Genomic DNA, 100,696 nt, shown 5'->3' on the forward strand with positions numbered 1-100,696 from the left:
TCTGCGCCAATGATACTTTGGGGTTCCCCCATGGGAAAGTAGGGCATCGCCAGGCTACTGTACGACTAAAAACCCGCTAACTGCGGGTTTTTTCTTTATAAGCGGCGGCTTTTTATTTTTATTGTGCTTTAGCTTGAAAATTCAATATAAACTGGAAGACTTCTTTTATGAACTTCCTGAAAAACTTATAGCGCGGTATCCATCAACACAGCGTACCGATAGTCGTTTACTTTGTTTAAATAAAAAAACAGGTGCCATTCAACATAAAAAATTCAAAGATAGTTTAAAGCTTATAAATTCAGGTGATTTGTTAATTTTAAATAATACGCAAGTTATTCCCGCCCGCTTATTTGCCAACAAAACGACAGGTGGCAAGGTGGAAATATTGATTGAACGTATTCTAGATAAAAGACGATTTCTAGCGCAATTAAAATCCAGTAAACCATTGAAGTTAGGGACAAAACTAATATTAGAAAATGGTGTGCGCCTAGAAATATCCGCTAGGGCGGAAAATATATTTGAATTAATTTTTTTAGTAGAAGTGCCTTCTATTTTAGAGCTATTAAATAAAATAGGCCATATTCCATTACCTCCTTATATGCAAAGAGCGGATGAATTATTTGATTGGGAGCGCTATCAAACTGTATTTGCATCCACACCGGGTGCAATTGCCGCACCGACAGCAGGTCTACATTTTGACGAAGACTTGTTAGCACAACTAAATGCTAAGGGAGTTAACATTGTTTATATTACGTTACATGTCGGTTCAGGAACTTTTCAGCCTATTCGTAGTATTCGCTTTGAAGACCATCAGATGCATAATGAGCCTGTGACAGTGTCAGAAGCAGTGTGTGAAAAAATAACTCTTACTAAGCAAAATAATAAGCGCGTTATAGCGGTGGGAACAACGGTAGTGAGGAGTATAGAAACTGCGGCTTTAAATGGTCAAATAAAATCATTTCTCGGAGATACACGTCTTTTTATTTATCCAGGCTTTCAATTTCGTTGTATTGATGCCTTAATCACTAATTTTCATTTACCGCAATCGACTTTATTGATGTTAGTGTGTGCTTTTGCAGGTTATGAATCTGTTATGCCGGCCTACCAAGAGGCGATTAAACAGAATTATCGATTTTTTAGCTATGGTGACGCCATGTGGATTAGTTAGTTTTTAGTTTTCTTAAATGGGTTTAACATACAAAATTTGCGAATGGACAACGAACCAGGTAAATTGCTTGGCTTAATATCATTGATATCCTCAGGAGAAAAGTATGAGTTTTTTAATCACTAATGTGTTGGCTCAATCAGCCGCAACTTCTGTCACCCCTTCATCGAGTGGATATTCTCAAATTTTAATTTTATTAGGTTTTGTCGTCATCTTTTACTTGTTATTATGGCGGCCACAAGCGAAACGCGCGAAAGAACATCGCCAATTAATGGCTAACTTAGCGATAGGTGATGAAGTGACGACTACCGGTGGAATAGTCGGTAAGATTACCCGCCTCAATAATGATTTAATTAGTTTAAAAATCGCAGAAAATGTTGAAATTAATTTACAAAAAGCAGCTGTTTCTAGCGTATTACCTAAAGGGACTATAAAGTTTTAAACCACTTATGCTCAATAAATATCCTCTCTGGAAAAATAGTTTATTACTGGTGTTGTTGATATTGGGTTTTATTTATGCAGCACCTAATCTTTTTCCAGAGCAGCCCGCTGTACAAATTTCTCCTTCTACAGCGATCATGCATGTAAATCTGAAAGCTTTACAAGCTAAAGTCAATGCATTGATAAAAGCAGCGCAGATTGCCCCTGTTAGTGAAGCGCTTAATCAGCAAACGCTTTTATTGCGATTTAATAACACCGATACCCAGCTTAAAGCCAAAGATATTTTATCCACTGCATTGGGTGATGATTATACCGTCGCGGTTAATTTGTTGTCATCGACACCGCGATGGATGCAGGCTATTGGGGCATCCCCAATGAAGCTGGGACTTGACCTACGCGGGGGGGTACATTTTGCTTTAGAAGTTGATATTAATAATCTTATTGCGCAACGCATGCAAGGATTAGCAAAAAATATTAGCGAAAACCTTCAACAAGCGCGTATTCGCTATATGGAATTAACACCGAAAGAAAAACAATTATCTATTTTGTTCAGAAATAAAAGCAATTTATTACAAGCAAAAAATTTATTGGAACAACAGTTTCCAGCATTTGAATTTACTGAAGCAACGGATAATCCTAAACAACTTAGGATTGTTTGGTCGAATCAAGGACTCAATAATTTACGGCAACTGGCTATAGACCAAACCATTAATACGCTACGAAATCGAATTAATGAGTTGGGAGTTGCTGAGCCGATTGTTCAACAACAAGGGAATAATCGAATTTTAGTTGATTTACCTGGTGTTCAGGATATTGCGCGAGCACAACAAATTTTAGGTGGGACAGCGACAATTGAGTTTCGTTTACTGGATACCGTTCATAATCCACATCTTGCTGAAATCAATAATACAATACCTGCAGGCTCACAACTTTATCAATATGAAAGCCAGCCGATATTGTTGAGTAAACAGGTTATTTTGACAGGTAATTCGATTACTGATGCTTCAACGAGCTTTGATGAGTCGGGACGATCCGCGGTAAGTATTAGTTTGGGAGGAGGAGGAGAAAGCTATTTTCATCAAGTGACGGGTGAAAATGTGGGTAAGCCGCTGGCTATTGTGTATGTAGAAACTAAAAGCAGTGTAAAAGTCGTGAAGGGAAAAATTACTCATATTCCGCGTAAAGTAGAACGAATTATCAGTATCGCTAGAATTCAGACCGCACTCCCACCTAATTTTCAAGTAACCGGTTTAACCAATCCACAAGAAGCCTTAAACTTATCCTTATTATTACGCGCAGGTGCTTTGCCAGCACCCATTTATGTGGTTGAACAACGTACGATAGGTCCACAATTAGGCGCAGAAAACATCCATAAAGGGATTATTTCTATTGTGGTAGGCTTTATTTTGGCTGTTGTGTTTATGGCTGTTTATTATGGAGTGTTTGGTGTCATTGCGGATATAGCCTTAGCACTTAATTTAGTATTATTGGTTGCCTTATTATCTTTATTGGGTATGACGTTAACCCTACCAGGTATGGCAGGAATCGTTCTAACCGTTGGGATGGCGGTTGACGCGAATGTCTTAATATTTGAGCGTATTCGTGAAGAATTACGCAATGGCGTGTCACCTCAATCGAGTATTCATGCGGGTTATGATCGGGCATTAATTACTATTATTGATGCCAACGTGACCACCTTAATTGTCGCATTAATATTATTTGGCGTAGGTACAGGTTCGATCAAAGGATTTGCGGTGACTTTAACCCTAGGGTTACTCACCTCAATGTTAACCGGGATCATGATAACAAGAGCCTTGATCAATGTCTGTTATGGGGGGCGTCCTCTAAAACGTTTGCCGATTGGTATTTAGTTTTAAAGAGTAAAAACTGTGGAATTTTTTAAAAAACAAACCCATATAAATTTTTTAGGCTTGCGTCGCTGGGCGGTGGCTTTGTCTTTACTATTAATTGTTATTTCTGCGGGATCCTTAATCACTAAAGGGTTACGTTGGGGATTAGATTTTACCGGTGGTAGTCAATTACAAGTTTCTTTTAATCACACTGCAGATATCCCTTTATTAAGGAAACAATTAGTAGGCGCTGGATTTAAAGATATCTTAGTGCAAAGCTACGGAACTTCACGTGATGTACTGATAAGCTTGGCCCCCCATCAACACACTACGCAACATGATTTAAGTGCGCAAATTATAAAAGCGTTACCAGGTGCACAATTAAAACAAATTGAATATATCGGTCCTCAAGTAGGGCGAGAGTTAGCAACTCAAGGCGCACTGGCTGTTTTTATTGCACTATTAGGAATCATGATTTATATCGCGCTACGTTTTGAATATCGTTTTGCAGTAGGAGCAGCGATTGCTTTGATTCATGATCCTATCGTTATTTTAGGTATCTTTTCTTTATTTGGTATTGAATTCAATTTAACGGCTTTAGCCGCTATTTTAGCGGTTATTGGTTACTCACTTAATGATACGATCGTTATCTTTGATCGAATTCGTGAAAACTTTCGTAAGCTACGCAAAGGGTCGGCAGTCGAAGTGGTCAATCTCTCCATTAATCAAACTTTGTCGCGTACTATCATGACATCCGCGACGACATTGCTCGTGGTACTTTCGCTCTGTGTTTTTGGCGGAACAATGATTCATAGTTTTGCATTAGCGCTGGTAATAGGAATTGTGGTAGGAACTTATTCATCAATTTATGTGGCAGGAACTATCGCAGTTGCATTAGGTCTCGATCGACGGAATTTTTTACCTCCAGTAAAAAGTGTCGATGAGAGACCTTAACACCATAAGTTCAGTTCAATGAGTAGGATTAAAGTTTTCGGCTAATGGCTTGTAGTAATAAAGGACAGAGTTTAGGATTGGCTACCATAATATGACCCGTGGTGAAATAATTTTCACCCCCTTTTATATCACACGCTATTCCACCGGCTTCTTGAACCAGTAAAATACCTGCTGCCATATCCCACGGAGCGAGTTCAAGTTCCAAAGCAGCATCTAAGCGTCCTGCAGCAACATAGGCTAAGTCCAGTGCAGCCGATCCCGTTCTACGTATGCCACTCGCTTGTGACATCATGGCGCGCAAAGCTTCTTTATTAATAGAAGCAGTCAGTGTATTGAAACCGCGGCTAGGAATTGAAATTCCTATTAAGGATTCTGGAATACTTGAACGTGTGCTGACACGTAAACGACGCGTAAAGCGTTGTGTATTATTTAAATAAGCACCTTCCCCTCGTGTGGCAATAAAGGTTTCTTGACGTAAGGGGTCATAGATAAGGGCATGTTCAATGCGGTCTTTTTCGTTGTTTTTAATAGCAATTGAGATCGCAAAATGTGGAAAATCATGGACATAGTTACAGGTTCCGTCGAGCGGATCAATAATCCAAGTGTATTTATCACCGTTAATTGGCTCGCTTTCTTCAGCAAATATCCCATGATTTGGATAGGCTTCTTGGATAGTCGAGATAATAATTTTTTCCGCTTTTAAATCGATCTCAGTGACAACACCGCGGTTGTCTTGTTTTTGTTGCATACGAAGTCTGTCTAAACGGTGTAAACCGTCTAAAATAGTTTTACCTGCCAGACGAGCAGCGCGATCGGCGATATTTAAGAAAGGGTGCATGGATATTGATGATAAAGTGAAAACTAATATTATATTTTTAAAAGTTCCAGAATGATACCATAGCTTATGCCTCTAAAATATCTTTAGAAGCTCACTTCATGCGTTTACTACAAATTCTCCTGAAAGTACTTGAGGTCTGATTTGACGCCATCAACCCTTTGTGTGAAGCTAGAATGTTAAATAACAAATAATTTTAAGCTTTTCGACCGAATAGATAAGGGGTTAGTCGGAAGGTTTATAGGTAAAAACTCATGTCTCTTTCACAGATTCGGATCGTACTCGTCAATACAACCGATCCCGGCAATATTGGAGCGACAGCCCGTGCGATGAAAACCATGGGCTTGAAACAGCTTTATCTTGTTGAACCAAAGTCTTTTCCACATGTGAATGCATCAGTGCGTGCGAGTCATGCGATTGACGTGTTGGCGGAAGCGACAGTTGTCGATCATTTAGGTAGAGCCATTCAGGATTGTCATTTAGTTTTTGGGACCAGTACGCGTATCCGCGAACTCAATTGGGTTTCTTTAACAGCCCGAGCTGCCGCTGAAAAAATAGTGATTAAACCACAACAAAAAGTAGCGGTAGTGTTTGGGCAAGAACGATGTGGTCTTACCAACAAAGAATTACAATTATGTCATTTTCAAATTAATATTCCTGCAAACCCAGATTATAGCTCCTTAAACTTAGCGGCCGCAGTACAAATTGTCTGTTATGAGTTGCGTATGGCTTTTTTACATGAAATTAAGCTTGAGGAAAAAGCGATTCCTCTGGCAGATGTCAAACAGCAAGAATATTTTTACCAACATTTACATGATCTACTCAATAAAATTGAATTTTTAAAACCGATTCGTAGCCAACAAATTATGGATAGATTACGTCGCTTATTTAGCCGATCGGAATTAGATGTCAATGAAGTGAAAATTTTACGAGGAATACTGAGCACGATTGAAAAAAAATTAGCTTCTCAGCCATAAGACGTGTCTATTTTATGAATAATCAATTTAATTGCGAACTGCTCAAATCCAGCAAAAACTCACAGGCTAGAGTCACTAAAATAACGACAGCGCATGGCAGTGTGCTAACGCCTGCTTTTATGCCAGTGGGAACACGTGCTTTTGTTAACCATATGATGCCCCAGGATCTGAGAGATGCGGGATCGCAAATTATCTTAGGTGGCAATACCTATCATATGTTACTTAATCCTGGTATGGAAGTTATCTTAGCGAGCGGAGGAATGCATCGTTTAATGGCTTGGGATAAGCCTATGTTAACGGATAGTGGTGGTTTTCAAGTATTTAGCTTGTCGAAAAATTCCAAAATTTGTCATATTGATGCGAAGGGGGCACATTTTAAACATCCCACTACAGGAAAAGTGATTCATTTGACACCCAAAAGCTCTATTGAGGCACAAAGAATTATTGGCGCGGATATCATCATGGCTTTTGATGAATGTACACCTGAAAACGGCGGTAGAGACGCCGCGTTAGCAGCGATGGATCGCACACATCGTTGGTTATTAACTTCAAAAGAAACTTACTTGGTTTCAGATTCAGTTTATGGTCATCAACAAGCTTTATTTGGCATTATTCAAGGGGGTAGTTTTAGGGATCTTCGTGAATTAAGCACACAATTTATTTTAGCAGCAGAGCTGGATGGTATTGCAATCGGTGGAGAAGTCATTGGTTTTGATATGCAGAAAACAGTTGAAGTGATCGATTGGATTCGGCCCTTATTACCCGATAATAAGGTTCGTTATACGATGGGAGTAGGACTTAATCCACAAGATTTGATTGATGTAGCCGCCAAAGGAATTGATTTATTCGATTGTGTTGCACCAACACGCAATGCACGACATGGCGCACTTTATCACGGGAATGTTATCAAAAAAGATAACGGCTTAGAATTTGTCAGTGAAGAAAACCAATCCAGAATATTGATTAAAAAATCTATTTACGCAAAAGATGAAACCCCTATTTTAGCAGGGTGCTTATGCTATACTTGTCGGCATTTTACACGTGCCTATTTACATTTTTTATTTAAACAAGGATCGTCTCTTTATAACCAGCTGGCATGCATACATAACCTATACATCATGCACCATGTTTGCGAACAAATTCGACGCTTAATCTTTGATGAATAAGTGACAATAGACTCACAGCAATTGGATTTTGACAAGTGCCGCGAAGGGAATTGCAAGCTGATCGGCAACACAGATAAAAATTCAATTGCGCAGAGTATCGTTTTATTTTAATGGAATGCCAGTGATACTTTTTTATTGTTGTCGACGAAATAACATCGTTACGAATGCAATGATCGCTAATATGATGAATATAAAAAAGATAATTTTTGCAACGCCAGCCGCTACGGCAAAAACACCGGTAAATCCAATAATGGCAGCAATGATAGCAATAGCTAGAAAGATAAATGCCCACGCTAACATAATACTTCTCCTCTACTTAAATTGGTTTAAGCCTTAAGGTTAGTTGATGAATCCAGTAGTCGCAAGTGACGATAGGTATTCTTAGAAAAGTGCCGTCATATTTTGGTCGTTTTGACAACAGGAGTATAAAATATGTCTATAAATGAATCGCAAACACGCGATACTCTCTTAAATGAAATCAAAATTTATCCCCCATCGAAAAACTTTTCCGATCATGCGCGGATTAACTCTATGGACCAATATGAAGAGATTTATCGCCACTCTATGGAACAGCCTGACCAATTTTGGGCACATATTGCGGGTGAATTACACTGGATGCAGACTTGGAAAAGTGTATTAACTTGGAAGGAACCATATGCAAAATGGTTTTTAGAAGGTAAAACCAACGTGTCATATAATTGTCTCGATCGCCATCTGCCGCATTATGCAGAAAAAACCGCATTGATTTGGCAGGGAGAGCCAGATGAGAAACGTCAATTGAGCTATAGGGAATTACTTCAGGCGGTTTGCCAATTTTCTAATGGATTAAAAAAATTAGGTATAAAAAAAGGTGATTGCATTACACTGTATATGCCTTTAATCCCGGAACTTATTATTGCGGTCTTAGCTTGTGCGCGTTTAGGAAGCATTCATAATGTTGTATTTGGCGGTTATTCGGTACAAGCGCTAGAAAGCCGCATTCAAGATTCAAACTCTAAATTGGTTATTACTGCGGATGCTGCTTACCGACGCGGTAAGATTATCCCACTTAAACAAGTGATGGATGAAGCGTTATTAAGTTGCCCGTTAGTAGAAAAAGTCATTGTTTATCAAAGAACTCAGACTGAAATTCCGTTAAAAGCTCATCGCGATATTGGGTGGCATGATGTGATAGCAGAGGTTAGCGATTTTTGTCCTGCTGAGCCTATGGATAGTGAGGATACACTTTTTATTCTTTATACATCCGGTTCTACCGGAGAACCGAAGGGGATTTTTCATTCCACTGGCGGGTATATGGTAGGGGCTTATTATACTTCCAAAATAGTCTTCGATTTAAAACCAGAAGATGTTTATTGGTGTACTGCCGATGTGGGTTGGATCACAGGTCATACTTATGTTGTTTATGGCCCTTTGTTAAATGCAGCAACCGTATTTATCTATGAAGGAGCTCCTGATTGGCCTAAACCCGATCGTTTTTGGCAACTCATTGAAGAATACAAAGTCAATATCTTTTATACTGCACCCACGGCCATTCGTTCTTTTATGAAATGGGGTAATGAATGGGTTGATAAAAAAGATTTATCGAGTTTAAGACTGCTAGGTAGTGTGGGCGAGCCTTTAAATCCAGAGGCGTGGCTATGGTATTTTGAAAAAATTGGTAATAAGCAATGTCCTATTGTTGATACATGGTGGCAAACAGAAACAGGCGCCATTATGATCGCATCCATTCCTGGAGCGATACCAACTAAACCCGGTTCAGTGGCTAAACCTTTACCTGGCGTAGAAGTTGATATTGTGGACACGGCGACGGGACTCAGTGTTGAGCAGGGAAAAGGAGGGGCTTTGATTATTCGCCGTCCTTGGCCAAGTATGCTGCGCGGTATTTGGAATGATCCCAAAAGATATGAATCACAATATTGGGGTAAAGTTCCCCATGCTTACTTCTCAGGTGATGGGGCACGTTTTGACACAGAAAATTATATTTGGATTATAGGGCGTACGGATGATGTGATCAAAGTTTCTGGACATCGTTTAGGATCTGCAGAAATAGAAGCGGCTTTAGATAGCTATCCTGCAGTTGCAGAATCTGCCGTGGTGCCTATTCCAGATAAAATCACCGGTCAATCGATAGTGGCTTTTGTTGTGCTAAATAATGATGTAAAAAAGCCAAAAGCTACATTAAAGGCCGAACTTATTAACCAAGTTAGAGTGACTATAGGTGCTATTGCGTTACCTAAGCGTTTAATTTTTACTGTGGCATTACCAAAAACCCGTTCGGGGAAAATTATGCGCCGCTTATTACAGGACATTGCGGTGAACCGTGAAATTGAGCAAGACACATCGACATTAGAAGATTTTTCAGTACTTAAACAGATTCAAGAACAACAAATGCAAGAACAACAAAACGGAGAGTCGAATAATCACTATGCAGAATAAAAATGTTATCATTATTCCCGCACGTTATGCTTCCAGCCGATTCCCAGGAAAGCCATTAACGTTGATTAAGGGCCATAGTTTAATTTATCGAGTTTGGTCTATTGCTAAAACTATTAAGAGTGTTGATGAAGTCTATATTGCAACCGATCATGCGGATATCCAAAGACACGCTATCAATTTTGGCGCTAAAGTATTGATGACGGCCGAACAGAATAATGGCACGGAACGTAGTTTTTTTGCACTTTCTTTGTTAGAAAATAAACCGAATATTATTTTAAATTTGCAGGGAGATGCAGTGTTAACGCCGCCCTGGGTTCTACAAGCACTAATCGATGCCATGATCGCTAACGTTAAGCTCGAAATAACAACGCCGGCAACACTAATTAATGCAGAGCAATACTCTGTTATGCAAAAGGCTAAATTAAACGGTGAAGTGGGAGGTACGATGGTTGTTTTTGATAAAGATTTAAACGCTTTGTATTTTTCTAAGAGCATGATTCCTTATTTAAGAGATACACAGATGGGTTCCCCTCCACTTTATCGACATATTGGCCTGTATGCCTATCGTTATTCGGCATTAGAAAAATATATCGCTTTACCACCCACCCCGTTAGAAAAATTAGAAGGACTCGAACAATTACGCGTATTGGAAAATGGTCAATCGATTCGAGTGGTGTTAGTAGATTATAAAGGGCATACGCATGCTTCGATTGATAGTCCCGAAGACGTTATTCGGGTTGAGCGTTTGATAGAAGCAGAAGGAGAGTTAGTCGTTTTAAAGTCAATGAAAGATAGGCCAATATGAACGTTATTTTTTCTCGTCACGGTAATACTTTTTCTGCAAACGATGCGGTGGTATGGGTCGGTGCAACACAAGATTTACCTTTAGTGGATTCAGGTCGCTTACAAGCTAAATGTTTGGCACAAGCATTACAAAAAATTGATATACACCCTAAAGCCGTGTATTGCGGACCTTTAAAAAGAACACAGGATTATGCAGTGATTGTGTTAGAAGAATTACATTCTACGTTGAAGCCCACCGTAGATACTCGTTTAAACGAGATTGATTATGGTAATTGGGCGGGTCTTAGTAATACCCAAATTCAGGAAGTAGGTGAGGGTCAAGAATTGTCTGCTTGGGAAAATTTAAGTGTTTGGCCAAAAATTGCGGGTTGGTCAGAATCCCCAGCCCATATGGCCAAAGAAGTTAAAGAATTTAGCAATGATTTAGTGACTCAATATGATCCGACAGATACTATTTTAGTGATTACCAGTAATGGTCGGCTACGTTATTTTTTAAAACTTATTCCTGGCTTATTTGAACAGCAGGTGCAGAATAAAGCATTTAAAGTAGCCACCGGTAATATTTGTTTATTCACTTATGAGCATAAATGGCAAATGAAGTTTTGGAATAAAAAACCTGAATATCTTTTGCCATTTAAAAATGAAAACTAAAATAATTGACTCATTATCTTATTCAACTAAAAAATTAAAATAAGTATTTTTATAAGGTTCATTTTGTAGCGTAAAATGCCACCATTCGGTTTTTATTGGTCTAAAACCAGATTTTATCATTAATGAGCGTAGTAGCATCCGGTTTTGAAATTGTTCTTCCGTAATGTCACGATTATCAGGGTGGGATAATGGATCGAGGTAATCAAAAGGCGTGCCCATATCGAGTACTTGGTTGTTTTCAAGATTAATTATTGTTAGATCGACTGTGCTGCCGCGCGTATGGCCTGAGCGTCGTGCAATGTAATTGAATTTAAAAAGGTAGCTTTTATCAATATGCGGATAAAAGACATTTTTCATCTTTTGATCTCCAGTATTTTGACTCCATTGTATAAAATCATTAACTGCCATTTGCGGGCGATAGCCATCATAGACGAGTAGGCCTAAATTCTGTTTATTCAGTGCGGTTTGTACCTTCAATAAGGCATGCGTAGCGGCACTTGTTAAAATGCAGACAGGCTTTTTATAGCCGCTAATTGGACGACCCACAAAATTATTATTGCCGAAATAACGGATATCTTGCTTAATGTTAGGAATAATCTCAGTGACATAAACAAAATTATCAGGTTTTTCTTCTGCAAAAACATCCATAACAATAAAAACTAGCAAGTAAATAAATAGACGGCACATTATAAAAACTATTTTACACATAAAAATAATCAATGATACGGAAATCTGTTGTGTTAATTAAAGCTGAATAAAAAATTACGCTTTATTACGTTCCCAATAACGCAGTTTTCTGCAAAGTTTTATGAATGCTTGGCAAGAATTTGCATTTTTTAAGGCCACAGTCCCTTGATCCGGTTTAAATTTCAATTCTTTAAATAGAAGAGCAGTTAATTCGGGTGTATAGGCGATTAGTTTACATTGATGAAAGCTCTCTTGCAGAAAAGTAAATAGTTTTAGTTTGTCACATTTAAGCAAATCTTTAGGTTTAGCAATAATTGCAATGGCATCATAACAAGCAGAAACAGCTGTTTCGAAGCTTTGTTGTGGTTTAAATTTCTTCTTATTTTTAAAATCTAAAATTTTAGGTGCAATTATTTCTAAAAAACCGCCTTCTTTTTTAATAAATTTTTCTAGATTAGCGGCTAAGGAAAGGTTACTCTTTTCAGTGAGTATCACCGCTAATTTTCTTCCCTTAAAAGTATTGGGAGGGTTTAATACGATACTTAATGAAGGTGCGCGCGATTGCTTTTTTTTCTTAATGCCAAATACCGGAGCAGGTTTTGGTATAGGAGATAAGCCCAAGAGATTAGCCACATTTTTAGCGAGTGCTATATCAATATTGAGTAAATGCGAAATAACACGGGCTTGAATAGTATGGGTATTGACTTTACTCAGTTCGAATGCTAAGGCTGCTTGAATGTGTTGTTGCTCAACGGGAGTTTGGCTAATATAAAATAGGTTAGCTTGATTATAATAATCTGCAAAACTTTCCGCACGCAATCGCACTTTCTCGCCCGATTCCATGGCCGGAAAGGATTTAAACCCTTTTTTTAACAATTCACGTGGCCCGCCTGTTTTCCCCCACGAATTAGGTTCATAATTGGCTCTTCCAGATAGATTACGAAATGCCATATGTCCATCTTGTTGAAAGTTATGAAACGGGCACTTCGGCGCATTGATAGGAAGTTGAGCAAAGTTAGGACTTCCTAAACGTTTTACTTGCGTATCTAAATAAGAAAAATTACGACCTTGAAGTAATGGATCATTGCTGAAGTCTATTCCAGGGACAATATTTTGTGTGCAAAAAGCCACTTGCTCTGTTTCGGCAAAAAAATTATCCACGCAACGATTTAAGACGAGTCGACCCACTTTTTTAATCGGAATTAATTCTTCTGGGATTAATTTGGTGGCATCTAAGATATCAAAATCAAATTTTTTAGCAGTTTTTTCATCAAAAAGTTGTATTCCTAATTCCCATTCCGGATATTGGCCCGATTGAATCGCATCCCATAGATCACGGCGATGAAAATCTGGATCAGCTCCATTGAGTTTTACCGCTTCAGCCCAGGTGAGTGATTGCAAACCTAGTTTGGGTCGCCAATGAAATTTAACAAAGGTCGATTTTTGTTTAGCGTTAACCAGTCGGAAAGTGTGTACTCCAAAACCTTGCATGAAACGGAAGGAACGTGGGATAGCTCGGTCTGACATCACCCACATTACCATATGCATGCTCTCAGGATTCAGTGATATAAAATCCCAAAAATTATCATGCGCCGTTTGTGCTTGCGGAAAACCACTATCCGGTTCGTCTTTTGCCGCATGAATCAAATCGGGAAATTTTATCGCATCTTGAATGAAAAAAACGGGGATATTATTACCGACAATGTCCCAGTTTCCTGCTTTAGTATATAATTTAACGGCAAAACCTCGAACATCGCGCGCGAGATCGGCGGATCCTTTATTTCCAACGACCGTAGAAAAACGTACAAAAGCGGGCGTTCTTTCTTTTTCTCGCTGAAATAAATCTGCACAAGTATATTCCGCTAGAGATCGATAATTTTCAAAATATCCATGCGCACCATAACCTCTAGCATGGACGACACGCTCAGGAATTCTTTCATGGTCAAAATGAAAAATTTTTTCACGAAAATGAAAGTCTTCAAGTAAGGTAGGGCCTTTTTCGCCTATGCGTAAAGAGTTTTGATCATCAGAAACTGCAGTGCCTTGAGCCGTAGTTAAAATGGGAATAGTGTGATTCGCCTGCTGGTGAGTTTCAACCCGCTTTTCTTTTTTCTTGGCGGATCTCGGTGTACGAATTTTTCCTCGTGCTTTTTTGCTCATCATTCTTCCTTGAATAAATATAAAAAAGTTTGCTGGATTTGCTTATTGATAGCTTGAATAAAAAAAACTTTATTTCACCCTCCTTAGTTAGGAAATTTACTAAAAATAATTATTTGCTGCGAGTAGTTTTTTAATTTTTTTATTATGAATAAACTGTTCATTAGCATGAACCTACTTTTAATTGACCATTGTAATTATTAAGTTTTTTAAGTTCATCGATTGTATAAAATAGTGAATAATCTGAGCTAATGATATCCTTGCCTTTTGGATCGTAATGTACCGTGTAACTCCCATTAGCGACTTCACTACCGTTCGGTTTTTGCAATGCACATAAATGCCACATTTATTCCCTTGTGATTATAGAAGAAATTTGTCAAGATCGGTTGGTTAGTGAATATATTTTCCAAGCAACAGACAAAATACTCTAAGCATAAAAATTACAAAAGATTAGAGAAGAAATTGCTTGATATTTGCTAGACAAGATGTGAACTTTTTAGTCGTGCGTACAAAATAGGCTCAAATTCTAATAATGGACTCAAAACGAAATTGCTAATCGTGTTTAAATTAGCTACAATTCGGCTCCTTTCTTGTGAAGGGCCCATAGCTCAGTTGGTTAGAGCAGCGGACTCATAATCCGTTGGTCCTAGGTTCAAGTCCTAGTGGGCCCACCAGTAAAATCAAACACTTATACTATTTTCAAATGTTCTTGAAAATTCACTTGTGCGACTTCTAGTACTTTCGCAAATTCGTTGTCCGAGTATTTTTTTGTCAATGTGCCAAATTCCCTTACGATTAAGGAGGTCTGTTCTTTTTCGCTCCATAATTTTTTACTCCTTTTGTTATTGGAGCGGCCTTACATTGCTTATAATGCTCAACCCATGCTAATTTGAGTAATAAAAAAATAAAAACCGACTTATAAACCTGGCTCAGGAAGTCGCGGAGACAAGATTTAAAAAATAATACATCTACTCAATTTATGGGACATAGTAGTATCCAATTGATCAGTTTTATAAACCGAATTTTTTATTGTTTCTGGATTTAGTAAATTGAAGAAACGATGAAACGACAAAGAAGATAAAGAGTCATTTTTTAAGGTGAAATTTTTAGCTATAATACTTTCTGTCCAATTTTTACAACCTATAATCTTATTGTCTAGCAAATAATTAATTTTAATCTGATCATTCCAGTAAACTAACAAATCTTGATCCTTTTCTATAAAGTCAGGCTTTTCTTCTTTTATATTTTTGGATAATAAATGAGAAATAAACCATTTTGCTAACTCAATATGATTATTCCGATATGCTTTATGTAATGGAGTAAGTCCAGAATTATCAATCATGTGAATGTTACCCCCTTTTTCTACAAGCAGTTTTGCTACCTTAATATGGCCCTCCACACATGTATAGTGAAGTGCTGTTTCTCTATAAGAGCCCATTGCATTAACACAGGCTCCATGTTCTATAAGCAGTTTTGCTAATTCAATCCTTCCTTTAAAACATGCCCAATGGAGTGGGGTTATTCCATTACTACCCATTTCATTAACATTGGCTCCATGTTCTATAAGCAGTTTTGCTAATTTAATCTTACCTGTTATACATACCCAATGGAGTGGGGTTGCTCTAAGACCGTTAATTCTATTAACATTGGCTCCGCATTCTATGAGCAGCTTTGCTAATTCAATATTGCCTGTTATAGATGCCAAACAAAGTGCCGTTACTAATCCATTATAACCAACAGCATTAACATTAGCGCCAAATTTTATCAATGGTACTACTAGTGCTTCAATATCACCTTCTTTACATGCACTATGGAGGAGTTGGGTTCTATTACAGGTAATTTCACTAGAGGTATTTCGTATAATCAGTTTTGCTAAATCAAAAGGGTCGCAGTCAAAAAGTTCCAGCATTAATAGGATCCCTGTGTTCTAAACATTTAAAATAAAAATAGGAGAAGACTGATAAACCTCGCCCAGGAAGTCGCTAAAATAAAGTTTGAACATTAACATTTAAAGCTTACATAAGGAGAATCTTTATAATTCTTCAAACTATTAATAAGTGCTTTTTTAGTCATAGGAGAAAGTTTTAAATTAGGGATTTTTTTGAAAATATTATGGCTATGGATAGCTATCGGAATATTATGATAAGTTCTTAAGTTCTGTGATAGCTGTTTTTTATTTTTGCTTAAAATAGTATAAAATTCTTTATAATTGTTTTCGTTCAGAACTTTTTCTAATAATTGTTTATGCGTAATAAAGTCCTTTTTAGTTTTAATTTCAGTATTTTCTAAAAGAATTTCATATAAATCAGTTAATTTTACATCAAAATAATCAGAATTTTCTAATACCAGTTCAAAAAGATCTGACCCCAAAAACCAATCTATATTATCAATCGAAATAGGTTTAGAAGAAGTCATTTTCTTTAGTGTTTCTAGATTATCAAAATTAACCTCAAGAAAATCATCGAGATCAGGCTGGTTTTCGTTGCCAGAGATTCCCAATTCTTTTAAATCTTTCTCCACAAGAGCTAGTGAAAAAAGCATGTTACGACGCTGTTTCAAAACTATTTCTTCAGTCTGAGAATAATTTATTTTCGAAGGTGCCAAAAGAATTTTTTCAATGACTTCAAAATTATGAATTTTATTGACAAGTGCTTTCAAGAATTCTGGATCACCATCAAGCTCAAATTGCCGATAAAATAGATTGCTCTTTAATGCGCTAATAATTTCTGGAAAAGATTCAGAAGAAACAGGATAGTTAAATATTTTTTTAAGGTTTTCAAATACCTTGAATAATTCCTGTTTATTTGGAAAATCTCCAAATGAACGCAATTTTACTACCTCATCAAGTCGTATCATTATATCTGTCATAGAAAAACTACCCTTTTCAATAGATTTCCATAATATAGCTATTTATTCTTAAAACTTTATTAACCGATTCACTCCCATAGGATGTATCTTGTCTTGTTTTTCGTGATAATTATAATGATCTATCGACTTAAGCTTCAGTAAAACTTCTTTTCGATTCTTAAGTTGATGGGTCTTATCAGTCCTTTCCTTGGGCAACCTGATAAATAAAGTTCTTTTTGTTTATCAGGTTGTTTTTATGTCTGAAATTAATTTAGAAACCGCGATGTGAGGGTCAATGTCGGAATCAATGACGAAAAGTATGCTTTAGCGATTTCCTTAACCTCGGCGTAAGATAGCTGTGATTAATCTGATGCGACAAATGCTTTATCGTACAAAATTCAATAAAGAATACACAGAAAGATTAATTAATTGCCTTTCTAATTATTCAAAAATCTTTGATGAGAAAAATAATATTTATAAAGATCATCCATTACATGATTGGACCTCCCAGGCTGTCGATGCCTATCATTTTTAAAAATAAGGGAATAATTCGTTGGGGTGCGTTTTAATCCTCAAGCTATATATTGATTCCTTGTAAACCCTGTTGCTTTGGTTTAATCGACTTTTTAGGTTTATGAGTTGTTGAAAGAACAAGGCACACTCACTGCTTGATTAAGTACTCCTAGCTCTTTAGTCTCCAAGTGCTCTAAGATCTCTCTTGCGACAATTTCATTTAGCTGTACCGTTTGATTTCTGTTCTGTTTGGAGGCCGAAGAAAACATATTATATTTAAGGCATGAATTGGATAGAAGTGAGTCTATCGTTTCATTTCTTTCTTTTTTATGTAAATAAATCTCTTCTAAGTTTTTTTTCAACTTATCCGTATAGTCAGGAAATAGCTGTTTTCTCAAAAGCTCTAGATCTCTACTCTTAATAGATCTCGCTAAAATAGCGGCATCTTTTTTGGTTAAATCGTAGAAAGAAAATTCTAGTTCAGATTTAATTTTTTTTATTGCTTCAATTTCACGTAATTTATGCCAAACAGTTGATAATTTTTCATCTTGTTGTATGAAGCGGGGTGTTTCTTCGGCTATATTTTGAAGCATTGCACTATAAATCAGTAATTCTACTATCTCTCTATGACCTTCTAAACGTGCCCGACAGAGTGCTGTTCTACCACTATTGCTAGCGGCACCAACATTGGCGCCCTTGTTTAGAAGGTGTTTTACTATTTTAGGATTACCTTTTTTAGACGCATGATAAAGAGGTGTCCTTCCGCTATCACTTGCTAAATTAACTTTAGCCCCCTTATTTGTTAATAGATTAACTACTTCGGTTTGATCGTTTGAACAGGCGCTGTAGAGGAATGTTACTCCACGACTATCAGGTAAATTAACGTTAGCCCCTGCATCTGCAAGTAATCTTACAATTTCAGTATGGCTTTCTAAACAAGCCCAATATAATGGCGTTGCTCCATAATTGTTAATTGCATTAACGTTAGCGCCATTTTCAATAAGTAGTTTTACTATTTCAGTATGACCTTCTGAACAGGCCAAACCCAATGGAGTTCCATCACTCTCATTATCTAAATTAACCTCAACTCTATGCTTGATGAGCAATTTTACTACCTCATAATTACCTTTTGAACATGAGAAGAACAATAAGTTTTCTTTACTTTCGCGAGTAGTCGCTTTATTTTCTAAAAATAACTCTACTATCTCATTATGACCTTTAAAATACGCACAATACAGCGGTGTTCTGTCAGGTTGGTCAGCTAGGTTAATGTCAGCGCCATTTGCTATCAGTAATTTTACTATTTCTGTGTAGCCCTTTTTAGAGGCTTGATAGAGGGGTGTTGTTTTTTCATTGCTACTGAGTAAATTAACAATTGCCCCATTTTCTATCAGTAATTTTACTATTTCGGTGTGGCCTTTTGAACACGCGGCGTACAGTAATGTTTCCTTATAGTCAACCACATCAACAATAGCTCCATTTTCTAGAAGTAATTTTACTGTTTCAGTATGACCTGCTGAACACGCCCAGGTCAGAGGTGTTCCGAGAATATTATTTTCTGGATTAAGGTTAACTCCATGCGTTATAAATAACTTTACGATCTCAGTTTTACCTGTTAAGCAGGATGTGTAGAATAGTCTTTCTTTACTCTTGCTAGAAGTAGTTTCATTTTTTATAAATAACTCTATTATCTCATTATGGTCTTTAAAATACGCACAATCCAGTGGTGTTGCGCCATTTTGGTCAGTTAGATTAATGTCAGCGCCATTTACTATCAGTAATTTTACTATCTCAGTATGGCCTTTACAACATGCGGCATATAGAGGTGTTTCTCCATTATGGGGGTAAACTAAATTAACGTTAGCTCCATGGTGTATAAGTTTCTTTACTATCTCAGTATGGCCTTTACAACATGCGGCATATAGAGGTGTTTTTCCATTATGGTTAACTAAATTAACGTTAGCTCCATTCTTTATAAGTTGCTTTACGTTGTTAACATCCCCGTCATAGCACGCGGCATACAATGCTTCTTCATCATTACTAACTAGATTAACGTTATGATTAAGGTTAGTTCGTCTAAGTAATTCTAACAGTTCTAGTGGAACTGTGTCCGGCTCTAATACCGGATTAGAAAGTTTGGGCGGCCATGGCATAGAGGAAACTCCTTATTATTTTTAGGGCTTTAATTATCTACTAATAATTAACAGTATAACACGTTATCCTTAATATTAATTTTCGAGGTAAAGTATTTGTACTTATTGGTAATAATCATATAACTACCTATTTTTTTCTTGCGACCTCGCGATGGTTCGTGCAGGTTTTGACGGGTGTCTAAATTTATACGTAAAAAACCTGCACTGAACCGAACCAATCAACTAAAAAAATAATAATTTATTGTTAGTTTATATTGAGTTCTATTCTGTTATTAGCTTGAGGAGGTGAATGTTGTCACCGAACTAGGAAGTAAATGAGTATTGAATTTTCCATCAACAAGATGAATCGCTTCTCCTGCTTGCCAACGAACCCCTAATTCAGTTGGAGTAGTATAGGGTGTTAGTGTTTGTATCGACAAAGGTGCTTGTTCCAAATGTATTGAAGCAGGAACTTGATCATCACTCGCATTAATTATTACAATGCTTAAATGATCGGTATCAGTCGCTTTAAAAGCAGATACATAAAGACTAGAAGCAAGTGCAGCACTATTCGTTGTGATACGACGATAGCCTTCTTTGACATATCTCGAATAATTGCCCATAACATCATAGACTTTAGTTAGCTGATAATTACCTACTCCATTGGAAGAAATTAACGCTTCATTATTATTTCCTCTTATCATACCTAGCCAAAAAATAAAGGCATTAACCTCTTTGACAGCTAAAAATTTATGCAAACAAATAGCTGCTTGCAAACCTAATGTCATACTGGGGTCAAACGGTGTCGTTGCACAAGATTCAGTAATCCAAGCGGATTGATACCCTGAGGGTAATTGGCCAAGCGGATTGGTATCGTAACTGACTGTGCCTTTAAGACTGGGTATTGAATAAGCATGACTCGCTAAGATATCCACATTTTTTTTATCTTTCATAAACCAAGAGACTAAATTGAGTGTGATGCTATTGAATCCCCAATTAGCGGATTCTCCTACCATAATTTTTGTATCTAGATTGCGTTGTTGAAAAATGGGTTTCATATATTTTTCTACAAAAGAAGCGGTATCCGAAGGAAGCCAAAGACAAACATCCCATGGCGAGATAATGTTTTCGGGTTCATTTTGTGGTGACATGGCAAAAATGGGAATGCCTGCTGTCTGATAGGCTTCGATATAATCAGCTAAAAAATTAGCAAATTCTGCATAATAATCTTTGGATAATTTTTTTAAAGCCGTTTTCATGTAGTAGGGTGGGCTCCACACACTGGGAACTATTTTTATATGAGGATACTGTTGTTTGACAGTTTTCAATATCCAAAGTTGGGAGCGACGTTCGACTTCCGCTTGATCAGGATTATCAAAATAAGGGTCATTGGGAGGAATATCTAAATTAGCATCCATGTTGAAATTTCTTTCACCGGGTTGCGTTGAAAAGTTTGGGTGAACTTCTGTTCTCACAATAGAAAATTGCAAGTCCTGGAACAAAGCTTTCATGATGTCATCACGTCTAGCATCTCGAAAAAAAGGTATTTCTCGTCCACCAAAGCAACCAAATCCTTCAATTACTTGCTGTGTTTCTAAGTATTTAATTTGTATATTTTGTGTCATGTCTAACTCCATTTTTATATTAATTTAGTAAAAATTTATTATACTTATTATTATAAAAAAAGTTGCTTACATTATCTGGTATTTATAAAAAAAATTAATTCTCTTCTTGAGTATTGAAAGACTAGAAAAAAGTTTTTATAGATAGAATTTTACAAAGATTAGACATTGCGTTTGGATCAGTTTTGTAAATAGCTAGAGAGATAGCGCTTTAGTATTAACAAGATCGCTATTTGCTTTGGTAAAGTTATCTATTTATTGTTTATTTAGATTTTCTGCGGCTAGTGCAGCTTGTACCGACGGTCGTTTTGCAATGCGATCGAAATAAATCATTAAGTGTTTATATTGATTGAGATCAAATTTCATGGCAAATGCCCAACGTAAAATAGTAAATAGATAAGCATCCGCTACAGTAAAATGGTTTCCTTGCAGGTATTCGTCCTTTTTTAAAACTTCATCTAAATAGTTGAATTGTGCCTTCAGTTTTTCTCGTAGGATTGCCTTATATTTCTCTGGTGTTTTCGAGTTAAACAGAGGGCTAAAGCTTTTATGGAGCTCGGAAGAAATATAGGTAAGCCATGCGATGGTTTGATAACGTGATAAGTTATCAGTAGGCGCAATCAGATGGGAGTGTGGCATCTTATCTGCCAGATATAACACGATGGCGACACCTTCAGTCAGCAAGTTGCCATCGTCTAATAATAGTGCGGGAACTTGTCCTTTGGGATTGATGGTTAGATAATTTTTCCCAGACTCCGTCTTTTTTTGCATTAAATCCACTTTTTCTAACGTAAATGCTTGTTTTGTTTCTCGTAACACGATGTGAGGGGATAGCGAACAAGCGCCGGGACTATAGAATAGTTTCATTTCGAGCTCCTTTAAATAATCAATTATTGACAATCATTTTCATTACACACGGATCTAATTTTGAAATTATCTATTTATTTTTATTTTTTTATAGAGGTCGAGTCAATTTTTTTTGTATTTTTTAAAAAATTTAAATCTTATTAAAATCAATTTATTCTATTTGTAAATAAATTTTAGACATGTTAGTTTATTTAATCAATAATTAAAAAGGAGTAATTTTATGAGTGAAATATTATGGATTACCTTGCCATCCAATGAAGAAAATGAACTGAAAGAAGTTATTAATTTAATGGTTAGTAAAAATTTAACAAATTTAAGTATTAATCAATTAATTGAGAAACTAGAAAATAATCAAGCAGCAAATTGGTTAGCCGTGCTTAGTCAATATAATTCGATACCATCCATTCATAACATTGATGCTTCAGAAATGCTTGTTAAAGCTAAAAAAGTAAGAGATAAGTTTGGGCAGCGAGGGTATCCACAATTGAAAGATCGAGAATTTGAACCTCGAGAGTTGCTTAGTTTAGTTATTTTGTGCTATTCCAATCCTAATTTAATCGGTCCTAAATTATGTCGAGCGTTAAATGAAAATGATGTTGCGGCAATAAAACATGAAATACTTGAAAATTCTTCTTATGTACGTGAGCAGCGTAGAGTGGTTCCTTGGACTATTAATTTACGCTTAGCTAATTATGCACTTTATGCCAATGATACATCCGTTAGATTACCCGTCGAGGTTATAAATAGAGTTAAAAATGAAACTATTCAAAAAAGGCTTACTGTCCATATCATGGATCAGCGAGGTGGTTTTGATGAATGGGTTAATGGTACTGAGAGAGTGAATCGAAACAAGAGGACCGAATCCGAGATAGATACCTATGCTATATTGCAAAGCTTACAGTCATCAGAAGAGGGTGTTTTTCCGGATGAAAACTCCCAAAAAGCGAGGTTACCTTTGATTTTTACAGAGGTTAATCCGCCTGATGAGGTACATTCACTTATTATTCGAGAAGCATCTTTACCTTCGGAAACAAGTAATGAAGCAACGGTTAATAGTTTGAATGGTGTGATAGTGGGAGGCTTAGTGCTTTTTCATGTCGTAAGTCAAATACCCGTCGTGGGTCCTGTAATGCGTAATATTGGTAGCGACCTTGCGACAGCGGGTAAATATGTTGGAAATTTTTTCTCAAAGAATCATTCTGTAGAACAACTTGAGCAAAAAACAGCACAGTTATCGCCTACAGCTAAATCTTGATGCGTCCATGAATAAAAAGGTATTGGTTATGAATATCAATACCTTATTCTTGATCAAGAAAGCTACGCAAGGGTTCTGATCGAGTAGGATGACGTAATTTACGTAATGCCTTGGCTTCAATTTGTCGAATACGTTCACGAGTCACATCAAATTGTTTACCCACTTCTTCCAAAGTGTGATCGGTATTCATATCAATACCAAAGCGCATGCGTAATACTTTTGCTTCACGCGGTGTGAGCGATGCCAGCACTCTTTGTGCTGTTTCACGTAGACCTTCGATGGTAGCGGCATCGATGGGTGATAAGGCGGTGGCGTCTTCGATAAAGTCACCTAAATGAGAATCACCATCTTCATCGCCAATCGGTGTTTCCATGGAAATGGGTTCTTTAGCAATCTTAAGTATTTTACGGATTTTATCTTCCGGTAAACCCATTTTTTTACTGAGATCTTCAGGTGAGGGTTCTTTACCCGTTGCTTGTAATATTTGACGTGAAATACGATTTAATTTATTAATCGTTTCAATCATATGTACCGGAATACGGATAGTTCGTGCTTGATCGGCAATGGATCGGGTGATGGCTTGTCGTATCCACCAAGTGGCATAGGTTGAAAATTTATAACCGCGCCGATATTCAAATTTATCGACGGCTTTCATTAAGCCAATATTACCTTCTTGAATTAAATCGAGAAATTGTAAACCGCGGTTGGTATATTTTTTGGCGATAGAAATAACAAGCCGTAGATTGGCTTCGACCATTTCTTTTTTCGCGCGTCGTGCTTTCGCTTCGCCCGCTGACATTTGGCGATTGATTTCTTTGATTTCAGCTATTGTCATGCCAATTGTTTTTTCTAATTCACGTAACTTGTTTTGTGCAGCGGTGATAGGAATATACAAAGATTTTAGAGTTTGTGAATAACTTTTTTTAGCATTGACATGTTTTTTTAGAAAATTTTCATTGGTCTCGTTTTTTGGAAAAGTACTAATGAAAAGTTGGCGTGGCATTTTGGCTCCATTAATACATAAACGCATGATGACACGTTCTTGAATTCGAATTTTTTCTAATAGATCGCGCATTTTGCGCGTCAATTTATCAAGCTGGCGTGGAATTAATTTAAATTTAGTAAATGCGTCGGCTAATAAGGTAGCTTGTTTTAATGTTTTTTTATCATGGCGACCTTGTTTTTTTTGCGTCGTAATATACGCTTCATAGAGTGCTTTTAATTCGGCAAAACGAGTATGCGCTAATTCTGGATCGGGTCCACCATCTAGCTCATTAAATCCTTCATCGTCATCTGTTGTACTGATTTTAGCTTTGATGTCGTCGCTATCATCATCAGTATCTTTATCCTCAGTGCTTTTATCTTCGCTAAAACTTTCATCCTCTGTTTCAGCTTCAACGGGACTATTTTTTCCGGGTGGTAATTCGAGCGGTATGGATAATTCTTCCAGATCGAGAAATCCACTAATAATGTCATTTAGGCGGATTTCTTGTTGTTCATAACGCGCATAATCACTCAGTATATCAAAAACATTTTCTGGATATTGAGTGAGGGCAGCGAGTATCGCTTGTAAACCTTCTTCAATACGTTTGGCCAGTTTAATTTCGCCTTCGCGTGTGAGCAATTCAACGGTGCCCATTTCACGCATATACATTCGTACCGGATCGGTTGTCCGGCCTAATTCAGCTGCGATATTACTTAGAATATTCGTGTTTTCTGAGCTACTCTCTTCTTCTGATGAGTTATTAGCGATACTCGAAGAGAGTAAGGTTTCCATGTCAGGTGGAACTTCATAAACAGGTATGCCGATATCATTGAGCATCAAGATAATTTCATCAAGCTGCAGTTGCTCTTGCTCAGCTTCAGAGATAATATCTTCCAACAGATGGTCATTGATTTCAGCGTAAGTGACAAATCCTTGCTTTTTACCATGTGCAATAAGCTCTCGTAAACGGGATTGTTGTTGTTCGAAATCCATAGCTGCGCTTGACCTCTTGGGAAAGTAATAATTTTATTATATACCTAATTAAGATAAACCTATAAACCTTTAACGTCGAAAAGGCAAGCCCTTTAAGGCAAAAAATATGCTAATACTCAGTTTAGGTACAAACTTAGGCGATAGTTTTAATAACTTACGCTTAGCGTTGCAATTATTACAAAAAACACGGACGATTGCACCTAGTCAAATTTCTCCTCTTTATAGTTCATCAGCACTACTACCGGCCTATGCACCTGTGGCTTGGAATAGACCTTTTTTAAATCTAGCAGTGGCTTGTAAAACAGAGTTATCTCCGTTAGAGGTGCTTAAGCTTATTAAACAGATTGAGCGACAGCTGGGTAGGGAAGAAAATCAACGTTGGGCGCCAAGAATTATCGACATTGATATTTTGGCTTGGGGTAATTGTGTGATTGATCAGACTGGTCTAAAAATACCACACACAGAACTATTATCTAGACCTTTTGCTTTATGGCCTTTGCTTGATGTATGGCCAGATTGGCAACATCCAACAGCAGAATTTGCTGATATATTACAGCGTTGGGGTTCGCGTTATAGCGGTGATAAAGCACCTTGTGGGACGAAACAACTTCCGCATCGTTTAGAAGGAAGCGCCTTAGTGGGAATATTAAATATAACACCGGATTCTTTTTCTGATGGAGGTAAATTTGTAACCCTACCTAATGCACTGGCCCAAGCGGAAAAATTGGTACGTGAAGGAGCTGAAGTGTTGGATATAGGAGCCGAATCGACTCGGCCAGGCGCAACGCCCATTTTACCAGAAACGGAGTGGGCACTATTAAAGCCTGTTTTAACCACCTTAAAAGAGCAGTGCAAACAATGGGCATTTAAGCCAAAGATTAGTATCGATACACGGCATCCTATCGTAGCAGAAAGAGCGATGCAGTTGGGTATTGACTGGATTAATGATGTGAGTGGATTTATTGATCCTAACATGCGTGCATTGGTAGCGGGTAGCTCGGTGAAATGTGTTGTCATGCATAACCTTGGCGTTCCAGCCCAGAAAAATGTCGTACTCGCTTCGTACCCTAATATCTGTGAACAAATAATAGATTGGACCGAGCAACGTTTCGACGAATTACTAGATGCTGGTGTCGATGCCAATCAATTCATTTTTGATATGGGTATAGGTTTTGGTAAAACATCGCAACAATCCATTTTTTTGTTAAAAAATATCGAGCAATTCCGTCGTTTAAACTGTCCCTTGTTAGTAGGTCATTCACGAAAATCTTTTTTAAGCTTAATAACAGAAAAGGCTTTTCCAGACAGAGATTTTGAGACAGCGATAGTGTCCTACCAGTTGGCAGTGCAGGGTGTGGATTTTTTGCGCGTCCATAATGTGAGTTTAAATGCTGAAGCCATTGCCATGGCGACACAATTCATTTCATCGGATGAATTAATCAAGCCTAATGTAAAAAGAGAAAGTTTTTATTGCGAAGAAAATTAACTTTCCCAGATAAGATCTAAGTCTCGTACTGCCTTCACCTCATCTAAACGTTGATGACTTAAATGATGCGGCGCATTGTTTAAATGCGTTGGATTTTCTTTTGCTTCGATAAAAATTTTTTCCATAGCCGTTATAAACTGATCTAATTCTTGTTTGGATTCTGTTTCGGTAGGTTCTATCAATAAGCATTCTGGAACGAGTAAAGGAAAATAGGTTGTTGGTGCATGAAAACCAAAATCAAGTAAACGTTTTCCGACATCCATTGCGGTGACATTAAATTGCTTAGATAAGACTTTTAATGTCAAAATAAATTCATGACTGGCGCGCCGTTGTGGAAAAGCGGGAATATATCCAATTCGTTGCAATCGTTTAAGTAAATAATTGGCATTCAAGGTGGCGAATTCGGATATTCGTTTTAAACCATCACGACCTAATAAGCGAGCATAGAGATAAGCACGTAAAAGAATTCCTGTATTTCCCATAAACGTGGATAAGCGACCAATACTTTGTGGTCGGTCTTGTAAATTAAGCCATCGATAACGATCTTGTTCGAAAGCAACGGTGGGTATGGGTAGAAAGGGCAAAAGACGTCCTCCAACAGCAACAGGTCCCGCACCGGGACCGCCGCCACCATGTGGTGTGGCAAACGTTTTATGCAAGTTGAGATGCATGACATCAAACCCCATATCTCGAGGCCGTACTTTACCTAAAATTGCATTGAGGTTAGCGCCATCGTAGTAAAGTAACCCACCGGCTTGATGGATAATGTGGGCAATCTGTTCGATTTGCCTTTCAAAGATTCCTAAAGTCGAAGGATTGGTTAACATGATTCCCGCCGTATGGGGTCCTACTGCGGCTTGCAAGGCTTCTAAATCGATATCACCTTCAATGTTAGTGGGGATTTCACGAACTTTATAACCACACATGACCGCTGAAGCAGGATTGGTACCATGTGCAGCATCGGGAATCAGAAATTCTGTCCTGTCATGATCATTGCGTGAGGCGTGGTAGGCTTTAATCATGGCAACACCCGCAAATTCACCTTGTGCGCCTGCCATCGGTGTTAAAGAAACACCGCACATACCGGTGATAGCTTTTAGAATTTCTTGAAATTCATACAGACAATGTAAGGTGCCTTGACAATATTCTTCGAGTAATAAAGGATGTTGATTAAGAAAAGCAGGTAATGATGCCAGACGATGTACACCACGTGGGTTGTACTTCATCGTACAGGATCCAAGTGGATAGAAATGTGTGTCGATAGAGAAGTTTTTTTGTGACAGGCGAGTAAAATGACGTACCACTTGTAATTCAGAAACTTCAGGTAAAGAAATTTCTGTTTTACGCAATAAATTTTCGGGTAGTGAAGAATACTTAAACGGCTGTAAATGGGGTGGAATTTGCGCTTTTGCCGTGCGACCTGGTTGACTTAGTTCAAAAATAAGCATAAAAATTTTTACGATATCGTCTGTAGTAATTTTGATAATTCTTGTTGATAAAAGTTTAAATCAGTCTGGTTTTTGGTTTCTGTGACACAAATTAATAGAGCCTGATCTAATTCAGGATAAAGCCTTGATAGATCATAGCCTCCTTGTATTCCTACTTTAGCTAAACCATGTAATAAATCAGGAACAGGTTTAGGTAAACGAATCACAAACTCATGAAAAAAAGGACTACTGAACATTAATTCTACACCGGGTATTTGGGTTAATAGATCAGCGAGTTGTTGTGTATGGTGATGAGATGCGGAAGCGACTTGCTGTAAACCTTTGGGCCCTAATAGACTCATATAAATCGTAGCTGCAGTGACTAATAAACCTTGGTTGGTACAAATATTCGATGTGGCTTTTGCGCGGCGTATATGTTGTTCGCGAGCTTGTAGCGTTAATGTAAATCCGGGCTTACCGTTTTTATCCACGGTGCGGCCCACAATTCGTCCTGGCATTTGTCGCAGCCATTCTTTTTTGCAACACATAAAACCAAAATAAGGTCCGCCACCTGCCAGTGGAACACCGAGCGCCTGTCCTTCACCGCATACGATGTCAGCGCCTTGTTCACCCCAACTCCCAGGTTCTTTGAGCAAAGCCAAGCTAATGGGATTGGTGACAGCAATGACAAAAGCCTGTTGAGCATGTGCCCAGTCACTTAACTGATCCACTTCTTCTAGGGATCCAAAAAAATTAGGTTGTGGTATGACTAAAGCGCAAATAGCTTGTTGTTTCCAATGATCGAGCGTTGAGAGCAATGTTTTACCTTGTAATGGACAATAAGGTAATTCAATGAGTTCAATGGCTTGTTGAGTAACAATCGCTTGTAAGGTTTGTCGATAATGAGGGTGTAAAGTGCGTGGAATTAAAATTTTGGTCGATTGCGTTTTTTTGTTGGATCTAACGGCCATCAAAACCGCTTCAGCTAAAGCAGAGGCGCCGTCATAAAGCGAAGCATTAGAATAATCCATGCCAGTTAGACTCGCCATCATGGTTTGATATTCGTAGATTAATTGCAACGTTCCTTGACTTGCTTCGGCTTGATAAGGTGTGTAAGCCGTCATAAATTCACCGCGGCTAGCAATATCCCAAACCACCGCAGGAATATGATGTTCATAAGCACCGGCACCAATAAAACAGAGTCCGTTCTTATTTTCTAGGCCACGTTGCGCTGTTAAACGTGTCATCTCCATTTCAGTTAAGCCAGAAGGAATAAGATTTAATTCGGGGGTTTTTAAATGAGGTGGAATTTCATCAAAAAGATCGTCAATGTGATGTACACCCAATGTCGCTAGCATTTCTTGTACTTCGACATCAGTATGAGGAATAAATGGCATGTTAGGCCTCAACCAAAATTTGTTGTTCGTAAGTTGCAAAATCCAATAGATTTTCTAATTCACTTGGATTGGAAAACTGAAGCCGAAATAACCATCCTTGTCCATAAGAGTCGGAATTGATGAGTTCGGGTGACTCACTCAGTGTGGTATTGATTTCAGTGACTATACCTGAAAGCGGCGTATAAACATCGGCCGCTGCTTTTACGGATTCTAAAACACAGGCTTCTTCACTTCGTTTTAAAATCTTTTTAATAATAGGTAATTCAACATAAACGATATCCCCTAACAATTCTTGAGCATGTGGGGTAATACCAACGCAAGCAATATTATTTTCTTCGAGTCGAATCCACTCATGCGTAGTCGTATATTTTAATAATTCGGGTAGTTTTTTCATGATAATTACTCTTTAATAAATTCAATTTCTTATGAAGATATACTCTAAATAAAAGTTCTTTTTCCTTTTCGTATAAAGGGAGGTTTAATGATACGTACCTGGTATTGTCTGCTGCCCATGATGACATCACAATAATCTTTGTTGTGTGCGTAAGGTATTCTAGCAAAAGCGATCGAACTACCTAAAGTAGGAGAATAGCTTCCACTAGTAATTTCACCTTCTCCTTCAGAAGTAATAATTTTTTGTTGTTTACGTAAGATACGACCTTTTTCTTCTAGTATTAAACCCACTAATTTACGGCTTAGATTTTGTTGTTGTTGGATGAGCGCTAGTCGGCCAATAAAATCTCGATCGATAGGATCCCAAGCAATCGTCCACGCCAGATTGGATTCTAAAGGGGTGGTAGTCGCATCCATGTCTGAACCATGCAAATTCAATCCGGCTTCGAGACGTAAGGTATCTCGAGCCCCTAATCCACAAGGCTTGCTACCCAAGTCTATTAAACGTTGCCAGAAATGTTCAGCTTCTTGTAGAGGTAAGATCACTTCTAGGCCATCTTCTCCGGTGTAACCTGTTCTAGCGATGCACCAATTATCACGTTCAACACATTGGAAAGGTTTTAAATCCCTAATCAGGGATTGTTGACTTGCGCTAAATGCTTTACTTGCTTTTGAAATGGCGTGAGGGCCTTGGATAGCGATAATTGCAAGATCGGTTCGCTCAACAATGGAAGTAGAGGAAAAATTCGAGGCATGTTTTTTCATCCAATTGAGATCGGATAGGCGATTTCCTGCATTGATGACTATGCGATAGCGTTGTTGCGAAAGTTGATAAACAATTAAATCATCTAAAATACCACCGGCATTATTTAACATGCAGGTATATAAAGCTTTTCCTGGAGCGAGCCGTTGCGGGTTATTGGCTAATAAAAAACTGAGATAGTGAATCGCATTTTCCCCCGCAATATCGACGGCTAGCATATGCGAAACATCAAATAAACCACTGTCTTGTCTGACGACGTGATGCTCTTGTATCTGAGAGCCATAATGCAGAGGCATTTGCCAGCCTGCAAAATTGACGAGTATTGCTCCGTTTTTTTTATGTTGTCCGTGAAGAACAGTTTTATTTTCCATTGGCTTGCCATTTCATAAGTTTTCAATACCTAATTATAACTTGTGGCTAATAAATTACTATAGTTTGACACGAGCCTTTTGTTGTATATACCACTTATGCAATGGTATAAACGTTTCGCGAACTGAACGAAACGGTATCTAAAAATAAAATAAAAAATCACTTTGTTATGGCGAGCGAAAATAATGTGCAGGCCATCTAGTCATTTTGCTGAAAAAAATTAATTCATATGAGACAGAATGCCATCTAATTCTTCTAAACTATTATAATGAATGATGAGTTGACCTTTTCCTTTAGCGTTTTGTTTAAAATAGACTTTGGCCCCTAATGTTTCGGATAATTTACGTTCGAGTTGTTGCACATCCGCATCAATTTTTAAAGGGATCACTATTTCAGCGTTAATAAACGTTCCATTTTGTACTAAACGTTCTGCTTCGCGAACAGAGAGTTTATTTTTGACAATTTTTTCAGCCGCTTGAATTTGTAGGTTGCTCGATAGACTGAGTAAAGCTCTGGCGTGACCCATTTCGAGTTGTCCTTGCTGCAATAAAAGCTTTACTTGTGGCGCTAAGCTTAATAAGCGGAGTAAATTGGTAATCGTGGTGCGCGATCGTCCCAACGTGGTAGCAATTTCTTGATGTGTTAATTTAAATTCATTAATAAGTCGTTGTATCCCTTCCGCTTCTTCGAGTGGATTCAGATCTTGACGTTGAATATTTTCAATCAAAGAAATAGCGAGTGCGGTTTCGTCTGAGATTACCTTGATTAATACGGGTACTTCATTGAGCTTAGCCAGTTGAGCGGCGCGCCAACGACGTTCCCCGGCAATAATTTCATAGCGATTGTCGCCAATAAGACGGACTACAATAGGATTGATAATGCCTTGTGTGCGAATGGAATTGGCTAAATCTTCGAGTGCTTCTTTAGCAAACTCTCTTCGAGGTTGATAACGACCGGCTTGTAACCATTCTATGGGTAAATGACGTAATTCTTCTTTGTGAGGTTTGGCTGTTTGGACGAGGTCCTCAAAAGGTTGACCACTTAATAGCATGTCAAGATTGCGACCTAAACGTGATTTTTTCATCATAACACCTGTTCAACAGACGGAGTTTTTTCGTAGTTTGAGCGTTTTTTTAAAAAAACGTTTGAGGGTATATCAGTAGGTGAATTGACGGATGGGATAGAACAACCATCCCGTGTTAATACTTCTTTAGCTAAACTTAAATAGGCTTGGCTCCCATTTGATTGAGGATCATACAATAAAGCAGGTTGGCCATGACTCGGTGCTTCAGCGAGTCGAATATTACGTGGTATCAGTGTGGTATACATTTTCTCTTTAAAATGCGTGAGTAATTCTTCTGAAATTTGTTTGGCTAGACTATTTCGACCATCAAATAGCGTACGCAGTATGCCGTGAATCTGTAAATGTGGATTAACCGTGGAACGTAAACTTTGCAAGGTGTTCATCAGATTGCTTAAGCCTTCTAAAGCAAAATATTCACATTGCACCGGGATGATGACGAAGTGAGCAGCTACTAACGCATTGACGGTTAGTATATTTAAAGACGGAGGACAATCGAGTAAAATATAATCGTACGCATCGGCCAACACGCTTAGCTTTTTTTTGAGTGTGTATTCACGTTGTTCAATTTTTAATAATTGAATTTCCGTCTGTGTTAAATTCCCTGAACCGGGTATCAATGTATAATTTGCTGGAGTAACAACGAGACTCTGTTCTATTGGAACTTCATCTAAAAGGACTTGGGCAATATGAGGATCGAGGTCTTTTTGCAAAAGACTACCTGTGGTTGCATTGGCTTGAGGATCGAGGTCAATTAACAGTGTTTTTTGTGCTAACAAGGCCATCGATGCAGCAAGATTAATACAGGTTGTGGTTTTCCCCACGCCCCCTTTTTGATTTACGATAGCGATAATTTTGCCCATAATGCCTCATAATCTAGCTTGACAGGTTTGGTATAGTATAACGGCTCAGTGCAAACTTGCTAATTATCATTGTTATTGGATAATGATTCGAGTCAACAGACCTCTATCATATCCACAACGAAAAATTTTCGTTGAATAAAAGGGTTTTTTCATGTTGAAATTTTTACTCGCCTTAGCCTTGCTATTGGCAATTAGCTTTACAACGCCTAGTATAGCAAAGCCCATCCATATTATCGCTGCCGAGAATTTTTATGGTTCTGTTGCAAAACAAATCGGTGGGAATTTTGTCCAAGTCACCAGCATTCTTAATCAACCCGATCAAGATCCGCATTTATTTAATTTAACCCCGAGTGTGGCTAAGGTTTTGGAGCAAGGAGATTTAATTGTTTATAATGGCTTGGGCTACGATCCTTGGATGCAGAATTTATTGAATGTTGGCTCAGGTTCAGCAAGAACTGTTATTTGCGTCGCTGATTTAATACATAGAAAAGAAGGAGCTAATCCGCATATTTGGTATGATCCTAATACCATGCCCATCTATGCTAAGGTATTACGCGACTACTTGATCAAGCACGATCCACAACATCAAAAGGAATATCAAGCGCACTACCAACAGTTTATTGCACAACAACAAAATTTATGGCAACGGATAAAACAAATAAAAGCGCAACATAACGGGAGTTCGGTTATTGCGACAGAGCCGGTGTTTGGATATATGGCGCAGGCTTTAGGATTTCGTATGCAAGGAATTCCGTTTCAACTCAGCATGATGAATGGAGTGGATCCGAGTCCTAAACAAGTGCAAACGTTTCAACGTCAGTTGCAACAACATCGCGTCAAACTGGTATTTTATAATAGTCAGGTGAGCAGTCCATTGGTTTTGCATTTGTTACAACAGGCTAAATGGTTGGGAATTCCTATCGTCGGTGTTATGGAAACCCAACCGATGCATACTACTACTTATTACCAGTGGATGCGAGATCAATTAGAACGAGTGGAGCAGGCTTTAAATGAACGCCATCGAATTTAAACAGTTTAGCCTTGCCTATGGGCAACGCTGTATTTTTCAGAATTTCACTGCAGACATTAAGTCCGGTGAATTTGTTGCGATTTTAGGCGCTAATGGTGCTGGAAAAAGTACTTTGTTGCGATCGATATTAGGTTTAATTGCTCCATCCAAGGGCGGTATTTCATTATTCGGACAAGCCGTACATAAAGGTGCCGCTTTTATTGGTTATATGCCACAAATGCGCCAAAATAGTGGTAATAGTTTGAGTGCTTACGCTTGGTTAGGCGCCAATTTAAATGGATACCAATGGGGTTTGCCAGTTTTAAATTCAGAACAAACCGAAGAATTGCAGCGTGTTATTCAGTTAGTCAAAGCTGAAAAGATTGTCAATCGACCTTACAATCTTTTATCAGGAGGAGAGCGTCAACGTTTATTATTGGCTCAAGCCTTATTGAATAAACCAAAAATTTTACTGTTAGATGAGCCGTTAATGAATTTAGACCCTTATTACCAAGCCACGTTGGTCAGTTTAATTGATGATATTCGTTTGCAACATGGGATTACCATATTGTTTACTTCACATGATATTAATCCGTTATTAACCAGCGTTGATAGAGTACTCTATTTGGCGAAAGGTAAAGCGGTGATTGGTTTAGTTAATGAAATTATCAATAGTAAAAAATTAAGTGAACTTTATGGGTTGGATATACAGGTTATTCAGCATGAACAGCAACTTTTTGTTATAAATAAAGAATTAGGATTCCATCATCATGTCAACCATTGTCGACCCGACCTTGATCATTTCGCTGTTTGAATATCATTTTCTATGTAACGCACTGTTAGTGGGTACGATTGCAGCGATATTAGCCGGTTTCGTTGGATACTTTATGGTCATTCGCAAGTTAGCTTTTGCGGGTCATGCATTAGGCCATATTGGTTTTGCTGGAGCGACCGGCGCAGGTTTAGTCGGTTTAATGCCGGTCACAGGACAGTTGATTTTGACGATATTAGCAGCCATCGGTATGGGTAGCTTAGGTCACCGAATAAGTAGAAGCGATGTGGCTATCGGCATCATTTTGGCATTGGCACTAGGACTCGGTGTTTTATTTTTACATTTTTATACGAGTTATGCGGCGCAAGCGATGACGATACTCTTTGGTAATCTCTTAGGTGTTTCAGCGCATTTAATAAAAATGATGTTGATCTATTCTATTTTTAGCCTGTTAGCCTTAAGTGTCATTGCCAGACCTTTATTATTTGCTAGCTTAGAACCCGAGTTAGCGGAAGCGAAAGGTGTTTCTTTGCCGCTGATTTCTATTTTGTTTATGATCATTGTGGCAGTTGCGGTAACCGAAGCCAGTCAAGTGGTCGGTGTGTTATTAGTGTTTACTTTATTGATAGGGCCTTCCGCAGCGGCTTTAAACTGGACTCATCATATTTTAAGTGGTTTATTTTTAACTGTACTGTTTGGTATTTTAATCGTATGGTTAGGCATCATTTTAGCATTTATTACGGATTGGCCTATTCCATTTTGGATTAGTGCGTTGGCAGCCGCTAATTACTTTTTGAGTTTTATCGGAGGAAAAGCCAATCATTAAACAAAAAAGGAGTTAGTGGTTACTAACTCCTTACGGATTGAGTTTAATTGCGTTTATAAATTAATCATCCCAATTTAAACTTCCGCCAGTTTGGTATTCCGTTACGCGGGTTTCAAAGAAATTCTTTTCTTTTTTGAGATCAATGATTTCACTCATCCAAGGTAAAGGGTTGCTAACACCAGGATATTGTTCAGGCAAGCCGATTTGTGTGAGACGTCGATTGCCGATGAAACGTAGATAATCCCACATCATGTTAGCATTTAATCCAAGAATACCACGCGGCATGGTATCTAAAGCATATTGATATTCTAGATCAACACCTTCTTTGACGAGGTCAATGACATAGCGTTTGAATTCGGGTGTCCATAAATGTGGATTTTCCAGTTTAATTTGATTGATCACATCGATACCAAAATTTAAATGCATCGATTCGTCGCGTAAGATATATTGAAATTGTTCGGCGGTTCCGGTCATTTTATTTCGTCGTCCCATGCTGAGGATCTGTGAAAAACCGACATAGAAAAATATGCCTTCGAATATCACATAAAAAGCAATTAAATCGCGCAATAGACGTTGATCATTGCCGGGTGTGCCGGTACGAAAACTAGGATCGGCTAAGCTTTGCGTAAAAGGAAGCGCCCATTCTGTTTTTTTAGCCACGGTCGGTAATTCGCGGTACATATTAAAAAGACGTGCTTCATCCATACCTAAACTTTCTATGACATATTGATAAGCATGCGTATGCAAAGCCTCTTCAAAGGCTTGTCTGAGTAAATATTGTCGACACTCTGGATTGGTAATATGACGATAGACAGCTAAGACCAGATTGTTCGCAACCAAAGAGTCAGCCGTTGAGAAAAACCCTAAGCTGCGTTCTATGATCAAACGCTCATCTTCACTTAATCCTTTTGGATCGCGCCATAAGGCAATGTCTGCCGACATGTTAACTTCTTGTGGCATCCAATGATTAGCGCAGGCCGCTAAGTATTTTTCCCAGGCCCATTTATATTTAAATGGCACGAGTTGATTGAGATCGGCACGACAGTTGATGATCTTCTTGTCATCGACTTGTACACGGGCTGCACCTATTTCGAGTGTTTCTAGACCGGTAAAACCACCGGTGGCATGTTCAGTGCTCATCGTTTTAGGATCCTCAATTTTGTTTATGAAACTAGTAGTCTATTGACATGATTCGCAACCTGGGTCGAGTATCGAGCAAGCAGGGCCGGCAGTACTATCCATTGGTACTGAATTTAAGTGACTTTTTTCTAAGGTTGCTTTTTCAGTATGTGTAGCGCCCATCGTCCGTAAATAGTAACTTGTTTTTAATCCTTTCAGCCAAATTTGTTTATAGAGTTCATCTAATTTTTTACCAGAAGCTTGTGCCATGTAGAGATTTAACGATTGACTTTGATCAATCCATTTTTGGCGGCGCGATCCGGCTTCAACGAGCCAATGGGTGGGAACTTCAAAGGCAGTGGCATAGAGTTGTTTTAAACTATCAGGGACACGTTCAATTTTTTGCAAACTACCGTCATAATATTTAAGGTCATTTAGCATCACGGCATCCCATAATCCGAGTAGTTTTAAATCTTTGACTAAATACGGATTGATTACGGTAAATTCGCCGGACATATTGGATTTTACAAAAAGGTTTTGATAGGTCGGCTCAATCGATTGCGAAACGCCACAGATATTGGAAATCGTGGCGGTTGGTGCAATGGCCATACAATTCGAGTTACGCATTCCTTCTTGCATCACTTTTTTACGTAATGTATCCCAGTCTAAACGAGCAGTTCGATCTTGGTCTAAGTATTCACCACGGGTTTTTTGTAGTTGTGCAATAGAATCTAAAGGTAAAATTCCCTGACTCCATAATGATCCCTTAAAACTTTCATACGAACCCCGTTCTTTGGCTAAATCACTGGAAGCTTCTATGGCGTAATAGCTAATCGATTCCATGGAGTGATCGGCAAATGTGATAGCGGCTTCTGAAGCATAAGGGAGTCGTAATTGATATAAGGCGTCTTGAAAACCCATCAGACCTAAGCCGATAGGGCGGTGCTTTAAGTTAGAACGACGTGCTTGCGGCACGGTGTAATAATTGATATCAATGACATTATCTAACATGCGAATCGCAGTGCGGATAGTACGACGCAATTTTTCTTGATCGATTTCTCCTGATTCGGTTAGATGTTGAGGCAAGTTAATACTTCCTAAATTACAGACGGCTATTTCATCAGTAGAGGTATTGAGCGTAATTTCAGTACATAAATTGGAGCTATGAATGGTCCCCACATGTTGTTGTGGTGAACGTAAGTTGCAAGGGTCTTTAAATGTGATCCAAGGATGTCCGGTTTCAAATAATAAACTCAGCATTTTTCGCCATAGATTGGCTGCTGGAATTGTTTTGAAATTTTTAATTTCACCGCGCGCGACTTTGGCTTCATAGGCGTGATATTTTTCTTCAAATTCTAAACCAAATGCATCATGTAAATCAGGGGTTTCATCAGGTGAGAATAAAGTCCAGTTTTCTCCTTGCATGAGTCGTTTCATAAATAGATCAGGGACCCAATTGGCGGTATTCATATCATGCGTACGACGCCGATCATCACCCGTATTTTTTCGTAATTCTAAAAATTCTTCGATATCTAAATGCCATGTTTCTAAGTACGCGCAAACAGCGCCTTTACGTTTGCCACCTTGGTTGACAGCTACGGCAGAAGCGTTAGCGACATTTAAAAAAGGGACGACACCCAGTGATTTACCATTCGTGCCTTTAATTCGCGCACCCATCGCTCGGACTGAAGTCCAGTCATTACCTAAGCCACCCGCAAATTTTGAAAGTAAAGCATTATCTTTTATGGCACTGTAAATTTGATCGAGATCATCAGATACAGTGGTTAAAAAGCAACTTGAAAGTTGTGGGCGCAAAGTTCCGGCGTTAAAGAGAGTCGGTGTGGAGGCCATGTAGTCAAAAGACGAAAGTAAGTGATAAAACTCAATCGCGCGCTCTTCTTTGTTCGGTTCTTGTTGCGCAAGTCCCATGGCAACACGCATAAAGAACGCTTGGGGTAGTTCAAAACGGATATCATCGGCGTGTAAAAAGTAACGATCATATAAAGTTTGTAAACTCAGATAAGTAAATTTCTGATCGCGTTCAGGGAGTAAGGCTTTACTTAATTTTTCTAAATCAAAGGCTTGTAATTGTGGATCCAATAATTCTAAGTCAACACCACATTTGATATAGTGTTGGAAGTAATGAGAATAGACGCCAGAATGATGGGTGTGAGTGGTAGTCGGCAGATCAAGAAAGTTGAATGCTTCCGTATATAATGTGCGTAATAAGAAGCGTGCGGTCGCATAAGTGTAATTAGGGTCTTGTTCAACCAGCGATCGTGCACTGATAATAAGTGCCTTATCAATTTCAGTGATAGGCATGCCATCATATAGATTACGTAAAGTTTCTTGTAAAATGAGCTCATGTTTTACTTCACTTAAATCTTTACAGGTCTCTGTGATCAATAGGCTCAGTTGGATGAGATCGAGTGGACGTTGACTGCCATCCGCTAAAGTTATTTGTAATTGAACTTCAGATTGTGATTTCGTTTCTGCACGCATTTTTCGCCGTTCTTCACGGTATAACACGTAAGCGCGCGCAACTTGGTGAGCTTCTACACGCATTAAAGCCAGCTCCACTTGATCTTGTATGGCTTCAATGGGCAATGTTCCGCCGTTAGGGTGGCGTTGGTGTATGATATTTGTGACTTGTTGTGTTAGCTGCGATACCCGTTCATGAATACGAGTTGATAGTGCGGCTTGCCCACCTTCTACGGCGAGAAAAGCTTTAGTAATGGCAACTCTAATTTTACTCGGATCGTAATTAACCAGTTTACCATTACGTTTTATAACTTGTAATGTACAAATGGGGTTACTCTCTTGTTCTGCTTCCGCTTCAGGTAGTAGAATCTCTGCGCTGTTAAGCAGAAGAGAAGAAGTCATTAGTTCGGATGAAAGTCCGCTCATGGATGCTCCTTAAAAAGGTTGTGAGGAAATAGGTTTATGGAAATGATATAACACAATATCATGTGGTTTATGTACTATGCAACCACTATATAAAGTGAGGAAGTCTTTAGTAAGCTGTGAGTAAGTTGGGTAAAACAGGTTAATCGGCTGACTTATTTTCCGTGCCATGACCTGTTGGAACAGGGTTTATGCATAGAAGATTAAATCTTTTGTATGATAAGCGTATTTTGTTGGTTTGTACGTAAATGAGAGGTGATATGCAACACATTTCTTGTGCAGAGATTTCAAAAAGTATTTTTCGTGCCTACGATATTCGGGGTATTGTGGGTGAGACGATCACACCTGAACTTATTTATATTCTGGGCAAAGCGATAGCGAGTGCCGCTCAAGAGCAAGGCGAACAAACCATTATCACAGCGCGTGATGGGCGGTTATCAGGGCCTAGTTTGATGAAAGCCTTACACAAGGGATTACGTGAGAGTGGTTGTGATGTGATTGATATTGGTCAAGTTCCTAGCCCCGTTCTTTATTTCGCAACAAGGGTTTTAAATTGTCGCTCGGGAGTGATGTTAACAGCAAGTCATAATCCATCGAATTATAATGGGTTAAAGATTGTTTTAGCAGGAAAGAGCTTATCCGAAGGAACTATTGATGCACTTTATCGACGTGTCCAAGCAGGTGGCTTTAAATCAGGAAAAGGGAGTTACCAGCAAATATCGGTTACGGAAGCTTATCTCAATCGGATTACGCAAGCTATTTCTTTAGCGCGGCCTTTACGCGTGGTGCTTGATTGTGGAAATGGTGTCGGTGGTGTCGTTGCGCCCGAATTACTGCGTCGTTTGGGTTGTGAAGTGATTGAATTATTTTGCGAGGTGGATGGTCATTTTCCCAATCATCATCCTGATCCCAGCATACCAGAGAATTTAAATGATTTAATTGCTAGTGTGAAACAGCATCAGGCAGATCTTGGTTTGGCCTTGGATGGCGATGGAGATAGGCTGGGTGTGGTCACGAATCGAGGAGAAATTATTTGGCCCGATAGACAGATGATGTTGTATGCGATGGATGTCTTATCACGCCATCCAGGCGCACTCATCATTTATGACATCAAATCAACGGGTCATTTAGCCAAGCTCATTGCAGAAAACGGCGGCCAATCTTTAATGTGGAAGACGGGGCATTCGATTATGAAATCCAAATTAGAAGAAACAGGTGCATTATTAGCGGGCGAAATGAGTGGTCACATCTTTTTTAAAGAACGTTGGTATGGTTTTGATGATGGTTTATATACCGCTGCTCGGTTATTAGAAATTGTTGCTAAAAGTAAAAAAAATGTAAGTGATTTATTTGCTGAATTGCCGAACAGCATTAATACACCGGAGTTAAAATTGCCTATCGCGGAAGATAAAAAATTTGCATTTATTCAAGCTTTTCAAGCCCACGTGAATTTTCCGGAAGCGACACTGAGTAAAATAGATGGTGTCCGTGCTGAGTTTAGCGACGGTTGGGGTTTAGTGCGCGCGTCGAATACCAGTCCTTATTTAATTCTGCGATTTGAAGCGGATAATTTACCTGCCTTAAAGCGTATCCAAACTTTATTTAGGAATACTTTATTAGCCATGGATCCCGATCTTAAGTTACCCTTCTAAACTATGCGTATTATGACTTTAAATGTGAACGGTATTCGTTCTGCGGCACGAAAAGGCTTTTTTGAATGGATGAAGCAGCAAAAAGCCGATGTGATTTGTTTGCAGGAAACCAAAGCACAAGAAGATCAGTTGGATGTCTCACATTATCCTCAAGACTATCAGGCCTATTTTTTTGATGCGGAAAAAAAAGGTTATAGTGGCGTGGCGATCTATAGCCGTATCAAGCCGGATTCAATGACTGCCGGTTTAGGCTGGGAATGTGCGGATAAAGAAGGTCGTTATCTGCAACTGAATTTTCCTGGCTTGAGTATTGCTTCTTTGTATATGCCCTCAGGGAGTAGTGGTGAATGTCGTCAACAGTTTAAGTTCCAATTTTTGGATCACTATCTACCTATTTTGAAAAAACAACGTCAGCAAAAACACGACTTTATTATTTGTGGGGATTGGAATATTGCACATAAGCCGATAGATTTAAAAAATTGGCGGTGCAATCAAAAAAATTCTGGCTTTTTACCTGAAGAACGTGCTTGGTTGGATCAAGTATTAGGACCTGTTGGTTACGTGGATGCTTTTCGAGAGGTGAATCAACACGCTGAACAATATACCTGGTGGTCAAATCGTGGTCGTGCTTGGGATAATAATGTGGGATGGCGGATTGATTATCAGATAATTACTCCTGGGCTAAAAGACAAAATTAAATCGGTTGAGATTTATAAGGATCAGCGTTTTTCAGATCATGCCCCTTTAACAATCGATTATAAGCTTTAGCAGCGGGTGAGGAGGTGTTTACGTGACTGTCTGTGTGTCTTTAGGGATGTTTCACTTCATAGTAGGTCTCAGCAATAAAGGGTTGCTTCCTGGTAGGCTTGACTGTTTCCGTCTTTCGAGTTGTTGCTGAATACGACGTATTTTGGGATTAACAATAGGTCGATTATTTTTCCCCGTTAAACATTTCGCAGCATAAGAAAGAGCAAATAATGTACTCTGTATATCAATAGATGCCGTGACACGTGATATTCCTTCTGATTGAGTTTGTTGCTGATGTGATTGATGGCGGCTACTCAATTTAGTTGCTGCTATTCGCTGCGTATACGGAGAGCTTTCTGGTGCGCTTGCTATTTCTTTAAAGCGATTTGCTTTACCGGTAGATTGCCTGACTTTCATTGGATTTTTTTTTATAAATAGGCTGCGTTTATAAAAATTCGTATTTTTTTGAATAATAATGGGTTGTTCTGATGTGGGCGGGTGTACGTCCGTTCGCTGGGCCGCTTTAGAATACGCCTTACGCGAAACAGGTGCCGACTTTTTTATGGAGGGCCTATTGAAAGTGATCTCGTTTAGTTGATGAGTGGTTGAAATGGGTTGTTTAGTTGGGTCATTAGTCGGATGCGTTGAGTAAGCCGCTAAACCCTTCCTGGATTTATGACTAAACTTCTTAAGGCGATATTTTTCTTTCCTTTGGTCGTAGCGATCATAGTAAGCATCCGCTCTTTCTTGTATCGAATCTGTATTCTGAGTAAAAGAATTAATTACATTATCTGGCTTAACGGAACGACGTCGCCTAATAAGGTTACTCGTATTAAAATGGTTAGTTTGATTTGCTTGAGAGAATGGAATTGACTTAGAAGTAATAATCACCATTGATTCTTTTTTTAAGGCTTTTTCTCGCGCTTCTTTTTCATCTTCGAAGATGGGTGCTGAATTCAATTCTGTTAATTTCTCTGCCAGAACCATTTTTTTATTAGAAAATTTGAATGATAAAGTTGCTAATTTAGGCTCTTTATAAAAATTTTTTAAAATAATACTCAAAGGCTCCTCTGTTTCTGAAGTAAGACTGAGTATATTGGTCCCTATTAAATTTACCTTATTATGGTGATAAAAGTTAAATTGATGATAGGCTCTCGGAATAATAATTTCAGTATTTTTTTCTACATCTTCAACGCCTATACTGATAAGCTGGTGCACATTGTCTAGTTTTAAGGGAATAGGTTCTAGATATAGATTCGGGGGTTGTCCTACTATCTTCTGTGGGGCAATATTTAAAATAATATGTAAATACTCTTTATACCAATGCGTCAATAATGCATCTTTCAAACGAACCGTGATAAAATCTAAGATAATTTTATCCCCTATGAGACCTAAGACCAGAATCAGATCATTCCCTGGTTTTCTATATTCATTATCTGATTCTGGTCTATGTATGTTCTCTAAGCTATACTGGTTAGCGTTGTCTTTTGATATGAATGCCAGTTGAAACGCATTAGCGCTAAATTGAAAATCAATTTGAAGTTTAGCATTTAGCTCTCGAAAATCTAAAGTATCCCTATGTTCGCTATGGTGAGCACGGTGAAGAATAACCTCGTTGACAAATGGGATAAATGGGGAGGGTGATTTGATAACAAAAAGACCTTCACCCCCGTTACTGTTAAAATGGGTCTCTTTTGCACTTGGATCATTAGGCATCACTTCGTGACTGTGGTGACCAATTAAAACTCTCTGATTTTGTAACGTACGTATAATACAAATCATATTAAGACGGCGTGCCATGGGCGAATAGAGAGTCATAATATCGTCTACGCTCTGATCCGTTGTATAAAAAAGATAGCTATTTCCATTAACTATTTTAAGCTCAGCACCGTCTATAAACTGAAAAAAAGGCGGACTCAATAAGGAATAATTTAAATTTAATTTAAAATCGTTCGGAATAAAGCCGGAATTTTTTAGCAGATTGAAGATCACATGGCGTATCTTATCTCGATGGCTAAGTGTCACATTAACATCATGATTTTTAAAAAAATTCTTTAATATCTTTTGCGATTGAGCTGCCTTAATCACTTTAGGCAACAATGATGAGTATTTTTCGTTAAGGAAGGCCCCAGGCTTGAGTTGATAATGCAGGATTATATCGCTCGTCGCTTTATCTTTAGCGATAGAAATCGTTTGGACAGTGCGCAAAATCTTTCTTATTTTATGCTCTAAAAAATGAAAGGTAATCGTTTGTGTTGTTGATGAAATAGCATATAAATCTGAAATTTCTGTGTTGAATACAAACTGATGCTTTAAATGCTCAGAGGAAACTAGCTCCTCATTCGATTTTTCAGTGGTCAAATTGACCAAAATCATTCCTTTACCCGGTAGAATAGTGTAAGTAAAGTGACCTTGTAGTGCTTTATTATTCAAAACACTATGGGGTTTTAAGTAAAAATTTGTTGCATAATCACAACTCGAATTTTTAGGGATAAAAATAGTATCTGCCTGCTTAAAAGTTGGCCCACCGCCTGTGGATATCTCTTGGGTATCACACGCGGCAACCACAGAGATCGATACCTCTCCTCCCATGAGTTTTTCTATATTGGCGATAGCTATGGTTTTATTACCATATTTTAAAACGCCTTCGTTAAAGTTGACTGTAATTTTGTTTGCTGTTGGTTGAAATCCTTGTAACAGTAACATATCTACCCCTTCTTTTCCGTCTAAACCACCTAACCCCTCCTCTTTATTTAAAGCAGTGACTACTTCGCTCGCCTTTACAATATAAATATCCTCTTGAGTCCCTCCTAAATAGTCTTTAGCGCCATTATTCACTATAAAAACATTAGAAATATTGCTGAAACCCATTGCATGATCTTCTCCCTCACCCAGATCATAAAAGGCTATTTTTCGAGTGGTGTCATTATTCATACTAAGACCAATGGCTGCATCGCAGCGGTAATCGATCCGTGTAGAAAACTTTTTGCTATTTACCGTAGGGAGACAAAGCAGCTGGGTTCCAGGTGGTGGCATGATCTTCTCTCTGGTTAATTCAAGCCCAGAGACTTTATCTTTGAAATAGACAGTATTATCTTTAATCTCATTGAAGACAGGAATACAGTCTTTTTTTTCCTTGAAACAATCGATTGGCTGCGCTGATGGAGATAAGCCGAATCCACACCGAGATTTTTCTCGAACGATGCGACACTCTTCACCTATTTTTTTAATTGCAGGAAAAATAAGATACTTAATTTCTGGAAAATTTTTTAAGAATTCTAGTTTCTTCTCGAAGAGATGATCATATTCGATAACTTCATCCATCATTTTTTTAATATGGGGTTCTGGTTCCCAATGTAAAAAAGCACGAGATCCTTCTTCTAGTTTTTCCCAATCGGTCAAACGAACGAGATGATTCTCACGATCAACCGCTTCAACACTTTCATATATTTGGACTCCTAATATAACAATAGCACCCACAATCTCGCCTATCGGACCAGTGACAGCAGAAATTCCCATCAATGCTATGGCTTCTGAGCTGAATTCGGCCACTTCAATCCCTATTTCTATCGCATCAGTTGCTAAGAGAATTCCATCACTTATCGCACCTACCCGTGCATCAATATTACTACTATCATTTTGTAATGTTTTAAGTTGATTATAAAGATCATACGCAATGAATAGAGAGGCTCCACGACGTACAAAAGGGGCACTTCCTCCTAAAAATCGACCCCGAAATATTTTTCCTGTCGCTAATAAGCGCTTTCCTTCTTTATCCATTAGTTTAGATACCCCTGTAAGTAGAGCGCTTGACCCTGTAAAACTTGCCAGATTAATCGCTGCGGTAGGGTCACCCTTCAATAAATTAGTTATAGCTCCTTCAGCAAAGATAGCGCCCATTAAATGAGAGGAAAGCTTACTCACTTTACCTAGATGCTTAATTATTTTGTTATTAACAATCAGCTTTGAAATTTCTCGTTGCCGTGTTCCCCCTACTGTTCGTGTAGAAACATATCGCAAAAGCTCAGCTTGCTTAGCTTCAGATAAGCCCTCCAGATCTTCAAGTAGTAATTGGCTATCTAGTATACAGTTAGATTCACGCTTGCGTCTGTTTCCTCCCAGACACCTGAGTTGAGTAATATCCAAATTGCTATTGACATCCTCATCGATATCCATCAATAGGTTGCTGTTATCTTGCTCCGTATTTAGGCGCGCGGCTAGCAAACCTTGACTAAAATCCGGTTTATTTACTCTTGTCAACTCGTTATTCACTGCCATTAAAGGATAAAATATTTGGTGATTCCATGCCTCTGTTTGGCTTGTGGTCTTAGTAAAACGAGTGTATTCAAAGGCTATTTGTTGTTGTTGTTCGATAGAAAAACTTATTTTTCTATCCACTTCATTTCTTGTAAAATCAACTGGATTTAAAGGGCGTAAATAATCCCCTTTTATCCGTTGCAATTGAAAATTGACTTCTCTTGATTCAAGGCTACTATCAGAAAAGTTAGGCACCGCATGTATTAATCGTTCAGACTCTACATCAAAAACAATGGCTTCGGGTGATGGTTTATCACCTAAGTCAGATGATTTAATAACAAAACGATTTTTTTCTGCGTATATTTGTTTTAACACTTGTTCTATGTTGTTATCTGATATGGTACTGGTGCTTGATGCCAAACTGACTCGATCTCTTGCGCCACTCAGGTAGAGATGTAGCTTAGATTGACCAGGAAATTCATTGAGTAATTGATCGATAAAGCTTAAAGGCCCAGAATATTTATCAAAATGAGATAAAACCACTTTTTTACTGATAGGATCAAACGCAATAACAGCGACACATTGTTGAATATTATACGTTCCTAACTTAGCATTGTTCGCTATTCCGAGTTCACGTTGTAATACGACATGTGCTGCACCATCCAGATGACCTTGAGTGAGTTTATAAGATGCATAGTAATGAAAGGATTCGCGTGCTAGTAGATCATCAATTGTGAGAAAAGAGGGCAAAAATGATGAAGATGAAAGCGCTTGTTCTTTAAGTTCTTTATAAAGACCAGCCAGTGCTAAATGACCCTGTAATTTTTCCTGATATTCTAAAGAAATCAATTTGTTTCGATTCACTTCTTCATAGCGAGCGATTGATAACGGCACCTGGTTAATCGCAGTTTTCGCTAAAAATTGATAAGCCGATTCGAGAGATCGGTAGTCGTTTAACTGATGATAAATTCTAATAGCTTCTTCTGTGTACGCCTTTGCATTATTGTTATTGCCTCTATGTAATTGATGTTGAGCTTCGTTAAAAAATTCATTCGCTTTGGCTAAATCCGCTTGATAGGCGGGCGAATTAGTCTCTAGGTTTCGTAAATTTGGAAAATTGCTTGGCAATGCTAATACTTGATTTTTCCAAGAAAAATATTCCTCTTGCCTTAGACTGGTTAATGTCTCAAGATAGCTTTTAGGAAGAAGATCATTACCAATATCCCCAGCTAATTTGTCTGCTTGCAAGCGTAATTTATCTGCAGTTTCTATTAAAACTGAATGATAATTCCCTTTTTTTGATGAAGCAATCTGTTCATAGTGCTTTAAGTCATAAGACAAACTATGTATAGCACTCGCTAATTCTTCAAAGTCCGATAATCCAGTATCAAAAAAGGGATTAGTTTCTAAGTTATCAATGGCTGTATTTAAATGATGGATAGCTTTTTTAAATTCCATTAATTGATATTGATTTAATGGTTTCCATTCAAGTATAGTTTTCACAGTTTTATCGTCTAAATTGTGTAACTGAGTAGTACGATACGGCAGGCTGTTTAGTAGCGTATCTAGATTGGTTTCTGCAACTTTTATTTCTCGAGTTAAAGAACTGATAACGGATGATTCTTGCAGTAGACGCTCAGCCATTTGTTTTGCGGTTTTTCCTCTATTATTTACAATAGCCAAATCATCGTTTGTAGCGACGCGTAATAACAGCTTTAAAACCTTGGGTCCTCGTCTGGCTACTTGAACTGCTTCGTGTAGGGCGGTATTCCCCGCGTTATTTTGGATACTTAAAATCTTTCTATGCTGAAACAGATAATCCTTTTGATAAAGAGACTTAACAACATTCCTATTACTGCGGATAACGGCAGTATGAAGCGGCGTATTTCCGTATTTTATTTCTTGTATGTCAAGGGCTTCAAGATGCGGGATAATTAATTCTGCAATTTCTTTTTCTTCTTGCATCTGAGCTTGCACTCGTTCAGATTCTTTTTCTTCTTGACTTCGATAATTAGCCACCATATGCAAGCCTGTTTCACCATCACGATCAACAAGATAAGGATTGACTTGGTCTGAATTGATTATTTCCTTAACAATTAAACTTCGTGTACCGATAATGGCGCGATGTAATGCTGAAAAATTTTCCAAGCCGGTTTGTAGGTTAATATTTACTCCTCTTTCAATCAGTTTCTTTACAATCAGTGCGGCGGCACGTTTCGTCGCTTCTCTGGTCGTTAGACCAGAAAAAACCTCAACGGATTGCATACGAGTTAAGGCAGTTGTCAGTTGTTCCGCCGTCACTGTTGCTGTGCTTTCAATGGTAGCCACTAAAGGAATGATTTCACCCTGATAGGTTACTAAACCTTCTATGTCATCTCGATTTCCTTTTAGTAAAAGGTGGCTATTGCCTAGATTCGGGTTTGCACCATAATCTAACAATATATTGACCGATGCTAATTTTAATCCAGCACATGCATCATATAAGGGTGTTCTATAGTGCTTATCTACACGATTAATATCGTGACCGACTTTCTGAAGGAAGGTAATGAGTGGAAGATTTTCTTGTATGGCAGCTTCATGTAAAAATGATTTGCCATTCCCTTCGTTTAAAACAAAAAATTTTTGCTTTTCAAAAATTTTTTCGATATTAGGCAGATTTTCAATGTTATTCGTTTTTATATAATCTGATAATAAACTCACTAATAGTTGGTAGCTTTCATCAAACGCTTGTTGTGGTAGGTAGGTATATGAAGGCATTTTTTATGTTTCCCCGATTAGGGATCCTCGTAAAGTAAGTTCATATGAAGTTTTTTTAGAATCAAGAATCATTGGATAACGGACACTGGCATATTTAAATTTCCATTAAAAAAATAATTCTGATAAATCTTAATTATCGATAGTGCAATAATTATTTTTTAATGAAGTTATCCGTAAGGCGCAACATTATACCAAATAAAATTTATAAGTTCGTGCAGAATAATGTTTTATTTTATTAACTTTAATAAGGTTTGTAATGCGAATTCTACCGCTGCGTAACGAATAATTAATCGATCACCCGAGTAGTGTTGGCATAGCGCTTTACTGAAAGCATTTTTACTCACCCAAGCTGTCCATATCGTACCTACTGGCAATTGTTCAGTGCCACCATCAGGTCCTGCGATGCCGGTAATGGCTATACTGACGCTGGCAGGGCTTTTGTTTAAGGCACCGGTAGCCATTGCGAGTACCACTTCTTTACTCACCGCTCCATATTGATTGAATAGAGTCTTATCGATACCCAAAACTTGTTGTTTAGATAAACGAGAGTAAGTCACAAAACCACGCTCAAACCATGCAGAAGCACCAGGTACGCTGGTAATGGTTTGTGCTAATTGTCCTCCGGTACACGATTCTGCAGTCACTAACTGTAAATGCTGTTGTTTGAGTTGATCGCCTAATTTTTTAGCGTCGCAATGCACTTGGGATAATGAGTGAGTCATCCGTTGCCTAGCATCCTATCGTAGTTTCCTTAGTTTAGGAGTATAACGGCTGATGCAAAAAAATGTTATAGTAAACGAATGACTTTTACGGCAACATAGCCGTATTAACGCATAAGAGAGTTAACCTTAGGTAATTTATGGCCAAAGAAGATCAGATAGTGATGGAAGGTACAGTCATTGAGACTTTACCGAATACCTTATTTAGGGTGGAATTAGAAAATGGGCATGTTATAAATGCCCATATTTCTGGACGTATGCGAAAAAGTTATATCCGTGTTCTCACAGGTGACAAAGTGAAAGTGGAAATGACACCTTATGATCTCAGCAAAGGTCGTATCATATTTCGCGGTAAAGGGTCCGAGCCTGATAAATCTAAGCCTAGCTAATCGGGGCTTGAGTTAGATTTTTATTTTGCTCAGGAGGCGTAATAACGCTACCTTTTGCGGAAATAATTAATTGTAATTCATCGTTGGTACACGTTAATGTTAAATGACCACCGTGTACTAAGCGTCCAAAAAGTAATTCATCAGCAATCGGTTTTTTAATTTGTTCCTGAATGAGACGCATCATTGGACGTGCGCCCATGCTTCTTTCATAACCATGTTGAGCTAACCAGGCACGGGCGGGTTTGTCTACCTGCAACGTGACGTGTTTCTTTTCGAGTTGTGATTCTAATTCATGTAAGTATTTATCGACCACTTGAGAAACGATGTTTGCATTTAAATAATTAAAGAAAATAGTGGCGTCCAAGCGATTGCGAAATTCAGGAGAAAATACGCGTTTGATGGCCTCTGAGTTTTCAGTATGATTTAAATTAGGCGTAAAGCCTATCTCTTGACGGCTAAACTGATCGGCTCCCGCATTACTGGTCATGACCAAAATAATATGACTAAAATCTGTTTTTCGACCATTGGTATCCGTTAAGTTACCATGATCCATCACTTGCAATAAGAGATTAAAAATATCAGGATGAGCTTTTTCTATTTCATCCAATAATAAAACAGCATGAGGATGTTTAGTCACTGCTTCGGTTAGTAAACCCCCTTGATCATAACCAATATAACCCGGAGGAGCTCCTATTAAGCGAGATACACTGTGTCTTTCCATATATTCAGACATATCAAAGCGCAGTAATTCGATGCCCATCAGTTCTGCCAATTGACGCGTCACTTCTGTTTTACCCACCCCCGTTGGGCCTGCGAAAAGAAAGGACCCAATTGTTTTATTGGTTTCTCTTAAACCAGAACGCGTTAATTTCATGGCGGCACAAAGATTTTCAATGGCTATCCCTTGGCCAAATACGCGCGCTTTTAATTTTGTTTCTAAGTGCCGTAAACGACTTTTGTCGGAGGCAGAAACATTTCGTGTAGGAATACGTACCATCTTTGCCACAATGGCTTCGATCTCATGAATACCGATGACTTGCTTTCTTTTATGGTTAGGTCGTAAGGCCTGATAAGCGCCTGCTTCATCCACGATATCAATGGCTTTGTCTGGTAAGAAACGATCGGGTAAATAACGTGCAGCCAGTTCTACACTAGCACGTAAGGCATTCATACGATATTTCACATGATGATGTGTTTCCAGTCTATCACGTAGACCGCGTAGAATGGCTATGGTTTCTTCTAAATTAGGTTCGGGGACATCAATTTTTTGGAAACGTCTTGCTAATGCCCGATCCTTTTCAAAAATGCTGCGATATTCTTGGTAAGTGGTAGCACCAATGCATTTTAATTCTCCGGTAGTGAGTAACGGTTTAATTAAATTAGAAGCATCCATGACACCACCCGAGGCAGCGCCGGCACCAATGACGACATGAATCTCATCAATAAACAGTACGGATTGAGGTTCTTGTTTGAGCTGAGCTAATAAAGCCTTAAATCTTTTTTCAAAATCACCACGATATTTGGTTCCAGCAAGTAAACTACCGAGATCTAAAGAATAAAGGGTACTATTCGCAAGAACAGAGGGAACCCTTTTTTCAATAATGGCTTTAGCCAGTCCTTCGACAATCGCAGTTTTACCGACACCAGCTTCACCGACTAATAACGGGTTGTTTTTACGACGGCGACATAGGATTTGAATAACTCGCGCTAATTCCTCTTCGCGGCCAATTAAAGGATCAATTTTTCCAAGACGCGCTTTACTATTTAAATTAATTGCATAAAGTTCTAATGGACTATTTCCAGGACCTTCTATAGTGACTTCTTCTTCAGTCACAAACTGATTTAATTTAGGCTCCAAATTATCTTGTAATTTAGGTAGCCCTTGCGATATGTAATTCGATATATCAGAGCGTGTTACATTTTCGCGGCGTAAAAAATAAATAGCTTGGCTATCTTGTTCCCCAAAAATAGCCGCTAAAATATTAACGCCATGTACTTGCATTTTTCCGCTGGATTGTACTTGAAAAATAGCACGTTGTAACACCCGTTGAAAACCTAATGTGGGTTGTATATCGAGATTAGGATCAGCAGAAGGAAACAAAGGTGTGGTTGCTGCAATAAAATTACTAATCTCGTTCTTAAGCCGATTTAAATTCGCTCCGCACGCTTTTAGTGCGGCAACAGCAGAAGGTTCATCTAAAAGCGCTAACAATAGATGTTCAACCGTTAAATATTCATAACGCTTTTCACGGGCTTGTTTAAATATCGAATTTAAACTAACTTCAAGCTCTTTGCTAAACATGGTAGCCCTCCTTTTCGAATCGAATCAAATCCGTGAATTCACACATAAAGGCGTTTTTCACTGTTGTTATACAAGCTGGGTAGTCCATGTTGAAAAAATTATTTCCCTTTATTTTTAGCCTAGTCGAAATTTAAGGATTTGCGAGTTTGCTTAATTTTAAACCTTTTAAACGCAGAGAGGGGTAGGGTGTATTTTTCCCATACGGGGTAATGCTTTTTCAGCAGGATAAAAGTGCTTAAGGGGGACGATTTTAAGAGGAAAATTAAATTTTCCTCTTAACTCATGACAGGCTAGAAAAATAATTATTTTTCTAATGTTGTAGCCGATGCCAGTGTGTGTTTATTGCTCATATGATCGACGATAGATTGAGCAAAATCAGAGCAACTGACTTCTTTGGCATGGTTCATTAAACGCGCAAAGTCATAAGTCACGGTTTTGGCTAATATAGCGCCTTCCATCCCGATTAGGATGTAATCGGCTGCTTCGTTCCAACCCAGATGTCGTAGCATCATTTCAGCGGATAGGATCAGCGATCCGGGATTGACTTTATTTTGACCGGCATATTTGGGTGCTGTGCCATGGGTTGCTTCAAACATAGCCACTTTATCGCTCAGGTTGGCGCCAGGAGCAATGCCGATACCACCGACCTGCGCCGCTAAAGCATCGGAGATATAATCGCCATTCAGATTTAATGTCGCTATGACACTATATTCCGCTGGACGGAGTAGAATTTGTTGTAAAAAGGCATCGGCAATGAAATCTTTAATAATAATTTCTTTAGTGGTTTTCGGATTTTTTAGGCACATCCAAGGTCCTCCGTCGAGCAGTTCTGCGCCAAATTGTTCTTTAGCGACCGCATAACCCCAATCTTTAAACGCACCTTCGGTGAATTTCATGATGTTGCCTTTATGTACTAAGGTGACTGAAGGCAGATCGTGAGTTATGGCATATTGAATGGCGCATTTTACCAATCGTTGTGTTCCTTCTTTCGAGACGGGTTTAATGCCAATGCCACAATGTTCAGGAAAGCGAATCTTTTTAACACCCATGTCATCTTGTAAGAAGGCGATCAATTTTTTGGCTTCTTTACTGTCGGCTTCCCACTCTATTCCTGCATAAATATCCTCAGAGTTTTCTCTGAAAATAACCATATTGGTTTTTTCAGGTTCGCGAACCGGGCTTGGTACCCCTTTAAAATAACGGATCGGTCGTAAACAAACATACAGATCCAGTTGTTGGCGCAATGCCACATTTAAGGAGCGGATACCTCCGCCTACAGGTGTCGTGAGTGGACCTTTGATAGAAACCACATAATCACGTACTGTAGTGAGTGTTTCTTCGGGTAGCCAAACATCAGTGCCATAAACGTGCGTGGCTTTTTCACCGGCATAGATTTCCATCCAAGCAATTCGACGGTTATCACCATAAGCCTTGCGGATAGCCGCATCGACGACGAGTCGCATAGCCGGCGTAATATCAACACCGATACCATCCCCTTCAATAAAAGGAATGATAGGTTGATTCGGGACATTTAAGGAATAGTCGGAATTTACTGATATTTTCTCACCCGAACTTGGAATCTGAATAGGCTGGTAAGTCATGCGTGCTACTCCGCTTTTTTTTGATTGAAAAATTTCTTCTCAATTTTACAAGATTTTACTCACTTGAGCGAGTTTAGGCCTAAGGTAAACTTTTCTTAGATTTTGGTTGTTTATAGGGGTGTCAGTAAAAGAATCTTTAAAAAATTTACAAGCTAATCGAGTAGAATAAATCCCTTGATAGTCAAAAAGTTTTTCATCAGAGAGAGTCATTGTTGATTTTGTTCGGCATTTTTGTGCTTTAATTGATGGAGAATCCTTAGAGGTAGCCATTTGATTAATCGTAGTTTCTAACTTTATCAGACTGGATTTAAGCGTAGTTATGCATTGCTCTAAAGCTTCTTTTTTTTCAGATAAATGCGTTTTTTTATAAAATTCTATAGATTTTTCGAGGAGTTGTGCCGCTTTCTTTAAAGAAGTAATTTTTTGGGCATCAGAGTATTTTTTTTCTATATTATTTAAATCTTCTACTAGGAAAATAGCATAGTTATTATGAACAATAGCTTTACGTTCATTAAACGATTTTTTATTGTTTGATAGATGAACGAGATCAATCTCTATGCTAAGTTGTTTAAATTTATCGACTATTTTTTCACACTCTATGATCCATAAGGACCTTAATTGGCAAATAGGAGACATTTTTTTTAGTTTTTTAGTTTTTTGATAACTGAGTTCATCACTTGATGTAAGATTTGTGAATAGCGTTCGTTTTCTTTTTATAGGATGGGAAGGAGTAGAATTTTTAACTAAATTGGTTGTTTTGGGGGAGCTTTTAGTTTTAGATGGAAATAATAAGGAGGGGTTATTAATTATTTTCCATCGGGGTGATAATGCATCGGGTAGTTTTTTCAGATGAATGACCAATTTTTTTAGCGGAGGAGTTAATACGTTACACTGATTTTGGTTGGATCGTTCCTGAATGAACTGGATACGTTTATTTGTTTGATTGGCAAAGTTTAAGAGTTTCATCTTATGCTGAGCATGAATAGATTTTTTAGCGGCTTCTCTATAGAAGCTAGCAGATTTTTTAAAATAATAAATGGACTTTTCAAAGCTTGACTTTTTTATTAAAAATTCTGCAAAATTATAACAATACTCTGCTTTCAGACTATTTTGACTAACTATCCAAAATTGCTGAAAGTTATCGATATGTTTTAATTGTTTAAGTGAGTTTTTATTTTTATCGTTTGATTCTAAGCTTATTTTTTTTATAACTAATTGATTAAAATCAATTTCGATGGCTAGAATTTTTTTGTTTAATCCATTTAATTTTTCTTCTGTTTCTGGATCCAAATTTAAAGTGTAGACATCAGAATAGAGCATTGATGTCCATGCTTCAAAATAAAGTTCATTAGTTAACTGAGTAGGATTTCCTTTTTTTTCAATAATAGACATGATTTCTCGGAATTTTTCCTTGCAAGAACTAAATTCTTTGGTATCTAGATTATTTTTAGACTGGAGATGAGCAGTCTGATAGTGTTTATTAGCAACTTCCATAAGAGTTATTAAGTAACGCTCTAATTCGTCTGGATTGCTGACTTGTTTCGCATCCAAAAAATTTTTTTTAGAGGTTAAAAGGGATAGATTATTTTTTATCTTTGGCATGTTAGGTTAAGCTGCTTAAAAGTAAATGAGTTAGATTTTAGCGAGAGATATACTAGAAAATTTATAATTTTAAAAGCAAATTTTTAAGTGAGTTCTCGCATGATTAGTTTCGACTTGTTCCTTACAATGAGTTTGTATAAAGCGCAATAAATCTTTAAAAGAGTTTCCGAATGAATGGTAGGTGCTTTATACTTTAGTAAACATTGAAAATGTTCTTGGAGTGTCGTATTTAATAATTGGATTGAAATGGGTCCAATGGGTTTGATCGGTTGAAAAAAAGAACGACTTGAATTGGTATTGTCAGATAAAATTAAGTCTTGCTCAGGGAATTGTTGTAAAAGATAGTTTTTAAGTTGTTCGATTTTATGTGTTAGGCCTAGATTATCCTTTTTAGCTAGTTTTAATTTTAGATTTGACTTCATAATAAGATTCAGTTTTTTCTAGATTTATTAGTTTATTGTATGAATAGTAACCGAAGAAACTTAACTATTTATTAACTATTATTTAAAATATAGCATTCATTAAGGCATTAATTTTTAAGAGTAAGGATTTTTTGGAAATGACTTAATCGTTTTTGCAAAATAAACAAGTTAAACGGGGATAGGGTCTTATATTGGGGCGAAAATCACAAAAAGCGCATTCGCCTATTTGACTCAAATGAGTATATACTTTCATTTTTAATGAACGATTGAGTGAAGAGATGATAGGTGGCTTTTCTTTAGGTCAAAAAATAATACTTTGGGTAATACCTTTATTATTTGCTATTACCGTCCATGAAACGGCACATGGTTGGGTTGCCTCAAAATGTGGGGATCCAACGGCTAAACTATTAGGTCGCTTAACCTTGAATCCATTGAAGCATATTGACCCCATCGGGACCATTATTGTCCCAGCTATCCTTTTTTCCCTAGGGGGGTTTATATTTGGCTGGGCTAAGCCAGTACCCATTACTTGGCAAAATCTTAAAAATCCCAGACGTGATATGGCCTTAGTCGCTGCGGCAGGTCCTTTGGCTAATCTCATGATGGCTTTTTTGTGGGTGGGTATCGCCAAAATTGCGATGGGATTCGATAATGATCCGGTTATTTACATGGCTCAGATTGGCATATCAATTAACTTGGTATTAATGTTGTTAAACCTTCTTCCGATCCCCCCCCTAGATGGTAGTCGCGTGGTGGCCAGTTTTTTGTCACCTGCAATGGCGTACCAGTTTAATAAATTAGAGGTATATGGCTTTCTTATTTTAGTACTTTTATTGGCCAGCGGTATTCTGGGCAGAATCTTAGGCCCGCTATTACAAGGGTTATTATCGGTTTTTTTTAGATTTTTTGGATTATAACGATTACACTGGCGCTATGAGTGAAAATAGACTAGCTACGACACTAATCGGCGATGCGCCTATTGCCACGATACGTGGTCAACCCTTGGTTCAGTTACCTTACGATCTGTATATTCCCCCTCAGGCTTTAGAAGTACTGTTAGAAGCTTTTACAGGCCCTTTAGATCTGTTGTTATATCTGATAAAAAAGCAAAATTTTGATATTTTAGATATTCCAGTTGCCGAAATAACCCGCCAATATATGCAATATATTGAGTTGATGCAGGTATTAGAAATTGAATTAGCTGCAGAATATCTGGTCATGGCAGCCATATTGACTGAAATTAAATCGCGCTTGCTTTTACCTAAGCCTGCTGAGACCCCAACGAATGATGAAGCGGATCCACGCGCTGAATTAATCCGCCGTTTACAAGAATATGAAAGGACTAAACAAGCGGCACAGGCCTTAGAGCAATTGCCCCGTCTAGGGCGGGATGTTTTTTTAGCAATGGCTGAAGCAGGGCTTCCACCCGTCTCGGCAGAAAATCCCAGACAAGCTCCGCCCTTGGCTTTAGAGGGGTTAGTAGAGGCTTTTCAAGCGGTTTTAGCCAGAGCGGCTTTAAGGACGCATCATCCCATTGCCGAAGAGCCTTTGTCGATTAAGGAACGTATGTCGCAAATTTTGAAAAAAATAACGGCGCAATCCCCTCTAAAATTTACTGAGTTATTCAAATTTGATGAAGGGCGTATGGGCGTTGTAGTCACTTTTATGGCGTTATTAGAATTATGGCGCCAATCCTTAATTGAACTTTCACAAGCTACGTCTTTTGGAGAGATCGAAGTGCGAGGGATCGGATGTTTCAAAATAAAACAATAATAATAACCGGCGGATCATCAGGTATTGGCGCGGCAACCGTTGCTTTATTTAGCGCTGCTGGAGCAAAAGTTTATATACTCGATAAAAAAAAATGGATCGATGTCGCCCCTCAGTCGATTTATTATTTAGAGTGCGATGTTGCGAATGCAGATCAGGTTAAATCAGCGGTGGATAACATTCTTCAAAAAAACCCTAAAATTGATTATCTTTTTTGTAATGCAGGTATCCATTTATTTGCTAATATCGAAGAAAGTTCTAATGAAGCGATACAAAAAGTCTTTGCAACCAATTTATTCGGCACGATTTATTGCTTGCAGCAAGTATTACCTCGCATGAAACAACAAAGAGAGGGCGCAATCGTTTTAATGGCTTCGGACCAAGCTTTTATTGCTAAAGAACAATGCGCTATTTATGGTGCCAGTAAAGCGGCTATTGCACAATTAGCTAAAAGTACGGCATTAGATTATGCCCAATATGGAATTCGAGTGAATTGTGTCTGTCCAGGTACTATTGATACACCGATGTATCAAGCTGTTTTAGAACAATTTCAGCAAAAAACGGGATTAACATTCGCTTCTATTCAAGAGCAGAGTGCTGAAAAATTACCTTTGAAACGAGTCGGGAAACCTGAAGAAGTCGCGCAGGTTGTTGGGTTTTTATGCAGTGATGCCGCTTCTTTTATGACAGGTGCATTAGTTAATGTGGATGGCGGTTATACCATACAATAAATATTACTCTTCGCACTGGAATTTTGGACTATTAGCGATGGATACGACTACCGATTCGAGCAATCGGCCTAGATGATCGCTCGCTTTAGCAGCAAAATGGACGGTTCCTTCATGCGTAATGGGTTCATCACTAAGACCCGCTGCTAGATTGGTTACCACAGAAATGACAGCCACTTTTAAACCACAATGCCTAGCAACAATCACTTCAGGAACAGTAGACATTCCTACCACATCAGCGCCTAACTGTCGAAAGGCACGAATTTCTGCTGGGGTTTCAAAATTAGGTCCTAAAACACTCACATAAACACCCTCGTTGAGAGGGATAGAGAGCTTTTTTGCGGTCTGCTGAATGAGGTGTCGGATACCTAAATCATAAGCATCATCCATGGGGAAGAAACGGGGACCAAATTCTTCATCATTGGGGCCTATGAGAGGATTCATCGGATGCAAATTAATATGATCCGAAATTAAAACCAATTGACCTGATTTTACATTTTTATTTAACGATCCTACCGCATTAGTCATTATTAATGTATGGCAGCCCAAACATTTTAAGGTGCGGATAAATAGTTTGAAGTCTTTGCCTTGCATTCCTTCATAAGGATGAACACGTCCTTGGCAGCAGACAATAGGTATTTTATTCAGGTAGCCGAGTATCATTTTTCCATGATGTCCTACGACACTACTCAGTGGGAAGCCAGTGAGTTCAGCATAGGGAATCGAGATACAGTCAGTCATTTTATCCGCAATATCGGCTAAACCCGAACCTAAAATAATCCCAATCTTAGGTTGGAAGTCCGGTCGACGTTTTAAAATAGATTGAGCAAGCGGTTGTGGAGAAGCATGGGCTGTCATAGATCACCTTTTTAATGAGATAAAATCACCTATGGGATTTTAATGAGGATTACTCTGAAGGAGGTGTACTCGGTATTTCGTCAGATCCAAATAAAAATTTTTCCATTTCTTTTTTTAAAAATTCACGTGCTTGAGGTTCAAATGTACTTAAGCGATACTCATTGATGAGCATTGTTTGATGGTTTACCCATTGTTGCCAAGCAGGTTTGCTAATGGATTGATAGATACGCTGACCTAATTCTCCAGGATAAGGGAGATAATCAAGTCCTTCTGCCTGTGTGTGTAGTTTAATGCAATAAATAGTTCGGCTCATAAATAGACTCTTTGCACTTGAATTTTTTCTGTGTTGCCGTTTAGCTCGCAATCCTTTTCGCAGCAGCCAAAACTCTTTCTATGCGCATATTTGGCTTAATAATTTTTTGACGGGTGCGGCAAGGCCTCTTAATGCTAATTGTTGCCTGTTATACCAGACTATTCGGTTAGATTCCATCAATGGCGGATGCCAGTGTTTAACCTGAATGAGAACGGGCCTAATTTCAAGTTGAAAATGACTAAACGTATGCTTTAAAAAGGGGTATTTTTTGATAGGTTTTTCTATTTCACAATGATAATGTTTTTTGCAAAAATTTTTTACTTTTTCTGTAATAGAACATTCTGGCAAGCTCCATAACCCACCCCAAATTCCGCTCGGTGGCCTTTTTTCTAGCAAAATTTCCTGATGCTCATTGACTAAGATTACCATCGTGATAGCGCGATAAGGGTTAGCTTTACGTGGTTTGGGTGACGGATAATTTGTCGTGCTCTTTTCAGTATAAGCTTTGCAATGGCTTTGCAAAGGACATTCCGTACATTTGGGTTGTGTGCGTGTGCAAACCAGTGCACCTAGATCCATCATCGCTTGTGTGTAATGACGGATATGTTTGTTTTTTGGTGTATAAAGTTCAGCTAAAGCCCATAATTGTTTATTGACTTTGCTTAAACCAGACCAGCCTGAGAGGGTATGAAATCGGGTTAATACACGTTTCACATTACCATCAAGTATGGCGGCGGGTAGGTTAAAGGCTAAGGCCAGTATGGCTCCCGCGGTTGATCGGCCGATGCCTGGCAAATTTTGTAATAACAATAAATCTTGCGGAAATTTACCTGAATATTCTTTTTCAATGATTTGCGCACAGCGATGTAAATTACGTGCTCGTGCATAATAACCTAAGCCTGACCAGAGCCGAATGACTTCATCGATATCGGCTTTAGCGAGTGAGGACAGTGTTGGAAAATGTTGTATAAAACGCTGAAAATAGGGAATCACTGTTACAACTTGTGTCTGTTGCAGCATGATTTCCGAAAGCCAAATAGAATAAGGAGATTTTGTTTGTTGCCAGGGTAGATGTTTGCGACCCGATCGGCTAAACCAGGCTAACATTTTTTGTTGGAATTGTTTAGCGGTTAGTGTCACGGGTAGTTTTTGTAAAAATGGGTTACTTGATGTTTTAATTGAGCAATTAGTGAAATAGTTTGTTCAGATCTAATTTTTTTAATGCATCACCGAGTTTCCCTTTAAGTTTTTCTTTGATGATATCAATACTTAATTGATCCAGAATGGGGCTAATAGAAGGATGTTGTAAAGATCCTGAAATTCTAATAGGTATGGCAATTCCTTCAGGACTCCCATCCGATAATATGGGTTGTGCTTGTAATTCATAATTAATTTGTTGTAACGGTAAATTTAAAACCCCTTTACCATTAACGCGTAAACGGCCACTACGGATGATTAAATCATTGTTATTGACGACACCCTGATTAATATTAAAACTACCGTTAAATTTATCAAACGGTGTATCCGAACCCGTGTTCTTAGGCGCGACTTCATGCTTAAGTAAGGCTTTGCCTAAAGCTATCCAATATGACAAATTAACCCCTTTTAAAGCACCTTGATCTAAGTTAAAGCGGCCTTGTCCATTCAAATTTCTTGTGAGCGCATCAGCGGTATCTCCTTGCGTTGATAGGTTCAGATTGAGTGTCGCTAAACCGGACAATTGTAGCCGACTTTGATTAATCAGATCTTGAAATAGCAATGCGGTATTAATTTGATTAAATTGATTTTGAGCAGTGATAAAGGGTACTTTTGGATTAAGATTGATAGAGGCATTACCTTGATAATGACCTTGATAAAATTGGGCATTTATTGGATTAAGCGTCAGCAAATTATTTTTAAATTGAAAGCCAAGATGTATTTGCTGAAAAATTAATTGTCCGGTCTTAATTTGCGGGCTGTTTAAGTTGCCCGCAAAGCGAGGATTCTTTAAAAAATTTTGACCTGTGATGCGTCCTGTTAGTTTAATTTGATTAATGATGGCGACCAGTTGATCCGCAATGATATCCTGTTTATTCAAATCAATATCGATGTGGCCTTTTAAAGACAGAGGAAGTTCGCCTTTAGGATAATTAGGACCTTTTAATAAAGTATTTAAATTAAAATGATTAAATTCTAGATGATTCTTGTCAGTACTGAGTAAAATATTCGATCGTAATTTAATAGCCGCATTAATCGTGGGTTCGTTAGAAATTAAGTTAAACTGAATATCAAAGGGTGAGCTTTTATTAATAGCAAGGTTAGCACTCTTAAATTGGAGATGCGTTATTTCAAAGCGTTTATTTTTTTGTTGATCAACATAAATAATATGTCCATCCCGAATGCCTAAACCAGTTACGATAAATCCTATGGGTTTTAAACGCTCTAAACGGTTATTTTCTGAATGACTAGAAGTTTTTTTAGAAGAGGTCAGTGGCCCTTCCCAGTTGACTCGACCTTTAGCATTTTTTAGCAAATAAAGTGTGAGACCATTCACTTGTAATTTACCAATTTCTAATTGTTTATGTAATAAAGGAAGTAAACGAACTTGAATATCCAGCTTTTTAATTTGTGCGAATGGATTCTTCCCAAAACCAGGATTATTAGTCAGTTTAGCATTACTTAATTGTAATCCTAGCCATGGGAAAATAGACCATTGTATGTCTCCGCCTAATTGCAGCTGACGGCCAGTAAACTGGGTGACGGCTTGACTAATTTGTGGTTTAAGATCATTAGGGTTTACAAATACCACGAGACCTATCAATGAAACTAGGCCCAATAAAATAACAGCACCAATAAACGTAAATAAAACACGAAGTAGCTTAGACATGGGGTTTTATTGCCTCATAGGAATTTTCTAATCGAACCACCGCCTTGATCAAACATGGCTAATTTGACGGATTCTAAGTGATGACTCGGGATATAAACTGAAATTTTATACATAGCGCTTAATAATATTAGCTTATAATTTAGTAAAGGACATTAGTATATAGTATTCGGTATAAAATTTGCGAGTGGGTTGTGAAGAAGTTTTCTCTTCATTATGAACTTTAGAGGTGTCTATGTTAAATCGTGTTAAAAATTATATTTTCAGCCAATTATGGGAGAGTTATAGTACGCATTTAACTGAGTTATCTACGATTCAAAGTTATATACAGAAGCATTTTCAGGAAGAATTAATCCGGGATCATTTTGCGCTGATTGATTTACCGGGTCCATGTACTGGCATGGATACACTGTCTTGTTTGTTCTCATATCTTGGTTATCGCCCTCGTGGACAGGATTATTTGGCTGAAAAACAAAATAATTTTAGATGGCTATCGGAAGAAATAAGTCTCGAGACCTTAGCTACGGAGGCGTCACCGCAAATAGTAGTTGCCGATTTTCGTCGCGAAGCGTTAACGCCCAATGTATTAAAAATCATTGATTATTATGTAGGATTTGCTAAACCTTTGGATACGGAGCAATTAAAATTTCTGCATTATCGGACTTTACAACAAGATGAGCAGGCAGCGACTGAACTGTCGAAATTTATTTTGAATTATCTTCAATCGAGAGATTGGCCATTACCTACCGTGCAAGAATATGAAATAGTAAAAAATCAAAATGAACTGTTAGCGTGGGTGTTAGTCATGGGTCGTCAAGTCAATCATTTCGCTTGGAGTATTCATTTGTCTAATAGTTTTAGTCAGCTAAAACTATTTAATCAATTTTTGAGCGCTACTTTAAATATTTCGTTGAACCAAAAGGGTGGTTTGATAAAAGGCAATATTAATAAAGGTATCGAACAAAGTTCGACACAACCGGCTATTAAATCCATAAAACTCACCGATGGCGTCATTGATTTATCGGATCGATTTATCGAGTTTGTATGGCGTTATCCCAAAAAAGCGGGAGTAAAAAGACGATGGCATGATTATTTTACTGGGTTTGTTGCAGATAATGCCGATCGTGTGGTTGAATCACTTTACTTAAAGTAATTTTTGGAAAACAAATTGAATAATAAAATTTATTATGTGACCAATAATGCCGGTAAATTCGAAGAAGTGACCGATTTTTTTAATAGAGTGCCTGCGACTTTTCGTGTTGAACAATATGCGATTGATATTGATGAAATTCAGAGTTTAGATCAAAAAATAGTGGTGTTAGATAAAGTGAAAAAAGCATTTAATGCCGTCAAACAACCATTGTTACTTGATGATGGAGGCTTATTCTTTGCTGCCTATAATCAATTTCCAGGGACTTTATCAAAATTTGTCTTTCAAGGATTAGGTTTTAAAGGTTTATTCAAATTGATTGAGGATGATAATCGTGCTTCTTTTATTTTGCAGTTAGCTTACACCGATGGAGTACAAACTCAATTATTTGAAGGGGTTTGTTTAGGCACAATAGTGATGCCAGAAGACTTATCTTCGCATCCTAAACTTCCATTTACCGCTATCTTTAAACCAGAAGGTTCTGATAAAACTTTGGCACAACTACGGTATACCGATGATTTTTTTCGTTTTTCTTTTCGTCAACAAGCATTAAAGAAATTTATTGATTGGTATCAAACTTAATCAGTGTAAGGAAAAATGTTTGACCAGCGATCAAAAAAAGGTTGTTTTTTCAGCTTGTATAGGGACTATTTTAGAATGGTATGATTTTAGTCTTTATGCCTATTTAGCAGGTATTTTTGCACAGATTTTTTTTCCTGCTTTACCCCGCATGGGCTTGTTGCTGAGTTATAGTGTTTTTGCTATGGGTTATTTAGCCAGGCCTTTGGGTGCAGCGTTCTTTGGTTACCTCGGCGATACACGGGGTAGAAAAAAAGCCTTAAGCTTAAGCGTATTATTAATGGCAATAGCGACAGGTGGAATGGGTTTGCTTCCTGGTTATAGCATGATCGGAATCAGTGCTGCATTTTTGTTACTCTTTTTTCGATTACTGCAAGGTGTTGCGGTAGGAGGAGAAGCATTTGGTTCGGCTTGTTTTATTGTAGAATCGATACCTTCCAATAAAACGGGTTTTTTTTCATCGTTAATTTGGGCAAGTTCCGTGATTGGTTTATTATTCGGATCACTTATCGTTTTTATTTTATTCGTTGGATTTCAAAGTCATTTTCTTTATAGTTTTGCCTGGAGATTACCTTTTTTGTTAGCGACTATGAGTGGTTTGATTGCTTATTATATAAGAACCCGAACTGCTGAGACGCCAGAATTTCAGCATTTACACGCTCAATGTTTAATAGAAAAATTTCCATTAAAAAAAATTTTTGTAGCGTATAAAATATTAATTGTTCAATTAATGGGTCTTTATTTATTATCCGCATTGATAACGTATCTCATTTTTATTTTTATGCCGGTTTATTTTACGGACGTTCTAGGTCATTCTCGAATTCATGCCCATGCACTGAATACACTGATATTGATTTTATTGATTGTGCTCGATATTTTTTTTGGTTGGCTTTCGGATAAATGGGGACGGAAACCTATCATGTTGACAGGTGCAACTGGATTGATGTGCTTCAGTTATCCGCTTTATGTGATGATTACGCAGGGTTCTTTTTTTATGATTGTTATTGCGCAAATAATGTTTACTATTCTTGCCGCTAGCTTTCAAGGGCCGTTAATGGCGCTAACACTCGATCGAATACCTGTTGCAGTACGTTATACCTTAGGTTCATTCAGTTATAATCTGGCTTACTCTATTTTTGGTGGAACAGCGCCATTGGTTGCTATTTATTTAATAACCAAAACGACGAATGTTGCTATACCGGGTCTATATCTTGCTGTGGGTGCTGTTGTAGCACTGATTATGTTAATAACGTTTAAAAAAGAGCCGTCCTAGATTATTTATTTAAATTTATTTTAATTAGTTCTATTATTTTCTTTTCATTTTCTTTATTGTTGCTGGCAAAACTATTTAATTTTGGCCAAGAACGTAACCAGGTTATTTGACGTTTAGCAAGTTGCCGCGTCGCAATAATGGAACGATCTTGCATCTCAGTAGTAGAAATAGTATTCAGTAAATAATTCCAAATTTGTCGGTAACCTACGGTGCGAATAGCCGGCAAGTTAGCGTGTAGATCGCCGCGTTTAAATAATTTTTCAACTTCTTCTATGAAACCTCGATCTAACATCGTTTTAAAACGCGTGGCGATGGTTTTGTGTAATCGACTTCTGTCATCAGGAAGCAAAGCAATATTAATAAATAAATACGGTAACGGTGATAGAGTGGGTGTCAGTTGTAATTCCGTTAATGTTTTCCCTGATGCCAGTGCAACTTCTAATGCACGTAAGATACGTTGAGGGTCATTAGGATGTATGCGCCGTGCAGCAATTGGGTCAATAGCAGATAAACGTTCATGAAGTTTTTTTAATCCTAAATTTTTGAGATCTTTTTTTAGTTGCTCGCGAATGAGAAAGTTAGCTGGCGGTAAAGTGGCAATGCCTTGTTGCAAGACATGAAAATACAGCATCGTTCCGCCGACTAATAAAGGAATGCGGCCTTTATTAAGAATGTTTTCAATCGCAGAAATCGCATCTGATCTAAATTCAGCGGCGGAATAAATTTCACTGGGATCATGCGTATCAATTAATCGATGAGGGGCTTGTTTTAAAATAAGTGCAGAAGGTTTGGCCGTACCAATATCCATGCCACGATAAATCATGGCTGAGTCCACACTAATAATTTCAAAATCTAAATAGGAAAGTAAATCGATAGCCAGACTTGTTTTTCCTGAAGCTGTTGGGCCCATCAGGCAAATAACAGGTTTAACGTCCACGTAGAAAAAACCGGTCAATATCAGCTAAAGACAACTGTTTCCAGGTGGGTCGACCATGGTTACATTGATTACTACGCGAAGTTTGTTCCATATCACGGAGTAGTTGATTCATTTCAATCCGTGTCATCTTGCGGTGTGCACGTACAGCACTATGACAAGCGATGCGAGAAAGTAATTCATTTATTTTTTCAGGGAGGTGTTGACTGTGAGCATGCTGAATTAAATCACTCAAAACATCTTGCACTAATTGCTCTATATTATTTTCTGCTAAAAGTTCAGGGATTTGGCGAATAACAACGGTTTCAGGGCCCAAGTTTTCAAGTTTAAACCCAAATTGTGTAAATAGACTCATGTATTCATCTAATAGCTGAAGTTCTTGCTGAGACAGTGTTAAACAGATTGGAATTAATAAAAGCTGAGTTTTTATTCCAGTATTTTGTAGGTCTTGTTTTAAACGTTCATACAGTATCCGTTCGTGTGCCGCATGAATATCCACCAAAATTAAGCCGTGTGAATTTTCGGCCAAGAGATAGATACCATGCAGTTGTGCTAAGGCAAAACCTAAGGGGGGATCACAGACCTCATTTTCTGTTGGTTTTTCTGCTAATGGCAGAGTCGATTTTTTTTCAGCTAATAATTTGTTCTGTTCTTGAAGTGAAAGACAAGCATTAGTTTCAGTCTTAGTGTGATGGCTTGTAGAATCTGCTGCAGCCTGCAGAGGTAAGCTACTTTGTTGAGGAGGAGTCACTTCAGGAGAGATATCAGTGATTTTCTCATTTATTTCAGCCGATAATTGAGTTGCGAGAGGTATTGAGTGGATCGTTTGTAGTTTAGGACGTGTGCTGGCTAACGCTTTTTGTAGACTTTGTTTCACAAAATCATAGACCAAGCGACTCTCACGGAAACGAACTTCATATTTAGCAGGATGTGCATTGACATCGACGGCATAAGGATCGATTTCGATAAATAGGGTAAAAGCGGGGTGACGACCATTATACAGGACGTCTTGATAAGCTTGCTTCACCGCATGATTGATTAACTTATCTTTTACCATACGTTGGTTAACATAAAAATATTGTAAATCGCTTTGTTTACGGGAAAAAGTGGGTAATGAAATCCAGCCCCATAAACGTAAATCCATACTCTGCATATCAATATAAATAGCATTTTCAACAAATGAACGACTGCATAAGGTGGCAATACGTTTTTCTTTCGCCATTTCGTCGTAGGCAGGGTGAAGTTGGTAAATGAGTTGTTTATTGTGATGCAGATTAAATTCTATGGAAAAATGACTGAGACTTAAACGTTTTACTAAGTTTTCTATATGCCCAAATTCAGTGGTTTCAGACTTTAAAAATTTGCGTCTCGCTGGCGTGTTAAAAAAAAGATCGTGAATTTCTACGGTCGTTCCTTGCGCATGAGCGATAGGAACAGGAGCTAAAGGGTATTCCTGATAATAATCGCAAGTAATTTTCCAGCCTTGTTGTGTTGTTTCTGTCGAGGAACTTAAGTTGAGACGAGCAATAGAACTAATGCTGGCTAAGGCTTCACCACGGAATCCGAGTGTGTTGATCCGTTCTAAATCATTGAACGTGTTAATTTTGCTCGTGGCATGTCGGTCTAATGCCAAAATTAAATCATCTTTGTGTATACCATGACCATTATCACGAACACGAATACGTTGAATCCCTCCTTTATCAATATCGATATTAATTTGTTGGCTATCCGCATCTAGACTATTTTCGACTAGCTCTTTTACGATCGACGCAGGTCGTTCAATCACTTCCCCGGCTGCAATCTGATTGGCTAGATGAGGTGATAGGTGTTGGATACGACCTGACATAATTTCATACAGTTAAGAAAAGAAGCTAATTCTAACAAATTATGGGCATTAGCTGAATGATCGAGTTTTATTCTTAAGTTTTGCTGCAGAAGGGTTTAAATTTTTATTGACACAGGTTTCTGTATTCAATGAGGAATGACTAAGCAATTCGTTAATAAATTCTTGAGATTCCTTATCATTAAAGGGGCTAAAATGTTTTTGTAATGCGTGCATCAGCGTTAAGAGTTCCTTTGTATTAGGACGATCGTCTATTGAACCTAACATAGCGGTAGATAAATGACTTAAAATATCCGATAGAGTAAGGTGAGCTATATTTTTTTCTTTATGATGCTGTAAAATCTTAAGACTTTCTCTCGCCTTTTTTGCTATAAAAGATGAAGAATAATTTTCTCCCCATTGTTTTAAGTCAATAAAGCTGCTGATATTATCTTCAAAAAGTATACAAGGAGTATTTTTATCGAATATTTTTTCTTGAAAAAAATGATGGGCAGAATTTTTTTGATTGTAATTAAAACTATGAAAGAAATTAGGAAATTTATTATTTAATAGTCGATAGAGTGTAATTCCCAGTGACCAAATATCCGATTTATCGATATTTAAAAAGGGTGTTAGCGTAAAATTCAAATTGGAAAATAATTCAGGAGCCATATAACGCAAACTACCCAACTGACACGCAGGCTCAGCTGCAGGATAAGCGCAGTCAAAATCGGCCAATACGAGATTACCGAGTTCATTTATTAAAATATTACTAGGTTTAATGTCACCATGGATGATTCCTTTAAATACACGACCCTCAAGTACAAATGTTTCAGTATGTAGATGATGCAATGCCTCCAGCAACAAAAATAGCTGTTTCATTAACCATGAGGCCGCTATGATTCTTTTTTCTTTAAATTGTTCAAACAAAAAATACTGTGATAAATCTAAATTTCCACCAGATATTAATGGGAAAAATAGAGAAGATCCGTTCAGGCGATTAAAAATGGGTTGTAAAATTGCTTTTTTTTCAGATTGTTTATTAGAGGCAATCAGTCGATAAATTTTTATTTCAGAGGCTGTTGATTTTTTTTCTTTCTTTTGAACTAATGCAGTAGGAGCAGTATTATCAGGTAGGTAAAGTTTTCCATGTCGAATAATTGCAATGTTTTGTTCGGAAACCCATGAAGTGGGATCCTCGGTTCCTGACTGTTGAGTTAAATCAGATAATGTTAAATAGGGGTTTTTTTTATGACGATACATCGTTTTATAACCTTTTTATTGTATTGCTAACGCTAAAATTAAAATTTTGGAAGCTTTAAATTTAAATTAAAATAAACTATCCAAATTAATATTTGCTTTCCAATGTGGGAACTTTATTGAAAATAAAAAAACGTTGTATAGTAAATGAAAGAATAAATAATGCAATTTCTGCAATAATTTTACTGCTATAGACATTTATTCCAAAATCATGGATTAATGTAATTAAACTGTAGGCAATAAGTCCTAAAAAACAGGCTAAGGCCGTATATTTCAACGCAGCGGGCAGCCAGTGATTTTTGCTTTTAAAAGCAAGATGTTGATTCAATTTGAAATTGAAAGTGGCCGATAAAATGCGTCCCAATAATACCGCTAAAAATATATTTTTTTTAAGCCAGTAAGTTAAGAAAAATAATGCAAAATCAATAGCGGCGGAAATTAAGGATATCGCAGCAAAGCGAATAAACACAAAATAAATTTTGATTGAGTCAATCAAAGGATTAAAATGCGATGAACGATTATCATCTAAATAGACTGTTTTTATAGGAATTTCTTGAATATTGACTTGATGTTCTTCAGCAATTAATAGCATTTCCAACTCGAATTCATAGCCTCGGGCGTTCGAATTTAATAAGGGTAATAAGAGTTTTCGTGGAATGACGCGCAAACCCGTTTGTGTATCCTCTAAGATGGTTTTGCTAAAAAGGCGTAAAATGTATTTGGTAAGTTTATTACCGAATCGGCTACGCCAGGGAATCGGTGTTTGATTAAATGTACGTTTGCCTAAATAGAGATCAGAAGGACTTTGCATAAAAACGGTGGACAGATGTAGAATATCTTGAGGAAGATGTTGACCATCCGCATCAGCCGTTACAATGCCTAATTCTTTAGAATGGCTAGTGGCTAACCAATGTTGAAATCCTGTTTTAAGCGCCTGACCTTTCCCTTTATTTTTTGTATGGCGAAGAAGTTCGATATTAAAAGTTTGAATTTTTGAAAAAATGACTTGTTTATCAACGTCCGATCCATCGTCAACAACAATAATTCTCTGCTGCGGCTGTTTGTCACGTAAAGATTTTATGAGTGCTACCAGATTATCGTTAGGCTGGTAAGCAGGGATAAGAATAGTTGGATAAGAGTCCGTTAGCATAGCTTGAGTATAAGGAAAAGGAATAGAGGAGACTAGTCCTTAATAAGATTGACTTTTATCAGGAGGTTACAAAGATTGGATCTCACGCCCATGACGCTTTGATATTTGATATAAAAACGGTCATTAGCATACTTTGTTTCTTAGTGCTCATTATTATTTAAGCATTGATTGAATAGATGTAAGATTTGTGACCCTTCGTGGTTTTTGGCAAAGAATTGTATTTGTCGGTGGGTTCCGATTATGTCAATTTGACACACAATATCCGGCTTAGGTAAAAAGGCTAAAGCACGTTCAGGCCATTCGATTAGCCAAATACCCGTATGGTCAAATTCATCACAAAGACCCATGTCGAATATTTCGTTAGCCGATTGTAAACGATAGAGGTCGAGATGATAAATCCAAAAATGCGCTACCTCATACGTTTCCATCAAGGTATATGTCGGGCTTTTTACTAAACCGGGATAGCCTAAGCTTTTTATAAAAGCACGAGCAAAGAATGTTTTGCCTGCACCTAACTCACCGTTTAAAAAAATGATCAGTCTTTTATTTTCAGGGCAACATTCAGCAAATTTTTGGACTACTTGCGTTGTTTCTTTTTCGGTTTTAAGCAAAGTGACTAACATAGATTACAATTATCAGAAATCAATGAATCCTCAAAAAGTTTAGGTTAATCGATTAATTTTTTGTATTTTATTTTCTGCTTAGCTGGAGGCTCGTTAATACCTAAACGCTTTAAACGATCCATTTCATACTCGGTAAAATTACCCGTAAAACAATCAATCTGTTTGTCTTCTTGAAATGCCAAGATATGAGTCGCTATTCTATCTAAAAACCAACGATCGTGAGAAATGACCAATATACAACCGGGAAAGCTTAATAATGCTTCTTCTAAGGCGCGCAAAGTTTCCACGTCCAAATCATTGGTGGGTTCATCCAGGAGTAAAACATTTCCTCCCGCACGCAATAATTTGGCTAAATGGACACGGTTACGTTCGCCACCCGATAGATTTTTTATTAATTTTTGTTGGTCGGAACCTTTAAAGTTAAAGCGCCCGACATAGGATCGAGAGGGCATTTGAAATTGGTTAATTGTCATGATATCCAGCCCGTCGGATATTTCCTGCCATACGGTATGATCCGGATTGAGTGAATCGCGACTTTGATCAATATAAGCCAATTGCACAGAAGCACCTTGATGTATTTGTCCGCTATCCGGATGTTCTTGTTGCATGATGAGTTTAAATAAAGTAGATTTTCCAGCACCATTTGGGCCGATAATACCGACTATAGCGCCTTTAGGCACCGTAAAGCTGAAATTATCAATTAATATTCGTCCATTAAAGCCTTTAGTGAGATGATCAAATTCCAATACCGAGTCGCCTAAACGTAGTCCGGGAGGGATATAAAGCGTTTGAGTTTCGGCTCGTTTTTGAAATTCTTGTGAACTAAGCTCTTCAAAGCGCGCTAACCGGGCTTTGCTTTTTGCTTGTCGTCCTTTTGGATTGGTTCGCACCCACTCTAATTCCGCTTTTAAACTTTTTTCATGCGCTGCTTGTTGCCTTCCTTCTTGAGCCAGGCGCTGTTGTTTTTGCTCTAACCAAGAAGAATAATTTCCTTCATAAGGGATTCCATGACCTCTATCAAGCTCCAAAATCCAGCCCGCTACATTATCTAAAAAATAGCGATCATGTGTAACGGCTATCACTGTGCCAGGATAATCATGTAAAAAACGTTCTAGCCATGCCACACTTTGTGCATCTAAGTGGTTAGTGGGCTCGTCGAGTAACAAGATATCGGGGTTTGATAATAACAGCCGGCACAAGGCTACACGACGGCGCTCTCCTCCGGAAAGTTGAGTGACGTTTGCATCCCATGGCGGTAAACCCAGTGCATCTGCGGCGATACTTAATTTACGCTCTAATTCCCATCCACCTTGCGCATCAATCTGGGTTTGTAGCTCTCCTTGCTCTGTAAAGAGCTGATTCATGGCCGAGTCACTCATCGGCTCGGCAAATTTCATACTGATTTCGTTAAATCGATCCAGCAATTTTTTAGTCTCTGCGATCGCTTCTTCCACATTGCCACGGACATCTTTAAGCGGGTCTAATTGGGGTTCTTGAGGTAAATACCCAATGTTGACTCCAGGTAATGGTCGGGCTTCACCCACAAAATCTTTATCAATACCGGCTAAAATGCGTAGTAAAGTCGATTTACCCGCACCATTAAGCCCTAAGACTCCAATTTTTGCTCCGTGATAAAAAGAGAGCCAAATGTCTTTTAGGATTTCTTTTTTTGGGGCAACGATTTTACTCACTGCCTGCATAGTATAAATATATTGTTCTGACATAAATCGAATGAATGAATTATTTGAAAAGAAAGAATACTAGCAATAATAGCTAAAACTAGCTAGATTTTTTAACGAGTGATCAGATTTAACTTTTTTCTTTTTAGCTCAAATTGTTAGTATAACAAGTAGATGCTGCTTGGAAATGAACAGTAATTTTTCTATTTATTTTTAACGGATACGACATGAGACAGGAAGTAGAAACGAGCTTTTGATTCATTGTTAAAAAGGGTAATATAAGCCAAAGTTAGCTTAACTATTAATTTTTTTGTTTTCAATGTGGGGTTAAATAATCATGCCTTATTCACTACAAGAAACTATTAGCGACTTTGATCCTGATTTATGGTCTGCAATGAACAAAGAAGCTCAACGTCAAGAAGATCATTTGGAATTAATCGCGTCAGAAAACTATGCCAGTCCACTCGTATTACAAGCACAGGGATCTGTTTTAACCAATAAATATGCAGAAGGTTATCCTGCTAAACGCTATTATGGTGGCTGTGAATACATTGATCTCGTCGAACAATTAGCGATGGATAGAGCAAAGGAGTTATTTAAAGCGGATTATGCGAATGTGCAAACACATTCGGGCTCGCAAGCGAATGCATCCGCTTATATGGCTTTGTTAGAACCAGGCGATTGTTTGTTGGGGATGAGTTTAGCTCATGGCGGTCATTTAACACATGGAGCAAAAGTCAGTTTTTCAGGAAAAATATATCAGTCCTTTGCTTATGGTGTTACACAAGATACGCAATTGATTGATTATTCAGAAGTTGAAGCCTTAGCAAAGAAACATAAACCCAAATTAATTATTGCTGGGTTTTCGTCTTATTCACGGGTGGTGGATTGGCAACGATTTAGAGATATTGCGGATGAAGTGGGGGCTTATTTTTTGGTGGATATGGCACATGTGGCCGGCTTGGTGGCAGCGGGTCTCTATCCATCACCGATTCCCATCGCTGATGTGGTAACTAGTACTACCCATAAGACCTTACGTGGGCCTAGAGGGGGCTTAATTTTAGCGCGTTCAAATCCTGAGATCGAAAAGAAATTAAATTCAGCCGTATTTCCAGGTCAGCAAGGTGGACCTTTGATGCATGTTATTGCTGCAAAAGCGGTAGCATTTAAAGAAGCGTTAGACCCTCGTTTTAAAATTTACCAGCAGCAGGTTATTGATAATGCGAAGGCTATGGTTCAGGTCATGTTGGAAAGAGGATATAAAATTGTTTCAGGCGGAACGGATAATCACCTTTTTTTAATCGATATGATCGCTAAAAAAATTACAGGTAAAGAAGCAGAAGGTATCTTAGAAAAAGCTTATATTACTTTAAATAAAAATATGCTTCCTAATGATCCTTGTAAACCATTTATAACCAGTGGTTTACGAATAGGTACACCGGCAATGACTACGCGCGGTTTAAGAGAAAATGAGGCCCGAGACGTCGCACATTGGGTTTGTGATGTCCTCGATAATCTAAAAGATCCAGCGACAGTTGAAAAGGTCAGAAAACAAGTCATGGCACTATGCCGGCAATTTCCAGTATACTCCGTGTAACCTCAGAAATGTCCTTCTAGAGATTCAATGATGTATTGTCCTTTTTGTAATGAAGCAGATACTAAAGTGATCGACTCTCGTCTGAGTAGTGATGGCCAGCAGGTAAGACGTCGTCGCGAGTGTTTACAATGTAACGAACGCTTTAGTAGTTTTGAATCGGCGGAGTTAGGGTTACCTCGGGTGGTTAAGCGTGATAATACACGAAGTGCATTTGATCAAGAAAAACTCAGGGCGGGTATGCTTAAAGCCCTAGAAAAAAGACCCATTTCCAGTGAGCAAGTGGAGACGGTCATTCTACGCTTAATGAAAAAATTACGTTCTTTGGGAGAACGTGAAATTTCTTCGCGACAAATAGGTGAATGGGTTATGGAAGAGCTGTGTGATTTAGATCCTGTGGCTTATGTGCGATTTGCCTCAGTGTACCGCAGCTTTCAAGATATCCAGGCATTTAACCAGGCAATTGAACAATTAAAACAAGATATTTCCGCTAATAAAAAACATTCTCATGACACTGAAATCGAAAAAAAATAATTTTAAGTCAAAACAACGTGCTCGTCGTTTTGCTATGCAAGCCATTTATCAATGGCATTTAACGCAGGAAAATTTTTCTGCTATTCAAGCCAAATTTTTGGCTCAAGAAGAAATGGTGAGTGTGGATACCGCTTATTTTGTTTTGTTAGTTCAAGGGGTTTTGAAAGAGCAAGCATCATTAGATAGTCATTTACAGCAATGTTTAGATCGCCCACTGAAAGAATTAGATTTGGTAGAATTGGCAATTTTGAGATTAGGTGCTTACGAATTACTTGAATGTGCGGAAGTTCCTTATAAAGTGGCTTTAAATGAATCTATCGAATTAGCAAAAATGTTTGGTGCCACCGATAGCTATAAATATATTAACGGTATTTTAGATTTACTCGCAAAAAAAAATCGTCCTTTGGAGTACAAGGATTAATAATTTTTTACTTAATTAATGATGTTGTTTAATGAATTTGATTTGATTCAACGTTTTTTTAGTCGAACGAGCAATCGTAACGATGTTATTTTAGGGATAGGTGATGATGCGGCTTTATTGGATGTACCACTAGGTCAACATTTGGTAGTAAGTACCGACACATTAGTGTCAGGTCGACATTTCCCTGAAAATACATCACCTGAGGATATTGGATATAAATCATTAGCAGTCAATTTAAGTGATCTTGCCGCAATGGCTGCGAAGCCCGCATGGATTTTATTGGCACTGACGCTACCTAATGCCGATGAAATCTGGCTTAAAAAATTTACCGATGGTTTTTTCTCCCTTATGCAACATTTTCAGTTGCAACTCGTGGGAGGAGATATGACGCAAGGACCACTCACCATTACTGTGCAAGCGTTGGGGTTTGTTCCGCCGGGAAAAGCATTAGGTCGCGTCGGAGCACGCGCAGGTGACCGCATTTATCTGACCGGAACCTTAGGTGACGCAGGCTTAGCGTTAGAAGCCATACAAAAAAAAGATGGCTTAGGATTATTAACATCCTCTCAAATTTTTGCCGTCATGCAGCGTTTAAATCGACCAGAACCTCGCGTCGAGATTGGTCTTGCATTGCGTGATGTTGCCAGCAGTGCTATTGATGTGTCAGATGGATTAGCGGCTGATTTAGGTCATATCTTATCTGCCAATCAAGTGGGGGCGATACTTCAACTAGAAAAACTTCCTCTATCAGATAGTGTGCAAACGTTACCAACTGAAAGAGCATGGCAATTAGCTTTAGGTTCAGGAGATGATTATGAGTTATGCTTTACTGTGCCAGAAGCGCATGAAAGAGCGTTGAAACTCCATTTAGCCACATTGAATACGCCTTATACCTGCATAGGGACGATTAAAGAAAAACCTGGGTTAATATTACTTGGTAAAAATGGATCAACTTTTAGTATAGATAAAACGGGATTTCAACATTTTATTTAATTATTGATACGTGCTTTCCGGTTCGCGTCTTGGCTTCTAATCAGTATATAATCTTTTTTTATTGAATGTGATGAGAGAAATTATGCAAAAGGATTTAGTCCGTAAGGTATTTAGCCATCCCATTTACTTAATTGCTTTTGGTTTTGGTGCTGGATTATCGCCTTTTGCTCCAGGTACGTGTGGAACATTGGTGGCTATTCCTTTGTATTATTTAATACACTCTTTATCTTTGATTCATTATGGACTGGTTTTGTTAGTTGCCATACTCTTAGGCATTTGGATTTGTGATGTGACAGAGCGAGGAATAGGGGTTCATGATTATTCAGGGATAGTTTGGGACGAAATATGTGGATTTGGATTGACTTTGTTTGCTGCTCCGAAAGGTTGGTTATGGATAGCGATAGGTTTTGTTTTATTTCGATTATTTGATATTGTGAAACCTTGGCCAATTGCAATGATCGATCGAAAAATGCCCGGTGGATTAGGTGTCATGGTCGATGATTTAATGGCCGGTGTGTACGCTTGGATAGTTTTACAATTAATATATCATTTTCATTTATTTTAAATATTGGGCAACACCGACAAAATTTCGAGTACGAAGCATATACTCTACTCTCGGTGATAAGGATGTCCATTTAATAGACTCCAAGCACGATACAATTGTTCTGCCACGACAATTCGAACCAGTGCATGAGGGAGTGTTAAGGCCGAAAGTGACCAAATACGTTCAGCCTGGTTTAGGCAGGTGTCCCCCAAACCATCGGGTCCGCCAATTAATAAACTGACCGCTCGTCTTTCTAACTGCCATTGTTGTAAAGCTTGTGCCAGTTGTTGGGTATTCCACATTTGTCCTTTGACATCCAAAGCAATGACACGGGATCGTCTCGGGATAGCCGCTAATATTTTTTTTTCTTCTTCGGCAATGTGCTTCGAAATGGGAGAATTTTTATTACGTTTACTAAGCGGTATGGTCATTAAATTAAGTTTACATTCCGCCGGTAAACGCTTCTGATAATCTTGAAAACCTGTTTCAGCCCATGCCGTACATCGAGTTCCTACGGCAATTAAATGAATGATCATGTTTACTTACGGTTGGCTCCATAACTTTTCAAGATTATAAAATTCACGTTCTTGAGGTAACATGATATGGATAATGGCATCGACTAAATCGATTAGTATCCATTCCCCTTCTTTTTCACCTTCTATACCATAAATCGTTATGTTTTTAGCTTTGGCGGCTGTAATGAGGTACTGTGCTAAGGTCTTAACATGTCGATTAGAATTTCCAGTGCAAATGATCATGAGATCGGTAATATCGGTGATTTTACTGACATCGAGGACAGTGATGTTTTTTGCTTTGTGATCTTCTAATAAGCTTATTAGATCAGTTTGTAGATCTTTATTTAAAGTGGGTTGTGTCATAAGTATAACTTTTGTTCCAAAATATAATCAAGGACGCTAGCCGGTAATAAACCCACAGGGTAATGACCACTCGCAATCGTTTTGCGTATGTAACTAGCCGAGATAGATAAAGCTTGTACATGAGTCATGAGTAATAATCCAGCGGGTTGTTGTGATAATAAAAAAGGATCCAGTGTATGGTGCTTTTCAACAAAAGCGTGAATTTCCTTAGAATAGGATTCAGCATGATCAGGTCTAGGTACAATTAATAAGTGTGCATAGTCGATTAGGGATGTCCATTGATGCCAATGATTCAATTGAGCTAAATTATCATAGCCTAAAATAAGTCCCAAAGGTGTATTACCCAATTCTAGACGTAGAGAAGCTAATGTCTCTATCATATAGGAAGGAGTGGTTCTGTGTAATTCTCGTTCGTCAACTGAAAAATAGGAATAATTCTGTAAAGCCAGTGCTAACATAGTTAATCGCTGTTGTTGAGTCGCCACTATTTTTTTGTCAGTAACAGGATTTTTACAAGGAATGAAACGGACTTCACTCAAATGGAGCTGTTGATATAAGGCGAGTGCAATATGTAAATGCCCATAATGTATAGGATCAAAACTGCCGCCTAAGATTCCTATCATAATAAGCTACTCTTCGCTCTCATTTTTTTATTTGTGTTGCCATGCCATTCGCAATCTTTTTCGTGATACTTACCAAAAGCCCAATTACTGTGAGTGTCACTGGGTTCCGTAATGTGAAGACTGAGTGTTTGTAAAGCATTCCAAACAGAGCCTGTGCCTATCCCTTTTATAAGTTGATCAATGCGGCTGGCAAGGCGCAACAGCCGATACCACTGTGTCATGGGGTGGCGTGTTAAGGCTTGTTGATAGAGTATTTGGCGCTTTTCCCATATCGATTGTTCTTTAAAAAGTGTGAGCAGATTTTTGCCTTGCTTAAGTTCGAATGCCAAAGAAGCTAATATTCGGCATTCGCGGCTTAGTGCCCATAAAATTAATAAAGGTTCGATCCCTTCTTCTTTTAAATGCACTAAAATGCGTAAACAACGTTCAGCGTTTCCTGCTAATGCCGCATCGGTCAGCTTGAAAGGATCAAATCGTGCGTTATCGCTGAGTGCTTGCGTCAACAAGGCAGTCGTAATCACGTTATTTTTTGTGTCAAAATATAAACTGAGTTTCTCTATCGTTTGCGCAGTAGCTAATAAATTTCCTTCGGTGGAAAAAATAAGACATTCAATAGCCGCTTTTTCTACTTTTAAGCCATGAGCATGAAAACGCTCTGTTACCCACTTAAATAATTGTGAGGCTTGCAAAGGCCATATAGGAATGACTAAACCTACGTTATGAATACTTTTAAACCAAGCGGTTTGCTGTAAACGACGATCCAGCTTCCCGGCTATTATGAGCAAAAGTTTATTGTGAGGTGGGTTTTTTGCATAAAGTGTCAGCGTTTGTGTTACGGTTTCAGAAAAACCTTGTGATAGATGTAATTCAAGGAGTTGTTTTTCTGAAAATAACCCATAGTTATTCATACAATCCATCAGCGAAGAACTATTAAATAGTTTGTCGGCATAAAATACTTGTCGATCCGTAAAGCCCGCTTTTTTTGCCGTTAAACGAATGGCATGGCAGGCGGCTTGAATTAATACTATTTCTTCGCCGAAGATCAAATAAATCGGCGCTAAAACAGGATTATTTAATTGCTGATGTAATTGTTCATAACGACATTGCATAAGATTATTGCTGAGGACAAGTGTTGCAACGAAGTTGCTGGTGTAATTCTGGGGAAGCTAAACGAATTAAAAGTTGTTGAATGACATCTTGTTGCATATTTTCTAGTAAATCATTTTCCGTGTTGAGGTCACCGGCAAGTTGATTGGATGTAATCGAAAATGTCCGTGTGGCGCGGATTTGTTGTGGAGCTAATAAAACATGGCCTTTGCAATCGATTATCTGAAATAAAATACTATAAACAAGTAAATAGGTGGTTGTTTGTCCGGCATTTCCTAGGCTGGTAGCTGTGCGAGTAAAATTTTGTGCAAGAATTTGTAAGCGGGGAGATGTCGGAGTTGCGAGTAAGATATTGACTCCCGCCGCTGCTAATGCTTTTTGTAATTCTTTGGTGAAATGACTATAGGGTTGGTTAGATTCCAAAGAAAGTGTACGAAAAGGTAACGAAAATTCATGGCCTCTTAATTGAAAGCCACAAGCCGTTAGCATGAAGCTTAGAAAAAGACTAAATAAAAATGGATAGCAACGAGTTATCATATATAGACTCTTTGCACTTTAAGCGGTGAGCAAGCGTCTTGAAGTGCTTTCATTTTAAATTACAATATTAACTAATTTTTTGGGGACGATAATAATTTTTTTAATCGTTTGATTTTCAGTATAGCGTTTGATCATGGGGTCATTGAGAATAATCGCCTTCAGTGTTTCGTCATTATAGTGCATATCGAGCGATAATTGTGCACGTAATTTACCATTCACCTGTACTACCCAATCAATTTTTTCTGCTGTTAAGGCATCAGCTGCCACTTTTGGCCAATGTGCTTTGCCAATTAAACCGGAAAAATTAAGTTCTTTCCATAAAGCATGTGTTATATGAGGAACGATGGGCGCTAATAAGCGCAATAGTATGCTTAAACCTTGCCATATAATATGTTTAAGTGTGTGCTGAGCATCTTCATCAGTCGATGATCCGCTTAATAGTTGGCTGGCTGTTTGTAGCGTATTCAAAAGCTTCATGCAGCTGGCTATCACCGTATTAAACTGTTGTCGTTCAAAATCATGGCGTGCAAGTTGCAAAATTTCATGGACTTGTCGGCGTAAATTACGATGCTCATTAGGAGTTTTTGTCCAATCGATGGGAGGTGTGAGGCTATGTTTATGTGTTTCGTTGAGTTCTAATATCCAAGGGTTGCTATAGGCTAACGCCCACAAACGTTTTAAAAACCGGTAAGCACCTTCAACACCTGCATCAGACCATTCTAAAGATTGCTCAGGAGGCGCAGCGAATAGAATAAATAATCGTAAAGTATCTGCTCCATATTGCGACATGAGTTTGGCTGGATCAACCGTGTTGCCTTTAGATTTAGACATTTTTGCACCGTCTTTAAGTACCATGCCTTGTGTCAGCAGGCGCGTAAAAGGTTCATTAGAATTCAGTAGACCTAAATCACGTAATACTTTATGAAAAAATCGGGCATAGAGTAAATGTAATACGGCATGTTCAATACCACCAATGTAATGATCAACAGGCGTCCAATATTTTGATCGATCATCTAACATAGCTCTGTTCTGTGTAGGACAAGCAAAGCGCGCGTAATACCAAGAAGATTCGACGAATGTATCTAAAGTATCTGTTTCTCGGGTAGCGGGTTGTTTGCAAGTAGGACAGCTAGTTTGATAAAACTCAGGAATATTTTTTAAAGGAGAGCCCTCGCCATTAAAGTTTATTGTTTCGGGGAGGATAACGGGTAAATCTTCTTCTGGGACGGGAACGACACCACAAGTCGGGCAATAAATAATAGGGATGGGTGTTCCCCAATAACGCTGGCGTGAAACACCCCAATCACGAAGTCGATAATTGGTCGTATGCTTCGCTATTTTTTCTTTAATGAGCCGTTTTGCGATCGTGACAGACGCTAGCTCGGCACTTAATCCCGTATAGAGACCCGAATTAATTAATGTTCCCGTATTCATACTAAGGGGAGCGGACTGATAATCATGCGGTTGAGTAGATTGAATGACGGGGCGTATCGGTAAATGATATTTCTTGGCGAACTCAAAGTCACGTTCATCGTGCGCAGGCACTCCCATGATGGCTCCTGAGCCATAGTCAGTTTTGACAAAATTGGCTATCCATATCGGTACGTTTTCCTTGGTGAGAGGATTATACGCGGTGAGACCGGTACTAAAACCTTTTTTTTCTAAATGTGCAGTCACTTCTTCTGAGGTGGGTATTTGTTGAAAGCTGGCAATGATATCTCGCAGTTTTGGATCATGTTGAGCGACAAAGTGTGTAATCGGATGATTGGGGGAAAGTGCGATAAAAGTAGCTCCAAATAAAGTATCAGGACGCGTAGTAAAAATTTCAATCGGATCTAATTCAGGATGATTGACTTTAAATTGAATAGTTAAACCTTGGGATCGACCTATCCAATTGCGTTGCATGGTTTTGACTTCATCAGGCCATGCTTCTAAAGTATCGAGATCGTTTAATAATTCATCAGCGTAGGCGGTGATTTTTAAAAACCATTGTGGAATTTCTTTACGCTCTATGAGCGCACCGGAACGCCAGCCACGACCATCAATTACTTGTTCATTTGCTAATACGGTTTTATCAATAGGATCCCAATTCACAAAAGCATTTTTTTTATAGACCAAACCATTTTTAAGTAATTGGATAAAAAGCCATTGCTCCCATCGATAATAATCCGGTTTACAAGTCGTAATTTCTCGACTCCAGTCAAAACTTAAGCCGAGCTGTTTAAATTGTTTGGACATATGTTCAATGTTGGTATAAGTCCATTTCGCCGGCGGTATCCCTTTTTCAATCGCTGCATTTTCAGCGGGTAAACCAAAAGCATCCCAACCTATCGGGTGTAGAACATTTTTACCTAACATTCTTTGGTAACGGGCAATGACATCGCCCAATACATAATTACGGACATGACCGACGTGTAAATGACCACTAGGATAGGGAAACATAGATAAACAATAAAATTTTTCTTTATTGAGATCTTCAGTGACTTTGAAACACTGGTGTTCTTCCCAAAATTTTTGGATGTCCGCTTCAAGTGCTAATGGTTGATATTGTTCTTGCATGTGGCTAGATACCTTGTTTTAGTTATACTCTTCGACTTGAATTTTTGCCTCTTGCTGCTCAATTCGCAATCTCATGCGGATTACACGTCGATTGCGCGTCGCGGCACTTGCCAAAAATCCAATGGTGAGTATAGGCCCCATTTCTAAAGTACTCTTAATTTGAATAGATTAAAAATAGTTATTGATTATATACCCATTTCCAATTTTTATTATGATAGCCGTTTGGATACGATGTGAGTCTATAATAGCCTGAGTTAACGGAAGGATAAATGGCTAAGTTTGATCTTTTCGATAAGCGTAACATAAGAGACTTAATCCTACTAAAAAGATACTAATCGAACCATCACCCAGATAAACCCAGGGTGTAAAACCAACACTTTTATAAACCGAACTGGTGAGCACGCCGGTCTCGAAGGGAGGAAGTTTCGCTATAATTTTGCCTTTAGGTGTGACAATGGCGGTTAGGCCGGTGTTGCTTAAAAAAGCTAAATAACGCCCGGTGGCCAAGGCTTGGAATTGACCAATTTGTAGATGCTGAGCTAAGGCAAAAGAATGGCCGAACCAGGCGTCATCATTAATGGTTAATAGTAACTGAGCATTTTTTTTCAAGGCTTGTCGAACTAAGTGGGAATAAGCAATTTCGTAACAAATAAAAGTACCTAAATTAACATTAGCTACCCTAAATATAGGCTGATTATTGGGCCCAGGCGAAAAACTCGACATGGGAATATCTAATAAATTTAATAGTCCATGAGCCCAGAGGATCCACCAAGGGAGATATTCACCAAAAATAACCAGTCGTTGTTTATAATAGGTCGCATGATCCAGGCCTAAGGCTAGCATACCATTGTAGTATTGGAAGCCTTTTTGGATGGGTATCCCTGTAATCAGCGTCGTTTTATGTTGTTTAGCTTGCCGATCGAGCTGTTTTAAAAAGGGTTCTGCTTGATTTTGTAATAGAGGAATAGCGGCTTCTGGCCAAATGATGAGTCGGCTATTCCAGTGTGCTTGCGTTAATTGTTGATAATGTATTAAGGAGGCTTTTTGATACGCAGGCTCCCATTTTATTTCTTGGGGAATATTCGCTTGCACCAGACTGATTTGAATGGGTTTTCCCTGGATATGTGTCCAAGAGATAAAATGTAAGAGATATCCTAGGACCCATAAGCCTAGTACTGCAAATAAGGGTCGGTAATAATGAAAATTTTTAAGATCTAACTGACAATTAAAATATTTGTTTAAAAGAGGGCAGAATACATTTAGAAATAAACTTGCCGTCAAAGCGACTAGAAAAGTCAACCCATAGACTCCAAAGAGGGGTGCATAACCACTCAGCGGTGTGTTTACTTGACTGGTTCCTAGTAATAACCAAGGAAATCCGGTAAATATCCAGCTACGTACCCATTCGGTTAATGCCCAAGAGCTAGGAAATATTAAATAAAGCTTCATGAGCGTGTTACTAGGATAAAAACGGTTGACTAAAAAACCTTGGATAGCAGTGAATAAAGCTAATATAAAAATAAATAAGCCAGTAATTAACGAGGCTAAAAAAAGAGAAGTATGGCCAAATTCATGAATACTAATAAATACCCATGAGACGCCAACACCATAAAAACCAATACCAAAAAGTAACCCTAAAATGAAAGCCCGTTGGGCTGAACTATTTAGCCAGAGTAAGAACAATAAAGCAGGAGAGAAAATAGCTAAAGGATAAATACCCAGGGGGGCAAAAGCGAAGGCTAGCAAACCGCCAACAATGAGCGCGCTTATTTCTTTATAATAGGTCATAAAATTGCATAGGCAAGAGAAGTAAGAAGCTCGATTTTAATGAAATAGTGTGGTTTCATTTTCAATGATCAGTCGTTTTAAACCACATTAATTTACTTAGAGCAGATTGTATATTACTACTTAATTTTTCGGACACTGATTTTTTAGTTAAATACTGGCACTCATAAATTTCTGCTTTATCGCTTCCTGCCAGTAGACTTAAATAATCATCACTGGTTATGAGTTCGTCGACTAGATTGAGCGCTAATGCATCTTTTGCAAGCCAATGGGCTCCCGTAGCGACTTCGGCCATATCGACTTGTTTTCGATTTGCTTGAATAAAGGCTTTAAAAAGGTGATGGATTTCTTCTAGGTCCGTTTGGGTTTTTTCACGTGCTTTTGGTGTGTTTTCCCCAAAAATCGTGAGCGTACGTTTATATTCGCCAGCGGTTAATAATTCGAAATCAATATCTCTTTTTTTTAAAAAGCGATGGAAATTAGGAAGTTGTGCCACGACGCCAATCGAACCAATAATCGCAAACGGAGCCGCCAAGATTTTATCACCAACGCAGGCCATTAGATATCCGCCACTCGCGGCTATTTTATCTATTGTCACGGTCAGAGGAATGCGCTTATCTTTTAAACGTTGTAACTGTGAAGCCGCTAATCCATAAGGAGCCACCATTCCCCCGCCGCTTTCTAATCGCAATACCACTTCATCTTGCGGTGTAGCGACTTGGATGAGCGCAGTGATTTCTTCACGTAGATTATTAACGGCAGTTGCTTTGATGTCGCCTTGAAAATTTAAGACAAAAACCCGCTTTTTTGATAATTTAGCAGTCTTTTTTAATTTAATTTTTTGTTCTTTGACATATTTTCGGAGTTCTTTCTTATTCAGAATTTCTGAATTTAAGGTTTCAGCAAATTCTTGAAATTTTTTATTAAGTTTTTTAACACAGAGTTTATTTTTATTGTGTTCTTTAGCTTTGCGCGCAATAGAAAAAACTCCGGCAGTTATTACTAAAATAGCTAGCCCCAACGTAAAAAGTTTCGCTAGGAAAACCACATATTGAAGAAGAAATGACATGCTGGTTGGCCTTTTAAGTAGTGGAAAAAAGGAATAATATAGCGTACGCCCTGTTATGTATACAACAGGACTTAGCTAAATAGGCAAGTGATGACATAAATAATAGAAAATTATTGGATGAAACGGGATAGAGCCCATCATTTTATCAAGGAATAAAGAATGTGTTAACAGTCGATGGACTTTCTTATGAACGGAGTAAACGGATCCTGTTTAAACAACTCACGTTTCAACTTTGCCAAGGACAGACATTGCATATTGTTGGCGCAAATGGTTCAGGTAAAACGACTTTATTGGAGATATTAACTGGATTACGTATTCCTTTAACAGGAAAAGTGATGTGGAATGGTCTTTCAATTAAGAAAAATAGTATAAATTTTACTGAAAATTTACTCTATGTTAACCACCGCCTAGGCATGAAATCCACGCTCAATTTGATTGAAAATCTTTATTTATGTCTGACGAGGCGAAATTTAATTCGCCACCAATCTAAACGCAAAGCAATCCATGACATTCATCAGATATTGGATCAATTAAATTTAAGACACTGTACAGAAACCTTATTAACGCAACTTTCCATAGGTCAACAACGACGTTTGAGTTTAGCTAAATTGTTATTGATTAAAGCAGATTGTTGGATCTTGGATGAACCGTTTACTTCTTTAGATAAACAAGGTATTACCTTATTGTCATCTTTAATGGAAAAACAAAGTGCTAGAGGAGGAGTCATTGTTTTTACCAGTCATTCATCGGTCTATTCATTGCATTCGGAAATAAAAAAAATTTTTTTATAGGGTAAGTAATGTTAAATGATAACTTTTTTTTCAAGCTACTAATCAATTTACGTTGTGAGTTAATCGCTATTCTTCGTAGTTATCAAGAGCTATTATACCCGTTATTATTTTTAATTTTAGTCATTATTTTATTTCCTTTAAGCATAAGCACTGATCCAATTTTATTAGAAAAAATATCCTCGGGGATTTTTTGGGTAATCATCTTATTTTTGGTATTATTAATGTTAGATCAGCTTTTTCGAAATGATTGGAAGGAAGGCGATTTGGAACAGCTCATTTTGTTGCCGAATGAACTGACTTTAGTCATATTTGTTAAGTTATTAGTATTTTGGTTAGTGATTAGTGTTTCTTTATTTCTCGTGACGCCAATTTTGAGTCTAAGCTTATTTATTCCGGTCATGGCTTTAAAAACGCTCTACTTTACTATCTTATTCGGCACCCCAACCTTAATATTTCTGGGTGGTATTGCACGAGCTTTAACTTTAGGGCTTCGTCATAGTGAGTTATTGATAGTATTGATCATCATCCCTTTTTACATTCCCGTATTAATTTTTGCGAGCAGTGCGGTTGCCTTAGCAAGTATGGGATTACCTGCGAATGGACCGTTAGCTTGGTTAGGCGTGTTAATGATTCTAAGCATGAGTTTATCTCCGTTAGTTATTAATAAAATACTGCGTTTAGGGATTGCTTTTACATAATACATTTCGAGGTTGCTTTATAACGTGCCACTCCCAAAAATTAAATGACTATGAGTTTATTGTTATAGGTTATCTGTTTAAAGGAAATAATAAAATGACTAAACGAAGAAGAAATAAAATCTATCGGTATATAGCAATAAAACATTTTTATTCATTATCGACCTATTTAATTCCACTGTTTGCTTTAGCTTTACTGGTATTTGGTAGTTATGGTGCGGTTGGAGGATTGTATTTAGCGCCGGCTGATTATCAACAAGGGGATGCTTTTCGCATCATATACGTACATGTCCCGAGTGCTTTTTTGTCCTTGTTTATTTATTTTATTATGGCTATTTTTGCAGGGATTAGTTTAATTTTTCGTATTAAATTAGCAGAATTGATCGTTTCTGGAAGTGTTTTTTTAGGCGCATGGTTTACTTTTTTAGCCTTGTTCACAGGAAGTGTTTGGGCTAAACCAATGTGGGGAGTTTGGTGGGTATGGGACGCGCGTTTAACCTCGGAGCTTATTTTGTTATTTTTATATTTAGGGGTTATTGCTTTGCGTTCTGCAATGCCTGAACGTCATATGGCTGCACAAAACACGGCGATATTGCTTATATTGGGTTTAGCGAATTTACCCATTATTCATTATTCAGTGTATTGGTGGAATACTTTACACCAAGGCGCGACTATCCATTTTTTAAGCCCTTCTTTAATCGAGCGTTCCATGCTCTATCCTTTATTAGCGATGATAGTAGCCTTTATCAGCTTTTACTTAATTGTTTTATTGTTAAATATACGCTGCGAAATATTAGAACAATCTATTAAAATCCACGAAGTTAATAACTTGCGATTAATCTAGGTGAAAAAATTGAATTAATTGCAGGGCTAGGTGGATTAAAATTTTCTCTAGAATTTTTGTTTTCATTGTGCCAAAAAGTTGATGTAAACGCTGAGGAATTGGGATGCATTTTAACTGTCTGATTAAGTTCCAACATGCGATTTAAATAATGACTAATGACCGTTTGTAATATCCATTGAGCAAGAAATATGCTTTCTTGGCGGGGTGTACTGAAATTTTTATATTGATTGGACGCATTTGTATTAGGTAACTGCGTGTACTCTTGATGTGGGTGATTAAAATTAACTGAAGCAAGCATTTCATTTAAGCAATGCTCGAAATTATCCTTTAAAAGAGGACATTTTAATTCTTTAACATACTCAACTAAACAGGTCGACCAAAAATCATTTAAATCAGGGATTTCAGTATCCATTTTAGCTTGTTTTTTAAACAAAGACCAAAATATTAAAAATTGTTCATCGAGGAAATAGTCCATTCTTTCTTGGTGAGCGAAATCCGGCTCATGGGTTTTTGTCAGCATAATACTGAGTAATTTAATGAAATTTAGATCAGTTATCCAATGATTGAGTTTATTTTTGGCACTGTTAATTTTCCTGATATCACTTAGTTCATTGATTCCATGTCGAGTAATTGCCGCGATAGCGTGAAATAGGGCAGAAGAAAGTAGTCCAACAGAATAGGTTAATAGAGAGAGCATCTTGCAAACGATATCTGGGTTTAAAGCAATATTTTTTCCATGATCGGCATCGATAATTTTTAAAATATCGATTTTTGCTGTTAAGCGATTGTAAAAATGTAAATAGGCCTGTTCATTCATTTTATTATTCTGTATATAACGTTGATACAGTGTATGGATAGTATTTTCTGCATTATATTGAGGTAGGAAAGCCAATAAATTTTTCTTTAGTTGAAATTCGACTAAAGATTTATTGTCCGTAAAAAATAAATTCTTGTTAGCCTCTAAACTATTTTTACCAAATTGCTGACGTCTCTTTTTGCTTACTTTTTGCCATAAGCTTTTTTTAGATTTTTTAATTAAATTAAAAAGTAATCTTTTTTTTAAAAGATCAGGTTTTTTTTCTTTATTTGAGAATAAAATTTTATTATTTTCGAAGTACATTCTCATGAAGCCCCATTATTATTTTTTTCTATATTAACACTAAACTAATTTTTTATAAAAAATATTTTTTCTTTATAAAATCGATTTTTTAAATTTTACTCTTCTGATCCTTTTAAAGAATCATCACGTTGCTAAGGATCGAGGTATAGGACTTAATTCAGTTTAAGAGTAAACTATGACTCTTTAATTTTGCGCTTATTATTATGAAATTGCTAAATTTTGAAGTGGGTCTTGATAAACCATTATTTCTTATGGCAGGTCCTTGCGTCGTGGAAAGCGAACAATTGGCTATGGATACGGCGGGGCGCCTGAAAGAAATAACGGATAAGTTGAATATCCCCTTTATTTATAAATCTTCTTTTGATAAAGCAAACCGTTCGTCAACCAAGAGTTTTCGTGGTTTAGGTCTAGCAGAAGGGTTACGTATTTTAGAAAAAGTAAAAAAGCACTTGGGTGTTGCAATCATTACGGATGTTCATGAAGATACGCCTTTAAATGAAGTGTCTAGTGTAGTAGATGTTTTACAAACACCGGCATTTTTATGTCGACAGACTAATTTTATTCAAAAAGTTGCTCAACAAGGTTTACCGGTTAATATTAAAAAAGGTCAGTTTCTTTCTCCGTGGGATATGCAATATGTCGTTGAGAAAGCACGTCAAGTCAGTGATGCCGTGATTATGGTCTGTGAGCGTGGCGTTACTTTTGGATACAATAATCTTGTTTCGGATATGCGTTCATTAGCCGTCATGCGCGCAACCCATTGTCCAGTGATATTTGATGCCACTCACTCCGTGCAATTGCCCGGTGGTCAAGGGGGATCGTCGGGAGGGCAACGTGAATTTGTACCCGTATTGGCGCGTGCTGCCGTAGCGGTTGGGATCGCTGGGCTTTTTATGGAGACACATCCGAACCCAGAAAAAGCATTAAGCGATGGACCTAATTCTTGGCCATTAGGAAAAATAGAAGAACTGTTAGCTACTTTACAAGAAATAGATAAAACCGTAAAAAAAACCAGTTTAATAGAAACTACGTTATAGGTAGAAGGTATGTCAAAAATTACTGAGATAAATGCCTATGAAATTTTAGATTCGCGAGGTAATCCTACTATTGCTGTCGAAGTCATTTTGGATTCAGGTTTAAAAGCTGAGGCGAGTGTTCCTTCTGGGGCATCGACAGGTTCAAAAGAAGCTTTAGAGTTAAGAGATACAGAGAGACCGGATCGTTATCAAGGTAAAGGCGTTTTATTAGCTATCCAAAATATTCTGGGACCGATACAAAAAAAATTAATGGGAAAAGAGGTGACCGATCAAAATGAATTAGATAGGTTAATGAAAAATTTAGATGGAACAGATAATAAAGGAAAATTAGGAGCTAATGCTATTTTAGGTGTCTCACTGAGTTTGCTTAAAGTCGCTGCCTTAGCACAAGGACAAGCACTTTATGTGCATATCGCTGAGCTGATGGGCCAACGAGATAAAAAATACTTAATGCCAGTACCCCAAATGAATATTATTAACGGCGGTGTCCATGCCGATAATTCATTAGCGATACAAGAATTTATGATTTTGCCAGTAGGTGCGCCTACTTTTAGTGAAGCGTTACGATGGGGGGTTGAGGTCTTTCATTGTTTAAAATCCTATCTAAAAAAACAAGGTTTCAATACCAATGTTGGCGATGAAGGGGGGTTTGCACCTACTTTTCAGTCACATCAGGAAGCAATTGAAAGTATTTTAGTCGCTATTCAACAAGCAGGATATAAGCCAGGCAAGGATATCTATTTAGGTTTAGATGCAGCAAGTAATGAATTTTATCATCACGGAAAATATTGTTTAGAGAATAAGGAATTAGATACGGAACAATGGATTCTTTATTTAGAGAATTTCGTGAAACAATATCCTATTATTAGCATAGAAGATGGAATGGCCGAATCCGATGAGTCAGGCTGGCTACAACTCACACAACGACTGGGTAAACAAATTCAACTGGTCGGAGATGATTTATTTGTGACTAATCCCGTTTTATTCGAGCAAGGAATAGATAAAAAATTAGCCAATGCGATTCTTATAAAATTGAATCAGATTGGTACTGTGAGTGAAACCTTAGAGGTGATTTCGCTCGCAAAGCAAGCACACTATGCAACGGTGATTTCACATCGTTCGGGTGAAACAGAAGATACCAGTATTGCCGATTTAGCGGTGGGTACTAGAGCTGGCCAGATAAAAACCGGTTCCGTGTCTCGCACCGATCGAACCGCTAAATACAATCGTTTGTTACGGATTGAAGCAGAGCTTTCAAAGAAAAATCAGGTAGATTATGCAGGGATTCAATTTTTTTCACGTTTTTTAAATAGTCATTAAATGAAACCGCTCATTGTTATTTTGACACTACTTTTTTTAAGTTTGCAATACAAGCTTTGGTTTGTACAAGAGGGTGTATGGCGAGTGCACCAACTTAAAAAACAGATTACTATGCAAATGAAAGAAAATACACAGCTCAGCCAGCGCAATACGGCTATGGTTGCTGAAATTAAGGATCTTAAGTCAGGTAAAGTCGCCTTGGAAGAACATGCGCGTCATGATCTCAATATGGTAAAATCCAATGAGTTATTTTATATGCTAGTGGATAAGCCAGAAAAGAAAAAAAAAGCTAACCTACATTAAAATTTAATCGGTTTCCAGATTCGAATAATGGGTGCTAAAGCTAATATTTTGATATTGCGTAAAGGGGGAAATTCGAGTGAAGTATCCGAATTAATCACATAGAGATCGAAACGATTAGCAGCATGTCCTATTTTTACGCGTCTAACCATTAGCTCTTTTCCTTCCAGTTCAATGATACAGTCTGCGCCGTGAGCCAGCTCCATATTTTTACCGATTAATTTTTTTCCAGCCACCAGATCGCCTGGACTATAAAGCGGTTTCATACTTTCATTATCAATAAGATATATCAGATGCTCAGGATAATTTTTTCTAAAAAGCGTTAATTCCTCTTTAATTTCGATATTTTCCATGGGATAGTCGGATTTCTTCTCGTTAATAGAGGTTCTGGATAATGATTCAAGATTTTTATAATTTAATTTAGAAAGTTTGCTTGAGTCGGTTACCTTCGGCGGTTCGCCATATCCTGTCATCAACCAGATCACTGAACACTCTATTCCTTCTTCACGCATAGCCTTACAGACTTTTTGTGCTCCACGTTCAGTGACATTACTATACCCTTGTTCCCAATAATTAATGGTGGTTAAGCCCAGATTACAATGTTGAGCAAATTCTTTCATTGAAAGGTGCGACATTTTTCGCAAAAATTTGAGTCGATTAGCGCGTTCTTGAATATCCAAGGCGAGAGAGGAGTTTTTTTCTTTTATGGATTTAGGATTTTTCTTCATTATCTTCCTTTACTAAATTTGACATAAAATGTCTATTAAGATAATATTTAGTCTTAATAAAAGACTAAATAGCGTTTATCTTCTTTTATTTAAGGAGCTTTATTTATGTAAATTCTTTGCTGCATGAATGTTTAAAAAAGTAACAAATAAGGTGCAAATAGTACCGATTAAGATAAAACTATTTTTCAAATTAACTATTTAAGATTATTTCGATCAGAATAATTAAATCTTTCGGTTAATAGTTAACCAGAATAGTTCTGATATTTTTAAAAGAGGTATATATCCTTAAACTTAAAATGATAAATTAAAAGATGACGGTTGCTTTTTTAAATTAAAGCGGTTATTTAGTCAATTAGACTATAGCAGTCATTATTTTATAAACACAACTTAAATTTCATAAAGGAAACATCGCGTAATGTATCCATTATAACGAATATCCTCCATAGAGTGGATAGTATGAGTTGTATTTATTTAAAAAAGTATGAAAATTAAGTCATAGTATTGTAATCTTATGGCTGACCGTACTTAAATTGTTTGATCTTAAGACTAAAAATCGCAAAACTTCTGTTTTTGAAAAAATTTATAGCGTTATATTTTGGATAATTATAAAAATTTAGTTGAACAACCTATAAAAGGAAATAAAACGATTGCTCAATTTATGGAGAAGAACAATGTCAATATTAAAATTACGAACCCATCTCGTTGAAAAAATTAAAGATTTTGGAAATAGCTTGCATCCGGGGTTGAAAAAATCTTTAGTAGAAAATTTACCGATGAAAAATACCGGTCAATCTGTGGCTAGAATTTTATCGATAGACGATAATAAAATTTGTCAAAAAATCAATGTTAGTCATCTTCAGAAATTCGGTTGTTACGTAGAATGCGTCCATTCAGCACGCAGGGCGTTAGAAAAATTGACTTTATCTTACAAAGTTATACTTTTAGATGTCAATTTACCGGATTGTAGTACCAAGATCTTTATTAATTTAATTCGTAGTGATGAAAGAAATGTTAACCAAAGGTCACCTATCGTATTAACCAGTAGTTGGTTAAATGATGCCTGCAAAAAAAATTATTTGGCTTTAGGTGTCAATGAAGTGTACCTAAAACCTATACAAGAAAAAGATTTTAAAAAAATTTTACAAAACTATGGAGTGATTACTTAAAAACTTAACTGACAACATCTGGAAGATTAATAAAAAATCGGTGAAAAAAATTTGTTTCTAACAAGTAGAAATTAATTGGCCATCTTCCATATGTAAAATTTTATCCAATCGGCTAGCGAGATTCTGATCATGCGTGACAATCACTAAGCTGGTATTAAATTCTGTATTGAGCTCAAGTAAAGTTTGATAAACCTGCTCTGCAGTATGACTGTCGAGATTACCCGTCGGTTCATCGGCTAATATACAAAGTGGATTATTAACCAGTGCTCTGACGATGGCAGTGCGTTGACGTTCTCCACCCGATAACTCACCTAGTTTATGATGTTGTCGATGTATTAAGCCGACTTTTTTTAATAAATTAAGTGCTTTTTTCTGAGCGAATACCGGTTTAACACCGGCTAGCAATAATGGGATACACGTATTTTCTAATACAGTAAATTCAGGTAATAAATGGTGAAATTGATAAATAAAGCCAAGATAACGATTACGTAGATGGCTGCGATGGTTTTCGCTCAACTCAGCTAGGTTTTGCCCTGCCAGAAAAACTTCACCCGAGCTGGGCCGATCCAATCCTCCTAATAAATGCAGTAGTGTACTTTTTCCTGCGCCTGAAGGGCCAACAATAGCAATACGCTCACGAGCTTTTACAGAAAAGTTAATAGGCTTGAGGACTTCTACATACAAAGAGCCATCATGAAAGGTTTTGCTTAATTCAGTACAACTCAGAACAGTGGTATTCTGTTTAAGCGGTCTCGCAAAATCGCTAGATGATCTATTCATAACGTAAAGCCTCCGCGGGAAGTGTACGCGCGGCTTTTAATGCCGGATAGATAGTGGCTAATAAACTCATACCCAAAGCAGCTAAACAAATATGAATGACGTCGGCTGTTTCAATCTTGGAAGGTAATTTATCCACGAAAAAGTAGACATTAGAAGCAAAAATTTGTATATGAAAAGTATGTTCAATAAAGCTTAAGAGGTTACCGACTTGAGAGGCTAACGCAATTCCACCGATTAAGCCCAGTAATGTACCGCTAAAACCAATCACGCACCCTTGAACCATAAAAATACTTAAAATCGTACCAGGTGTAGCGCCTAGGGTGCGCAAAATCGCAATATCCGATTGTTTATCAGTGACCACCATCATTAACGATGACACTAAATTAAAGGCAGAGATCGCAATTAATAATAATAAAATAAAAAACATCATTCTTTTTTCTAAAGAAATAGCATACATCAAACTACCGTAGGTACTAGTCCAATCGGTTACGGTATAAGTTGGAGGGAGTGCTTTATTAAGCTCGCTGGAAACCTGGGGGGCCGCATACAAATCATTTAATTTTAGTCGTAAGCCGGTTACACTTTGACCTAATTGAAAGAGAGTTTGCGCATCTTTTAGTGCGATGTAAGCCATACTACTTTCAAAGCCAAAACTTCGTCCGACCTGAAAAATCCCACTGACGGTAAACGTTTTAAAACGTGGAATAATACCGACTGGAGTTAAACTAACACGGGGTGTGATAATATTGACCTTGTCACCGATTTGGATACCCAAACCTAAGGCCAATTCTTCGCCCAACACAATGTTATAGTGACCCGGTTTTAAATTGAAACTACCTTCCACTATTTTGTGTGGTATTTCAGAAACGTTTTTTTCTAATTCAGGAAGCACGCCGGTGATCATAATCGGATGCGGTTGTCCTTGATCGACTAACATACCTTGTCCGGATGCATACGGGGCGCTGGCAATCACGCCGGCTTGTTGAGATACTTTTTGTATTAACGGAGCAATTTGCGTCAATGGATGGCCGCTCGTCGCAGTGATAGCGACTTGAGTGGCTATGTTAAAGATACGATCGCGAATCGCATTATCAAACCCATTCATTACCGATAAAACCGTGATTAAGACCGTGACCCCGAGAGCAATACCGATCATCGATGTCAACGAAATAAAGGAAATGAAATGATTACGTTTTTTTGCACGGGTATAACGCAAACCTATATATAAAGCGATGGGACGGAACACACTAAAACCCTATTAATGTTGTTAAGGTAATATACCATTCACTGGAAAGAATGCGAATTTTTATGTCCCGGAATATGGCACTAGCGTTAAATTCCAAGCTTAGGGGAGAAAAGAGGTATTTTTGCTATACTGTTTCAGTCGGTTCACCCATAGCAACGATGGCATGAAATCCACCGTCAACATGGATGATTTCCCCGGTAATTCCTGAAGCCATATTCGAACAGAGGAAAGCTGCCGTATTTCCGACTTGTTCTATGGTGGTATTTTGGCGTAAGGGCGTAACGGCAGCATTATAAGCTAGAATTTTTCGAAAACCTGAGATGCCTGAGGCGGCTAGCGTACGAATTGGTCCAGCGGAGATGGCATTAACACGGATGTGTTTGGGACCTAAGCTATTCGCTAGATAACGAACATTGGCCTCTAAACTCGCTTTCGCTAAACCCATAATATTATAGTTTTGCAAAGCCTTTTCGGATCCCAGATAACTGAGCGTTAGGATAGCTCCTCCGTTCGGTTGGTCTGTCATCATCGGATACGCTGCTTTGGCTAATGCCGCTAAACTATAGCTACTGATGTCATGTGCAATTCTAAAACCCTCACGATTTACATTGTCGAGATAATCGCCCTGCAATTGATCGGCGGGTGCGTAAGCAACGGAATGAACTAAACTATCCAATCCATCCCAACTGACATTGAGTTGCTTAAAAAGTTCGGTAATATCTTCATCTCGACTGACATCGCAAGGAATGACGATGTTCGAATCAAAGTCTCTATTTGCCATTTTAGTGACACGGTCTTTTAATTTTTCACCTTGGTAGGCAAAGGCGAGTTTTGCTCCTTCGCGGTGCATGGCTTCCGCGATTCCGTAAGCAATCGATCGATTACTTGCTAAACCAACAATTAAGGCACGTTTATTATCTAGCAGACCCATGATTTTCCTCTTTACTTTTGTTGCTAAAATTATTTAATAATTCACGAATTTTGGCTTTGATAAGTTCAATCGCAATTCGATTTTCGCCGCCCCGTGGAACAATGATATCTGCATAATGTTTCGAAGGTTCGATGAATTGCGAATACATCGGACGAACGGTTTCTTGATATTGTGCTAACACCGCCTCAATTTCTCTACCGCGCTCTATGACATCACGTTTGATGCGGCGACTCAAACAAACATCTAATGGTGTATCCATATAGATGCGAATATCCATCAATTCCCTTAAGCTAATTTCAGCAAAAAGTAAAATCCCTTCTAAGACAATAATGGTATGTGGACCCAGAGGTCGTGTTTGTTGCTCACGAATATGGAGCGTGTGATTATAAATAGGAATTTCTACTGATTTACCAGATTGCAATTGCTTGAGATGATGGATAAGTAAGTCATGATCAAAAGCATCCGGATGGTCATAATTGTTTTCTAAGCGTTTTTCAAAGGCGAGGGTACTGTTATCTTTATAATAAGAATCTTCCGAGATAACAGCGACTTGTTCAGAGCCCAGTTCTTTGACAATAGTATGGGCCAATAAACTCTTGCCCGAAGCAGACGCTCCGGCGATACCGATGATGATACAACGCTGAGTCATACAAGCCTTAGTATTCAATAAATGCTCGTAAGTTAGCAGTTTTTTATAAAAAGGTAAATGGCATAAATAGTATTGATGATCAGTATACGGTTTATTTAATACTTTTATTATATTAAGCAACAATTATATGTAAAATATAAAAGCCTAACGAATATAAATAATACAAAGGAAGTTTTCTGTGACATTTTCTTATGCGCTATTGCTAGGCGCTTTTTTTCTAGCATTGCTTCAATGCAGCATTCCTTTAGCCGGTCTTTATTACCAACATCTTAATTGGCTTAAATGGATTAAACCTATAACACTGTCACAATTTACATTCATTGTGCTGGCTATGCTAAGTTTAGCCTATGCGTTTTTAGTCAATGATTTTTCCTTTGTGTATGTAGCGCAAAATTCTAATACCCACTTGCCTTGGTTTTATCGTGTGTGTGCCTTATGGGGTGGACATGAAGGTTCTCTATTATTATGGGTGTTTATTTTAAATCTATGGACAGTTGCCGTCATTGTTTTAAATCAATCCATCGAATTGGCTTTATTAGCACGAGTCGTATCGGTACTGGGATTTATTAGCGCAGGTTTTCTATTATTTCTACTGACACTCTCGAATCCATTTAGTTTAGCGGCAGAACGAATGATGGATGGACGAGATCTGAATCCTTTATTACAAGATCCAGGTTTAATTATTCATCCGCCGTTACTTTATATGGGTTATGTGGGTTTTTCGGTCAGTTTTGCTTTTGCTATAGCCGCATTATTAAGCGGTCGTTTCGATAAGCAATGGGCAACTTGGATGCGGCCTTGGACTTTAGCGGCCTGGTGTTTTTTGACGTGGGGAATTGTATCAGGCAGTTGGTGGGCTTATCGTGTGTTAGGTTGGGGAGGTTGGTGGTTTTGGGATCCCGTCGAAAACGCATCGCTATTACCTTGGCTTGCGGGCACCGCGTTAATTCACTCTTTATTAGTGGTAGAAAAAAAAGAATTACTAAAAACCTGGGTGATATTACTTGCCATATTAACCTTTGCCTTAAGTTTAATCGGCACTTTTATCGTGCGTTCCGGAATTTTGATTTCCGTGCATGCCTTTGCGGTTGATCCTTGGCGGGGTGTTTTCATGTTAGGTTTATTGGTGGTATTGATAGGAACCGCGTTGGCTATTTATGCCTTTAAAATCCATCGATTAAAACAACAAGATTTACACGTGAGTTTGCTCTCCCGCACCACACTTTTAATCGTGAATAATGTTTTATTAAGTGTGATGGTATTTACTGTGTTACTTGGCACATTGTATCCGTTAATTATTGAAGTATTAGATTTTGGTAAGCTTTCCGTGGGCGCACCGTATTTTAATCTCGTGTTGACACCTTTCGCTATTTTAATATTATTTTTTATGGGCCTATCCTATTTAATACCCTGGCAGCATCAAGTACGTGGCGAGATTTTAAGAAAAATAGTTAGTATCCTACTCAGTTCATTCAGTTTAAGTTTTATCTTGATTATTTTGTTGAGTAAAGAACTGCATTGGCAAGTGCTAATAGGCTTAAGCTTGACATTATGGATCCTATTAAATACTTTACAGTTGCTAGTGACATCGTTTAAAAAAAAATTAAGCTTAAAAAATATTATAAAAACGCAAGGTGCAATGTTAGTCGCACACTTAGGTGTTGCTATTCTAGCGATAGGAATCATTTTAAGCAGTTATTATAGTCTTGAGCGTAATGTGCGAATGAGTATCGGAGAAAGCTTGTCATTAGCAGGTTATCATTTTACTTTGCAACAGGTGGATGCCTTGCAAGGTCCTAATTACACTGGCGCGGTGGCTACTATTCAAGTGAACCATCAAAGTAGTCTATTTCTACGGCCACAATTACGTTATTATCCCATAACCGATGTCATGATCGGCAAACCCGCTATTGCAGCAGGTATTTGGCGCGATTTATATGTGTCTTTGGCTGAGCCGGTGGGCAAACAGACCTGGGCTTTACGTTTTTATTACAAACCTTTTGTACGTTGGATTTGGATGGGCGGTTTATGCATGATACTTGGTGGTCTATGGGCCATACTCTCCAGACGCTATAAAAAAATTAAGTATTAGTATTCATGCGTTATATTATTCCGCTAATTATTTTATTGATCATCGTCTGTTTTTTATGGCAAGGTTTAGAAAAGGACCCCAATCACCTGCCATCGCCATTAATTAATCAACCGATTTCAGAATTTTCAGCCAATGATTTACTAAAAAAATCAATAACATTAAGAAAAAAAATATTTTTGCAACATTGGACACTGTTAGTCGTGTGGTCAAGCTGGTGTTTAACTTGTGCTGAAGAACAGTCTTTTTTATTAAGTTTGAAGAAAAATCATGCCATTTCTATTTACGGTTTAAATTACCGTGATGAATTTAATCAGGCAAAACAATGGCTAAGACAACAAGGCAATCCCTTTCAAAAAATTATTTTTGACCCGCAAGGGTTACTTGCTATAGATTTAGGCGTTTATGGTGTGCCTGAAAGCTATTTAATCGATCCACAAGGCATTATTCGTTATAAGCAGGTAGGCCCATTAACTTCGTCGATTTGGATACAGAATATGCAACCACTTATTAAACATCTCCATAAAAGTCAATCATAGATTAATTAAAATTTTATCATGCAAGGCGTTAAAAAATTTTTAAAAAAAAATAGTTTAAGAAAACTATTCTGGTTAGCCATTTTTTTTTCTCCATTAGCTTTTTCTGAATTAAGCGAAATGTATGTCTTTGATTCTTCAGAGAAAAAAATCCAATTTGAAGAAATCACTCATGAAATACGCTGTTTAGTTTGTCAAAATCAAAACTTAGCCGATTCGAATGCGCCTCTAGCAAACGATCTGCGTTTAGTGATTTATCGACGAATCAAGCAGGGCGAATCGGTAGACCAAGTAAAAAATTATTTAGTGAGCCGTTATGGTGAGTTTATTTCATTTAAGCCCGCTTTCTCGCGTATAACCTTTTGCTTGTGGTTATCCCCGTTTATTTTATTATTAGTTATTTTGCTCATACTATTACTCAAAATAAAGAAATTCGATACTCGAATTTCAAGTTCTTAAATGATGACTTATCAACCTCTTAGCTATGATCATCCATAAAAACTTTGTAAGATCACAACTTAAAATTAGATCTACTCCGAGTAGATACTCTCTTAACTCCACGAATAACTACTTTTATTTTGTAATTTTTCAAATTTATCGATAGCCCTATATATCTGATTTTCG

88 protein-coding genes and 1 tRNA gene are annotated in these 100,696 nt (G+C 37.9%); 40 read left to right on the forward strand and 49 right to left on the reverse strand.

The window, feature by feature from the left end:
* Positions 1-133: 133 nt before the first annotated feature.
* The 4 genes from queA (at position 134) to secF (ending at position 4,410) form a co-directional block, all read left to right on the forward strand.
* Positions 134-1,168, forward strand: a complete 1,035-nt coding sequence (gene queA / locus A1D18_RS01375; RefSeq protein ID WP_216095009.1) for a tRNA preQ1(34) S-adenosylmethionine ribosyltransferase-isomerase QueA — start codon at positions 134-136, stop codon at positions 1,166-1,168.
* A gap of 103 nt (positions 1,169-1,271) precedes the next feature.
* Positions 1,272-1,607, forward strand: a complete 336-nt coding sequence (yajC, locus tag A1D18_RS01380; protein WP_071662034.1) for a preprotein translocase subunit YajC — start codon at positions 1,272-1,274, stop codon at positions 1,605-1,607.
* 7 nt (positions 1,608-1,614) lie between these two features.
* Entirely contained in the window at positions 1,615-3,477 is a 1,863-nt protein-coding gene (gene secD / locus A1D18_RS01385) for a protein translocase subunit SecD (RefSeq protein ID WP_071662035.1), read from the forward strand.
* An 18-nt stretch (positions 3,478-3,495) separates the two neighbouring features.
* Entirely contained in the window at positions 3,496-4,410 is a 915-nt protein-coding gene (gene secF / locus A1D18_RS01390; protein WP_071662036.1) for a protein translocase subunit SecF, read from the forward strand.
* A 28-nt stretch (positions 4,411-4,438) separates the two neighbouring features.
* On the opposite strand, the gene A1D18_RS01395 is transcribed toward secF, so the two are convergent.
* Entirely contained in the window at positions 4,439-5,248 is an 810-nt protein-coding gene (locus A1D18_RS01395) for an inositol monophosphatase family protein (protein ID WP_071662037.1), read from the reverse strand.
* Between the two features lie 251 nt (positions 5,249-5,499).
* Between A1D18_RS01395 and A1D18_RS01400 the strand changes: the two genes are divergently transcribed.
* Positions 5,500-6,222, forward strand: coding sequence for an RNA methyltransferase (locus A1D18_RS01400; protein WP_071662038.1), 723 nt, complete (start codon positions 5,500-5,502; stop codon positions 6,220-6,222).
* Between the two features lie 14 nt (positions 6,223-6,236).
* On the forward strand, positions 6,237-7,388 hold the full coding sequence (gene tgt, locus A1D18_RS01405) for a tRNA guanosine(34) transglycosylase Tgt (RefSeq protein ID WP_071662039.1): 1,152 nt from the start codon (positions 6,237-6,239) through the stop codon (positions 7,386-7,388).
* A 132-nt stretch (positions 7,389-7,520) separates the two neighbouring features.
* On the opposite strand, the gene A1D18_RS01410 is transcribed toward tgt, so the two are convergent.
* Entirely contained in the window at positions 7,521-7,688 is a 168-nt protein-coding gene (locus A1D18_RS01410; protein ID WP_071662040.1) for a DUF1328 family protein, read from the reverse strand.
* 132 nt (positions 7,689-7,820) lie between these two features.
* Between A1D18_RS01410 and acs the strand changes: the two genes are divergently transcribed.
* From acs to A1D18_RS01425, 3 genes are read left to right on the forward strand one after another with little or no spacing between them, the layout of a single operon-like run.
* The gene (acs, locus tag A1D18_RS01415; RefSeq protein ID WP_071662041.1) at positions 7,821-9,824 is read left to right on the forward strand and encodes an acetate--CoA ligase; all 2,004 of its coding nucleotides are present in this window, start codon (positions 7,821-7,823) and stop codon (positions 9,822-9,824) included.
* Entirely contained in the window at positions 9,814-10,629 is an 816-nt protein-coding gene (gene kdsB, locus A1D18_RS01420) for a 3-deoxy-manno-octulosonate cytidylyltransferase (RefSeq protein ID WP_071662042.1), read from the forward strand. Before acs ends, kdsB begins: the two co-directional genes overlap by 11 nt.
* A complete protein-coding gene (locus A1D18_RS01425; RefSeq protein WP_071662043.1) occupies positions 10,626-11,279 on the forward strand; it encodes a histidine phosphatase family protein in 654 nt (217 codons plus the stop codon). Before kdsB ends, A1D18_RS01425 begins: the two co-directional genes overlap by 4 nt.
* 18 nt (positions 11,280-11,297) lie before the next feature.
* Here the strand turns inward: A1D18_RS01425 and A1D18_RS01430 are convergent, their stop codons facing one another.
* From A1D18_RS01430 to A1D18_RS01440, 3 genes are all read right to left on the reverse strand, one after another.
* Positions 11,298-11,927: a M15 family metallopeptidase gene (locus A1D18_RS01430; RefSeq protein ID WP_071662044.1), complete on the reverse strand. Its 630-nt coding sequence runs from the start codon at positions 11,925-11,927 to the stop codon at positions 11,298-11,300.
* A gap of 114 nt (positions 11,928-12,041) precedes the next feature.
* Positions 12,042-14,129: a catalase gene (locus tag A1D18_RS01435; protein ID WP_281244131.1), complete on the reverse strand. Its 2,088-nt coding sequence runs from the start codon at positions 14,127-14,129 to the stop codon at positions 12,042-12,044.
* A 157-nt stretch (positions 14,130-14,286) separates the two neighbouring features.
* The gene (locus A1D18_RS01440) at positions 14,287-14,469 is read right to left on the reverse strand and encodes a hypothetical protein (protein ID WP_071662046.1); all 183 of its coding nucleotides are present in this window, start codon (positions 14,467-14,469) and stop codon (positions 14,287-14,289) included.
* A gap of 251 nt (positions 14,470-14,720) precedes the next feature.
* Between A1D18_RS01440 and A1D18_RS01445 the strand changes: the two genes are divergently transcribed.
* A tRNA-Ile gene (locus tag A1D18_RS01445) sits at positions 14,721-14,797 on the forward strand.
* Positions 14,798-15,075: 278 nt separating this feature from the next.
* On the opposite strand, the gene A1D18_RS01450 is transcribed toward A1D18_RS01445, so the two are convergent.
* Entirely contained in the window at positions 15,076-16,032 is a 957-nt protein-coding gene (locus A1D18_RS01450) for an ankyrin repeat domain-containing protein (RefSeq protein ID WP_071662047.1), read from the reverse strand.
* Positions 16,033-16,124: 92 nt separating this feature from the next.
* Positions 16,125-16,991, reverse strand: a complete 867-nt coding sequence (locus tag A1D18_RS01455; protein WP_071662048.1) for a hypothetical protein — start codon at positions 16,989-16,991, stop codon at positions 16,125-16,127.
* A 358-nt stretch (positions 16,992-17,349) separates the two neighbouring features.
* Between A1D18_RS01455 and A1D18_RS06695 the strand changes: the two genes are divergently transcribed.
* Positions 17,350-17,505, forward strand: coding sequence for a hypothetical protein (locus A1D18_RS06695; protein WP_245756766.1), 156 nt, complete (start codon positions 17,350-17,352; stop codon positions 17,503-17,505).
* 97 nt (positions 17,506-17,602) lie between these two features.
* Here A1D18_RS06695 and A1D18_RS01460 read toward each other — a convergent pair whose 3' ends face one another.
* The 3 genes from A1D18_RS01460 to gstA form a co-directional block, all read right to left on the reverse strand.
* Positions 17,603-19,636 (reverse strand): ankyrin repeat domain-containing protein, encoded by a 2,034-nt coding sequence (locus A1D18_RS01460; protein WP_071662049.1) that lies wholly within the window; start codon positions 19,634-19,636, stop codon positions 17,603-17,605.
* 272 nt (positions 19,637-19,908) lie between these two features.
* Positions 19,909-21,240, reverse strand: coding sequence for a glycoside hydrolase (locus A1D18_RS01465; RefSeq protein ID WP_071662050.1), 1,332 nt, complete (start codon positions 21,238-21,240; stop codon positions 19,909-19,911).
* Positions 21,241-21,492: 252 nt separating this feature from the next.
* Entirely contained in the window at positions 21,493-22,104 is a 612-nt protein-coding gene (gene gstA / locus A1D18_RS01470) for a glutathione transferase GstA (RefSeq protein WP_071662051.1), read from the reverse strand.
* A gap of 220 nt (positions 22,105-22,324) precedes the next feature.
* Here gstA and A1D18_RS01475 point away from each other — a divergent pair, with 220 nt between their 5' ends.
* Positions 22,325-23,359 (forward strand): hypothetical protein, encoded by a 1,035-nt coding sequence (locus A1D18_RS01475; RefSeq protein ID WP_071662052.1) that lies wholly within the window; start codon positions 22,325-22,327, stop codon positions 23,357-23,359.
* A 43-nt stretch (positions 23,360-23,402) separates the two neighbouring features.
* Here the strand turns inward: A1D18_RS01475 and rpoD are convergent, their stop codons facing one another.
* On the reverse strand, positions 23,403-25,337 hold the full coding sequence (gene rpoD, locus A1D18_RS01480) for an RNA polymerase sigma factor RpoD (protein ID WP_071662053.1): 1,935 nt from the start codon (positions 25,335-25,337) through the stop codon (positions 23,403-23,405).
* Between the two features lie 106 nt (positions 25,338-25,443).
* On the opposite strand from rpoD, the gene folP reads away from it, so the two are divergent.
* A complete protein-coding gene (gene folP, locus A1D18_RS01485; RefSeq protein WP_071662054.1) occupies positions 25,444-26,823 on the forward strand; it encodes a dihydropteroate synthase in 1,380 nt (459 codons plus the stop codon).
* On the opposite strand, the gene gcvPB is transcribed toward folP, so the two are convergent.
* From gcvPB to A1D18_RS01515, 6 genes are all read right to left on the reverse strand, one after another.
* Positions 26,820-28,271: an aminomethyl-transferring glycine dehydrogenase subunit GcvPB gene (gene gcvPB / locus A1D18_RS01490; RefSeq protein ID WP_071662055.1), complete on the reverse strand. Its 1,452-nt coding sequence runs from the start codon at positions 28,269-28,271 to the stop codon at positions 26,820-26,822. The genes folP and gcvPB overlap by 4 nt on opposite strands.
* Before the next feature lie 8 nt (positions 28,272-28,279).
* Complete coding sequence (gene gcvPA, locus A1D18_RS01495) at positions 28,280-29,647, reverse strand: aminomethyl-transferring glycine dehydrogenase subunit GcvPA (protein WP_071662056.1); 1,368 nt, start codon at positions 29,645-29,647, stop codon at positions 28,280-28,282.
* Between the two features lies 1 nt (position 29,648).
* The gene (gene gcvH / locus A1D18_RS01500) at positions 29,649-30,041 is read right to left on the reverse strand and encodes a glycine cleavage system protein GcvH (protein ID WP_071662057.1); all 393 of its coding nucleotides are present in this window, start codon (positions 30,039-30,041) and stop codon (positions 29,649-29,651) included.
* Positions 30,042-30,085: 44 nt separating this feature from the next.
* Positions 30,086-31,174, reverse strand: a complete 1,089-nt coding sequence (gene gcvT, locus A1D18_RS01505; protein ID WP_071662058.1) for a glycine cleavage system aminomethyltransferase GcvT — start codon at positions 31,172-31,174, stop codon at positions 30,086-30,088.
* A gap of 218 nt (positions 31,175-31,392) precedes the next feature.
* A complete protein-coding gene (locus A1D18_RS01510) occupies positions 31,393-32,259 on the reverse strand; it encodes a ParB/RepB/Spo0J family partition protein (RefSeq protein ID WP_071662059.1) in 867 nt (288 codons plus the stop codon).
* A complete protein-coding gene (locus A1D18_RS01515; protein ID WP_071662060.1) occupies positions 32,256-33,116 on the reverse strand; it encodes a ParA family protein in 861 nt (286 codons plus the stop codon). Before A1D18_RS01515 ends, A1D18_RS01510 begins: the two co-directional genes overlap by 4 nt.
* Positions 33,117-33,267: 151 nt before the next feature.
* On the opposite strand from A1D18_RS01515, the gene A1D18_RS01520 reads away from it, so the two are divergent.
* The 3 genes from A1D18_RS01520 to A1D18_RS01530 are packed head-to-tail and all read left to right on the forward strand — an operon-like array spanning position 33,268 to position 35,723.
* Positions 33,268-34,146 (forward strand): metal ABC transporter solute-binding protein, Zn/Mn family, encoded by an 879-nt coding sequence (locus A1D18_RS01520; protein ID WP_071662061.1) that lies wholly within the window; start codon positions 33,268-33,270, stop codon positions 34,144-34,146.
* On the forward strand, positions 34,127-34,939 hold the full coding sequence (locus tag A1D18_RS01525; RefSeq protein WP_071662062.1) for a metal ABC transporter ATP-binding protein: 813 nt from the start codon (positions 34,127-34,129) through the stop codon (positions 34,937-34,939). Before A1D18_RS01520 ends, A1D18_RS01525 begins: the two co-directional genes overlap by 20 nt.
* A complete protein-coding gene (locus tag A1D18_RS01530; RefSeq protein WP_071662063.1) occupies positions 34,896-35,723 on the forward strand; it encodes a metal ABC transporter permease in 828 nt (275 codons plus the stop codon). Before A1D18_RS01525 ends, A1D18_RS01530 begins: the two co-directional genes overlap by 44 nt.
* Positions 35,724-35,783: 60 nt before the next feature.
* On the opposite strand, the gene A1D18_RS01535 is transcribed toward A1D18_RS01530, so the two are convergent.
* Entirely contained in the window at positions 35,784-36,863 is a 1,080-nt protein-coding gene (locus A1D18_RS01535) for a ribonucleotide-diphosphate reductase subunit beta (RefSeq protein WP_071662064.1), read from the reverse strand.
* 39 nt (positions 36,864-36,902) lie between these two features.
* Positions 36,903-39,725, reverse strand: a complete 2,823-nt coding sequence (locus A1D18_RS01540; protein ID WP_071662118.1) for a ribonucleoside-diphosphate reductase subunit alpha — start codon at positions 39,723-39,725, stop codon at positions 36,903-36,905.
* A gap of 281 nt (positions 39,726-40,006) precedes the next feature.
* Between A1D18_RS01540 and A1D18_RS01545 the strand changes: the two genes are divergently transcribed.
* Entirely contained in the window at positions 40,007-41,398 is a 1,392-nt protein-coding gene (locus A1D18_RS01545) for a phosphomannomutase/phosphoglucomutase (RefSeq protein ID WP_084028691.1), read from the forward strand.
* Between the two features lie 3 nt (positions 41,399-41,401).
* Positions 41,402-42,166: an exodeoxyribonuclease III gene (locus A1D18_RS01550; protein ID WP_071662066.1), complete on the forward strand. Its 765-nt coding sequence runs from the start codon at positions 41,402-41,404 to the stop codon at positions 42,164-42,166.
* A 51-nt stretch (positions 42,167-42,217) separates the two neighbouring features.
* Here A1D18_RS01550 and A1D18_RS01555 read toward each other — a convergent pair whose 3' ends face one another.
* Positions 42,218-49,159 (reverse strand): ankyrin repeat domain-containing protein, encoded by a 6,942-nt coding sequence (locus A1D18_RS01555; protein WP_071662067.1) that lies wholly within the window; start codon positions 49,157-49,159, stop codon positions 42,218-42,220.
* A gap of 227 nt (positions 49,160-49,386) precedes the next feature.
* Positions 49,387-49,881, reverse strand: coding sequence for a CinA family protein (locus A1D18_RS01560; protein ID WP_071662068.1), 495 nt, complete (start codon positions 49,879-49,881; stop codon positions 49,387-49,389).
* 137 nt (positions 49,882-50,018) lie between these two features.
* Here A1D18_RS01560 and infA point away from each other — a divergent pair, with 137 nt between their 5' ends.
* Positions 50,019-50,267, forward strand: coding sequence for a translation initiation factor IF-1 (gene infA, locus A1D18_RS01565; RefSeq protein WP_071662069.1), 249 nt, complete (start codon positions 50,019-50,021; stop codon positions 50,265-50,267).
* Here infA and clpA read toward each other — a convergent pair.
* The 4 genes from clpA to A1D18_RS01585 form a co-directional block, all read right to left on the reverse strand.
* Positions 50,260-52,569 (reverse strand): ATP-dependent Clp protease ATP-binding subunit ClpA, encoded by a 2,310-nt coding sequence (gene clpA, locus A1D18_RS01570; protein WP_071662070.1) that lies wholly within the window; start codon positions 52,567-52,569, stop codon positions 50,260-50,262. The genes infA and clpA overlap by 8 nt on opposite strands.
* A 302-nt stretch (positions 52,570-52,871) precedes the next feature.
* Positions 52,872-54,170: an NADP-dependent isocitrate dehydrogenase gene (gene icd / locus A1D18_RS01575; protein WP_071662071.1), complete on the reverse strand. Its 1,299-nt coding sequence runs from the start codon at positions 54,168-54,170 to the stop codon at positions 52,872-52,874.
* 45 nt (positions 54,171-54,215) lie between these two features.
* Positions 54,216-55,772 carry a TTC39/IML2 family protein gene (locus A1D18_RS01580; RefSeq protein WP_071662072.1) on the reverse strand — a complete coding sequence of 519 codons (1,557 nt, stop codon included), beginning with the start codon at positions 55,770-55,772 and terminating at the stop codon, positions 54,216-54,218.
* Between the two features lie 83 nt (positions 55,773-55,855).
* Positions 55,856-56,194: a hypothetical protein gene (locus tag A1D18_RS01585; RefSeq protein WP_071662073.1), complete on the reverse strand. Its 339-nt coding sequence runs from the start codon at positions 56,192-56,194 to the stop codon at positions 55,856-55,858.
* Positions 56,195-56,472: 278 nt separating this feature from the next.
* On the opposite strand from A1D18_RS01585, the gene A1D18_RS01590 reads away from it, so the two are divergent.
* From A1D18_RS01590 to A1D18_RS01600, 3 genes are read left to right on the forward strand one after another with little or no spacing between them, the layout of a single operon-like run.
* Positions 56,473-57,111, forward strand: a complete 639-nt coding sequence (locus tag A1D18_RS01590) for a site-2 protease family protein (RefSeq protein WP_071662074.1) — start codon at positions 56,473-56,475, stop codon at positions 57,109-57,111.
* Between the two features lie 16 nt (positions 57,112-57,127).
* Positions 57,128-57,967, forward strand: a complete 840-nt coding sequence (locus A1D18_RS01595) for a segregation and condensation protein A (RefSeq protein ID WP_071662119.1) — start codon at positions 57,128-57,130, stop codon at positions 57,965-57,967.
* Positions 57,946-58,695 carry an SDR family NAD(P)-dependent oxidoreductase gene (locus A1D18_RS01600; RefSeq protein ID WP_071662075.1) on the forward strand — a complete coding sequence of 250 codons (750 nt, stop codon included), beginning with the start codon at positions 57,946-57,948 and terminating at the stop codon, positions 58,693-58,695. The genes A1D18_RS01595 and A1D18_RS01600 overlap by 22 nt, the downstream gene beginning before the upstream one ends.
* A 3-nt stretch (positions 58,696-58,698) precedes the next feature.
* Here A1D18_RS01600 and A1D18_RS01605 read toward each other — a convergent pair whose 3' ends face one another.
* The 4 genes from A1D18_RS01605 to A1D18_RS01620 form a co-directional block, all read right to left on the reverse strand.
* Positions 58,699-59,550 carry a purine-nucleoside phosphorylase gene (locus A1D18_RS01605; protein WP_071662076.1) on the reverse strand — a complete coding sequence of 284 codons (852 nt, stop codon included), beginning with the start codon at positions 59,548-59,550 and terminating at the stop codon, positions 58,699-58,701.
* A 49-nt stretch (positions 59,551-59,599) separates the two neighbouring features.
* Positions 59,600-59,863, reverse strand: coding sequence for an oxidative damage protection protein (locus A1D18_RS01610; protein WP_071662077.1), 264 nt, complete (start codon positions 59,861-59,863; stop codon positions 59,600-59,602).
* A 78-nt stretch (positions 59,864-59,941) separates the two neighbouring features.
* The gene (mutY, locus tag A1D18_RS01615; RefSeq protein WP_084028692.1) at positions 59,942-61,003 is read right to left on the reverse strand and encodes an A/G-specific adenine glycosylase; all 1,062 of its coding nucleotides are present in this window, start codon (positions 61,001-61,003) and stop codon (positions 59,942-59,944) included.
* A 46-nt stretch (positions 61,004-61,049) separates the two neighbouring features.
* Positions 61,050-62,729: an AsmA family protein gene (locus A1D18_RS01620; protein WP_071662078.1), complete on the reverse strand. Its 1,680-nt coding sequence runs from the start codon at positions 62,727-62,729 to the stop codon at positions 61,050-61,052.
* Positions 62,730-62,961: 232 nt separating this feature from the next.
* Here A1D18_RS01620 and A1D18_RS01630 point away from each other — a divergent pair, with 232 nt between their 5' ends.
* Genes A1D18_RS01630 through A1D18_RS01640 form a run of 3 tightly spaced genes read left to right on the forward strand, consistent with a single transcriptional unit; the run spans position 62,962 to position 65,728 of the window.
* Entirely contained in the window at positions 62,962-63,879 is a 918-nt protein-coding gene (locus A1D18_RS01630) for a DUF1338 domain-containing protein (protein WP_071662079.1), read from the forward strand.
* A gap of 15 nt (positions 63,880-63,894) precedes the next feature.
* Positions 63,895-64,458 (forward strand): non-canonical purine NTP pyrophosphatase, encoded by a 564-nt coding sequence (locus A1D18_RS01635; protein ID WP_071662080.1) that lies wholly within the window; start codon positions 63,895-63,897, stop codon positions 64,456-64,458.
* A gap of 19 nt (positions 64,459-64,477) precedes the next feature.
* A complete protein-coding gene (locus A1D18_RS01640) occupies positions 64,478-65,728 on the forward strand; it encodes an MFS transporter (RefSeq protein ID WP_171910804.1) in 1,251 nt (416 codons plus the stop codon).
* A gap of 1 nt (position 65,729) precedes the next feature.
* Here the strand turns inward: A1D18_RS01640 and miaA are convergent, their stop codons facing one another.
* The 6 genes from miaA to ettA form a co-directional block, all read right to left on the reverse strand.
* Positions 65,730-66,638, reverse strand: a complete 909-nt coding sequence (gene miaA / locus A1D18_RS01645) for a tRNA (adenosine(37)-N6)-dimethylallyltransferase MiaA (RefSeq protein ID WP_216095011.1) — start codon at positions 66,636-66,638, stop codon at positions 65,730-65,732.
* 16 nt (positions 66,639-66,654) lie between these two features.
* Positions 66,655-68,508 (reverse strand): DNA mismatch repair endonuclease MutL, encoded by a 1,854-nt coding sequence (gene mutL, locus A1D18_RS01650; protein WP_071662083.1) that lies wholly within the window; start codon positions 68,506-68,508, stop codon positions 66,655-66,657.
* Positions 68,509-68,556: 48 nt separating this feature from the next.
* Entirely contained in the window at positions 68,557-69,747 is a 1,191-nt protein-coding gene (locus tag A1D18_RS01655) for a protein kinase domain-containing protein (RefSeq protein ID WP_071662084.1), read from the reverse strand.
* Positions 69,748-69,832: 85 nt separating this feature from the next.
* A complete protein-coding gene (locus A1D18_RS01660) occupies positions 69,833-70,894 on the reverse strand; it encodes a bifunctional glycosyltransferase family 2/GtrA family protein (protein WP_071662085.1) in 1,062 nt (353 codons plus the stop codon).
* Between the two features lie 140 nt (positions 70,895-71,034).
* Positions 71,035-71,517: a tRNA (adenosine(37)-N6)-threonylcarbamoyltransferase complex ATPase subunit type 1 TsaE gene (gene tsaE, locus A1D18_RS01665; protein WP_071662086.1), complete on the reverse strand. Its 483-nt coding sequence runs from the start codon at positions 71,515-71,517 to the stop codon at positions 71,035-71,037.
* A 44-nt stretch (positions 71,518-71,561) separates the two neighbouring features.
* The gene (gene ettA, locus A1D18_RS01670; protein WP_071662087.1) at positions 71,562-73,241 is read right to left on the reverse strand and encodes an energy-dependent translational throttle protein EttA; all 1,680 of its coding nucleotides are present in this window, start codon (positions 73,239-73,241) and stop codon (positions 71,562-71,564) included.
* Positions 73,242-73,533: 292 nt separating this feature from the next.
* Here ettA and glyA point away from each other — a divergent pair, with 292 nt between their 5' ends.
* The 5 genes from glyA to A1D18_RS01695 all read left to right on the forward strand — a co-directional run bounded on the left by glyA (position 73,534) and on the right by A1D18_RS01695 (position 77,303).
* Positions 73,534-74,793: a serine hydroxymethyltransferase gene (gene glyA, locus A1D18_RS01675; protein WP_071662088.1), complete on the forward strand. Its 1,260-nt coding sequence runs from the start codon at positions 73,534-73,536 to the stop codon at positions 74,791-74,793.
* Between the two features lie 30 nt (positions 74,794-74,823).
* Positions 74,824-75,324 carry a transcriptional regulator NrdR gene (gene nrdR, locus A1D18_RS01680; RefSeq protein WP_071662089.1) on the forward strand — a complete coding sequence of 167 codons (501 nt, stop codon included), beginning with the start codon at positions 74,824-74,826 and terminating at the stop codon, positions 75,322-75,324.
* Positions 75,299-75,745 (forward strand): transcription antitermination factor NusB, encoded by a 447-nt coding sequence (gene nusB / locus A1D18_RS01685; RefSeq protein WP_071662090.1) that lies wholly within the window; start codon positions 75,299-75,301, stop codon positions 75,743-75,745. The genes nrdR and nusB overlap by 26 nt, the downstream gene beginning before the upstream one ends.
* Positions 75,746-75,763: 18 nt before the next feature.
* A complete protein-coding gene (gene thiL / locus A1D18_RS01690) occupies positions 75,764-76,738 on the forward strand; it encodes a thiamine-phosphate kinase (RefSeq protein WP_071662091.1) in 975 nt (324 codons plus the stop codon).
* Positions 76,739-76,820: 82 nt separating this feature from the next.
* A complete protein-coding gene (locus A1D18_RS01695; protein ID WP_071662092.1) occupies positions 76,821-77,303 on the forward strand; it encodes a phosphatidylglycerophosphatase A family protein in 483 nt (160 codons plus the stop codon).
* Positions 77,304-77,347: 44 nt separating this feature from the next.
* Here the strand turns inward: A1D18_RS01695 and rlmH are convergent, their stop codons facing one another.
* The 8 genes from rlmH to sohB all read right to left on the reverse strand — a co-directional run bounded on the left by rlmH (position 77,348) and on the right by sohB (position 85,840).
* Complete coding sequence (gene rlmH / locus A1D18_RS01700) at positions 77,348-77,818, reverse strand: 23S rRNA (pseudouridine(1915)-N(3))-methyltransferase RlmH (RefSeq protein ID WP_071662093.1); 471 nt, start codon at positions 77,816-77,818, stop codon at positions 77,348-77,350.
* 6 nt (positions 77,819-77,824) lie between these two features.
* Positions 77,825-78,160 (reverse strand): ribosome silencing factor, encoded by a 336-nt coding sequence (gene rsfS, locus A1D18_RS01705; protein WP_071662094.1) that lies wholly within the window; start codon positions 78,158-78,160, stop codon positions 77,825-77,827.
* Entirely contained in the window at positions 78,157-78,783 is a 627-nt protein-coding gene (gene nadD / locus A1D18_RS01710) for a nicotinate-nucleotide adenylyltransferase (protein ID WP_071662095.1), read from the reverse strand. The genes rsfS and nadD overlap by 4 nt, the downstream gene beginning before the upstream one ends.
* On the reverse strand, positions 78,780-79,892 hold the full coding sequence (holA, locus tag A1D18_RS01715) for a DNA polymerase III subunit delta (protein ID WP_071662096.1): 1,113 nt from the start codon (positions 79,890-79,892) through the stop codon (positions 78,780-78,782). Before holA ends, nadD begins: the two co-directional genes overlap by 4 nt.
* Positions 79,893-79,896: 4 nt before the next feature.
* The gene (locus A1D18_RS01720) at positions 79,897-80,427 is read right to left on the reverse strand and encodes an LPS-assembly lipoprotein LptE (RefSeq protein WP_071662097.1); all 531 of its coding nucleotides are present in this window, start codon (positions 80,425-80,427) and stop codon (positions 79,897-79,899) included.
* Positions 80,428-80,481: 54 nt separating this feature from the next.
* On the reverse strand, positions 80,482-82,986 hold the full coding sequence (gene leuS, locus A1D18_RS01725) for a leucine--tRNA ligase (RefSeq protein WP_071662098.1): 2,505 nt from the start codon (positions 82,984-82,986) through the stop codon (positions 80,482-80,484).
* Positions 82,987-83,259: 273 nt separating this feature from the next.
* Complete coding sequence (gene lnt, locus A1D18_RS01730) at positions 83,260-84,774, reverse strand: apolipoprotein N-acyltransferase (protein WP_071662099.1); 1,515 nt, start codon at positions 84,772-84,774, stop codon at positions 83,260-83,262.
* A 61-nt stretch (positions 84,775-84,835) separates the two neighbouring features.
* Positions 84,836-85,840, reverse strand: coding sequence for a protease SohB (gene sohB, locus A1D18_RS01735; protein ID WP_071662100.1), 1,005 nt, complete (start codon positions 85,838-85,840; stop codon positions 84,836-84,838).
* Between the two features lie 161 nt (positions 85,841-86,001).
* On the opposite strand from sohB, the gene ccmA reads away from it, so the two are divergent.
* The 3 genes from ccmA (at position 86,002) to ccmC (ending at position 88,170) form a co-directional block, all read left to right on the forward strand.
* Positions 86,002-86,631, forward strand: coding sequence for a cytochrome c biogenesis heme-transporting ATPase CcmA (gene ccmA / locus A1D18_RS01740; RefSeq protein WP_071662101.1), 630 nt, complete (start codon positions 86,002-86,004; stop codon positions 86,629-86,631).
* 8 nt (positions 86,632-86,639) lie between these two features.
* Complete coding sequence (gene ccmB / locus A1D18_RS01745; RefSeq protein ID WP_071662102.1) at positions 86,640-87,329, forward strand: heme exporter protein CcmB; 690 nt, start codon at positions 86,640-86,642, stop codon at positions 87,327-87,329.
* A 94-nt stretch (positions 87,330-87,423) separates the two neighbouring features.
* Positions 87,424-88,170, forward strand: a complete 747-nt coding sequence (gene ccmC / locus A1D18_RS01750; RefSeq protein WP_071662103.1) for a heme ABC transporter permease CcmC — start codon at positions 87,424-87,426, stop codon at positions 88,168-88,170.
* On the opposite strand, the gene A1D18_RS01755 is transcribed toward ccmC, so the two are convergent.
* The gene (locus tag A1D18_RS01755; RefSeq protein WP_071662104.1) at positions 88,148-89,290 is read right to left on the reverse strand and encodes a hypothetical protein; all 1,143 of its coding nucleotides are present in this window, start codon (positions 89,288-89,290) and stop codon (positions 88,148-88,150) included. The two genes, ccmC and A1D18_RS01755, sit on opposite strands and share 23 nt — an antisense overlap.
* A gap of 203 nt (positions 89,291-89,493) precedes the next feature.
* Here A1D18_RS01755 and kdsA point away from each other — a divergent pair, with 203 nt between their 5' ends.
* The 3 genes from kdsA to ftsB are packed head-to-tail and all read left to right on the forward strand — an operon-like array spanning position 89,494 to position 91,950.
* On the forward strand, positions 89,494-90,327 hold the full coding sequence (gene kdsA / locus A1D18_RS01760) for a 3-deoxy-8-phosphooctulonate synthase (protein WP_071662105.1): 834 nt from the start codon (positions 89,494-89,496) through the stop codon (positions 90,325-90,327).
* A gap of 9 nt (positions 90,328-90,336) precedes the next feature.
* Complete coding sequence (eno, locus tag A1D18_RS01765; protein ID WP_071662106.1) at positions 90,337-91,647, forward strand: phosphopyruvate hydratase; 1,311 nt, start codon at positions 90,337-90,339, stop codon at positions 91,645-91,647.
* On the forward strand, positions 91,648-91,950 hold the full coding sequence (gene ftsB, locus A1D18_RS01770; RefSeq protein ID WP_071662107.1) for a cell division protein FtsB: 303 nt from the start codon (positions 91,648-91,650) through the stop codon (positions 91,948-91,950).
* Here the strand turns inward: ftsB and A1D18_RS01775 are convergent.
* The gene (locus A1D18_RS01775) at positions 91,947-92,675 is read right to left on the reverse strand and encodes a helix-turn-helix domain-containing protein (protein ID WP_071662108.1); all 729 of its coding nucleotides are present in this window, start codon (positions 92,673-92,675) and stop codon (positions 91,947-91,949) included. The genes ftsB and A1D18_RS01775 overlap by 4 nt on opposite strands.
* 671 nt (positions 92,676-93,346) lie before the next feature.
* Here A1D18_RS01775 and A1D18_RS01780 point away from each other — a divergent pair.
* The gene (locus A1D18_RS01780; protein WP_071662109.1) at positions 93,347-93,841 is read left to right on the forward strand and encodes a response regulator; all 495 of its coding nucleotides are present in this window, start codon (positions 93,347-93,349) and stop codon (positions 93,839-93,841) included.
* Between the two features lie 57 nt (positions 93,842-93,898).
* Here the strand turns inward: A1D18_RS01780 and lolD are convergent, their stop codons facing one another.
* From lolD to udk, 4 genes are all read right to left on the reverse strand, one after another.
* Entirely contained in the window at positions 93,899-94,621 is a 723-nt protein-coding gene (lolD, locus tag A1D18_RS01785; RefSeq protein WP_071662110.1) for a lipoprotein-releasing ABC transporter ATP-binding protein LolD, read from the reverse strand.
* Entirely contained in the window at positions 94,614-95,867 is a 1,254-nt protein-coding gene (locus tag A1D18_RS01790) for a lipoprotein-releasing ABC transporter permease subunit (protein ID WP_071662111.1), read from the reverse strand. Before A1D18_RS01790 ends, lolD begins: the two co-directional genes overlap by 8 nt.
* Before the next feature lie 124 nt (positions 95,868-95,991).
* A complete protein-coding gene (locus A1D18_RS01795; protein ID WP_071662112.1) occupies positions 95,992-96,798 on the reverse strand; it encodes an enoyl-ACP reductase FabI in 807 nt (268 codons plus the stop codon).
* Positions 96,782-97,447, reverse strand: coding sequence for a uridine kinase (gene udk / locus A1D18_RS01800; protein WP_071662113.1), 666 nt, complete (start codon positions 97,445-97,447; stop codon positions 96,782-96,784). The genes A1D18_RS01795 and udk overlap by 17 nt, the downstream gene beginning before the upstream one ends.
* A gap of 178 nt (positions 97,448-97,625) precedes the next feature.
* On the opposite strand from udk, the gene A1D18_RS01805 reads away from it, so the two are divergent.
* From A1D18_RS01805 to A1D18_RS01815, 3 genes are read left to right on the forward strand one after another with little or no spacing between them, the layout of a single operon-like run.
* Positions 97,626-99,539 (forward strand): heme lyase CcmF/NrfE family subunit, encoded by a 1,914-nt coding sequence (locus A1D18_RS01805; protein ID WP_071662114.1) that lies wholly within the window; start codon positions 97,626-97,628, stop codon positions 99,537-99,539.
* A gap of 5 nt (positions 99,540-99,544) precedes the next feature.
* Entirely contained in the window at positions 99,545-100,075 is a 531-nt protein-coding gene (locus A1D18_RS01810) for a DsbE family thiol:disulfide interchange protein (protein WP_071662115.1), read from the forward strand.
* 18 nt (positions 100,076-100,093) lie between these two features.
* The gene (locus tag A1D18_RS01815) at positions 100,094-100,531 is read left to right on the forward strand and encodes a cytochrome c-type biogenesis protein (RefSeq protein WP_071662116.1); all 438 of its coding nucleotides are present in this window, start codon (positions 100,094-100,096) and stop codon (positions 100,529-100,531) included.
* The last annotated feature ends 165 nt before the right edge of the window (positions 100,532-100,696 follow it).

Origin of the sequence: Candidatus Rickettsiella isopodorum, from assembly GCF_001881495.1 — a bacterium.
Lineage (GTDB): Bacteria > Pseudomonadota > Gammaproteobacteria > Diplorickettsiales > Diplorickettsiaceae > Aquirickettsiella > Aquirickettsiella isopodorum.

Coding starts and splice junctions, on each gene's coding strand:
- A1D18_RS01630 (WP_071662079.1), top strand. CDS start 62,962: ATGTTAAATCGTGTTAAAAATTATATTTTCAGCCAATTATGGGAGAGT.
- folP (WP_071662054.1), top strand. CDS start 25,444: ATGCTAATACTCAGTTTAGGTACAAACTTAGGCGATAGTTTTAATAAC.
- A1D18_RS01560 (WP_071662068.1), bottom strand. CDS start 49,881: ATGACTCACTCATTATCCCAAGTGCATTGCGACGCTAAAAAATTAGGC.
- A1D18_RS01620 (WP_071662078.1), bottom strand. CDS start 62,729: ATGTCTAAGCTACTTCGTGTTTTATTTACGTTTATTGGTGCTGTTATT.
- tgt (WP_071662039.1), top strand. CDS start 6,237: ATGAATAATCAATTTAATTGCGAACTGCTCAAATCCAGCAAAAACTCA.
- A1D18_RS01525 (WP_071662062.1), top strand. CDS start 34,127: ATGAACGCCATCGAATTTAAACAGTTTAGCCTTGCCTATGGGCAACGC.
- gcvT (WP_071662058.1), bottom strand. CDS start 31,174: ATGGAAAATAAAACTGTTCTTCACGGACAACATAAAAAAAACGGAGCA.
- A1D18_RS01585 (WP_071662073.1), bottom strand. CDS start 56,194: ATGAAGTCAAATCTAAAATTAAAACTAGCTAAAAAGGATAATCTAGGC.
- A1D18_RS01430 (WP_071662044.1), bottom strand. CDS start 11,927: ATGGATGTTTTTGCAGAAGAAAAACCTGATAATTTTGTTTATGTCACT.
- lnt (WP_071662099.1), bottom strand. CDS start 84,774: ATGACCTATTATAAAGAAATAAGCGCGCTCATTGTTGGCGGTTTGCTA.
- A1D18_RS01775 (WP_071662108.1), bottom strand. CDS start 92,675: ATGAAGAAAAATCCTAAATCCATAAAAGAAAAAAACTCCTCTCTCGCC.
- A1D18_RS01425 (WP_071662043.1), top strand. CDS start 10,626: ATGAACGTTATTTTTTCTCGTCACGGTAATACTTTTTCTGCAAACGAT.
- kdsA (WP_071662105.1), top strand. CDS start 89,494: ATGAAATTGCTAAATTTTGAAGTGGGTCTTGATAAACCATTATTTCTT.
- A1D18_RS01550 (WP_071662066.1), top strand. CDS start 41,402: ATGCGTATTATGACTTTAAATGTGAACGGTATTCGTTCTGCGGCACGA.
- A1D18_RS01545 (WP_084028691.1), top strand. CDS start 40,007: ATGCAACACATTTCTTGTGCAGAGATTTCAAAAAGTATTTTTCGTGCC.
- A1D18_RS01400 (WP_071662038.1), top strand. CDS start 5,500: ATGTCTCTTTCACAGATTCGGATCGTACTCGTCAATACAACCGATCCC.
- A1D18_RS01810 (WP_071662115.1), top strand. CDS start 99,545: ATGCGTTATATTATTCCGCTAATTATTTTATTGATCATCGTCTGTTTT.
- nrdR (WP_071662089.1), top strand. CDS start 74,824: ATGTATTGTCCTTTTTGTAATGAAGCAGATACTAAAGTGATCGACTCT.
- A1D18_RS01660 (WP_071662085.1), bottom strand. CDS start 70,894: ATGCTAACGGACTCTTATCCAACTATTCTTATCCCTGCTTACCAGCCT.
- gcvPA (WP_071662056.1), bottom strand. CDS start 29,647: ATGCCATTTATTCCTCATACTGATGTCGAAGTACAAGAAATGCTAGCG.
- holA (WP_071662096.1), bottom strand. CDS start 79,892: ATGCAATGTCGTTATGAACAATTACATCAGCAATTAAATAATCCTGTT.
- ettA (WP_071662087.1), bottom strand. CDS start 73,241: ATGTCAGAACAATATATTTATACTATGCAGGCAGTGAGTAAAATCGTT.
- A1D18_RS01590 (WP_071662074.1), top strand. CDS start 56,473: ATGATAGGTGGCTTTTCTTTAGGTCAAAAAATAATACTTTGGGTAATA.
- gcvPB (WP_071662055.1), bottom strand. CDS start 28,271: ATGCTTATTTTTGAACTAAGTCAACCAGGTCGCACGGCAAAAGCGCAA.
- tsaE (WP_071662086.1), bottom strand. CDS start 71,517: ATGTTAGTCACTTTGCTTAAAACCGAAAAAGAAACAACGCAAGTAGTC.
- thiL (WP_071662091.1), top strand. CDS start 75,764: ATGATGTTGTTTAATGAATTTGATTTGATTCAACGTTTTTTTAGTCGA.
- sohB (WP_071662100.1), bottom strand. CDS start 85,840: ATGTCATTTCTTCTTCAATATGTGGTTTTCCTAGCGAAACTTTTTACG.
- A1D18_RS01395 (WP_071662037.1), bottom strand. CDS start 5,248: ATGCACCCTTTCTTAAATATCGCCGATCGCGCTGCTCGTCTGGCAGGT.
- A1D18_RS01520 (WP_071662061.1), top strand. CDS start 33,268: ATGTTGAAATTTTTACTCGCCTTAGCCTTGCTATTGGCAATTAGCTTT.
- rpoD (WP_071662053.1), bottom strand. CDS start 25,337: ATGGATTTCGAACAACAACAATCCCGTTTACGAGAGCTTATTGCACAT.
- A1D18_RS01410 (WP_071662040.1), bottom strand. CDS start 7,688: ATGTTAGCGTGGGCATTTATCTTTCTAGCTATTGCTATCATTGCTGCC.
- A1D18_RS01515 (WP_071662060.1), bottom strand. CDS start 33,116: ATGGGCAAAATTATCGCTATCGTAAATCAAAAAGGGGGCGTGGGGAAA.
- A1D18_RS01815 (WP_071662116.1), top strand. CDS start 100,094: ATGCAAGGCGTTAAAAAATTTTTAAAAAAAAATAGTTTAAGAAAACTA.
- A1D18_RS01655 (WP_071662084.1), bottom strand. CDS start 69,747: ATGTATCGTCATAAAAAAAACCCCTATTTAACATTATCTGATTTAACT.
- A1D18_RS01555 (WP_071662067.1), bottom strand. CDS start 49,159: ATGCCTTCATATACCTACCTACCACAACAAGCGTTTGATGAAAGCTAC.
- secD (WP_071662035.1), top strand. CDS start 1,615: ATGCTCAATAAATATCCTCTCTGGAAAAATAGTTTATTACTGGTGTTG.
- acs (WP_071662041.1), top strand. CDS start 7,821: ATGTCTATAAATGAATCGCAAACACGCGATACTCTCTTAAATGAAATC.
- A1D18_RS01460 (WP_071662049.1), bottom strand. CDS start 19,636: ATGCCATGGCCGCCCAAACTTTCTAATCCGGTATTAGAGCCGGACACA.
- lolD (WP_071662110.1), bottom strand. CDS start 94,621: ATGAATAGATCATCTAGCGATTTTGCGAGACCGCTTAAACAGAATACC.
- rsfS (WP_071662094.1), bottom strand. CDS start 78,160: ATGACACAACCCACTTTAAATAAAGATCTACAAACTGATCTAATAAGC.
- nusB (WP_071662090.1), top strand. CDS start 75,299: ATGACACTGAAATCGAAAAAAAATAATTTTAAGTCAAAACAACGTGCT.
- A1D18_RS01475 (WP_071662052.1), top strand. CDS start 22,325: ATGAGTGAAATATTATGGATTACCTTGCCATCCAATGAAGAAAATGAA.
- A1D18_RS06695 (WP_245756766.1), top strand. CDS start 17,350: ATGCTTTATCGTACAAAATTCAATAAAGAATACACAGAAAGATTAATT.
- gcvH (WP_071662057.1), bottom strand. CDS start 30,041: ATGAAAAAACTACCCGAATTATTAAAATATACGACTACGCATGAGTGG.
- eno (WP_071662106.1), top strand. CDS start 90,337: ATGTCAAAAATTACTGAGATAAATGCCTATGAAATTTTAGATTCGCGA.
- yajC (WP_071662034.1), top strand. CDS start 1,272: ATGAGTTTTTTAATCACTAATGTGTTGGCTCAATCAGCCGCAACTTCT.
- A1D18_RS01780 (WP_071662109.1), top strand. CDS start 93,347: ATGTCAATATTAAAATTACGAACCCATCTCGTTGAAAAAATTAAAGAT.
- clpA (WP_071662070.1), bottom strand. CDS start 52,569: ATGTTTAGCAAAGAGCTTGAAGTTAGTTTAAATTCGATATTTAAACAA.
- nadD (WP_071662095.1), bottom strand. CDS start 78,783: ATGATAGGAATCTTAGGCGGCAGTTTTGATCCTATACATTATGGGCAT.
- A1D18_RS01535 (WP_071662064.1), bottom strand. CDS start 36,863: ATGAGCACTGAACATGCCACCGGTGGTTTTACCGGTCTAGAAACACTC.
- A1D18_RS01610 (WP_071662077.1), bottom strand. CDS start 59,863: ATGAGCCGAACTATTTATTGCATTAAACTACACACACAGGCAGAAGGA.
- A1D18_RS01450 (WP_071662047.1), bottom strand. CDS start 16,032: ATGCTGGAACTTTTTGACTGCGACCCTTTTGATTTAGCAAAACTGATT.
- ccmB (WP_071662102.1), top strand. CDS start 86,640: ATGTTAAATGATAACTTTTTTTTCAAGCTACTAATCAATTTACGTTGT.
- A1D18_RS01455 (WP_071662048.1), bottom strand. CDS start 16,991: ATGACAGATATAATGATACGACTTGATGAGGTAGTAAAATTGCGTTCA.
- miaA (WP_216095011.1), bottom strand. CDS start 66,638: ATGGGCCCAACAGCTTCAGGAAAAACAAGTCTGGCTATCGATTTACTT.
- rlmH (WP_071662093.1), bottom strand. CDS start 77,818: ATGATCATTCATTTAATTGCCGTAGGAACTCGATGTACGGCATGGGCT.
- A1D18_RS01605 (WP_071662076.1), bottom strand. CDS start 59,550: ATGACAGCCCATGCTTCTCCACAACCGCTTGCTCAATCTATTTTAAAA.
- mutL (WP_071662083.1), bottom strand. CDS start 68,508: ATGTCAGGTCGTATCCAACACCTATCACCTCATCTAGCCAATCAGATT.
- A1D18_RS01600 (WP_071662075.1), top strand. CDS start 57,946: ATGTTTCAAAATAAAACAATAATAATAACCGGCGGATCATCAGGTATT.
- glyA (WP_071662088.1), top strand. CDS start 73,534: ATGCCTTATTCACTACAAGAAACTATTAGCGACTTTGATCCTGATTTA.
- A1D18_RS01755 (WP_071662104.1), bottom strand. CDS start 89,290: ATGTACTTCGAAAATAATAAAATTTTATTCTCAAATAAAGAAAAAAAA.
- A1D18_RS01465 (WP_071662050.1), bottom strand. CDS start 21,240: ATGACACAAAATATACAAATTAAATACTTAGAAACACAGCAAGTAATT.
- leuS (WP_071662098.1), bottom strand. CDS start 82,986: ATGCAAGAACAATATCAACCATTAGCACTTGAAGCGGACATCCAAAAA.
- A1D18_RS01510 (WP_071662059.1), bottom strand. CDS start 32,259: ATGATGAAAAAATCACGTTTAGGTCGCAATCTTGACATGCTATTAAGT.
- A1D18_RS01720 (WP_071662097.1), bottom strand. CDS start 80,427: ATGATAACTCGTTGCTATCCATTTTTATTTAGTCTTTTTCTAAGCTTC.
- A1D18_RS01580 (WP_071662072.1), bottom strand. CDS start 55,772: ATGCCAAAGATAAAAAATAATCTATCCCTTTTAACCTCTAAAAAAAAT.
- ftsB (WP_071662107.1), top strand. CDS start 91,648: ATGAAACCGCTCATTGTTATTTTGACACTACTTTTTTTAAGTTTGCAA.
- A1D18_RS01540 (WP_071662118.1), bottom strand. CDS start 39,725: ATGACTTCTTCTCTTCTGCTTAACAGCGCAGAGATTCTACTACCTGAA.
- kdsB (WP_071662042.1), top strand. CDS start 9,814: ATGCAGAATAAAAATGTTATCATTATTCCCGCACGTTATGCTTCCAGC.
- A1D18_RS01435 (WP_281244131.1), bottom strand. CDS start 14,129: ATGATGAGCAAAAAAGCACGAGGAAAAATTCGTACACCGAGATCCGCC.
- ccmC (WP_071662103.1), top strand. CDS start 87,424: ATGACTAAACGAAGAAGAAATAAAATCTATCGGTATATAGCAATAAAA.
- A1D18_RS01530 (WP_071662063.1), top strand. CDS start 34,896: ATGTCAACCATTGTCGACCCGACCTTGATCATTTCGCTGTTTGAATAT.
- udk (WP_071662113.1), bottom strand. CDS start 97,447: ATGACTCAGCGTTGTATCATCATCGGTATCGCCGGAGCGTCTGCTTCG.
- A1D18_RS01440 (WP_071662046.1), bottom strand. CDS start 14,469: ATGTGGCATTTATGTGCATTGCAAAAACCGAACGGTAGTGAAGTCGCT.
- infA (WP_071662069.1), top strand. CDS start 50,019: ATGGCCAAAGAAGATCAGATAGTGATGGAAGGTACAGTCATTGAGACT.
- icd (WP_071662071.1), bottom strand. CDS start 54,170: ATGACTTACCAGCCTATTCAGATTCCAAGTTCGGGTGAGAAAATATCA.
- A1D18_RS01695 (WP_071662092.1), top strand. CDS start 76,821: ATGCAAAAGGATTTAGTCCGTAAGGTATTTAGCCATCCCATTTACTTA.
- A1D18_RS01795 (WP_071662112.1), bottom strand. CDS start 96,798: ATGGGTCTGCTAGATAATAAACGTGCCTTAATTGTTGGTTTAGCAAGT.
- gstA (WP_071662051.1), bottom strand. CDS start 22,104: ATGAAACTATTCTATAGTCCCGGCGCTTGTTCGCTATCCCCTCACATC.
- A1D18_RS01595 (WP_071662119.1), top strand. CDS start 57,128: ATGAGTGAAAATAGACTAGCTACGACACTAATCGGCGATGCGCCTATT.